Below are 106067 nucleotides of genomic sequence, written 5' to 3'. Positions count from 1 at the left end.
TAACTCAAAACTAAATGATTGGAATTTTTGCCCCTTTTTAGCCATGAAAAAAAGCACCCCCTAAAATAATCATCGGTTTTAACACCAGGGTGTTTTTCCAATGTCTACTTTAAGGGGTGCACTTCACATACGTTCGGGCGTTTATTTATGTTCCGCTAAGCGGGCATTTACGAATTAACGGGTAACAGCACGCATCAGCTTGCGGCTCGTCTTCAACATTCGCTGCACATCACGCATCGAAAACGGCAAGCGATTCAAATTCAGTGAAAACCGACTGCGACGGCGAGGAGCCATCAGATATCCGATGACAGCCACAATACCGCTTGTGGCAAGAACGCGCAACAGGCTTCGAATGAACAAGCGTGCCACCTCCAATTGTTTTTTTGCCGCTCACATGAATTACATGTTTAACTGAGCGGAAACGGTTTGATCTTCAATAAACAGATCATTGAGCGAATGCAATGAGCCATCTTCCTCTACTTGATAGACAGAAGCAATCTGCTCGTTTGTTACGCTCATTTCTATGAAGCAGTTCCAGCAGTAGTACTGATTGGTTCCAATCTTGCCTACATCTTTGGAACTGCAATTCGGGCAAATGACACGCATCACGTAATCCTCCCTTTCACGCCTGGCTACGAACAAAAATCCGGCACGATCAGGTTTTCTTCCCCGACAATGACAGCTGATGGTGCGGACAAGCGCTTGCGCCCCTCGGTGACATCCGCTAACCACCCATTGGATAGTTCGTACCCTACAAGTTTCTCCCAGTTTGCAGAAAAGTAAACATCTTCCAGTCTGCCCAGGAGTGTTCCGGAAGCGGTTATAACCGCTTTTCCTTTAAGTTTTGTCTTTCCCGTCACGATGCCGACAGGTTCTATAGCGGCGAGATGAGGTAAGGGCGTGATGGCGTCTTTTCCCGTTACGGTAAGGCAGGTCTCCCCTACCGCATGAATTTGTTCGGTAGGGATATAGGTACCTGGATGGAACCAACCCTGTTCGCTCAGCAAGACTCCTCGTACATGCCAAGTGGAGTCGCAAAGAATGTCACGAACGGTACCAATCGTCTCTCCTGTCTGCAGGCATACGACGGGCAAACCGACTGCATCCATTGCCTTGCGCATGTGGGACATCCCCCTTCCGCTTATTTAGTATCGGGCGAAAAGGATTTGTCCATTCGGCGCAAATGGTTCCAACCATTGTCCTTACTCCTGCTTAAGCCGTTCCTCCAAATAGCTGTATCTGATTCCTTCTTCATCTGTTTCGACAGCTGCACGGAAGGCATCAGGCTCTCCGCACATGATCAGGAAGGATTTGCTCCGGGTTATCCCCGTATAGACTAGCTTACGTCTGAGCATCCGATAATAGCTTTTGACAAACGGCATGACCACAATCGGAAATTCGCTACCTTGCGATTTATGTACCGAACAGCAATAGGCAAGCGTCAACTGATGATAATTCGAACGCTTGTACACCACTTCCCGGTTGTCAAAAGCAACGACCAGCATCTCTTCATTCTCGGCATTTTCGTTCGGGAAAAAAATGGCCGCTATCTCACCCATGTCACCGTTGAAAACCTGTTCCTCGGCATTATTTACTAATTGCAGGACCTTGTCGCCTGTCCGAAAAGCCATCTCACCGAATTTTACTTCACGCTTTCCGGCTGTTTTTGGATTAAACAGCTCCTGCAGTTCCTCATTCAACCGATTAACTCCGGCACTGCCTTTATAGATAGGTGCTAAAACCTGTACATCTTTTGCCGTATACCCTTTTTTTACGGCTCCGGAACAAATTTGTTTCACTGCTTCCGGAACATCTTGTGGCGAACTTGTGAAAAATCGACGATCCGGAGTTGTATGCAGCAAATCTGCTGGGACTGTACCTTTACGCACATCATGCGCCAGACGAATAATCGTGGACTCTTCTGCCTGCCGGTAAATCTCTGTCAGCTGTGCCAGAGGTAAAAGTCCAGAGCGAATCATATCGAGAAGAACGTTACCTGGCCCTACGGATGGGAGCTGGTCCGGGTCCCCCACCATGATAATTTGCATATCATCAGGAACAGCACGGAAAAGCTGGTTCGCCAGCCAAATATCGACCATCGACATTTCATCTACAATCAGCAGCCGACCGCGAATAGGATGCTCCGAGTCATGCTCAAAGCTCTCCCCTTTGTACCCCAGCAAGCGATGGATCGTCATCGCGGGCAAGCCCGTAGTCTCTGTCATTCGTTTGGCCGCACGTCCCGTTGGAGCCACTAGCACAATCGGAAACGGGTTTTCCTCATCGTACTTTTTCATATCAAGAGAGAGCCCGTGGAGCTGCGAAAACACACGGCAAATCCCGCGAATCACTGTTGTTTTCCCTGTACCAGGTCCACCTGTCAACAGCATTAGCCCGGATTTGATCGCCTGTTCAATAGCATCGCGCTGTGTCTGGGCATACGTGATGGCGAGTTCATCCTCAACAGCTCCCAGTGCACGATAAAACTCTGAGGCTGGAAAAGACGCAAAAGAATCCCTTTGCGAAAAATGGCGAAGCCTTTTGGCGAGCCCAAGCTCAGCAAAAAACAGGGAGGGCAAATAAACCCTTTCATCTTCCCAAGCGATTTTGCTGGCGACAAACATGGCTTCTACAGCGAGTGTAATATCATCGCCAGAAAACACATGCCCTCCGCACTCTTCCAAAAGTCGCAGCGTTTTTTCACAAAGGTCCTCCACCGGCAAGTAGACATGCCCCTCTGAGTAGGAGGCTTCCTGCAATATGAACAGGGCAGCTGCCTTAACTCGCTCCTCGGACGAAGCGGCAATCCCTGTCGCACGGGCGATGTCATCCGCTCGCTTGAAGCCGATTCCGACGATGTCTTCAATCAGACGATACGGTTCTTCCTTGAGTACTGTCATTGTCTCCAGCTTGTAGGTTTGATAAATACGCAGCGCCATGTTGACCCCAATGCCAAAGTCGTACAAAAATACCATCGCACTCTCCAGAGAACGATGTTCGATAACCGATTCATAGATGATTTTGGCACGCGACTCGGAAATTCCCTGTATCTCCGCCAAACGCTCAGGGTAATCTGCAATCACAGTTAACGCATCGACCCCTAGGTGCTCAACGATTCTTTTTGCCATCTTTTTTCCGATGCCCTGGAACAACCCACTCGCCAAATAACGCTCTACCCCGGCCAATGTCTTGGGAGTTTCTCTTTCGTAACGTCTGGCTACATATTGTTGTCCAAAGCGCGCGTGTGTCTTCCATTCCCCGTAGAACGTATAGAGCTCATCAGGATGCGGACGGGGAAAATTGCCGACAACGACCACTTCCGATTCTTTGATGGATTCGGTAGTCTCTTCTATTTTAAGACGGATAACTCCGTACCACGTTTCTTCATTGTAAAAAATTTCTTGTGCGATAAAGCCGCGTATAAACGTTTCGGCAAACAGGGAGATCGTCTGTTGCTGCTCCTCCATCCTACCGCCTCCTAACTAGAACCTTGTATGGAAAAGAAAAATCCACTTTTACGTCAAAGTGGATTTCACGATTGCGCACACGTCTTAAATTGTAAAGCGTTTTACTTGTTCTGACAACCGTTCCGCCATTTGGGCCAAGGTTTCAGCTGCTGCTGTCATTTCCTCTGTTGTTGCTGATTGTTCCTCCGAGGCAGCTGCCACCTCCTGCGTGTCATTTGCTGCGGTTTCTGCCAGCTCCGATATCAAGTCTGCATTCACGACCAACTGCTGTGTATCCTGATGAATGGTCCGTGCTGCCTGATTCATGCGATGTACCTGCTGACTTACATCCTGAACCGCGACTAAAATTTGCTGGAAGCTCGCACCTGCCATCTCTACTCCGTCTCGTCCTTCCTGGACTGAGCCTGTTGTGGTTCCAATCGCCTCTACAGCCTGTTGAATATCTCTGTGAATTGAATGAATCAGGTTGGCAATTTCTTCAGCTGCCTGCCCTGATTGTTCAGCCAGCTTGCGGACCTCTTGCGCGACGACAGCAAAGCCCCGGCCCTGCTCGCCTGCACGCGCAGCTTCAATTGCCGCATTTAAAGCAAGTAGATTGGTTTGATCAGAAATCTGCCGGATGATCGAGATAATTCCCATAATTTTTTCAGACTGCAAACCTAATTCACGTACAACCATTTCAGTCTCATGAGCATCCTTTGCGATTTGATCCATCTCAGAAACTAGCTCTTTCAATTTGCCCTCGCCATCCTGAGCCAATTCAAATGCTTGGGAAGCGTCTTCATTTACTCGATCTGTAGATGCTGCTACTTGTTGAATATCGTTGCCCATACGCTGCAAAAAGCGGGTCGTTTCCAGCACAGTCTGCTTTTGCTGTTCAGATCCATTCGCGATTTCAGAGGATGCCGTCGAGATCTGCTCAGAAGCACGAGCACTTTCTGCTGCACTTGCCGTCAATTCCTCCGATGAAGCTGCTACCTGCTGTGAGACGTGTTGTACTTCGCTGAGCATTTTGCAAAATACATCCATCATTTCGTTGTACATCGCGGATAGCTCACCCAGTTCGTCTCTTGAGCGAACGGTTACCCGTGGAGTCAGATCGCCTGTCTCTGCTGATTTCATGACAGCAACCAGCTCTTTTAGCGGTCGTACCAGCTTGTTCACAATGAAGATCCCGCAAGTCAAAGCTACGATTGCGCTAACCAGGCTAAGGAAAAACATCAGCGGTCTGCTGCTTTCGATTGATGTCAACAAGTCATCCTGATAGCTTCCTATAACGAGCGTCCAGCCGTTGGGGAGCTGTTTATAGGCAGCGACCTTGGTGGCATCCTGGAAAACGTACTCAATCCACCCGTTCTTTTTCGCCAGCATCTCCTGTGTAAAGCCTTCATGGGCAAGAGAAGTATTGTGAACACTCGGATCGGGGTGAAAAATCGCGATACCCTTGTCATCCAAAATATAGGCGTAGCCTGTCATTCCATTTGGCTGGTAGTAACGTTCAGCGACTTCACGTATGATTTCATCAATTTTTTGATTATTTTGTTCCGCTTGTGACACATCCTGGGTGTAAGTAGATAGCTCTCTTGCTTTCATCTCAGTTATGTATTGCAGATCTGATACCGTTAGCTGGTATACGGCGTTACGGGCATTTTCAAACTGGATAAACCCAACAATCATTAGCGGTAGCATCGTAAGAATTAAAATCGTTAAGACAAGCTTGTACCGAATTGAGAAGCGTCTGGAAAACATGTATTTCCTCCCCTTTATGCTGGACCGTACCAATCGGTTCTCTATATTTAGTTCTGAGGAACTATTTGACCCTATCACCAAAATTAACCATAAAAGAATAAGAAAAACAACTCTTAAATAAATGCAGATTGCTAGAAAACTAGCAATCTGACTATTCCTTCACTAAATTTTCAGATGTTCATTTAGCCCGTAACGGTAGTGGTAGAGGTCGGTGCATAATTGACAACTTCCAGAACAATGACGGTATTTAGCGCGATGCTTTGCGAAGCAGGGACCGTAATTTCCAATTTCCCAACCCCAGTAGCACCAGCTGTATAGGTAGACAGCCCTTGCATCTGTAGCACACCGTTGATAAATACTTGAAAGTAGCTGTTATTTGCTTCAAGTGCTGGCAGCTCCGTGGCGGCGGTGCCATCATCCTTTAAGAAATCAGCTGCATCAATCGTGAGTGTCGACGGGCCAGTTACAAGCGAGGGAGCTTTTCGAAAAAATCTTGTTACGGTTGGTCCTACAGTGGTCGTTGTTGTTGCATCCGCGACTATTTTCATGATTTCAAGTGCCATTTGTTGTTGTCCTCCTTTCCACGTCTTTCTGTATAGCTTATGTTCGGAACAGAAAGAGTGTTGGACAAGTGCCATTTAAAAATGACTCATTTTTCGCGGATTTTCTATCTGATCACAACTGTGCCGGGAGGAAAATACGGATAAACTGAAGTACGATGGTTACTTCTTTCCGCGGAGCGTCTTCCGTTTTTAATCGTAGCATCCCTTTTGAAACCTCATATAAAAACGGAGGCTGAATCATGCCATTGATATATAGATTGATCAGCGACACTTGGCTCGGATCAAAAATGGGGCTGGAATTGTATTCAGTCAAGCCGTCCTGATCTGCGAAAATCATTTTTTCCCCATCGGCAATTGCACAGTAGAAATAGTTCTCTGTCATCAGTAGCGAACCCGGAGTAGGGTTTATGTCATTTCCAGGAAAGATATCTGGACAGCCGGGCGGCACATAAAGAAGGGGGCGGAGGGATGAAGCCTTTTGTTTATACATGCTCTCACCTTAGCGGATGTCATATGAAATATGGTATGTATCATTGATGAAATCGGTCAAGGACATCTACCTACTTTCTTTTCAGTAGATAAGCCTCTACCGAGTACGCCCTGGCAACTCTTAGATCAATGACCGCGTTTTGATAGAAGGCTTTTCATGCAAAAACCGCTTGGCTCGTCATGGCGACAAACCAAGCGGTTTATTTTTTCTTTTGGATGAAACTAGCGATCACGAACCAGTCGCTGTACGATTTTGGCTACTGATTGCGCAGCCTTTTTGGCTTCCTCCACCGTATTGGTAATTCCAAAGCTGAAGCGAATTGCCGAGTGAGCGATTTCATCCTCCAAGTGCATCGCTTGCAGAACGTGAGAAAGCTCCAGTGATCCTGACGTGCACGCTGATCCACTGGCTGCCGCAACCTGAACCAAATCCAGGTTCATCAGCATCGTCTCGGTGTGAACACCAGGAAAGCTAACGTTCAAAATGTGAGGCATTACCTGCTCAGGATGCCCGTTCACATGATAACGAATGCCTTCCTCCTGCCAAACAGCAAGCATCGCTTCTCGCATCTCGTTGTACTTGGAATTACGCTCGTCCACTTCCTTGGCAACAACTTTGGTTGCTTCGGCAAACCCGACAATCCCAGCCAAATTCTCAGTGCCAGCACGGCGTTTTCTTTCTTGGGAGCCACCATGTACTAATGGCGATATCGGTACCTTTTTCGCCAAATAAAGTGCACCTACTCCTTTTGGGCCATTAATTTTATGGGCTGAAACGGAAAGCATGTCCACAGGAAGCGCTCTGGCATGAACAGGAAGCACACCAAAAGCCTGAACAGCATCCGTATGAAAAATAATGCCGCGTTCTTGCAAAAACGTACCGATTTCTTCAATCGGTTGAATGGTACCTACTTCGTTGTTGCCATACATAATCGACACCAGAACGGTATCTTCACGTACAGCTTGCTTCAGGTCAGCTAGACGCACCATTCCCGTCTCATCGACAGGCAAGTACGTCACTTCAAAACCGATTTGTTCCAGATATTCACACGCATGCAAGACAGCATGGTGCTCGATCTGCGAAGTAATGATATGGCGGCCACGCTCTTTTTGTGCCATCGCTCCGCCAATAATCGCCATATTGTCTGCTTCTGTCCCACCACTTGTGAAAATAAGCGATTGCGGATCAGCGTCCATAAACGCAGCAATCTGATCTCTCGCTCGCTCAAGTGCCTGGCGGGCTTGGCGCCCAGCACCGTGCACACTGGATGGATTCCCGAACACCTGTGTCAAATAAGGCGTCATCGCCTCGATGACACGGGGGTGGACAGGCGTCGTTGCAGCGTGGTCAAAATACATCATGTCAGACACTCGTCTCACCTTCTACTAGCATGGTACTTGCTGGATATCAAATATAAAACATGTAGTTATTGGCATGTCCATCATCTTCAAAGCTGATTAAATCCTGCAACGATGTAGAGTCCAAAACTGCCGAAATGCTATCGCGAATACGCAGCCACAGATGGCGTTTCGCTGGATCTTCTTCTTCAGCGAATTCGACCGGGCTAATCGGTCCTTCCAATACGCGAATCACATCTCCTGCGGATATTTCTTCTGGCTGCTTTGCCAAAACATACCCGCCATATGCGCCGCGAATACTTTTTACCAAGCCTGCATTACGGAGTGGGGCTACCAACTGCTCCAGGTAGTGCTCGGATAAATCATGCCGCTGGGCGATGCTCCGCAATGAAGTCGGTCCTTCTCCGCAACGATTGGCCAACTCCATCATGATCGTTAGCCCATAACGTCCTTTCGTCGAAATCTTCACGTTTCACAACTCTCCTCTTTATTTCGTTCTACCCACTTCCCTTCATGCCTACATGACTTGGCGCTGCAAGGACACACTAGCATCTTAGGGGGGTGAAAGCATAATGGCAACGAACAAACGCCGAGAACGGGGACGTAATCACCCGTCCGAAACCTTGTATGACCAGCCGGCTGGAACAATTGCCCACAAAGCCCGCTACGGAGCCAGTGAGCAAAGCAAGCAGCCAAATGAAAATGGCGACTTGCCGAACAAACCAGGCGGAAACGTACGTACTTAATTGGTCGACTCCCCCTTAATCGGGGGAGTTTTTCTTCGGCAAACCGCGCCCATCCAACTTCTGGCGCTCTTCCTGGAAGCGGCGGATATGCCTTTCATAGCCGTGATCCTTTGGCTGGTAGAACGAATAGTTTACACCGTCAGGCAGATACTGTTGCGGCACGTAGCCATACGGATAATTGTGTGGATACAGATAACCCTGACCGTGTCCCAGCTTTGCTGCCCCTTTATAAGCAGAGTCGCGCAAATGGATTGGCACCTGCTTGTGACCATCCGTCCGAATCCTATCCAGGGCAGAATTGATGCCGTTGTATGCCGCGTTACTTTTGGGAGCGGTTGCTAAATACGTTGTTGCTTGTGCCAAAGGAATTCTACCCTCTGGCATCCCTACCAGCTCAACTGCCTGAAAGCACGAAATAGCCACGGAGATGGCTTGTGGATCGGCATTTCCGATATCTTCGGAAGCAGAGATGACGAGCCTGCGTGAAATAAACCGTGGGTCCTCACCCGCATCAATCATTCTTGCCAGCCAATAGAGTGCGGCATCCGGATCAGATCCCCGTATCGATTTGATAAAAGCAGAAATCGTATCGTAATGGTTATCCCCGCTTTTGTCGTACCGGACGGCTCTGCGCTGAATGGACTCCACCGCTACATCCAGTGTTACTGTGATGCGGCCGTCGGAGCCTTGTCTTGTCGTAGTCACAGCCAGCTCCAATGCATTGAGCAATCTGCGCGCGTCACCCTCCGCATATTGGATCAGATGCTCGGCAGCTTCTGGTTCAACCGTAACGGACAGCTCGGCCAATCCGTTTTCTTCATCTGTGAGGGCACGATCCAGCACCTGCTTCAATTCCTCGTGTGAGAGGGACTGAAGTGAAAAAACTTGTGATCGGGACAGAAGCGCAGGATTCACCTCAAAAAACGGATTTTCGGTCGTCGCTCCTATGAGTGTAATCGTTCCTTCCTCCACATACGGAAGAAGTGCATCCTGCTGGGACTTGTTAAAACGATGAATCTCGTCTACAAACAGCGTCGTTCTCTGTTGATCCATGACCAGTCTTTCCTTGGCTGCGTCCACTACCTTGCGAATGTCCGCTACGCCTGCTGTTACCGCATTTAACTCTGAAAAATGCGTTCGAGTCGAGCGGGCAATCACTTTTGCAAGCGTCGTTTTCCCGGTACCCGGAGGCCCGTAAAAAATGACGGACGACACCTGATCGGCTTCAATCGCACGGCGCAGCAGCATTCCAGGCGCCAAAATATGTGACTGGCCAATGACTTCCTGAATGGACTTCGGCCGCATCCGAGCGGCTAATGGTTTTTGTTTGCCGCCTTCCTGCTGGTCGTAAGCAAACGAAAATAGATCATTCATGGTTCACACTATCCTTTTGCCGGCTGCCAATCCAACAAATCGCGTACAACGACACTGGCCAGAATCAATCCAGCAACAGATGGTACAAAAGCATTACTCGCTGGAGGCTGCCTCACTTTACTAATCGGTGAATTTGGGTTAGAAACGATTTGCTCTCGTACATCTGAACGTACGGTAACAGGAATTTCTCTTGAATATACGACCTTGACGCCTTTGTAAATACCGTTTTTTCGCAGCTCACGACGGATGACCTTGGCAATCGGATCGTAGCTTGTCTGCGAAATATCCGCTACCTCGAAGCGCGTCGGGTCCATTTTGTTCGCTGCACCCATGCTTGAGATAATAGGAATGCCCCGTCGTTTTGCTTCTTGGATCAAATGCAGCTTGGCAGACATCGTATCCATCGCATCTACGATGTAGTCCAGCTCATGTGCAAAAAACTGATCCGCTGTTTCGGCATTGTAAAACATGTTGAGCGTGACTACCTCGCACTCCGGGTTGATCGTCGCGATGCGTTCTTTCATCAGCTCTGCCTTTTTTTGTCCAACCGTATTCAGTGTTGCGTGAATTTGGCGGTTGATGTTCGTAATATCTACGACATCCTTGTCCACCAAAACCAGCTTGCCGACACCAGTCCGCGCTAGAGCTTCTACTGTGAAGGAACCAACTCCACCGACTCCTAGGACTGCCACGCGGCTATTTTTCATTTTTTCCAAACCTTCGGGACCGAAGGCCAATTCACAACGGGAAAATTGATGAAGCATCGCAAAAGTCACCTTTCATTCACACACGAGATTATTGTCAATCGGAAAAGTAGGATTCAAGAGAAAAAAGGAGCCCCATTATGCCGTGTTGCTCCTTAGTTTTGAACCTGCTCATCGCAGGTGGGTGTCTTGCCGAACTGTTACAGACGTCCACTCGCTGGAGGCATGCCTTTACAATAACGGACGAAAAACTCCCTAAAAAAACTTTGTGGCTCAAAACTATCGGATGTCACGAACATCGCAGGGCTTTGATTTCAGTATTACCAATGTATCAAAGAGCAATGCAGCTCTGCAAGTACGATTACGCTTCTACCTTCTCTTCTTCTGTTACTGTTGTGGCGATAGAGAGCTCCTCCAATTGCTTTGGAGCAACTACATCTGGTGCATTGACCATCAGGTCGCTGGCGCTTGCTGTTTTCGGGAATGCAATTACTTCGCGCAGGTTCGTGCGTCCAGCCAAAAGCATGATCAAGCGGTCCAGACCGAGCGCGATACCACCATGTGGAGGAGTTCCGTATTCGAATGCATCCAGCAGGTGACCAAACTGTGCACGCGCTTCTTCTGGAGTGAAGCCAAGTGCGGCAAACATTTTTTCTTGTACATCGCGCTTGTAAATCCGCATGGAGCCGCCACCGAGCTCGTAGCCATTCAGGACCATATCATACGCTTGAGCACGGATTTGACCTGGATCAGTGTCAAACAGGTGCAGGTCTTCGTCTTTTGGACGAGTGAACGGATGGTGCAGAGCTACATAGCGTTTTGCGTCTTCGTCCCATTCCAAGAGCGGGAAGTCCACAACCCAGAGGAACGCGAATTTGCTTTGGTCGATCAGACCCAGCTCAGCACCCAGCTTGGAGCGAAGCGCTCCCAGGGCGTCAGCTACTACTTTTGGTTTGTCAGCAACGAACAAGAGCAGGTCTCCGTCTTCTACAGCCAGTCGTTGTTTCAGTTGGTTGATTTCTTCTTCTTTAAAGAACTTGGCGATCGGCCCTTTTACTTCACCATCGTTGAAGCCGATGTAAGCGAGACCTTTGGCACCATAACGGGCAGCGAATTTTTGCAGATCGTCTGCCTCTTTACGAGAGTAATGACCGCAGCCTTTTGCGTTGATCGCTTTTACTTGGCCGCCGCCTGCTACCACACTTGCAAAAACCTTGAAATCGCTAGTTGCAACGATGTCTGCAACATCTGTCAGCTCCATGCCAAAGCGCACATCTGGCTTGTCAGAGCCGTAGCGTCCCATCGCATCTGCGTAAGTCAGGCGTGGGAATGGAGTTGGCACATCCACACCGAGTGTTTGCTTGAATACGTGAGCGACCATCTTTTCCATCATCGGCAAGATTTCTTCCATCGACAGGAAAGAGGTCTCGATGTCCACCTGTGTAAATTCAGGCTGACGGTCAGCGCGCAAGTCTTCGTCACGGAAGCAGCGTACGATCTGATAATAACGCTCTAAACCGGATACCATCAGAAGCTGCTTGAATTGCTGTGGCGATTGCGGCAGTGCGTAGAATTCGCCTGGATGCACGCGGGATGGAACGAGATAGTCACGCGCCCCTTCAGGTGTGCTCTTAGTCAGCATTGGTGTTTCTACTTCCACGAAGTCGTTTTCGTCCAGGAAATCGCGGAATGCTTTCGATGCCTTGCTGCGGAGCAGCAGAGAGCGCTGCATTTCCGGACGGCGAAGGTCGAGATAGCGGTATTTCAAGCGAACCTGCTCATCTACATCAATATCGTCTTCGATTTGGAAAGGAGGAGTTTTTGCTTCGTTCAAGATTTGGATGTCATCGATATGAACCTCAATTTCACCTGTTACCAGCTTCGGATTAATCGCTTCTGGCGCGCGATTTACCACTTTACCTTTTACAACCAGAACATATTCACTGCGAACCTTGTCAGCTTTCTCCCATGCTGCTTTGTCATGCTCTGGGTTGAACACGATTTGCACGATACCGGTACGATCGCGGAAGTCGATGAAAATAACGCCTCCGAGGTCTCGACGCTTTTGTACCCAACCATTCAGTACGATTTCTTGTCCTACGTGTTCTTTCGTTACTTTTCCGCATTCTACGGTACGATATTGCCAAGACATTTTGATATCCCCCACTCGTTTATTTTAGTTCGTATGGTTTCTTTTTTCATTCAGTGCGGCAACAAGCTCATCTTGCTTGATCTCCTGCTGCTCACCTGTACCCATTTCCTTTAAGACAACAGTGCCGTTCGCCAGCTCTGTCTCACCAATGATTGCCGTAAAACGGGCAGACAGTCGATCGGCTTGCTTCAGCTGTGCTTTCATTTTGCGATCCAAGTAGTCGAGCTCAGCAGAGATGCCCGCGCGACGCAATTGATCCACCAATACGAAAGCGGCTGTTTTGGCTTCTGGTGATTGTACGACTACGAAGCAATCGATGCCCCCTGTAATTGGCAGCTGGACACCTTGCTTTTCCAAGGCGAGCAGCAAGCGCTCGATACTTAGTGCAAAGCCGATGCCAGGCATATCGTCACCGCCCAGCTCTGCAACCAGACCGTTGTAACGTCCGCCACCACACAAGGTTTCAACTGCACCGATTTCGGCCATTTTGATTTCAAATGCAGTCAGCGTATAGTAATCCAATCCACGAACCAGACGCGGATTCACGTGGTACGGAATATCCAATGCTGTCAAATAGCCTTTTACCGCTTCAAAATGCGCCGCAGACTCTTCACTTAGATAATCGAGAATGGACGGAGCATCTTTGGTCAGCGACTTGCATTTTTCGTTCTTGCAGTCGAGGACACGAAGCGGATTGCGGTCAATACGAGATTGGCAATCCTCGCAAAGCTCTGAGCGAACCCCGTTCAAGTGAGCCAGCAGATGCTCACGATGACGGGCCCGGTCTTCCAGTGTTCCTACACTGTTCAGCTCCACGCTCAGTCCAGTCAATCCCAGCTCCTGATACAAGCGAATAGCCAGACCAATGACTTCCGCATCAATCGCTGGATCACTTGACCCAATCGCTTCTGCACCAAACTGAACAAATTGGCGATAGCGTCCCGCTTGTGGGCGCTCGTGACGGAACATTGGTCCCAGATAGTACAGCTTTGTCGGTTGGTTCGGCACGCCGTACAATTTGTTTTCAACATAGGAGCGGACGACGCCAGCTGTACCCTCAGGGCGGAGTGTCAGAGCATCTGTACTCCGCGGATTGGCTACGCTGTACATCTCCTTTTCCACGATATCCGTCGTTTCGCCTACCCCGCGCTGGAACAACTCTGTGCTCTCAAATAGCGGAGTACGAATCTCCGCATAATTGGAGCGGCGGCAAAGATCTCGTGCTTTGGCCTCAACGTAGTGCCAAAGCTCTACTGTACCAGGCATGATATCCTGTGTACCGCGGGGGATCTGAATTCTTGTCATTCCCATCGAACCTCCATGTCTTATAAGAAAACCTCTATCGAGGCCTCCTCAAGGATGAGCGTCCGCGTTTTCGCGGAAAGTTTCCATGCGCTCCGGAATTCATAAGCGTCCCGCTTATAAATTCCTATACGTTAAAAAAACTAGGGCTACGCCAAACCTCCAGGATCAGAGGACTCATTTATCCAAGCAAATAAAAAAGTCCCCCGTCTCCTGACATTTAGCTAATCGCCGCATGTCAGGGACGAGAGACTGGTTATATACTCCCGTGGTGCCACCCTGTTTGAATAGCCTGTTGTTTCCGGAAAGGCTATCCCACTTATTAGCCGTTAACGCCGGCGCACGCCTGCCAGTTACTCAGCGAAGATGCTCTTCTGCCGTTCACTGCGGTCCTCAGGGATGTCATTCACCAAGCCGTAATACGAAAGCACTCTCAGCCACGGCGCTCTCTCTCTGGTTATCCGGTTCCTGGATACTTGTTCCCGTCATCAGATCAATACTTATTCAAAAAGCTTATTGTGAATCATAGCAAACCAACAGGCACGCGTCAACAGGCGCTCCATAAAACTTTTTTTATACCGGAATTACTGATCCTGTGAAACCGTCTGTTTTCCGAAATAGATTTCATCCAAATCACGTAGCTTATTTTCCACGAGCACCTTGTACGTGTCGTTATATGTCTTTGGGTCCTTCGGATTCGGAAAACGCGACAGCTTGCCGCTTCCCGGTGCCATCAGCTTGGAGACTGCTCCACAGCCCAGCCCCAAAATCGTTTGAACCTCTTCCATGATCATGATGTTGTAGATGCTTTCCTGCCCGGGCTTCGAATAACCTACATTCTCCAGGTTACCCAAGATGTTTTTTTGGCGATACAGGTAGTACGGATCATAGCCGTTGGCAGCTGTCCAAGCCGACGCCATGTCCATCATCTTGCTGATCTCCTCGCGGCTGGCTACCTTGTAACGCTCTTTGTTCTGTGTCATTTCCGAAGCCCGCTTGAACGAAAGCGTATGAACGGTAAGTGATGCTGGCATCAGCTTTTCCACCTCTTGAAGGCTATGCGCAAGCTCTGCCACACCTTCATTGGGGAGACCGATGATCAAATCCATATTGATATTGGAAAGACCCATCTCCATGGCCAAATGATACTTCTCGATTGTCTCCTCGACAGTATGGTGGCGACCGATCGCTTGCAAAGTTTCCTGCGTAAACGATTGAGGGTTGATGCTAATGCGATCTACCTCCCACCGCTTCATCACGTCCAGCTTTTCCCTGGTGATGGTGTCGGGTCGTCCTGCTTCTACGGTCAATTCGCGCACATCAGCCATGTGAGGGAATGCTTCGTGCATCGTTTCGAACAATCGGTTCATATCATCGGCAGTGATACTCGTTGGTGTCCCACCACCAAAATAAATGGATGTTATTCGCTGGTTATTTTCCCGCAGCCACTTGCCCATATGCTCGATCTCGTAATGCAGTCCCTCCAAAAACGGATTTACGGACGCAGTATGGCTTCGAATGGCGTACGCAGGAAACGTACAGTACGCACACTTCGTCGGACAAAAAGGAATGCCAATATAGACAGATAGCTCGCGGTCAATCTGATACAAATCCGGTACGACTGCAAGCTGCTTGTCGACAATCTCTTGCAGCAGCTTTAGCTTGTAAGGACGCAAAATCACATCCTGCTGAAGGCGGCGATGGGCATCCTCTCTTTGGACACCCGCAGCGTTTAGTTGATGAAGCAGCTTGGTTGGGCGTATCCCAGTCAAAATGCCCCAGCCTTGCTCAATGCCTGTATATTCCTCTAGCATCAACAAGAGCGCATAGCAAAGTGCCTGCTTGGCTGTTTTGCGCATCGCTTTTTCATCTCGAGCCACATATGCCCGATTTACTTGATGAGTCAAACGCTTACTGCCGTCAAACAGCTCACCTGTCGCCACAACGCCATCGTCTTGCACCATCAGAGTCAGCTTTATTTTCAAATCAGCTTCGTTTGTCCATTCAGGAACAAAGACGAGCTGTGGATCTTCGTAAAACAAGGCGAGAATCAACGAAAGCTCCCGCTCAAATGCGTGTCCTACGCATGTTATCTGTATCATGAAGTTCACCTGCTTTATCAAAATGCCACTCTTCATCTTAGCTGACAGCGACAGTCGCGGTCAACCTTTCAAGTAGCACGACAGCAAGCAAGCTCTTCCATCACTTCCGTTTTTTGCGCAAATGCTGAACATCTCGGACACTTGGTGTAAATTCCTTTGACATCTCCACATCGTTTAGGGAAGCGTCCTTTTCTAAAAAATCATGAAAATCGACCGAGAAAAATTTTCGATTCACTTCTTGTGCAAAGGTTTCTTTGTTAGACTGCCTCACGCAAAATTCCTCCTGAATGCTCTATCTACTGTTTCTATTATTGCCTTCAACTGGGAAAAGCAATCTGGAAAATAGTGAGGAACTTTGTCGGATGATGCAGGAAAAAGCAGGATATAGGGAGAAGTGATTACTTTGCCAAAAACATGTAAGACATATTTTGGTTCGCATGAGGAAATTAAAGTGAAAGGATGTCTATCGTGTTTGTTCGTCAAAAGATCCTGAGGACCCTCCTGACTGTTCTTTGCGCCATCTCCATCCCCGTCTCTACAGCTTGGGCCGCCGGTTCTGTTCAGGTTACCGTGGACAAGCTCAATGTCCGTTCAGGTCCAAGCCTTCAGGACACTGTCGTCACCACTCTGCCGAACAAGACTGTATTGCCTGTGGTCTCCACCAAAAATGATTGGGTTCAAGTGAAGCTGCCAAATGGTCAAACAGGCTGGGTCGCAAACTGGCTTGTAACGACGCAGCAGCAAGCAACTGCTCCTACCGCTCAAGTGGAGAGCACGACCACCAATCTCAATGTACGCTCTGGTCCCGGACAAACGAATGCGGTTGTAGGAACCATCAACCCTGGCACTCGCTACAACATCGTACAGAAAAACGGAGAATGGATTCAAATCCAGCTCACTGCCCAAAGCAAAGGCTGGGTAGCGTCCTGGTTAGTTAAGGAAAGCTCGTCCGGACAAGTATCCAAGCCTCCGACTACTCCATCTGGCGGCGGTACAACAACCACTGCCCCATCCACTGGCGGAACTCAGGCAGCCAAGCCACCCGCGGTGCAAGGTGCCAGTTTGACGCTGCAGTACGCACCCTATGTTTACGCAACACCAGATTCCACTACTCCCGCTATCGGACAGCTCCATGCGGGGGAAACAGTAAAGGTCATCACACAGCAAAACGGTTGGATTCAGTTCCCATACGATGGCGTAAACGCATGGTTCACAACCGAACAAGCACCGAATCCAAACGCAGAGCTTGATCCTGGCACACCACCGACAGATATCAATTCGGGAGCACAACCGGGACAGCCTTCAACAACTACTCCGGCCAAACAAACAGCTACCGTGCAAACAGATGGACTGAATTTGCGCAGCGAAGCCAATACGTCAAGCTCGATTTTGGCCACACTCGCAGTCGGCAGTAGTCTAACTGTGTTGGAGAAGCAGGGCGACTGGTACCGCGTCCAGACACCAGCAGGACAAACAGGCTGGGTCGCAGGCTGGCTGATCAGCGTATCGCAGCCGACTATGCCGACACCAAGCGGTCCGTATGTCACAATCGTCAATCCAGATACGAATGTACGATCTGGCCCTAGTACCGAGCATGAAATCATCAAGCGGGTGCAACCAGGCGAGAAATATAGCATTGCGGGCAAAGAAGGAGAATGGTTCCAAGTCAAGTTCACAGACGGCTCTTCTGGATATATCGCTGGTTGGCTCGTTTCAGCAAGTGGTGTACCTGCTGTTATCCGTGGCAATGAGCTCGTCGGAAAAATCATCGTTGTCGATGCAGGCCACGGTGGTAACGACAATGGTGCAACTGGCTCCAGCTTCTCTACTTTGGAAAAAACAGTGAACCTGCAGGTCGCTCTCTTGCTCAGAAACAAGCTGCAGTCTTCGGGAGCAAACGTCATTATGACTCGCGCTGACGACCGCAAGTTGACGCTGCAGCAACGCGTAGATGTGGCAGTTAACAACAAGGCCGATATATTTGTCAGCGTTCACCACAATACGCATCCAAACACAGCGACAAATGGCTCTATCGTCTTTTTCTATAACCAGGGCAACTCCAGCAAGCTCGCTTCCCTGGTTCAAAATGAGCTTGTCAAAGCAACGAGCTACAAAGACTTGCAATCCCGCTTTGGCGACTATTTTGTCCTTCGGGAAAACTCCGTCCCATCGATTTTGGCGGAGATTGGATTCCTCTCCAACTACAATGATGAGATACGGGTTCGCTCAGAGAAACAGCAGGATTTAGCTGCCGAGGGCTTATACAAAGGGATTATTCAGTACTTCAATTCGTTAAACCCACAGGGCGGCTAATTTTGCTCCTATGAAATGAAATACAAAACCCCCAGTAGAAACATCACGACCATTACTATGGTATGTGCTTACTACTGGGGGTTATTTTTGCTAACAACAAACGGACAATCAATTATGTAGGGCGCTTTTCCCAAGGCTCCACACTACCCACGATGGTTTGCGGCTCTTTTGACTGGATGGCGGAGATGACTCCCTGTGCAATCTCCTCGTTGGTCAGCCAGCGTGAGCCTTTTTCCTCGCAAACGAACCCCAGAATAATGCGATGATAGCTGCAGCCCGCGAATTCTTGTACAAGCGGAGGTTTTATCCACGCTCGGCTTCCGCATACGTGATAGAGGTTCCACGTCTTTTTCGGACGGGATAGTACTTGTTGGATGGTTGATAGGGCCTCTGGAGCTGTACTATGTATCCAAGCTACTATCAGCTCTATATGCCCTTGCTCTACAATCAGTTGTTCCATCGCCTCACGCAGTTGATCAGTCTGTCCGTAATCGAGAGAAAGCAACGTAAATAAATGCGGGTAACGAGAACCATCTCGTACTCGCTCAAGCTTGGCTCGATCTCTCCCGACCACGATTACTTGATAGCCCTGCTCCGCTAGCCAACGTGCCACTTCTGTCAACATCCCACTCGCGCCGACCACCAATGCACGCATGACATTCTCCACCCCCTAATTGACGTGATTCATTACGACTCTACAATCAATGTGACGGGTCCAACATTTGTCAGGGCAACATCCATCATCGCTCCGAAACGTCCTGTTTCCACATGCAGCCCTTTTTCACGCAGCTTCTTGTTGAACAGCTCGTACAGTGGCTCAGCTTGTTCCGGACGTGCTGCCGCCATGAAGTTAGGTCGTCTCCCTTTCCGGCAATCACCGTAGAGCGTGAATTGAGATACAGACAAAATTTGACCACCCGTTTCCAAAACGGAATGATTCATTTTTCCTTCTTCATCTTCAAAAATACGCAGATTGGCGATCTTGTCCGCGACGAACTCAATGTCCTTTTCGCTGTCCTCATGTGTTATTCCTACCAGCAGCATCAAGCCGTGGGGAATTTGTCCAACTACCTCGCCTGCTACTGTTACACTTGCCTCTTTGGATCGCTGTACAACTACTCTCATGAATGATTATCCTCCTATCATGCCTGCGACTGAAACGACTGAAAACAAGAACACCCAATCCACATAAGGATCAGGTGCTCAGTATCCGGCGAACCGAATAAATATCTTTGATGCGCTTGATACGCTCCACTACCTTTAGCAAATGATCCACGTTGCTGATCGAAATCGTCATGTGAATGGTCGCAACCCGGTTTTTATCCGCTTTGCCGCTGACGGCAGCAATGTTTGTTTTGGTCTCAGCTACAACCTGCAGGACGTCGTTTAAAAGCCCGCTCCTATCGTTGCCCGTAATCTCGATTTCCACATTGAAATTGTGCTTGAAGTCCGTGTCCCACTCGACATCGATCAATCTCTCCGAGCATTCGTCCGCAAGCACATTCGGACAGTCAAGACGATGCACCGAAACTCCACGGCCTCGTGTAATAAAGCCGATGATCTGGTCACCTGGGACAGGCGTACAGCAACGGGAAATACGTACTAAGAGATTGTCTACGCCGCGAACCTTGACCCCTGATTCACTTTTGGCCTGATGCGCTGGATTCGGCTTTACCTCTGGGATCGTTGGATTCTGCTCTTCGCGCTCTCGCCGCAGCTTGTCAACCAAGCGTGTGGCAATCTGTGATGCTGTAATTCCGCCGTATCCCACAGCAGCAAACATGTCTTCTGCCCCTTGGAAATTAAAGCGAGCTGCGGCTTCCTTTAGGTTGGCATCGGTCATGGCTTCCTTCACTTCAAAGCTGCGTGCCTTGACCTCCGTTTCCACCATTTGCTGACCTTTTGCAACGTTTTCTTCCCGCTTTTCCTTTTTAAACCATTGTTTAATTTTGTTGCGGGCATGTGCTGACTTGGCCATTTTCAGCCAGTCTTGACTTGGTCCGTACGAATGCTTCGAGGTCAGAATTTCGATAATATCGCCCGTTTTCATCGCGTAATCGAGCGGAACAATCTTGCCATTTACTTTCGCACCAATTGTTCTATTCCCGACTGCGGAGTGAATGCGATAGGAGAAGTCGAGAGGTACTGAGCCTTTTGGCAGCTCGACCACGTCTCCTTTTGGCGTAAACACAAATACAGTATCCGAGAACAAATCCTGCTTGAGGCTCTCCATGAATTCCTGAGCATTGGGAGCTTCCTCAGAACCGCCCTCAATAATTTCGCGCAAGCTGCCCAGCTTTTCGGCAAAAGACCCTTGCACGACGCTTTGACCTTCTTTATATGCCCAGTGAGCCGCAATCCCGATCTCCGCTGTCTGGTGCATATCCCACGTGCGGATCTGCACTTCCAACGGTTCTCCCTTTGGTCCGATTACGGTCGTATGCAGGGACTGGTACATATTTGTCTTCGGCATGGCGATATAGTCTTTGAAACGGCCCGGCATCGGCTTCCACAACGTGTGCACGATCCCCAAAACGGCGTAGCAATCGCGAATGTCGTTCACGATAATCCGTAGCGCCAGCAGATCATAAATCTCGTTGAACTGTTTGTTTTGCTTGGTCATCTTTTTAAAGATGCTGTATATATGTTTCGGTCGACCCGAAATTTCCGCTTCAATGTTCAGCTCGCCCAGCTTTTCCCTGATCGTATCAGAGGCTTCATTCAAATAGGCTTCACGCTCAACCCGCTTCTTTTGCATCAGATTGACGATTCGATAGTATTGCTGTGGGTTCAAGTAACGAAGCGAGGTATCCTCCAGCTCCCATTTAACCGAAGCAATCCCCAGTCGATGAGCGAGAGGGGCAAAGATTTCGAGTGTCTCGTCAGATATCTCACGCTGTTTTTCTTCGGACATATGCCGCAGAGTCCGCATGTTGTGCAGACGGTCAGCCAGCTTGATCATAATGACCCGAATATCCTGAGCCATGGCAACCAGCATCTTGCGGTGGTTTTCGGCAAGCTGCTCTTCTTTTGACTTATACTTGATTTTTTCCAGCTTAGTCACTCCGTCAACCAGCAGAGCCACGTCAGGCCCAAACTGCTCGCGGAGATGATCCAGCGTAATCTCAGTGTCCTCTACAACATCGTGCAAAAAACCGGCTGCAATCGTTACCGCATCCATGTGCAAATTGGCAAGGATACCCGCTACTGCAATCGGGTGCATGATATAAGGCACACCAGACTTTCTCACTTGGCCCTCATGAGCTTTGTGGGCAAGCTGATAAGCACGTGTAATTAAGTCCAAATCCGATTGGGATAAATAAGTGCTTGCTTTTTTTACTACCTCATCAATGCCGGTAATCATAGTTCCCTTCCCTTATCCTCTCATTAGAAAACCTGGCTACGCTTTGCCCTTTGGCAAACAGCCGCGGTTGCACTTATACGAAATAGAAATACTTAGATTCCTATCTGTATAAAAAAGCCTCATTCGAGGCCTCTTCACGGAGGTGCTACCGCGTATTAGCGGAAGATTTGTTGTCGTTTCAGAAAGTGAAAACGTACACAAACTCTCCTGTACGATATAAAGCCCCTATCAAGGCTGGACATGGCTAGCAAGCGCATTTTTTCATAACGTCAAGCTTGCTGAACCATCAGGTAGAACATGGGCTCTGATGGAGCTAATCCGAATAAGAAAACTTGGCTATGGTATTTCATCTATTATCTTTTAAGTCGTTCATATTGTAAAGGTGCTTTCCTCTGTAAAGTATGTGCAGCCTAAGAAAAAAGAAAAAAACGGGCATATCACCCGCTTTTTCTCGTCGATTAGTATTGAATCAGGGATTTAATCGGTCTATCCCCAATTTTTTGACGGCCATCCAGGTAGGTCAGCTCGATCAGGAAAGCGGCACCTACTACTTTACCGCCTAATTGTTCGATCAAGTTGATTGTGGTTTCGATCGTCCCACCAGTTGCCAGCAAATCATCTGCAATCAGTACACGTTGACCTGGCTGAATCGCATCCACGTGCACTGCCAATGCGTCTTTACCATACTCCAAGTCATAGTCCGCCTTAATAGACTCATAAGGCAGTTTGCCCGACTTGCGGATCGGAACAAAACCAATGCCCATCTCATAAGAAAGTGGAGCACCTACTACGAAACCGCGTGCTTCAGGACCTGCAATCACATCAGCTTGCACTTCGCGAGCAAACACAGCCAGCTCTTGAATAGCAGCACGATAGGCTGGACCGTCTTTCAACAAGGTGGTAATATCCTTGAAACGGATACCAGGCTGTGGGTAATCAGGAATGACACGAATATATTGTTTAAAATCCATTGAATAATTCCTCCTAAACGGTGGCAGGCTCCACCAACTGATGAAACGATTGAAGCAATGCTTCTGAAGATGAAAGTAATAAATCTGTAGCCAGCTGTGATTCCTCTTGCCATTCAGCATAGAGGGCAGAGCTTTCCAGTGGCCGCTTTTCTGTCGAAGTCAGCAAACGATACTGCTCAGGCTCCTCTGCCAAAAACTCAAGCTCCAGAAAAATTCCAAGCATGCCGTCCAGCATGGGTCTTTTCCACTTTAGCTTGCGTGCCAAAGCATCCAGATGAATATGCTTGACGGTAGGAACCTGCACGAAAAATTGGTACAGCTCCTTGAAATGTTGACGTCCTGGACAGGAAAGCCGCTCCATTCCCAAATCTGGATCGCCGAACATGCAGTATATCCGCTCTGCCTCTTTTATCTGGGTAAGGATGGCAGCAAAATCAGCACGACGTTTTGGCAGGTCGTACAGAATGACATTTTGGATAGAAGTAAAAACGCTTTCGCTATTTTCATGCCCAAATAAATAAAGTGTCTGTCTTTGCTCTTCGGTAGCCGAAGATGCCAAGAGCTCGTAGCTCTCTTCTCGAAACAGCACAGTTATAGAGCCTGGTTCAGTAGCGAGCTGCAGCCACTTTTGCGCTTTGTCACGGCTTCCTCGCAAATCAAAAATTTGTTGATGCGGCACCGACAAATCTCGAATCGTTAGCTGCGGCTTGCGATTTCCGTTCCATTCGTTTACGGAAAGCTCACCCAAGACTTGGAAGCGTGCTTTTGGCGTCACCTTTTTCGTCACATGCGCCCAGTTAAAGCCAATTGCATCGACTATCGTACCAGATTTGCTCAAGGAGCACTTCAAGTGATTGTCGTCACGCCCAATCGTACGCATCCCTGCAGTCTCTACATCCTCTAGCATTACCAAAGGAGTTGGATTTCCCATCCCATACGGAGCAAGCTGCTCCAGCTGTTCGACTGATTCGAGACTGATTTGTGTAATATCCATCGATACATCCACCTTGGTCAAGGGGATAAAATCGTCTGCAGAAAGCCACTGACCAGCGAGCTCATTCAGTTTCTGGCGCAATAAATCAAGGTTCTCAACCGGCAAAGTCATCCCTGCTGCCATCGTATGTCCGCCGTAATGAGGCAGCCATTCCTTGCATTCCGTCAAAGCTTCATACATGTCAAAGCCGGCAATGCTGCGAGCAGAGCCTTTCGCCGTTCCTTTTTCCGGATCAATCCCGAGGACGATGGTAGGTCGGTAGAATGTCTCCACGAGCCTGGAGGCGACAATTCCGACGACCCCTACATTCCACCCTTCCTTTGCCACTACCAGCACATTGTGCTCATCTGGCGGGTACAGCTCCCTTACCATTTGCACGGCTTCTTCGGTCATGGCTGCAACTAGATCCTGACGATCGCGATTCAAATCGTCCAGAGCCTGAGCACATACTTCTGCCTCATCCATGTCCTCTGTCGTCAACAGCTTGACAGCTGATTCGGCTGTCTCTAATCGCCCACTCGCGTTTAATCGCGGTCCCAGAGCAAATCCTACATGCCCTGCCGACAGATCACTGTCCGAGAGCCCACAGACGCGGATCAACGCTTGCAGTCCAAGGTTCCTCGTGTGATTCAAGCGCTTCAATCCCTCTCGCGCGAGAATCCGATTCTCGTCAACTAGCGGAACCAGGTCAGCAATCGTACCCAAAGCCGCCAGATCAGCCAGATGCAGAGGAGGCTCGCCGAGCAAAGCATGACCTAGTTTAAAAGCAACCCCTACTCCCGCCAGCATGTCAAACGGATAGGAACAGCCAGGTTTTTTTGGATTAATCACAGCAAATGCCTCCGGGATGATTGCCGGAGGTTCGTGGTGGTCGGTTACAATTACGTCAAGACCCAGCTGTTTGGCATACTCCACCTGCTCGACTGCACTAATCCCGGTATCTACTGTAATGATCAGCTTGTAACCGCTTTGCTGCAGCTGCGCCAAGGCGTCTTTATGTAACCCATACCCTTCGGTAAAACGGTTTGGGATGTAATAGTCAAACACGGCGCCCAGTTGGCGCAATACATGTACCATGAGTGATGTAGAACTTACGCCATCCGCGTCATAATCACCGTAAATACAAATCGGCTCCCGATCTTGGATGGCCTTTTGAATACGGCGCACGCTTTGTTCCATTCCATCTAGCAAGAACGGATCATGAAATAAATCTGGTCCTGCCTGAAGAAAATCTCGGGCCTTTTGCGATGACTCAATACCTCGAATGACCAGCAGCTTGGATACGAGCGGAGTCAGCTGACATTCATCTGCAATCGTTGCAGCTAATTGTTCATCGTACGTGGCCAGTTTCCAGCGAGTTTTCGCTTTCAGCATGAGCGTTCCTCCAATCCTCATTCATTATAGAGGATGGAGCAGGAGACTGACAACTGCGTAAAACATACAGCTTTTATCAAATGACTCTCGCTTAGCCACATTCAGGGATTGATGTGGACAAAAACATCACGTACTTCAGGAAATTTTTCCATCAGCTCATGCTTTACTTGCTTCCCAATCGTATGACCTTCTTCTACTGTAATTTGCGGATCTACACCTATTTTCACATCGACAATCTGGTAGTGACCATGCTCACGTGCACGCAAAGAATCAATGCGCATGACCCCAGAAACTTCTAGAATAGCTTGGCGAAGCTCTTTCGTATCAGCTTCATGCAAAACGTGGTCAAGTGTACTGTGGATTGATTCCATCAAAATGCTGTACGCCATTTTCAAGACAAGCAAAGTGACAAAAATACCAGCGGCCGGGTCTAAATAAAGCATCCACGGAATACCGAACCATCCACCTGCTATCGCTCCGCCAATCCCTACCAATGCGGCGAAGGACGAGAAGACGTCTGAGCGATGCTCCAGTGCGTTTGCCATCAATGATTGACTCTTGAGCTTCTTACCTAAATTGTATTTGTATCGGTACATCCACTCTTTTACAATCATGGAGCCGATTGCTGCCCAAACCGCAAGAAAGCCTGGTGCTTCCAAAGGAACGAAAAGAGATTTGATCGAGGTGACACCCATCTCAAATCCAACGACAGCAAGTAGAACGGACACGATAATCGCAGAAACAGACTCCGCTTTGCCATGACCATATGGATGGTCTTGGTCTGGCGGACGCTCTGCAGCACGTAATCCGATCAAGACCGCGACGGATCCAATCACATCAGATGCCGAGTGAATAGAATCCGCAATCAACGCTTGGGATTTGGCTACCACACCAATGAGTAGTTTAACCCCTGCCAGCGCTATGTTTCCGATAATCCCTACCCACGCAGCAAACTGTGCTTTGGCCAGACGCTCATCCACCATGTGTCGTTCCTCCCTAATGGAATATCCTCGTGAAGTTAGAAAACCGCGGAGAGCTACCCCCGCGGCTTTTATCTTTCGTCCAATTACGCTTCTTTTTCTTTTTTCTTTTTCAACATATTCCGCTCTTTCAAGTTTACCCAAATTTGTGCGGCAATAAAGATGGAGGAATAGGTACCACTCACCAGACCAAACAATAGCGCCAGAGAGAAGTTGCGAATGCTCTCACTACCCAGCACGGCCAGAGCCAGAGCTGTAAAAAATACAGTAGCTACTGTGTAGATAGAACGACGCATCGTTTGCCAGAGAGAAACGTTTACCAAATGCTCAAGCTCTGGAATCGTTTTGGACTTCATCGTTCTTAGGTTTTCCCGAATCCGGTCAAAAATTACGATCTTATCGTTAATGGAGTAACCCAAAATCGTGAGGATCGCTGCAATAAAGGTAATATCTACTTCCAGTCCTAATACCGAGAAAAGCGCGATCGGGATAAATACGTCATGCAGAAGTCCTGCCACACATGCAATCCCGAAAAGCCATTGGAAACGAATGGCAATGTAAATCACGATACCAACCGAGGCAATCGCAACAGCAATTGCCGCTTTTTTCACCATTTCACGGGCAATCGTCGGGTCAACAGATGATACCTGCTTTGTCACCTGGTCTCCAAACTTTTGCTTCAGTGCAGTTTCCAGCTTCATCATTGTATCCGATGGAATCGTTTGATCAAAACGAGTATATGCTTGGTTTTGGCCATATGGTGTTAGTTTTGTAAACGCAACATCAGGAATTTGTTCTTTAATCACGGCTTCAACATCTGCGGTGTTAAATTCTTTTCCCACAAAGATGTCCAGACGCGTCCCTGCTTTGAAGTCTACACCCAAGTGAAGACCTTGGAACAGCATAAACAGTAAGCCGAGAATAATGATCGCAGAAGAGCCGATAAAATACTTCCGGCGATTCTTTACGATGTCAAATCTTACGACAGTGTTCTCTTGATTAAAGCTCACCGATCTCACTCTCCTTTACTCCGAACCAAAACGGCTTTTTAAACATGTTGGCACGGACCACCAGCCACAGGAGGAAGCGAGACCCAAACACGTTGGTAATGATACTGACAATAATCGTCATAGCGAGTACGACCGCAAAGCCTTGAACAGAGCTTGTCCCAAAGAAGAACAACACGCCTGTTGCAATCAGGGTCGTAACGTGGGCATCAATAATCGTAATCAGGGAACGACGCTCACCGGAACGGAATGCAGACAGAACCGTTTTACCTGAACGCAGCTCTTCTTGGATACGCTCGTACGTGATGATGTTGGCGTCAACCGCAATACCGACAGCCAAGATAAACCCAGCAATCCCTGGCAATGTAAGTGTCGCATCCATCCAGTCCAGTACGACCATACAGAAATAAGTAAAGCCAGCCAATGTGATGTTAGCAATCATACCAGGCATACGGTACACAACCAGCATGAACACGAAAATCAATGCTGCACCGATGTAACCTGCATAAATGGTTTTTTGCAATGCCAATGCACCAAGTGAAGCTCCAACAGATGTTACCTGTTTCTCAATCAGCTTCGCAGGCATCGCCCCTGAATTCAACAGGTCAACCAGCTCTTGTGCAGATTCTTGCGTGTAGTTACCAGTAATTTGTGCGTTGCCACCTGTGATTACACTTTGAATAGTAGGGTTGGTTTGCATATTTTCATCCAAAAAGATAGCCATATGCTTTCCTAGGTTGGCGCGTGTAACGTCTTCCAATTTTTTCGGATCTGAAATTTTCAAGGTAACCAATGGACGTTTCAGATCATCATATCCAACAGCTGCCCCGCCGGGAGCCAAATCGCTTCCCTGTAAAAGAATTTTGCCAGCTTCGTCACGGAACGTAAGCAAAGCAGGTTTACCGATCAATTCACGAAGCTTGTCCTGATCGGCCGATTGTGAGGCGATTTGTACACGAATCCGGTTTGGTAGCTCAGTAGCGATTACTGGCTCTACCACACCACCAATGTTAATCCGCTTCTCAATCATGTGTGCAGTTGACTTCAAAAGCTCAATATCGACGTTGTGCCCAGCCTCGAGAGGCTCTACCTCGTAAAGAATCTCAAACCCGCCCTGCAGGTCCAGACCGAGTGTGATGTTCTTTGCCACCTGTGTGATCGTAGTTGACACGAGTGTGCCCAAAAGTCCTACAACGACCAGGAACAGGAGGAATCTTCCCCATTTTATCATAGCAGTAATACCCCTCTTTCCTTACAGGGTCCCGTCCTAGACGAGAAACCAATATGCCCATTATAGCGAAGTATGAAAAAACGTGTCAATTATTGCTGGAAAGACGTACCATGGTAACCCACCCCTTGTCTACGCTGCGTAACAATCGTATACGAATGGGCAAATAGAAAGTTTCACTATGAAATCTCTTTATCCTTGTTTATGAGTTTTTGTACATCTTAATCATCAAATAGTTCATGTACTTATTCGGCTTTAGAGACAGGATGTCATTTACGAGACGGTGCAAGGGAGGAATCTCCTTATACCCGCTTGCCACACATTCCCACACCTCTTCGGCAGTCACATTTTCGTAGCCAAGTATCGCAAATTCCTCCGCTTTGCTCTGGCAAAGACTAGCTACTTGCCCATACCATTCCTGCTTTTGCGCTTGATCCATTCTGTTTCCCCCTCAAAGTAGTCATGCCGACAGCGGCACGTCCATATTCTTTACTGAGTGAATTTATTGTTGCAAAGGAGCCTTCCATGAGACAGTCATTCTTTTACGGAACGGTCATCCTCATCATTGCTGGTGGCATTACGAAGGTGTTTGGTTTTGCTCACAGGATCGTGCTTTCGCGCATCATCGGTGCGGAAGGAATGGGACTTTACCAGATGGTTGTGCCCCTTTTGTACTTTCTGATTACTGTGACAACGTTTGGCCTGCCAGTAGCCATCTCCAAACAAGTGGCAGAAACAGAAGCGGCAAACAATCCTCGTCTTACCCGTAAGTTCCTGGTACTCGCTTTATCCATAGCCAGTGGGATCAGCTTGCTTATCTGCACCGTGCTCTTTGTCTTTTCGCACTGGATTGCTGGAGCACTATTTGCAGACGAGCGTGCCCATGTCGTTATGCTCGCAGCTATCCCGATCATACCTATCGCGAGTATTTCCTTGGTGCTGCGCGGGTACTTCCAAGGAAAGCAGAACATGGTGCCCACTGCTGTGTCTCAGCTATTGGAACAAGTAGTCAGAATGGCTTTGGTCGTCATTATGACCATCACCTTTCTCTCTTCCGGGATCGAGTATGCCACAGCCGGAGCTGTCGCCAGCATTATTTTTGGGGAAGCAGCAGGACTTTTGTACATCCTGTGGCAATACCGAAAGGGCAGTAAAAAAACAGCCGCGCAAATTTTTGAAAGACCGTTATTTTTAGCAGTGTCCAAAAGCAAGGCGAGCATTGCCCAATTAATTCATGTCGCGCTCCCTGTGACGCTAAGCCGTGTCATCGGCTCCATCGCCTATGTTCTGGAGCCGATGCTGGTGCCGCTCGCCCTTGTCATCGCCGGATATACGACTGCTGCCGCTACCGGTCTCTACGGTCAGTTTGCCGGGATGGCTGTCCCTTTGCTGCTATTTCCGACTTTCCTTACCTATTCCTTGTCCGTTTCACTGGTTCCTGCCGTCGCAGAAGCCGCGTATCAAAACAATGCTCCCCTCGTGCATCGACGCATTTATCAAGCAATGCGGATCACACTCGTAATAGGAGCACCGTGCACAGTCTTGCTTACCATTTTTGCAGAGCCGCTATGTGCTCTTCTATACGGGGAACAGTACGCCGAGGTAGGTATACTGTTAAAAGAGCTTGCCCCGTTCTCCGTCTTTCTGTTTTTCCAGGCTCCCCTCGCCGCAGCCCTGCAAGGACTTGACTTTGCTCAGGTGGTATTTCGCAACACCCTCATCAGCGCGATCGTTAAAACAGCAGCCATGTTTTTGTTTACCGCTCATCCGTCCTTCGGAATTCACGGGGCAGTGATTGCGATGAACATCGGGATTACTTTGGGAACACTGCTGCATTTTGCCAGCCTGATTAAAAAAATCGGCTTTACGATCGATCTGTGGGAGTTCGGAAAAATCGGCGCAGCTATGCTGGCTATGGGCTACTCCGGCTCGTACATTGCCAATCACTGGTTCATCGAAGCTTCAATCGGCCGTCTGCTCTTCATCAGCACGATGGCGAGCCTACTTCTATACCTGGTTCTTTTAATCGCCATGCGTGTTCTCGGAAAGCAGGATGTACGCCGCATTCCGTGGATCGGGGAGCAATTGGCCATATTTTTCCCACGCCGCTGACATTATTGCAGCGGCTTGTCTTTTTTGTCCAAAAACATAATCCCCCGTTCATCAATCGAGCAAAACGAAACCTCACGTATATCCTTGATCCCGTATTTGCGAATCTCTCGTTTTAACCAAAGCTGATTTTGCCCAATTTTGCCCAGCGCCTCTTCTCGTACCTTGCCATCCAGAATGAGCGGAATCGGAAGTCCTTTGTAAAAAACAGGACTGACAGGCTTGCTATCTGCGATCCCCATATCTTCACGTGTTACGGTGTCTTTCTGCTCCTTTAAAAACACACTCATCTGTCCAGTAGGCTCCATAACCGCAAATTCTACGTCCGCAATGTTCTTTACATCCTTTTGCCGCAAATGCACCATGAGGTCATCCATATTCAACCGGTTCCGCCGCATGGCATCCTCTCTGATTTCGCCGTTTTCAATAATCAAGTCCGCTGACCCTGCCACGACGTCGCGGAATTTCTTGCTTTTCAAGGCAAAATATGCCAGACCGATTTCCAACAAACCGATCAGCAGCATGGGTATGTAATAAAGAATGGCCGGCTTGTCAACATCCTCAATTGCCATAGCGGCCATCTCTGCAAGCATAATCGAGATCACAACATCAAAAACAGATAGCTTCCCCAACTCGCGCTTCCCCATCAATCGCATAATGATCAGGAGAAAAAAATACGAGAAAAGGGTGCGTAGCAACACTGTTGAAAGTTCTTCCACTTCACGACGCCCCCCTAAAGAACATTTACTACTAGTCTTTAGCAAAGGGGCGTCCAACTATTAGCGCCAATTACAGCCACTTTCGCTTGCGAAAAATCTTGAGCATCGCAAAAGTCATCCCGAGCATGATGACGAGTGCCACTACTAGCATATAGGGCTCTGCTTCCTCGCCTAACCAGGCAAAGGTATTCATTCCAAACAAGCCTGTGATAAATGTCAAAGGCAGGATAATTGTCGAAATGATGGTCAGTACGCGCATCGTCTCAGTAGTTTTCGCACTAATAATCGTGTAGTACGTATCCAGTGTACCGTTTACCAGATCACGGAAGGTTTCTGTTGAATCTGAAATCCTCTCCAAATGGTCTGTCAGGTCACTGTAGAACGGAACGTTTTCCTCGGAAATGTCGAACGAATAGCGACCGTTAACGTTGGCGAAAATTCGTTTTTGCGGCATAATGACGCGACGAATCAAAATAATAGTTCGCTTCAACGCGAGGAATTCTTCTGTAATTTCCTCCATCTGGTGCTCATAAATCTCGTCCTCAAGCTCGTCAATCCGCACACTAATCCGATCAATGATCGGGAAGTATTCATCTGTAATCCCGTCGACAATGGCATACAGCAGGTAATCAGGACCGCGATTTAAATAAGAAATATTACGATGGCACATAGCTGCGATCCGTCCGATTGTATTCATTGGGGATTTATGAATCGTGACGATATAATTCGGGCCGAGAAACACGTTCAGTTCTACTGTGGTAATCTCATCGTCGCTCTCCTCGTTGTAACGCAGGGCGTGAAAGACGAAGAAATAATAGTCGTCGTACTTATCAACTTTGGCTCGCGGGCTGACGTGCAGACAGTCCTCAATTGCCAGTTGGTGAAAGTCGAAGATCTTGGCTATATAAGGAAGCTCATTGTTGCCCACATCATACAGATCAATCCAGAGAAGGTCCTCCGGCGATTTCAACCATTGATCCTTTGTTGCCAGATCAACATCATGAAACATCTTCTGTTCTGAGTGGTTGTAAAAGTAGGTTTTGATCATCTTTCCTCACCCCCGTCTTGTTCCTCATCCATCATACGAAAATTCCCCTCAATGTTCAACGCGAAGATGAATACGTCTGCCAAGCCTCTCATATAGATGGTACAAACACTTGAGCAGTGAGGGGGGTAACAAACGTGCGGAGTGCATCCACCTCTGTACTGACAGGACTATTGTATACGCTTGGCCTCATCTTGATTGGAGCATTGCTGGCTACCATACTGCTGAGCTTTACCAGCATGAGAGAAGGCTCTCTGCCTTACTTTACGTACGCCATCAACGCCATAGGTCTTTTGACAGGAGGCTTTGTAACAGGACGGCGATGCGGCGGCAAAGGCTGGTATTATGGAGGACTCACCGGACTCTCCTATTTTATTCTTGTCATATTAATCGGTTTCCTCGGTTTTGATGCCCCGATGCAATGGAATACCTTTCTTTATTTGCTTGCAGCCTTTGCAATCGCGGGTATTGGGGGAATTCTGGGCGTGAACTCTGCCAACTCCAGTCACAAGCCAAAAGGCATTAAACCACGGCGGTAATGAGCTGTGGCAGAAAAAAAAGCAGGCGGGAGATTCCCACCTGCTTTCCTGTATTATTTGGATTCTTCTTTTGCTTCTTCGATTTTTGCAGGCTCGCTTTTTGCTGCTGGTTCGCTGCTTGCAGAAACCACACTGTTGATAGCGCCGCGATCAAAGGTCACATTTACGTTGTGAGCAATACGCAATGTTACCGAGTCATCTGTCAGTTCTTGAATGGTACCGTGCATACCACCGATTGTAATGATTTTGTCGCCCTTTTTGATAGCTGCGAGCATGGCGTTACGTTGCTTGGCTTTTTTCTGTTGCGGACGAATCAGCAAGAAGTAGAAAATCGCAAACATGATGATAATCGGTAAAAAATTTGTTAAGCCTTCCATGAAAATCCCCCTCGATTAAAAAGATCTATCTTCACCCAATCCATATTGAGCGAAAAACTGGTCTCGGAAATCTTGCAAGCGGTCTTCGGCAATTGCCTGACGCACCTGTTCCATCAGCTTCACCAGAAAGTACAAATTGTGGTAGGTAGTTAGACGGATGCCAAAGGTTTCCTCCGACTTGACCAGATGTCGGATGTAAGCACGTGTGTAGTTCTTGCAGGTGTAGCAATCGCAATTCGGGTCGAGCGGAGTAAAATCACGAGCATATTTGGCATTGCGAATGACCAATCTGCCCTGGCTTGTCATGCATGTCCCGTTTCGCGCAATACGAGTTGGCAATACGCAGTCAAACATATCGATTCCCCGTATGGCCCCATCAAGCAGTGCATCTGGTGAGCCAACCCCCATCAAATAGCGAGGCTTATTGGTCGGAAGCAGCGGTACGGTATGCTCCAGCACCTCGTACATCAAGGAAAACGGTTCCCCTACGCTGAGTCCACCAATGGCATACCCAGGGAAATCCATAGACACGAGATCACGGGCACTTTGAGCACGCAAATCGTTAAACATACCACCTTGGACGATACCGAACAACGCTTGCTCATTAGGGCGTGAATGCGCCTTCAAGCAACGCTCAGCCCAGCGTGTCGTCCGCTCCATGGATTGCTTCACATAATCGTACTCAGCCGGATAAGGAGCACATTCATCAAAAGCCATAAAGATATCCGCACCCAGGGCATTTTGAATCTGTGTAGCCTCTTCCGGTCCAATGAACAGCTTTTCACCGTTAAGGTGAGAACGGAAAGAAACGCCTTCCTCCGTGATCTTGCGCAGGTTACTCAAGCTAAATACTTGAAATCCGCCAGAGTCAGTCAGAATGGCACGGTCCCAATTCATAAATCCGTGCAGGCCGCCCGCTTCTCTGACAATTTCATGCCCAGGACGAAGAAACAGATGATACGTGTTGCTGAGAATAATGCCCGCTCCGATTGCTTTCAGTTCCTCTGGACTCATCGTTTTCACCGTTGCCTGTGTGCCTACTGGCATAAAGACAGGGGTGTCAATGGTCCCGTGAGGAGTATGTAGTTTACCGAGACGTGCACCTGTTTGCTTGCATGTTTTGATTAATTCGTAGCGTACAGCCAAATCATTGCACTCCTCAAGCTATGTATGTAAGTCTTTCCTATTATAGAAAAACTTCCGGGTGAAGTAAACCCACCTGACTCATAAGGATGCACTTATACAGGTGGGTGTTCACATTTGTTACGATTTAAAGAATGAGCATCGCGTCTCCGAAGCTAAAGAAGCGATATTCCTCCTGCACTGCCGTTTTGTAGGCATTCATGACATGATCTTGGCCAGCCAGTGCACTTACCAGCATCACAAGAGTGGACTTCGGCAAGTGAAAATTCGTCAAAAGCCCGTCCAGAATGGAAAAGGTATACCCCGGATAAATGAAAATGTCGGTCCAGCCAGATGTCGCGACGAGCTTTCCTTCGTGGTCACGCCCCACAGTCTCCAATGTCCGGCACGAAGTAGTTCCAACCGCGATGACCCGTCTTCCCTCTGCTTTTGCCCTGTTCACCATTTCGGCTGTTTCTTCGGGAATCTCGTAGTACTCCGCATGCATCACATGCTCCTCAACAGAGTCTGCTGCTACTGGGCGAAACGTCCCAAGTCCGACATGCAGTGTCACGTACGCGAGCTGAATTCCTTTGGCAGCAATTTTCTCCAAATACGGCTTCGTGAAATGAAGACCTGCTGTCGGTGCGGCTGCCGAGCCTCGCTCCCGTGCATACACCGTTTGGTACCGCTCACTGTCCTCTAGCTGTGCGTGAATATACGGGGGCAATGGCATCGAGCCTAACTGATCGAGAATCTCGTAAAAAATTCCCTCGTACAGAAAACGGACAATCCGTCCCCCCGTTTCTGTTACCTCTTCACACACGCAGCGCAATAGCCCATTTCCAAAAACCACTTCCGTACCTGGCTTCATGCGCTTTCCTGGCTTTACCAGAGTCTCCCAGCGATCGTCCCCGAGAGATTTAAGCAGGAGTATTTCAATTTTCGCCCCTGTCTCAGCCTTTTCCCCAATCAATCTGGCCGGTAATACGCGACTGTCATTCATGACAAGTACATCGCCAGGCTTCAGATGATCGATCAGATCGGTAAAGCGCTGATGCATGATTTCTCCAGACTGCTTTTGCAAAACAAGCAATCTGGATGAAGTCCGATCTTCTAGCGGATGCTGGGCAATCAAATGCTCCGGCAGTTCAAAATCAAATTGTTGCACGTCCACGAATCGTTACTCCCTTTATGTCAGATCATGTGGCAATGAACTTACCTCTCGATTGTCACATCCTGGTAATAGTGTTGCAAGATCTGTCTATAGTCATACCCATTCTCCGCCATTGCACGAGCTCCGTATTGCGATACTCCTAGCCCATGTCCATATCCTGTACCTCGGAACAAAAACAGAGGGCCTGCTTGATTACTATTTTGAACGACTTCTACATCGAACTTCGTGCTGCGAAGCAAAGTGCTCCCCTGTTGGAATATCGAACGGAATGTATCCGGCGATGGTGCAGCAATCGGTTTTCCATTTGCCTCCATCGCGATCACTCGTCCGGATGGTCCTCGCGCCGTAACCTTCAGGCTTGTGACGTTCCCAGGAATACGTGGCGCTTTGTATTTATCCTGACTCGCATTAATCATCGCCGTAATTTCAGCGACTGTATAAGGACCCCGCGTCCATGAATAGGCATTCTCCTCTGCTTCTTCCGAGAGGATCGTAACCTCAGCGCCATTTGGCAATGTGGACAACACCCGGTGAAGCGTGGTGCTTGGTCCTGAGCGCAAATTCGTATTCGCCGTTGTAATGACAGCTGTGCGTTGGCCTTTGCCATTTGCAGCGCCTGTCACTGATACTAGATCATTTCGTACATAACCAATTGAACCATCCGACAGCTCCACTCGATACCACACGTTTGCTCTTTCCATTGGATATGTATCATCGCTCGTCACAGGACGCAAATAAGGAACCGGATTCCCCCAGACCTCCGTGCCATCAGCCGTCATACCGCCTGCGTTTGAGTAAAACAGGGACTCGGCTGGCTTGCCCTGGTAGTAAATCACTTCATCTTTGGTTTCGTCAACAGCCTCACGAACAGCCTCCGACTCCTTGGCGAAGCCGTAATAGGCCTGTTCGATGACTGTATCCGATACATTCGCGATCCCGTATTTATTGCCTTGCCATACTGCACGCGTTCTGGACAGGACCGCTTGTGTTTTCAATGCTTCGAGTGGCCAGTCTGGAGCCATCTCGGAGCCTACAACACCATACAAATACTCCTCCATCGGCAATTCATTGACTAGCGTCAGGTGACCGTTGTATTCTGACAGCTCCATCTCACCTCGATAAGTGCGTTGATCCCGCTCCACTACACCGATCATGGATTCTGAGCCTGCTTTGTTCTCAACCGTCAGCTTGGCTTGTGGGGAAAATACGTACTTCCAGATCGTTTCATCTGGAGAGCCGTATACATCCTGCTTCAGCACGACATATGACTGACTGGTAGGTACATGATAGGTGAGGCCAGGCACAGCGCCATTTGCTCTGGCTGCCAATGCTGATGCTGCATCATAGCTGATCTCATCGCCAATCCATACGGCGTAGTTAACTTTTCCGTCATCTGCGAGCAGCACAGGATAGGCTGGAATTCCTTTTTGTTCAAAAGCTTCCTGCCATTTCTGCGCTTCATTCAAGCTTTTGAACTTGCCTGCTTCCATACGGAACGGACCTTTTACAAGCGGATTTTGACCGATCGCTTGCGCTACGGTCTTTGCCTGAGTAGCCGCCGCCTGATACGTGTCATACGAGCCGCTGACTACCTGATAGACGGTCTGTCCGTTGCGGCTCGCAACCTGAATCGAGCCCTCGTATTTGCGCTGACTCATTTGCTGCGCTACCTGTTGCGCACGATTCCAGTCATTCGTTTCCGCGACAACCAAATGATATTCGTCAACCCGATAGCGGGCTGCGTCTCCTTTTAAATCAGGTAACGCTGTCTTGCCTCCCGGGCCAGCCAGTGTCACTTCCATTCCTTTTTCAGTGGTTAACGTAATCGAAGGGACTACGCCTCTGTATCCTTGTCCTGTATCCACAAAGAGCGCAACCCGGATGTTGTCACCAGCTGCATTTGCCGGTACTTGTCCCCCCACAAGAGCAGCAGTGATCAGGCCCACCGAAAGGACAGTTCCCATCCATTTCTTTTTCATGTCGTCCATCGTCCTTCCTTTCACCTGAATTCATTCGTCGAAAATTGGCATGTACTCCCATGTTTTTCGACAATCACAATTCAATCTCCTTCCCTTTTTCTCAATTTGGGACCAAACACCCTCACACAAGAGAGCCTAGTTGCGCTATGTCTATTTGCAGAGCGCGGCTGCACCACGCATTCATGCCTACACAAAAAAGCCATCGGAACGAGCAGCTCCGATGGCTTTGATGGCTTATTCTATTTAAACAAACGGAACAAGTACATCCCGAGAGACAGGACAATACTAATTACAATACATGTCACAACAGGAAAGTAAAATTTGACGTTTTCCTTCTCGACCACAATATCTCCTGGCAAGCGACCAAGCGGCAAGAATCGCCCTCCTAGCTGCCACAGAATACCGATCACGATCAAAGCAGCTCCACCAAAAATAAGCAGCTTAGCTACTGGATTCAAGATTTCATCTCCCGCCCAAAGTGCTGGTACGCGCTAGGGGTAAGGACACGCCCCCGCGGCGTCCGCTGCATAAAGCCGATTTGCATGAGATAGGGTTCGCAAACATCTTCGACTGTTTGTGATTCTTCCCCGATGGTAGCAGCAATCGTGTCAAGCCCAACAGGCCCACCGTCAAATCGGTCGATAATTGCGAGCAGCAGCTTGTGATCAATATGATCAAGCCCGCATGTATCGACCTGCAATCGCTCCAGAGCTTCCTTTGCGATCTCGGTTGTGATGACACCCTCGCCTTTTACTTGGGCAAAATCCCGCACCCGCTTCAGCAGGCGATTCGCCACACGCGGGGTTCCACGTGAGCGTCGGGCAATCTCTTCTGCTCCGCCCTCACGAATGATAACCTGGAGTATGTCAGCCGCGCGGGACACGATAAAGGTCAGCTCTGGCACCGTATAAAACTCCAATCGATTCACTACGCCAAAACGGTCACGTAGCGGCGCGGAGAGCATACCTGCTCGCGTCGTTGCCCCAACGAGAGTAAACGGTGGCAAATCCAAGCGGACACTGCGTGCGCTCGGCCCTTTCCCGATGATAATATCCAGCGCAAAGTCCTCCATCGCCGGATACAATACCTCCTCGACACTTCTGTTGAGCCTGTGTATCTCATCGATAAAAAGGACGTCGCCTTCCTGCAGATTGGTCAGGATGGCTGCCAAATCACCAGGACGCTCAATCGCAGGCCCTGATGTCGTACGGATGTTTACACCGAGCTCATTTGCAATAATTTGCGACAGCGTTGTTTTTCCTAACCCAGGTGGACCATACAGCAGTACATGGTCCAGCGATTCTTTTCTCATTTTGGCTGCTTCGATAAAGATCTTCAGGTTTTCCTTTACGTGCTGCTGTCCAATATATTCATTTAAATAGCGAGGACGGAGGCTCAGCTCCGCCGCATCTTCTTCCCAATTCATATGCGTCGTGATGATCCGCTGATCCAAAACCCTACCCCCTCATGAGCAAAGCAAGCCCTTGTTTGATGAGCTTTTCCACTCCATCGCCCTCTTTTGATTTTTCCGCTAGGGCGTTTCTGATTTTTTGCAGCTCTCCATCTGAGTAGCCGAGTGCTGTCAGTGCATCAAGCGCTTCGTTCAAAGCAGAAACTGCCTGTTCACCGGCTGTCAAATTCCCAGCAGCTACCGTCAAAATAGCAGATGGTGTGTACCCTACCAATTTATCCTTCAAATCGAGAATGATGCGCTGTGCTGTCTTTTTCCCAATACCCGGAAACTTCGTTAAATACGTAACATTCTCCTGTTGAACAGCCATAACGAGCTGCTCTGGTGTCGCTGCTGCCAAAATAGCCAAGCCGCCTTTTGGACCGATTCCGCTTACATCGAGCAGCTTGCGGAACAAATCACGCTCGTCCCGGGAAGCAAAGCCGTATAGCAAAATCGCATCTTCGCGAACATGATGGTGCGTATAAAGCTTGGTCTTGCTGCCTTCGTAGCGGACGAACTGGTAAGGGTTCGGGCAAAAAAGTCGATAGCCGATGCCTCCCGTCTCCAGCACTATGTATTCTGAATCCAGATAGCACAACGTGCCTTCCACAAAATCAATCATTTTTGGACTCCTTCCGAAATGGAAATGTACGCCCGGAACTGTGCGTGCGTAATTGCAATTCCCAGCGCATCCGCCACATCGTCAGGCTTTGGTACTTCTTTTAACTTCAAGAGCATCCTGGTCATTTCCTGAATCTGCTTTTTCTCAGCGCCACCATAGCCCGTCACTGCTTGCTTGACCTGCATCGGCGTATACTCATGGATAGGCACACCAGCGAGTTCAGCCGCCAAAAGGATGACGCCTCTCGCTTGGCTTACTGTAAACGCCGTCGTCACGTTTTTATTGAAAAATAATTTTTCCACCGACATTTCATCGGGACGATATGTCTCCAAAAGACTCTGCATCGCTTCAAAAATCTGTTTGAGCCGCAGCGGCACCGGCAAGCCCGCTTCGGTCTGGATACTCCCATACTGGACAGGACGTAATTGGCTGCCCTGCTTATCCAAAATTCCGAATCCGACAATTGCAATGCCAGGATCGATTCCTAAAATACGCATAATTCACTCTCCGCTTGGCTACGATTCTACTCTCTACTGTAACACAAAGCGCCCAAAAAGCGAACGTGCATTTCCATGCAAAAAACATCAGTCCAAGAAAAAATAAATCAAACCCGCTCCCAAAAGAGGGAACGGGTTACACGGCGTCATCTCATTTAGTGTTTGTTCATCCCGAGTGATTCTGACACATCATGCTGCATATGGGCGTATTCATCAACGCCGCTCTGCATCTGCTCATTAATCATATTGATCTGGCGATAATTGAGCTTGTTGTGTCCCTGGTTCAATTGAACGTACAAACGCTGGTGGAACTGGTCTTTATAGCTACCCCTTGGCATCGAAGACATGCTAAAAGACTCCTCCTTATGATCGCCGTATGAAAACAGTATGGCAAAACAGCGAGATGCTTATGATACCAAGATTTGCTCCTCATTCCTCCTCTTTATTAGGCAAAAATAGAACGGTGGAGGTGTTTTTCTTGCGGCGTGCCTTACTTCTTTTATGCTGCTCCTGTATGATCCTAACCTTGTTGTCGTTTGCTCAGATCACCTATGCCAATTCAAAAGACGAAGTGAGGATATCCGTTTCCGTGTCGCCTGCCTCCCTATTTATTTCTACACTCACCTTTCACGACAAGCACTTTGCAACGCAGCTTCTGACGCGAAATCAGTTCCGGCAACACCTCAGCCACATTGGCAGCGAGCAATTCTGACGGTGAACAAGCGCATCTTTTTATACGATCACGATGGACACCTGTTTGATAAAGAAAAACCTAAACAGTATTTGGTAGACACAAAAGTGAAAAAGCGGCTCGATGAGTTAGTCATGTCTGTGGAAAAGGTCCATTATGGACAAGCAGTGCCTTGGGAGCAAGTAAAAAAGTCTTTCGCACGGATGGATTACGGCACCGTCATTGATATGGAGACAGGCGAAAAATTTGAAGTCCAGCGCAGGGCAGGCAGTCGTCATGCTGATGTACAACCGTTGACCCGTGAAGATACCATGATTATGAAAAGTATTTACCAGGGAAAATGGAGCTGGAAAAGGCGGGCGATCCTCGTCGAAGTAGATGGACTTTACTATGCTGCATCCATGCATGGCATGCCACATGGGGCGGGTGCCATTCGAGGAAATGATTTTCCGGGACATTTTTGTATTCACTTTTTTGGCAGCTCAACCCATCGGCGCACAGAACCTGACCCAAGTCACAGCCTCATGATCCTCAAAGCGTCTGGTGACTTGCCCAGCACAATTAGCGGGGCACTGCCGGAAGAGCTAATCGAGTATTTTCTCACGGCCTGGCATGAGCACGATGAGCATACGATGCGGATGACTACTGATGGGTTTAATCTGCCTTCCAAGCTGCAGGAAATTGTATCCATTAAAAAATCGGAGGTCATGATCCCATCTGACGAACGAGGTCCTTTTTTGGTGGAGGTACCTGTTCAACTCGATACTTTCACTAAAAATAGTGGCGATCAAAAAGAACGCTGGAAATTCACCCTTCGGCGCTCCTCTCCCGGCGAACGTTGGCGTATTACGGCGATTGAAATGAAAGAATAAAGGCTGCCCTTCATCGGGGCAGCCTAGTAATCGTCATTTAATTGAAATTCGCCATATGTGGATAAGATACTGTTATATTCAGCCAGGTCTCGAACGCGAATACCGCGCTTCAGGTTCTCCACTTCCTCTTTGGAAAGACTCGCTTCCATTTTGGCTGTATTAATTCGATAAAAGGTTTGGACGACCTCCTGCTCTGCCGGCACGCCGTGAAATAGGGTCAGCATGCCGTCAGCTGATATACCGAAATGACCGTTTTCCTTGCAGCGTGGAGAGATATCCTGCTCGCGTTTCATTAATATCATTTTTGCTGAGTCGGCTGATACGATTTCCCAGCCCTTGTAATCGACCATAGTTTCTGCCAAGTGACTAAGACTTGTCGGCCTATGCTCCTCATCCCTTACACCGCACAGATATGTCCAGGTGAGAACAAGCTTATAAGGCTTTCCGACGGCGTCTACAGACCTATTCGATACCGTGGTAAACAACTGCCGCAGCCCTCCTGGATCCTTTCCGCTATCTGCTAGAAAGAAACCCGCCACAAGGCCTGTCAGGAGGGCTATTGTCCACGAAGCATACACCATCCACTTTCTATTTCTTTCCATATTACAATGAACCCCTTCTCTGTCTTTTTTCCTATTCTCGCCAGTAAAGAAGGGGGCCATACCCTGCTCTCTCAAGATTCGTAATTTACGACATATTTCAAGGGACTATCTACCAATTATACAATTCTAGTGATAAACTTATTTTGCATGGCATTATTGTTAAACTTATGGAGGTTATGCAAAACATGACAAAGAAAAACAAGCAAATGCTGACTGCGTTTTTACTCAGCAGCTCTTTGGTTGTTAGCGCCATCTCTTTTCCACTTACTCCTGTAAGCGCTGCAGCCAGCTCCACTCTTAAGCTCCGCCTCTTGGAAACTACCGACATCCACACTAACATCGTCAACTATGACTACTATCAAGACAAGTCTACTGACGAATTCGGTCTTGCTAAAACGGCTACTCTCATCAAAAAAGCACGTGAGGAAGCAAAAAACAGCATCCTGATCGACAACGGTGACCTGCTCCAGGGTAACCCACTTGGTGATTATGTTGCCAAAATCGATCCTTTGAAGGACGGGGAAACTCACCCAGTATACAAAGCGATGAACCTCTTGAATTATGACGTCGGCAATATCGGAAATCATGAATTCAACTTTGGTTTGGAGCATCTGGACCGCAGCCTCAAAGGAGCTAAATTCCCGTATATTAACTCCAACGTCTATGTTGATGACAAAGACAACAACCCGAACAACGACAAAAACCTGTTCACCCCTTACCAAATTCTCGAGCGTAAATTCAAGGACGAGAGCGGCAAGGAAGTAACCCTAAAGGTTGGCGTGATCGGTTTTGTTCCTCCACAAATCATGCAGTGGGACAAAGCGAATCTGGAAGGCAAAGTCATTACAAAAGATATCGTGGAAACCGCTAAAAAGTTCATCCCTGAGATGAAGCAAAAAGGCGCGGACCTCATCATCGCTGTACCTCACTCTGGTCTCGGCCCTGTTGAAAACGCTGCCAATCTGGAAAATGCTAGCTATCAGTTGAGCAAAATTGACGGGATTGACGCTATTCTGTTCGGTCACTCCCACCTCGTATTCCCAGGTCCTGGCTTTGAAAACATCCCTGGTGTTGATAGCGAAAAAGGAACCATCAATGGCAAGCCAGCTGTCATGCCTGGCTACTGGGGTAACAACCTCGGTGTGATTGACCTCACGCTGACACAAGAAAACGGAAAATGGAAAGTAGCTGAATCTACTACCAAAGCTGTTCCAATCTACGATAAAGCAAATAAAGCTTCCCTCGCTGACGCAGACAAATCCATTCTTGATGCTGTGAAGGAAGATCATGATCACACCGTCGAGTGGGTACGCTCTGCAGTAGGAAAAACAGCTTCGCCAATCTTCAGCTACTTTGCACTGGTTCAGGATGATCCATCCATCCAAATCGTGACCAATGCACAAAAATGGTTCGTAGAAAAAAATATCAAAGGTACCGAATATGATGGAATCCCTGTTCTCTCTGCAGGTGCACCATTCAAAGCAGGCGGACGTAACGGCGCAAGCTACTACACCAACATTCCTGCAGGTACAATCGCAATCAAAAACGTTTCTGACCTGTACATCTATCCAAACACACTGAAAGCAGTATTGATCAACGGTACTACTTTGCAGGAGTGGCTGGAGCGCTCCGCTGGTCAATTCAATCAAATCGATGTGAAAAAATCAGAAGAGCAGCTGCTTGTGAACGAGGCGTTCCCTACGTACAACTTTGACGTGATTGACGGTGTTACCTATCAAATCGACGTTACCCAGCCGTCCAAATACGCGATTGACGGCACAGTAGCTAACAAAGATGCAAACCGCATCAAAAACCTGTCCTTCAACGGTAAGCCTGTAAAAGCAGAAGATAAATTCATCGTAGTAACGAACAACTACCGTGCAAGCGGTGGCGGCTCCTTCCCAGGACTGGATGGCACAAATATCGTCATCGACTCCCCAGACGAAAACCGCCAAGTTGTTATCGACTACATCCTCAGCCAAAAAGATATCAATCCAGCTGCGGACAACAACTGGTCATTTACTCCAGTGAAGGAAAAAGTAAATGTAACGTTTACTTCTTCACCAGATGCAAAACCATTCGCTGAAAAAATGTCCAACATGAAATTCATCAATGTACTGGAAAATGGCTTTGCGAAGTTCCAAATCGACCTGTCCAAGCCAGCTTCCAAGTAAGCCCTACGAAAAAACATCCCTCGAAAAAAAATGAGGGATGTTTCTCTTTTTGCGCTGTATGAAAGATCCTTGCTTCATCCCACAAAGTGGTAATGACCCCATGGCGAACGTTGAAAAATTCGTTCACCTGCATTTAAAAAGCTTTGTCGGTTTTGATGCAGTTTGCCCTCCATTTGTAGCAGCTGCATCACTCCTCTTGCGTGATAGCCGGGGCGATTGCTGTATAGACCGGTGACTTCACGCAAGAAATTGTCGGGATAACGGAGCAGCTGATGCACAGCCCATATTTGCGTATCGCTCAAGTAGTTGATTTTGCTGTAAGCCTCCATCGCCTCCACGAATGAATCCATGCGATAGTCTTGCATCAACAGCATTCGCGACATCAACTGAACGAGATCTACCAGCTGCAGGTCATGACCCACTGTGTCCAGATCGATTAAGTAGCAGCTCCCTTTTTGTGTGATCAGGAAATTATGACTTGCTACATCCCGATGAGCCAAGGTTCCCCGCTCCATAGCCGCAAACAATTCCGGTGTAAGCGGCAGCTTGTAGGCAGACTGGAGAATTTCTTGCCCATCGCGGATCACCGGTTCTGACATTTGCTGAATAATCTGTTCCAGCTTGTTTTGCGGACCATTTTGCTCGATAGACCACGTAAGCCTCTCGAAATACTCTAACCGACTCTCCCATTTGTCCAATAAAGCCAGTTTGCCTTCATAAGCATATGATTGTACGACAGGAAAGCCCTGTGCAGCCACATGAAAGCGTGCCAGAGTCTCGGCAGTTTTTTTCACATCAAACAACGAGCCGTTATCGGCTTCCTGACCGTCAATCATTTTCATGATCGTGTAATAGCGATCCTCATACGGAAAAATTTTCGCTCCTGCAACATCCGAAACATAATGAACCGTGTGCATAAATCCTTTTTGTCGAAGCGCATCCGCAAGCTCGGTTACCCAAACTGCCTTTTCCAGCTGTTTATATCCTTTGATGATCCAATGGCCCCGGTCCGTCTTCAGCAGATTCACATTTCGCTTTGGTTTTACCCCGTGAATCTGACAGCGAAACGCTTTTTCAAGTGAAGATATGAGTCCCTTGTTCATACCCGTCCCTTTCAATAAGCAGAGGATTCATCATGTCCATCTCCCCAATTCGGCCATACCCCTTTTTCAGGCATGGAGGACACACACGGGGAAGGTGGAAACATCATGTTGTTGCGAAATGGCTGCGGACCTCTGCTAGTCTTGTATTTTCTAACGGATTCTTCCGGAGAACAATCGCATGACGATGAAGATGACGACTCTACGCGCTCTGGGCAAATCGGTCTTTTTATACGATGTCGTTTCAGTGGCATTGGCATTGGCGGGCATGGCATCGGCATTGGTGGGCATGGCATTGGCATCGGCATCGGCGGAAACGGCATTGATGGTGGGAATGGTGGCGGAAATGGTGGTGGAAATGGCAATGGTGGTGGAAATGGCATTGGCGGTGGAAATGGTGGTGGAAATGGCAACATGGGCGCTATTCCAGGTGGCGGCATGAATTCCGGTGATACCATTGGTGCGCTTGGAAACGAAGGCCTCCTCAACGGCGCAGTACCTGGCGGGCACGGAGTTGGTCGAGTTGGTCGAGTCTTTTGAGATGGACTCACCTGTGGCGGTGAGTAAGTTGGGCGTACCTGTGGCGGTGAATAGGTTGGGCGTACCTGTGGCTGATTGCATGGCGGGCATGGACGTGGCTGCGATGGTGGCTTCAAAGGTGGCATTGGGAACGGGCGTATCTGTTGTGGTGGTGTAGTTTGCTGCCACGGAAGTACTTGCTGCGGTGGCTGCATTGGTGGCATAGGACGCACTTGTGGCGGTGGCTGGACCTGCTGCCATGGTAGCACCTGACTAGGTGGTCTTGTCGGCTGGATTTGCGGCTGGCATGGCGGACAATACACAGCTGGTGGCCGCATTGGTTGCAAGGGACTTATTTGTGTCGGTGGCATCGGTGGTACATTCGGTATGTTGGGTGGCATTGGCTGTTGATAAATATAAGGACTCACCCGAGTAGGTGGAATTGGTGGCAACGCCGGTGGCATCGGTTGCAACGCTGGTGGCATTGGTGGTAAAATCGGTTGTTGACGAAGGTTGACATTCGGTGGAACATACGGCGCTGTTGGTAGTGGTGCAATCGGTCTTGTTGGTTGAGGCAATGGAACAAGCGGTGGTAGAGATTCTGGTGAGACGGTTGGCGCAGGTTTAACAGGTTCCGGCTCTTTTGGTGGCGCAGTCGGTGGTGCAGTTGGTGGTGCAGTTGGCGGTGGTGGTGGAGTGGTTGGTGGTAGTGCCGGACGCATCTCATGCTCGGATTCAATCTGCACTTCTTCTTCCTCTGGTTCAATCGGCCTACGTTCAATTTGCTCTGGCACTTCTGGACCTTCCTCTTCCGTAATCGGCCGCTCTTTTACATAAGGGGCCTCACTCATGGGGTGAGGTGTTTGTCTGTCTTGAGGTCGTACAGGTACACGTTTCGCCGGAATTTTGATTCTCGCTCCTGGATAGATTGTATCGGGAGTTTTGATTTGGCTATTCAGGCGTAACAGTTCCTTGTAATCGACGCCGTATTTTTTGGCGATCTTCCACATGGTGTCGCCTTTTTGGACTACGTGAATCCTCACTATTTCTCCTCCCTTGCGTAAAACTCCCTACCATGTTATGCACCCATGGGCGTTTTGCTCCTTGGAGGCTATTCCTTGTTAGAAGGCGGAGGAAAAAGAAAAAAGCCAATCCTTAGGAATTGGCTTGTAGCAGGTAAAATGGATAAGTGCCGAGCTGGCGCACCTGACAGCCGATCGCTTCAATCTCTGCAAAAGCGCCCGGAAGCAGCACGTCATCCATTTTTTGCTCGATATCAATTACGAAATAATAACTTCCCAATGCTTTCTTGGTTGGACGAGATTCAATCCTCGACAGGTTAATTTTTCGCCATGCAAAAGCAGCCAATACTTGATAGAGCGCTCCAGGAAAATCTTCTGGCAATGTCACCAAGATCGTTGTTTTTTCTTTTTGGGATGCAGGCATATCCAAAGGCTCCCGCCCTACCAGAACAAATCGCGTATAGTTATTCGAATAATCTTGAATTTGTTCCTTCGCGAATTCCAGTGGATAAATCTCTACATTCAGTCTCGTCCCAACCGCTGCCCATGGTTCCTGCGGGTTCTCACTCACCATCTGCGCTGCCAAGGCAGTACTGTTTACATACTCAATCGCAGCGTTCGGCACGTTTTCTCGAAGAAAATTGTGACTTTGGGCAATAGCTTGCGGGTGAGACAGCACTCTCGTGATTTCTGAAAAAGGGAGTGGCTCTTCTCTTTTTGCAACCAGCAGATTTTGTGTGATCGGTAAAGCCAGCTCAGCCAAAATCGGCAGTTCAACTTCATGAATAAGCCAGTCTAGTGTTGAATTGACCGTTCCCTCGATTGAGTTCTCCATTGGAACGACTCCAAAAGTCACTTCATCCTTGGCAACAGCATTTAGCACTTCGATAATACTCGGATACGGCACGTGTGTAAGCTTTTGTCCTACGGTTAAAGCGCGAGCCGCTTCTTCGGTAAAGGTTCCTCGGGGACCGAGAAAAGCGAGTTTCTTTTCCATGGCGTTACTCCTATCCACTTACTCTATCTCTGATGGATTTCTACCTGTACGCCATGTTCGTCCGGCAGTAGTATCATGACGCGGTACGATATGTCGTGCCCTTTCATCACCCTGTCCACAAACTCACGAAGTCTCGCCTGTTCTTCCTCCGTTTGGAAAAAACAGAGAATCGTCGGTCCTGCTCCGCTCAGAGCGGCACCGGCTGCCCCGTGCTGCGTAGCTTGGTCCAGGATGTCTTTTAAGCCAGGTACAAGCTCGGCGCGATATGGTTGATGCAGTCGATCCGCCATCGCTTGTCCCATCAGGTCGAGTCTGCCCTGCGCTAACGCGGCAACGAGCAAACTGCTATGACCAACATTATATACAACATCCTGCTTACTGTACACCTGCGGCAGTACTTTCCGCGCTTTTTCTGTCGATAGGGGGAACTCGGGGATCACAACAAGTGTCTGCAAGCCTTGTGGAACCGGAAGCTTGACATACGGGACGGCGGCACCTTCCTGATCGGGCATGGTTGCAACTATGATTCCTCCGAACATGGATGCGCCGACATTATCCGGATGACCTTCCATTTGGGATGCTTTGGCAAACAATTGATCACGCGTAAAAGGTTCCCCAGCCAATTGGTTCGCAGCGACCAAAGCCCCCACAATTGCAGCAGCACTGCTTCCGAGGCCACGTGTCAGTGGTGCGTCACTTGCGGCGCGGATAAAGAGCTCAGGTACGCTCAGCCCCGCTTCCTCAAATAACCCTACTGCAACCTGATAGAGAAGATTGCTTTTATCAGCTGGTGTCCCTTGAAGCTCCTTACCTACTAGCTCAATCGTCGTCTCATCACTGATGGCCATCTCCACGACCGAATATAGCTGAAACGCCATTCCCAAGGCATCGAACCCAGGACCAAGGTTGGCTGTACTGGCTGGGATGGTTACCTTAACGACGCTATTATTCATGACGATACTTCGCTCCCTTTTTGGCGAACCAGATCCATTACTGCTTCATGCGTCGCTGGAACAGAACGTGGCTCCTCGCCAACCAGACTCAAGGCGATATTCGGATCCTTCAATCCATTTCCGGTCAATACGCATGCGATCTTCGCGCCTTGTGGAAGCTTACCTGCCTGATGGAGCTTGATGATTCCCGCCAAAGACGCAGCCGAAGCCGGTTCGCAGAATACACCCTCGCTCTTAGCCAGCAGCTGATACGCATGCAAAATTTCTTCATCCGTCACGCTATCCACGAGACCAGCTGATTCACTGATAGCTCCGAGCGCTCCCTCTTTGCTCGCAGGATTGCCGATGCGAATGGCTGTAGCAATGGTTTCTGGATTCGCTACTGGTTCGCCAAGTACGAGCGGAGCTGCACCCGCTGCCTGGAATCCATACATTTTTGGCAGCTTGCTCGATTTTCCAGCAGCCTTGTACTCCTTGAAGCCTTTCCAATACGCTGTGATGTTGCCAGCATTTCCGACAGGTATAGCTAAAATGTCTGGTGCATCGGACAAGGCATCGCATACTTCGAACGCTCCTGTCTTTTGTCCTTCAATCCGGTATGGATTTACAGAGTTTACGAGCGTGATTGGTTCTTTGGCCGTTATTTCCCGAACAATATGAAGTGCTTCATCAAAATTGCCCTCGATGGCGATGACCTCTGCCCCGTACGCAATCGCTTGTGCCAGTTTTCCCAATGCGATGTTTCCGCTTGGTATCAAAACGATGCATCGCAAGCCGCAACGAGCTGCATAGGCAGCTGCAGCCGCTGATGTATTCCCAGTCGACGCGCACATGATGGTTGTGCTGCCTTCCTCTACTGCTTTGGCTACAGCCATGACCATTCCACGGTCTTTAAACGAGCCTGTCGGATTCAAGCCTTCGTATTTTACGTACAACTCAACGTCCAATTGCTTGGACAGGTTCGGTGCATGAATCAGTGGGGTGTTACCTTCATGCAAGCTAACGAGTGGTGTTTTGTCTGTGACCGGGAGGAATTCCCGGTAACGTGCGATGATGCCGGAATTACGATCTGCACTCATTATTTGTCTCCACCTTCCACGCGATAGCAGCTTTTGATTTTCGATACGATATCCATTTGTTCCATGTACGCTAATACGCCGTCCATATCGCTCTTCGAGGACATGTGTGTCACCATGATAATCTCGGCTTCTCCGCCGTTATTGTACGGCTGCTGAATGACTTGCTCCAGCGAGATGTTTTTGTCAGCCAAAAGCTGTGTAATCTGGGCGAGCACGCCTCGTTTGTCTGCAACGACGATGCGCAGGAAGTACTTGGATAGCTTCTCGCTGTCTTCCTTAAGAATTTTCTCTTTGTAAGGTGCCACCATGCCGCGCCCGTTTACTCCGAGCTTTCTGTTTTTCACAACGGTAACCAAGTCAGAAACAACAGCCGTTGCTGTCGGCAATTCACCTGCACCCGGACCGTAGAACATGGTTTCTCCTACCGCCTCGCCATGTACATAGACAGCGTTGAAAACGCCATTTACAGAAGCGAGCGGATGCGCTTTAGGAACTAGGGTTGGCTGTACACTTACTTCAATTGCTTCTCCATCACGACGAGCAAGACCAAGCAGCTTTACTTCATAGCCCAATTGCTTGCCGTAAGCGATATCTTCCTTGCTTACTTGACTGATTCCTTTGACATCGACATCTTCCAGCTTCATTGGTACTCTGAAGCCCAAGGTAGCCAAAATGGCCATTTTGCGAGCAGCGTCAAAACCCTCAACATCAGATGTCGGGTTCGCTTCGGCGTAACCCAATGCTTGCGCCTCTTTTAATACCTCTGCGTATTCTGCACCTTCCTGACTCATTTTGGTCAGAATATAGTTAGTTGTCCCGTTTACGATTCCCATCATTTTCGTAATCCGATCAGAAGAAAAGCCTTCGACCAGCGCCCGAAGGATCGGAATGCCGCCCGCCACGCTTGCTTCATAGAACACGTCACAGCCTTTTTCTTGCGCCTTGTTCAAAATTTCGGCACCATGCAAGGCCATCAAATCTTTATTTGCCGTTACAACGTGCTTGCCACGCTCCAACGCTTCAAGGATGTACTCCTTGGCTGGGTTGATTCCGCCAATGACTTCTACGATGACTTCGATTTCAGGGTCATGCAATAGCTCTGTTGGATCGGTTGTCACCAAGCTGTCTACGGACAAAATATTGCGGGACTTTTCAGCATCCTGCACGAGGATTTTTGTAACTTCAATTCCGAGTCCGGTCTGTTTTTGCAAATCCTCTTGGTGCGCCGAAATGATTCGCACAACACCTGTACCTACTGTCCCAAACCCCATCAAGCCTAGCTTAATTTTTTGCTTTTCCATTGTCTCTCTCCTCCTACCCTTCTAGCCTCTGCCGACGATCATCGCTTTGCGAACGCCAGGTATTTGTTGTAAGCTTTCCAAAAATTCCGTGCTGGACACACGCAGTTGTGCCATATCAACAGACATGGAAATCGTCGCAATCCCCTGCAACGGAATGGTCTGGTTAATCGTAAGTACGTTTCCACCCTGATCTGCTACAAAGGTTAGTACCTTGGACAGATACCCTGATGTATGCTCCAGTAAAAAAGTAATCGTCATGATTTTTTCACTCATCATGGCGTTAAAAGGGTAAATTCCATCCTTGTACTTGTAAAAAGCACTCCGGCTCAACCCTACACGATCAACAGCTTCGTTGACTGTATCTACTTCACCAGACTCCAGCATTTTTTTCGCTTCAATCGTCTTAGCAATCGATTCAGGCAGAATGTCAGCTCGAATCAAGTAAAATTTTTCTTCCCGTTTCACCCGTAGTGTCCTCCTGAGAAAAACAGTTGTTTCTTCATAGAGGACATTATAACGGATTACCCCCCCTATGACAATCCTTACTGCTAACTTTTTTCACAGAATCGTATTCAGTTCACCTCTGCTTACATGAGGGGGCTGCCCTTCGTACAGACTAGAGATGATCGCGAGCAAGAGGAGGTGACAGACAATGGCAGGACGTGGAAAATCAGATAAGTCGGAGCGCCGCAACAATCATCCGGCAGGAAAACCAAGCAGTCTTGATCAATTTGGAGACAATACAAAGGGTAAAAAAATGGCCCAATCTCCTAACATCATCGAGGACCCTAGCGGCAACGGATAAATTCCGCACATACAGCAAAAAACCCGGGAGCGTGTAAGCCCCGGGTTTTCATGTGGGTATGGATTAGTATGCCAACGAAGACAATCCGTTGATGTGAGCCAAGTAACGTACATTACTTGCTTCTTTCATCAAGGAAGCTGGCAAGCCTTTCAGCTTGATCTGGCTAGCACCGATTGTACCGATCGCATCTTTGCGACCCAGGCTGCCCAGAGTTCCAGAGAATACTGGCGTAAAGCTGTTCATTTTTGTGCCTTTGAAGTGTGCGAACAGGTTGTAACCAACCAATTCGCCCATTTGCCATGCCAATTGAGCAGTTGGTGGGAATGGACGACCTTCTGGACCCATTACTACCGCACTGTCACCCGCCAGGAATACATCAGGGTGGGAAGTGGATTGCAGGAATTCAGTTACGGTAGCACGGCCGCGGTTTACTTCGATACCGGACTCAGCTACTACATGATTTCCTTGAACGCCACCTGTCCAAACCATTGTTTTGGTTTCGATAGTACCGCCGTCTTTCAGGCATACTGTGGTTTCTTTCATTTCGGTTACAGGTACACCTGTCAGGAACTGCACACCGCGTTTTTCAAGGCTCGTTTTTGCACGCTCAACTAGCTCAGGAGCAAAGCCCGCCAGGATGGAAGGACCTGCTTCTACGCAATAAATGGAAACGTCTGCAAAATCAACACCATGCTTGTGGCACAGTCCTGGCAGCATGTCAGCGAATTCACCAACGAGCTCGATACCAGTCAAACCGCCGCCACCAACCACGAAGGTTGCGTCTGCTTTGTTTTTGCTTTTTCCGTATTCGATAACGCGCTCTTCGAGGTGAGCACGCAGCTTGTTCGCTTCTTCTACGGATTTCAGTGTGAAGCTGTATTCCTGCAAGCCAGGGATTCCAAAGAATGCCGTTTCGCTACCCAAAGCTACAACTAGTGCATCGTACTTGATGGATTCGCCGCTGGCCAGTGTAACACGCTGGGAATCTAGTCCGATTTTTTCTACGCTATCAACTACGAGGTCGATATCTTTGCCACGCAGCAGTCTGTCCAAAGGCAGTGCCACGTTTTGCTCCGAAAGGTTTCCTACTGCCAAACGGTGCAGCTCAGTGATGATTTGGTGAGAAGGAAAACGGTTTACTACTGTGATGGATGCTTCTTCAGCTGTCATATATTTGCGTGCAGTCAATGCGGAGAGCAATCCGCCATAACCGCCGCCTAGAATCAGAATATGCTTCGCCATGCCCAATCCTCCGTCCTTGTCTTTCAATGGTAATTGATTTAGCGCTTTTCTTGTTGACGTTCAGCCAAAACTTCCAGGAATGCTTGAGCGAAACGCAATGTTTTTTGTACTTGCGGATCCTTCAGCATTTTGAGCATACCAAACAAGCCAACGGTGGATGCTTCTACATGGGCACGGTCATTCGCCTCGATAGCGGCTTGCGCGATGCCCTTAGCTTTGTCGGAAATCGGTTTCACGAACTCTTCCATTCCGCCTTTGAGGTCGTCGATCAGCACTTTGTCTGTCGCTACCGTTTGCACCAAATCATACGTTTTGGTCAGGATTGTTGTCATCTCAGCGAGTTTTGGCAAATTTGCCACCAATACTGTAAGCGACTCTTGAATTTCCGGTTTCATCAACTGATCGAGCACATCCAATTGTTGCTCGGGTGCCAATGTAGCAGTGCTTGCTACTTCAGCAGCAGCTTGTTGCGTAGTTGTTTGAGACATAGGAAAACGTCCTCCTTTGCTTTGAAATAGAGGCCTTTTATTCTCGATGCCTGTTCATACGAGTAAGGCCGCCATTCTCCCAATTCAGCTTGTTTGTTATATTTTTCACAAAGTGAAGTATGCATTATATCGAAATATTCAAGTAGTGCATGATTTCACAAACAAATATAGGAAAACGATACTTCAAGTGTGGTGCTGAACAGGCTCGATTTAGAACTCTATGTACTCTACTATATACCTTCTTACGAGGAACAGCAAAGGAAAAAAACCGCTTCATTAGGAAGAAGCGGCAGTAACGAGCTTTTTATAGTAATCTTTGATGATTTGATGATGCTTTTCGTTAATATCCGTGAATATCAATTCAATGACTGTCTGTGTATCCTGAAAGTTCTTTTCCACCACTTTCGCCATGCCGACAATTTCCTGATTGAAGGAAGGAACGGTAAACGACAAGTGGAGAAATTCCCCTTTGGATACATAACCATCCGTCGCGAGTACAAGACGCGTAGGAGAAAGCTTGAGCAGGAGGGCTTGGCCCTTTTCTTCGATCGGTCTTGCTCCCATCACTTTGTAAGGAACAGAAATGACGTTATCAGGTGGAAGCACATCTTGCTTGCCTTTGAGCGATATTTCTACCCCGACACTGATCGGGACCATCGCGAGGAGCCTAATTGGCCATACGGTCTGTTCTGAAACCACTTCCAAATCAATGGTATTGACCGCCGCATCCGTTTCCCATCGAACACGAACTGTCGATCCTAGCAGATCCGGTATCGCTTCAGACTTCATCTCATGAGAAACAACGAGATAGCCGCCCTTAACATGTTCGATCATTACTTGAATCGGGGTTTTTACCTGTTTAGAGATGAGCATCTGCAAAACAGCGCCACGTTGGAGCCGTTTATCCGCCATAAATGGGGTGAGGGATGGGATATCAATCATTGTCTTTGTCATCACTCCACGAAATCAAACTCTAGTTTACCAATCCGAACGGTATCTCCGTCTTTCGCTCCATGCTTGCGCAATGCCTCGTCCACACCCATGCCACGCATTTGACGAGCAAAGCGCTGAGCAGAGTCATAGCTGTTCAGGTTAGTCATGCGCACCAGTTTTTCGATCTTCTCACCACTGACAACAAACACTTCATTGTCCTTTGTGATTTCAAATCCATCTGGTTCTTTTTCTGCGCGGAAGACCACGCGTTCTTCCACTTCCACAACTTCCTCAACGGTTGTTTTTTCCGGGATGGTCGCCAGCAAATCACCTATTGCATACATCAATTCCTGCACACCCTGTCTGGTCGCAGAGGAAATCTCGTATACTTGTACATCCGGCAATTTTTCTTTGAAGCGCTGCAGGTTTTCCGCAGCTTCGGGCAGATCCATCTTGTTTGCTACCACGATCTGTGGGCGATCCTCCAGCTTGAGGTTGTACAGGACCAGCTCACGATTGATTTGCAAATAATCCTCATACGGATCACGACCGTCAACTCCTGCCATATCGATGACATGCACGATCAGACGGGTACGCTCTACATGGCGCAGGAATTGATGCCCCAGACCTACCCCTTCATGGGCACCCTCGATCAGTCCAGGCAAGTCCGCCATAACAAAGCTGTTCTCCCCCAAATCAACCACACCCAGATTAGGGGTCAGCGTTGTAAAATGGTACGCCGCAATCTTCGGTTTGGCGGCGGTCACACTGGACAACAGCGTCGATTTCCCTACACTCGGGTAACCAACAAGACCTACATCGGCAATCAGCTTGAGCTCCATCATGATGTACCGCTCTTGTCCAGGTTCACCGTTTTCCGAAATGTGAGGAGCGGGATTGGATGCATTAGCAAAACGAATATTTCCTCGTCCACCACGGCCGCCTTTGGAAATCACCGCACTTTGACCATGCTCTATCAGATCCGCAATCACTTCTTTAGTATCATCGTCAATAACGGTTGTTCCCGGAGGCACACGAACATACATGTCTTCTGCTCCGGCACCGTGCTGGGATTTGTTGCGCCCATGCTCCCCGCGAGGTGCTTTGAAGTGCTTTTGATAGCGGAAATCTACCAACGTCCGCAAGCCTTCATCTACGACAAAAATAACATCTCCACCGCGTCCACCGTCACCACCCGCTGGACCTCCAAGCGGCACGTACTTTTCCCGGCGAAAAGAGACGGCTCCGTTTCCTCCGTCCCCACCTTTTACATAAATTTTTACCTGATCGACAAACATGGTGTCACCTTCTTTCCTTTACGCGAATGGAACCACCAAATCTAGGACCCATTCTTTCTCCGTATGTATCCACTCGGTGACCTCCACCGTACTTTGTTCGCTTTTACGTATCAGTTTTTCCAATTCTTCCAATCCGGATGCACAAAGCCCTCCGGCCAGGTCAAAACGAAAATGAACGCCACTCTCGCCAGTAGATAAAGTTACTTGCATGTTCGCAGGCTCGTACCCGCTTTGGTCTACGTGATCGTTCGCTGTGCATAATATCTCTGACACTAACTGAAACAAATGCTTTTCGTCCAAAGCTATTCGCGTGAGATCCACATGGTTGCACACGTCTACTTCTAAAAGCATGTCCTTGTTCAGTGCATTAAATGTCAAGAAGAAGACGGACAATAGGGAGCTATTCAGACGAGCCACCATGGACTCCTGCATGGCCATCTGTGCGATGCGTTTTAAATGTGCTTCTCCCTGTTCAGTACGGTTCAAATGCAAATAGCCGAGCAGAACCTGAACGTGGTTCAACCAGTCATGCCGCTGCCTGTTCAAAACATCCAGCAGCTGGTCAGTCTGCTGTGTAAACAGTCTCCGCTCGTACCCCATCTCATTCACCCAAGTCGATAAGAATTTCTTTCCTACCTATTGTATCACAAAAAAAAGCAGGCAAAAAGAAAACCCAGCTAAGTAGCTGGGTTTTTTCTTTCCAGATATTTATGCTTCGGAAGCTACTGGCTCGATCACAACTTGCTTGCGATCACGGCCCAGACGTTTGAAACGAACAACGCCGTCTGCAGTTGCAAACAGAGTATCGTCTCCGCCTTTCATTACGTTAGCTCCTGGATAAATCTTTGTTCCGCGTTGGCGAACGAGGATGTTACCAGCAGTAACGAATTGACCATCACCACGCTTCACACCCAGACGTTTGGAAATGGAGTCGCGACCGTTCTTTGTGGAACCTACCCCTTTTTTCGAAGCGAAAAACTGAAGGTCCAAATTAAACAGCATATTCATATCAGACACCTCCTTGCCATTTATCATCTTTCACTTTTACGTATTTACCGTACTGCGCCTCAACCGACAAAAGAGCAATAATCATGCTCTCCGCCAAAAGCTGCTGTTTCTCTAGTATGGCCTCATCCTCCGAAGAAGAAAGATTCCATTTCAAGAATCCACCGCCTTCTTGTGCGACAGAGACATCAGGAGTGATGCCCGTCAAAGGTCCAATGGCGTTTAATATACCAAAGCTGATGCCAGATACGGCAGAACAAACGATGTCCGCCCCATAGGCACCCGCATTGGCATGTCCGGAAATACTAATTTCATGGATCCCGTGCGAGGCACGGTTCACGATCACTTCAATCATAACAAGTCACCAATTAAGCGTTGATCTTTTCGATCACTACTTTAGTGAATGGTTGACGGTGACCTTGCTTGCGACGGTAGTTTTTCTTGGATTTGTATTTGTACACGATAATTTTTGCAGCTTTACCGTGTTTTTCTACTTTCCCAGTTACCGTTGCACCAGCTACAGTAGGAGTACCTGCTGTAACTGAACCGTCTTTGCTCACGAGAAGAACCTTGTCAAAAGTAACTACTTCACCTTCAACGTCAGCCAATTTCTCGATGAAGAGAACTGCTCCCTCTTCAACTTTGTATTGCTTTCCACCGGTTTCGATAATTGCGTACACTGTGTGCACCTCCTATACTCAGACTCGCCTACACAGGTGCGTCAAAGGATGACGGCTTATGACCTGGTTCGTGCGGTTACAGTATGCACGAGGCATAGCTGCATGACAACCATTAGATTATCATAGTATCAATCGCCCAGTCAAGACATTTGCTTATGCTTTTCATAAAGGCGCTCCGCTTCTTTTTCACTGCCGACGTACATAATCCGATATTCATCTGGTTTTAGCAATGGCTCGTGCAGCTTGTATATGCCAGTGCTCCAATCGCTTCCGTCTTGCTCCCGCTGCCCTGCTGTGATCCGCTGATACAAACGGGTCGGCAATTGCACCAGCAGCGCCTCTGCTTCCTGTCCGCGTTTCAGAGCTGTCACTTCATTTTGCAGCCTCAGATACATTTCCTCAATCGACTGTACACGACCGTGACCCCCGCAGGCAGCACACGGCTCCGTCATTCGTTCTACGAGACTAGGCCGAACCCTTTTGCGCGTCATCTCTACCAAACCTAGAGCCGTCATGCCAAGCACTGTCGACGGAACATCGTCACGTGCGAGCTCACGCTTTAACACAGCTAAGAGTCGCTCCTTGTTTGCATGCTCCTTCATATCAATGAAATCGATCAAAATGATTCCTCCGATATCTCGAAGTCGCAGTTGATAGGCTATTTCTTCCGCAGCCTCCAGATTCGTCGCGGTGACTGCTTGCTCTCGCTGCTGCCCGCCTCCGCCAGTGAATGAGCCCGTATTTACATCAATGACAGTCATGGCTTCTGTTCTGTCGATAACCAGATGTCCGCCGCTTTTCAAAAAGACTTGGCGTTGCAGCGCGCGCTCTACACCTGCCTCGACGCCAAGCTGCTCAAATAACGGCTGCTTCCCCTGATGCCAGTGCACTGCTTGCAGCCGATCGGAAGCAAAAACAGTCATAACCGCTTTGACCTGCTGATACGTCGGCGCGTGCTCAACAATCACCTCATCGAAGCCACGCGAAGAAAAATCCTGCACGATTTTTTCCAGCCATTCTCCCGAGCGACTCACACGCCCCGGTCCTTTCATTCCAGCGGCTTGCTGCAAAATCTCTTGCCAGTTTTTTCGCAAGTAAGTAAGCTCATCAATCAGCTGTTGCTGGCTTGCTTCTGCCGCCTCTGTCCGAGCAATAATGCCCTCGCCTTTTTCGAGCAACGGTGCTAGAGTCTGCTCAAGGCTTTGGCGCTTTTCTTTGTCGCCGATTTTACGAGAAACAGAAATTCCCTCTTCTTTTGGCAGAAAGACCAGAAATCGGCCCTGCAGGCTAACTCGCATCGAGAGCTTGGGTGCTTTCAGCTCAGATCCTTCTTTACTCACCTGCACTAAAATTGTTTCTCCGACGTGAATTCGCTCATTGATCGCTTGCTTTTGCGCTTGCATCCCGTCTCTTGGCAGCGCGTCATCGACATACAGGTACGCGTTTTTTTCAGCTCCAATATCCACAAAGGCGGACTGAATTCCTGGCTTAACATCCGCAACGCGTCCGACAAAAAGCTCGCCTGCAACGACTTCTGAGCCCTCATGCGCTGTACGCCACTCCCTCAGCCGACCTCCCTCCAGAAAGGCAGCGCGCACCTTTCCTCCCGTACCACTGATTGCAATCTGTCTCACTACTGTCACTCCCTATACTCCCGTACAAAAATTTGCCCGACAAAAAGGACTATCGGACTCATAGGATGTAATCTAACATAGGCACCTGGAAAAGAAAAGACGAAGCATAACATGAGGAGTGATTGCGATGATACAAGCAGGGGAATTACTGATTCGCGAGCTGCGGCAAGAGGATGCTACCTATCTGGTCAAGTGGTTGTCCGATGAGCGAGTGTTGCAGTACTATGAAGGACGTGATCGCCCCCACGATGACGCTCTCGTACAGAAGCATTTTTATCATGACGATGCTATTACACCTTGTCTGATCCTGTTTGGTGCAAAACCAATTGGCTACGTGCAGTACTATGCGCTAGATTCTGACTACAAAACCAAGTACGGCTACGACGAAGCGGCTAACATCTATGGCATGGATCAGTTCATCGGTGAGCCCGATTACTGGAACCGCGGAATTGGGACTTCGCTCGTGCAAGCAATGCTTGAATTTCTCGCAAACGTGATTGGCGTGCAAAAGGTCGTCATGGATCCACAGGCATGGAACGAGCGTGCACTACGCTGCTACGAAAAATGCGGCTTTGTCAAAATAAAACAGCTTCCTCAGCACGAATGGCATGAAGGAAGCATGCGGGATTGCTGGTTGATGGAATGGAACCCCTCCACTGGCACACGTCTTTAGAGTAGAGTTTCGACCTTTGCATCATGCTTCTGTTCAAAAAGCAGCGCGTGTAAAAGCTTTTCCTCGGGCAACAAGCCCGCACCCTGAACGTAAAATAAGTGCGAGGACCCTCTGTGCAGCTTATGAGCGACTGTCAATACAGTTTCATGAGGGGCAACAGTCAGTGCTTGTACAGCATGCTCATTAGGCTCTCGCACATACTTTTCCATCAAAAACCGGAAAAACTGATATGGAAAGCGCAAAAACGTTTGAATATTTACCGCGAGCAAATATACACCGATGACGAGCAGGTTCACCCTCATATCCAGCCCCGAAAAGCCAACCATAATCCCGGCAAGCAGGGTACTACTCGTCAATGAGAGAAGCGCAGCTTTTCGGTAAGGCAATAACCAGCAAAAAATCGCTTGCAGAATGCGCCCTCCATCCAGGGGCCAAATTGGCAGCAAATTAAACAAGGCGATCGTGGCATTGCTGACCAGAAAAAAGCGCGCCCACTCCTCAGTCCACAGCTCCCCGTACCAAAATAAATAGGAAACACCCATCATCACGACATTTAAAAACGGCCCTGCCAGCGCCACGACAATCTCATCAAGCGGATCCGTTGCATAAGCGTCTTCCATAGTAGCGACACCGCCAAACGGCAGGAGCTGTACTTCCGTCACGGTCCAGCCCAATTCCCTCGCCATTGCCACATGACCGATTTCATGAATCAGCACGATTGCAAATAAAGTAATGACCTCTAAAAAATGGCCTGTCACTACGGACAGGCCGATCACCGCCCAAAAGAGCAAGTGTACCCGAACTTTTATCCCAAGCCATCCTCCCCTATTCAAAGGGGATCACTTCCAGAGGATTCACAAACTGTTCGTCCGCTTTGACTCCCAGGTACAAGTGCCTGGAGGTATTGTTCACAGAACGTGCCGTACCCAGTTCTTGGCCTGGCTGCAGAACCTCGTCTTTGGTTACCTTGACTTCATCCAAATTGCCGAACCAGACCTCGCGCCCCTCCGTCAAGCGGACAACAACAGTGGTACCAAAGCCTGGCTGCTCCCCGACAAAAGCTACCCATCCCATTTCGCCGATGGTCACTTTATCTGTCATTCCCGTATCCAGAACGACTTTGGCACTCTTCGCTTCAAACGCTTTGACTACCTTCCAGCTGGTCGGCAGCTTCCAGACGGCTTCTTTTTTGCCTGTACCCGCAGCCGGTACTGCATTTGGTCCTGTTATCGAAGGCAATAGTGTAGGCATCGTACCAAATTTGGCTTCATACCAGTCTGCCACACCTGCAAAATTAAAATCACGCGTCATCACTTCGCGCGCCTGTTTTTTCCATGTAGCCGGAATCAATGTCGTTTGAAACAATAGATACGCCATTCCGATCAAAATCACAGATGCCAGTATTTGCAAGCCCCATTTTTCATGAGAAGGCCGCTGGTTCATCGAATCGTCATCTCGAAGCGGAAAGCCAAAGGGGTCTGGTGTTGGCTCGATAGGATCTTTCCAATCATCTACAAAGGGTGAAAAACTGTCACGTGACTGCGTACGGATTCGTTCCAATCTCTCCCGCCGTCTTTCTTTTACCCGATCTACTTCACCGAACATGTAACATCCCTCCGCAGGCCAAGCTTTGTACTATCCTATGACTTGTCTACCTGCTTTATGACGTCCCTTACGTACTTGCGCATGATTCCCTGCGGACAACGTATAATGCGCAAATACGCAAAAAAGACAGTCTCTCCATTGAGAGACTGCCTTCGAATCAGTCGAATTTTACAGTTTAGTTACGCTAGCAGCTTGTGGTCCACGGCTTCCTTGAACGATTTCGAACTCAACCTTTTGGCCTTCGTCCAGAGATTTGAAACCTTCTGTCTGGATCGCGCTGTAATGTACGAATACGTCGTCTCCACCCTCAACTTGGATGAAACCGTATCCTTTTTCTGCATTAAACCATTTTACGATACCTTGTTGCATGAAACAAAACCTCCCTGAACATTACGCCCCACAAGGCGAAAGAGTGTAGCGTTAACCTCTTTTTTACAGATAAGCCTTTTGCGTCAAGGAAAAAAAGCCATACGAATTGCGATTGACAAATGGTGACGTCTCTCACATCCGTACGACTCCATAACCAATCCATCAAATCACTATAACTTGTAAAAATGGTTAACTTAGGATGATTTTATCATACGATTTTCCTTTTGTCACGCATTTAGTCGAAGCGCAGCTTGTCTTTGCGCATGCCGATATTGAGGACAACACCCATAATCATAAAGTTGGTAACAAGTGAGCTACCCCCATAACTGATGAACGGAAGTGGAATACCCGTGATCGGCATCAGCTGGATTGTCATTCCGATGTTTTCAAAAACTTGGAAGGTAAGCATCCCCACAACTCCGGCAACAACATAGGAGCCGAATGGATCTTTGGCTTCCATGGCGATTCGAATCATCCGGTATATCAAAAAGAAAAACAAAATCATCAGGAGTCCCGCACCAACAAAACCGAGCTTCTCTGCAATGACTGTGAAAATGAAGTCACTTTCACCGACTGGCACCCAGCCGAAGCTGGCTTGTGTTGGGGTATCTATTCCTTTTCCGAACAGCTGACCCGAGCCAATCGCAATCAGCGCCTGCTTGAGCTGAAAGCCTTTCCCCATCGCATCCATATCCGGGTCCATCCAAAAAACGATACGATCCCACTGGTACGGCTTAATAATTTTAAAGAACAAGTCTTGCTTGTACTCGTATATCAACGTCATCGCACCAAAAAAGCTGCCGACCATCGCAAACAAGTACAGGGCATGCCGTAGTCGAATTCCCCCGATGATCAGCATCGTAGCGAGCATCCCGGTAAACACCATCGCTGTACCTAGGTCAGGCTGGATCAAAATCAGGAGCAATGGCACACCTACAAGCGCCGCCACCGGAATCAATTTATAGAAATAGTAAAATCGATCCGGATCTTCCGCTCGCTTCGCCATATAGCGAGCCACCGTCAAAATCGTAAATAGCTTCATGGGCTCAGAGGGTTGGAACAGCACGGGACCGAGATCATACCAGCTCGTCGTATTGTTGATCGGTTTTGTTTCAAATACACCAATCAGCAAAATGAGTCCAAAGGCGTACAAAATATACGCGGTGTTGTGGTACAACCGATAATCAAAAATCAGCATACCACCAAGTACGATAAACCCGACGATATACCACACTACCTGCTGATGAGCCTTATCAACTCCGGCAGCCGATCCGGAAATCCCCAAATAACTGAACACGCCAAGCCCTGCCAAAATCAAAATAATGGTCCAGTCCAGCGTCTTTAAATAACGTTTTTCCAGGTCCATACTTTTCCTCCTAGAAAACGTGACTCCCCTCTTTTTCAGAAGGGAGCCCTGCCTTACCTATTTTAATCCAAAGAATTTGCGCATCTTGTGAAATACACCCGCTTTTTCCTGAAGAGGCTGCAGCGGAACTGCTTCCCCTAGCAATCTGCGAGCAACATTGCGATAAGCGATTGCAGCACGAGATTCGTGATTCATCACAGCAGGCTCACCATTATTGGCTGATTTAATCACGTGATCATCATCCGGCACTACTCCGATTAAGTCAATGGCTAATAAATCCAAAATATCCTCGACATCGAGCATATCTCCGTTTTTCACCATATGAGAGCGAACCCGGTTGATGACAAGCTTCGGCATGCCTACTTTTTCTCGCTCTAAAAGGCCTATAATTCGATCAGCGTCGCGCACGGCAGCCTTTTCCGGCGTCGTTACGACGATGGCCTGATCTGCTCCTGCCACAGCATTACGGAAGCCTTGTTCGATTCCAGCTGGGCAGTCAATAATCACATAATCAAATTCGCGCTTTAGCTGCGTCACGATTTCATTCATTTGCTCGGGACTTACCGCAGACTTGTCTTTTGTCTGGGCCGCAGGCAGAAGCGACAGATTTTCAAATCGCTTGTCCTTGATGAGTGCTTGCGGAAGGCGACACGCTCCTTCTGCCACATCAACCAGATCGTAAATGATCCGGTTTTCCAATCCCATCACAACGTCCAGATTTCGTAGTCCAATATCAGTATCTACCATGCATACCTTTTGGCCTAATAACGCAAGCGCAGTTCCTAAATTTGCGGATGTGGTCGTCTTTCCCACGCCGCCTTTGCCTGAAGTTACGACAATTCCAATCCCCACGTCCGTTCCTCCTCTTCCCTCAACCCTCATGCTTTTTTTCACCCAGCTCGGGGCGAATTCGCGGCAAGTAATTCATTTTTGCCACCAGCATCGTGTCACCTTCCAGATAGGCAAACTCCGTCCCTCCGGAATTGTTCGTCCACTCTTCACCTGGCTTGCTGATCACATCGGCAATCCGCAATTGGGTAGGACTCATGACTGCTGCGGCAATAATGACTTGATTGTCTCCAGAAATACCAGCGTGGGCATATCCTCGCAGATGGCCCAGCACGTATATATTTCCTGTGCTGCGAATCGTTCCGCCTGGATTGACGTCTCCTAGCAAGAGCAAATCACCATCGAACTCCAGTACTTGACCAGAGCGAACAGTATTCACCTGCACAGAGAAATGGGTTTTAAGACGTTCAGCAAAAGCTTCTTCCCGTGTAATCACATCAGCTTCAATCGTGTGAATAACGAGGTTCCCCTTTTGCCGGATAATTTGAGTCAACTGCTCTTGATGCTCAGGTGAGCAGTAACGTTTTCCCAATTTAATCGATACCCGAATCAGCGGCCCCGACAAAATCTGTTGGTGGCTATGCTCTATTTTTTCACGCAAGTCGGCCAGCAGTTCGTCGAAGGAACAAGTATCGTCCATAAAGAAGACGAGACCGTCTTTCGTTCCTTTGATTGTGACCTTGCTTTTCACAGTCGTCACCGGTTTCACCTCGACCGATATCTTTCGCCACATAGAAAGATTTTTCCTGCTCTACATGAAAAATTTGCCGAATCGGGTCAATTCCTATCGGGCCCATTATGGTTGGGTTGTTTCAGACGACGGGGGAACTACTCCGTGGGTGAGTACTCCCGGGTTCAACTCGTTGTACGCTTCCAGCAATCGGCGTGCGATCGGTCCAGTTGCATCAGAGCTGGACGTTCCATCGCGCAAGCTGTTTGGAGCAATAACGACGAAAACGACTTGCGGGTTTTCATATGGAGCAAAGCCTACGACCAAGGCGTTTTCTGCTTTTTGTCCAGTTTGTGCCGTACCTGACTTGGCAGCGACTGCAAAAGGCAACCCGGTGAACGCTCTGGAAACGGTACCTCCTGGCTGCGTAACCATCCGCATACCCTCTCTGACCACTTGGATGTGCTTTGGATCGATCTCGACGCGGTTGAGCACCTCAGGTTCGATCAGCGTAAGGGTCTGACCTGGCTTTTTCGGATCGGTTGTACCACGACGAATCTCTTTTACGAGATGTGGACGAATTCGGTAGCCTCCGTTGGCAATCGTCGACACATACTGTCCGATCTGCATCGGTGTAAACAGGTCGTATTGACCGATCATGGCATCTGCAAGGTTTCCGTAATAATTGTAAGGGTTAGGTCTGCCAGTACTTTCACCTGGCAAGTCAACTCCTGTTTTTACTCCTAAACCAAACTGAGCGTTGTAGTAATCTAGAACGGAAAACTGTTTGATCCAATTGTCGCCACCTCTTCTCAAAAGACGAACCGCCATTTCATACATATACGTATTGTTTGACACCTGTAGGGCACGGCGAGCATTAACAATCCCATGCCCTCCTGGCTTCCAGTTCCGTTTATACGTCGAAAGTCCGATCTTCAACCCACCGCGGTCATTGATCGTTTCATTAGGTGTAGTCAAGCCTTCCTGCAGAGCAATCATAACGGACAATGGCTTATAGGTGGAAGCAGGTGGATACGGTGTATAAATGAACCGGTTTGCCTCGTTTGGAAGGATCAACGACGAGTAATTCTCGTTGAATTTCTTGCGATCATAATACAAATTCAAATCGTAATCAGGGTAGCTGGCCATCGCCAAAATTTCTCCCGTATTAGGATTCATCACGAGAACATGGGTATCTTTAAATTCTTTTGGCGTGGTCGGCTTTTTCTTAAACGCTTCGAATTCCTCTTTTAAGATCGCTTCGACCCTGCTTTGAAAACGCCAGTCTAATGCAAGCACGAGATCATTACCTGGCTCAGGCGCCCGGCGCAGAGTCTTTTCAACCGTTTCGGAATTTTTGTTGACATGGACATCCATGATTCCATCCTTGCCACGCAAGTATCGTTCGTACGAGCTTTCCAATCCCGTTACCCCGATTCGGTCAATCGCGTTGTAGCCCTGTGCTACATATTCCTTTAAAATTTCGGGCTTGATTGCGTTGATATAGCCAAGGAAATGGGTTCCAAATGCTGAACCATCGGGGTCGTTGAAAATTTGCCGGACCGGTTCCAGCTCTACACTGATTCCCGGCAGCTCCGTCCGTCTTTCCTCGATTTGGAACATCTCAGCTTGTGTTATATTCACCTTAACCCGACGCGGGATATAGCTAGCCAACTGAGGAGAGCGCATTTCCTGTAGAAGTGAAAGCTTGTGCCACTGGAACTGGCGTTGCTTTTCGTTCAATGGCAAATTAATATCCATCCCGAATAAGTTAACTAAACGCAACAGATCCATATCCGATTTATCAGAGAGTCCTGCCTGCGACGGCAGCAACCGGATTTGTGCTTTTACCTCTTTTGCCAAATCGGTTCTATCTTCTTTATCCAAGGTAAGGCTCACTTCAAGATTGGCACTGATTGCATTTTTCAACAGCTCTAAATCGGACATGTTATTAAAATCCGGGAGCTGCTGTCCTGTTCCTTTTAAATGGGTAGTCATTTTTTTAATGACATCATTGCGCTCACGATCATCAAACGGAGACCGTACACGCAGTCCTACATACATAGCCGTTTTCACGAGTTGGAAGTCAGACATCTTGTCAACATCTTCCTGCTTTGGAACGGCTTTTAATTTGGCCGCGATCTGTTCTTTGAGTTTACTCGTTCCGTCCCTGTCAAATGCAACTGGCAGTGTAGAGCGCAGCTCGATTGTCTTTTTCAAAAGCTCTTTATCCGTCCCGAATTTCGTGATATCCGGAATTAATATTTTTGCTAATCGATCCGCTACCTTTTCCTCATCAATATCTTTACCCTGTTCTTCGACGTACTGAACGGTGTACACAGGCTTGTTGGAGACGAGAACGACGCCATTTTTATCAAGAATTCGGCCGCGCGGAGCAGAAATGGGCAGCTCACGAATGCTGAACTTTTCCAGCTCGTGCCGATATTGCTCTCCTTCTACCAACTGCACAAAGGCAAGTCGTAAAATAATCGCGGCGAAGAACAAAAATACGATCAAGAACAATATATTAAGTCTCACAGGTATATGAGATTTCGGTTCTTTGGCCTCTTCCACGAGCTACTCCCTCCTTTCCGGGTCCCTTATTCCATGAGCAAATCTCGTTTTGCCATAATTTTATTGCACATCCTCATAATAGGAACGTACATAATCAAGGCAAACGCGAAATTGAAAACCACACTCGGCAAGATTTGTCTAGTGAGAATCCATTGAACGTCATAAGGGGCAGCCGAAAACAAGCGAAACAGGCTGTACAGCAGCCACTCGTGGCCAAACAGGATGAGGATGGTTGTCACGAGCATCATCCCGAACCCGCGCTGGAACAAAAGCATGATCATCCCGGCAAAGTAGCTGGCTACCATCATGGACATCATGTAAATGCCAATGACTTGACCAAACAGGACGTCTTGGAGAAAGCCAAAGGCAAGCCCGTAGTAAAGACCTTCTCTTCGTCCCAAAAACGCCGAAATAAAAATGCAGCATACAAGCGCAAAGCGGGGTACTGTCGTCCATGACAGACCCCATGTCTCTGGCGAGAAGACTGGCATAACAGTTCCTTCGAGGACAAACAGCACCACTACAGTCACTGTCAGCAAAAAGCGAGCCATTACTGTCCACCCCCAGCTGCCGGCGTTGTTGTCCCAGTTGAAGCGGGCGGTACTGCTTTACCATTTGCCCCAGGTGCTGATGTTTGGTTTACTGGCTGCTGTGGAATGACTTCACCATTCGCTGAAATGGAAAAATTGCGTTCCACAACCATAACCTCGTTCAATTGTGAAAAATCGGCGCTCGGCTGGATGTACGCCGTCTGTGTCAAGCCGTAATCATCAGGCTCGACGCGAACGATGAAACCGATCGGCAGATTGCGCGGAACGACTCCACCAAGACCCGAGGTGATCACTTGCTGCTTTGCTTCAATTTTCTGGCCCCACGGAATTTTTCGCATGACGAGCATGCGCTCCTTAGAGTCATATTCCTCTACGACACCGCTAATGTTTTGGTATACTTCCACACCGTTAACCATTTGCTTTGCCTGGATATCTGCTGAGATGTGATCACGTCTCTCGTAGCTGGTCAACAATTCTACTGTTGCGGAGAAATTGGCGACACTCTGCACGCGACCAATCATTCCCTTTGCCGTAATCACGGCCATATCCTTTTTAATACCGTGCTTCAGGCCTTGGTCAATGGTGATTACGTTGTTCCACGTATCTGGATTGCGTGCTACTACTTCGGCAAAACGAAGGTTATACGATTTGAGAGATTGCTTTGCACCCAGTTCTTTCCTGAGACGTTCATTCTCTGCTTTCAAATCATGCAACTCTGCGCTCATTTGCGCATATTGATCAAGCCCGGCCTTGAGAGCTTTATTTTCCTCGTAAACGCTGTACGCATCGTCAATTTCCTGAAAAAAGCCAGAAACAGCCTGAGCAGGGCGATAAAACAAGCCCTGCACCACGCTGAAGGTATCTTTGAAAAACATTTCTGGCCATGTCAGATTGACTCGTTCTCGAGATGTGTAGCCTACGACTGAAATGAGCAAAACCAGGCCAACTAGTACGATAATAAGCCGCTTGTTCCCGAAAAACGACATGCCCTGACCTCCGTTTATTTACCCCGTTTTTGTCGGGAAGAGGTGATCCCATGCTTCGACTTGAACAGATGAATGTTATCCAGTGCACGCCCTGTACCGATGGCTACACAGTCCAGTGCATTCTCCGCTACATGCACAGGCATCCCCGTTTCTTTGGCCAACAAGCGATCCATATTACGCAGAAGGGCTCCCCCGCCAGTCAATACGATACCCCGATCCATAATATCTGCAGCAAGCTCCGGCGGACTTTTCTCCAAAGTTACCTTCACCGCTTCCACAATGGCTGCCACTGTTTCAGCCAATGCCTCAGCAATTTCCGTACTGCTTACCGACAAGGTTTTTGGCAGCCCTGACACCAGATCGCGTCCGCGAATATCTACATTCTCTGCTTCTTCTGGCGCAATCGCAGAACCGATCTCCAGCTTCAGTGTTTCAGCCGTGCGCTCCCCGATCATCAGATTGTAGCGGCGCTTGATGTATTGCATGATAGCCCCGTCCATTTCATCTCCGCCCACACGAATGGAGCGGGATGTAACAATCCCGCCTAAGGAAATGATCGCAACCTCAGTCGTACCGCCACCAATATCGACAACCATACTTCCTGTCGGCTCCCAAACTGGCAAATCCGCTCCGATCGCTGCGGCAAACGGCTCCTCGATCGTATGTGCTTCTTTGGCGCCTGCCTGCTTGGTCGCGTCTTCAACGGCGCGTTTTTCTACAGCAGTAATCCCAGATGGCACGCATACCATTACATTAGGACGACGGCTGAACAAGCCTTGGTTTTTTTGCGCCTGATTAATGAAATAGCGCATCATTGTTGCTGTCGTATCGAAGTCGGCGATAACACCGTCTTTCATCGGTCGAACAGCAACGATGTTTCCAGGCGTACGGCCAATCATGCTTTTCGCCGCGTTTCCTACCGCTTCAATTGAATTGTTATTCGTACGAATCGCCACAACAGACGGCTCTCGCACAACAATTCCCTTCCCTTTCACAAAAACCAATGTATTGGCAGTGCCTAGGTCAATCCCCAAGTCACGTGTAAATCCTCCGAACATAAAAAAACTCCTTCCGCTATTTTACAATTGCAAGCTTTTATAAGTACCCCTGCTCTTTTAAGCTGACGTACTTGCCATCCCCTATGATCACATGATCCAACAAGGAGATTCCCACCAACTCACCCGCTTCACGCAGCGTATGCGTGATCGCGATGTCTTCCCTGCTTGGCGTGGGATCACCACTCGGATGGTTATGTAGGCAAATCACTGATGCGCTGCTGCGACGGATCGCTTCTTTGAAGACTTCTCTAGGGTGCACGATGGAAGCGTCCAGACTGCCTACAAAAATCGTCTGCTTGCCAATCACGTGGTTCTTGGTATTGAGAAAGAGACACACAAAATGCTCCTGTGTCAAATGAGCCAGCTCTGTTGACATCAGTTCGGCCACATCGCGCGGTAGTCGGATTGAAGCCCGAGTTTGACGAGGAACGGCAACTAATCTGCGTCCTAATTCAAACGCAGCATGCAGCTCTATCGCCTTGACCGGACCAATTCCCTTTAGCTCTGTCAGCTCTGCATGGGAGGCATCAGCCAACCCTCGCAAATCGCCAAATCTGACTAACAACCTCTGAGCAAGCTCATAGGCAGTCTCTTGTTCCCTGCCTGTCCGCAGTAAAATGGCAAGAAGCTCTGTATCAGACAAATGGTCTGCTCCTTCTCGAAGCAACCGCTCCCGAGGACGTTCATAGTAAGGGACGTTTTTCACGGTTATTTTGTTACAGGTATTTGTTGCCATTTTTCTACCGCCTCCAGCCATTTTCACTTTTATCGGAACGGCTGGCATGGAGAGCTATCATTAGAAGTATGGCCGTTGCCACTTGAAGCCAAGCTAGACAACTATAAAATCACAATACCAAAACGAGAGAGCATATTGGCAGTCAAACATAGCGGAAGACCGACAACTGTAAAATAATCGCCTTTGATCCCTTCCACGATCGTAGCACCAATACCCTGAATAGCGTAGGAACCTGCTTTGTCCATTGGTTCCCTCGTTGCAATGTAAGACTCAATCTCTACTTTTGAAAGCGGACGAATCTTTACCTGGGTATGGCTAAACGATACTTCCGAACGCTTGGTTGCAGCATCTATCAGCGCGACGCCACTGTAAACAGTGTGTTCCTGACCTTGCAGCATGGACAGCATTCGGAATGCGTCACTCTCGTCCACTGGCTTCCCTAAAATTTGTCCGTTTAAGACAACAATGGTATCAGAGCCCAAGACAATCCCTTCCGTCAACCGATCAGAGATAGCCGCGGCCTTACGTAGAGACAGCTCTTTCACCACATCTTCTGGTGAAAGCTCTGGTGCCGTAGTCTCATCCACATCGCTGGTCAAAATCTCAAAAGCAATACCGAGATTTTGCAGTAGCTCTCTGCGACGAGGCGAGGATGAAGCTAGAATGAGAGATGCTTTTGTTTCCGTCATTTTTCACCCTACTTTATGCGTCGATGTATCCAAAATGCGAGGGCAAGCCCTCCGATACTGGCTAGATTTAGTTTTACCTGAAAGTTCAGGTCGTACTTCAAAATTTCTAAATCTGCCGCAGGTGACCATGTTATCATTTTGCTCTTGGCCAGAAAAGGGACCCAGGGACCCAAAATCTCCCCTACAATGCTGCCGAACAAGAGTCCACTGACCAACAATAACAACAGTATAAGCGTATCTTTTCCCATAGCTTCCCCAACTCCCTTTCTAGAAGGGATTCTCTTTTTGCCATCAATAAGTTTAGCAAATGGGGGAGTGTGAAACAATCCCTGATTGCTCTTGGTAGTTACTGTATATAAAGAAAAGACCTCCTGCAAGAAAACATTGCGGAAGTCTCGTGCTCAAATGCGTGACCTATTCTTTTTTCTGTGCCTGCTGGAACAGACCTGTGTACCCCTCCAAATATTCAAGTACACCCGCCTGCACTTGCCACGCATAGGATTCGGCGCTTTCTACTTTTTTACCTGCACTCGCTTCGGCCATTTTTTCTCTGGCTGCCATCGCCTGATCGATGCCATTTACCATTGCTGTATACTGCGGCTTCATGGCCTCAGGAACCTGCACCAATCGGCTTGATTCCAGGAATTGGCGATGCTGTTCCTTGAGCGATGCTGTCTCTTGGGGTGAAGAGGAGAGCTGACCTGTGGTAATGATCAGTCCAGAGTGGGATGACAGGGTTTGGATCAGCTTTACTCCTTTGCTGAAAAAGCCACTCACATCTGGTGCGGCTCCTGATGTCTGGGCAACTGGAAGCGTGCCTTGAAAAGCCGGGAAGGCAAATTCTTTGACGTAAACATCCATTCCTTTGTTCTTCAGACTGGTCGCAAATCCGAGAACAGCATCTCTTGTAGGCGCGGCCGCAGCAAACATGTATTGCTTGGCACTGTCCTTGTACACTAGATGAGGTATGCCCATTTTGTCGAGCGGCTGGGCGACTGTATCTGGAGCAGCATCCTTTTGAAAGACGCCTGCTTGCGCTACAAACATATTGATCTGGGGCAATTGAAGCTGAATTTCACTTGCGTTACCGGCTGACGGAGAAGGGGCAGGAGTCGCCCCTCCTACTACGCTACCTGCTTCGCCGGGCAAAACAGGACCTGCGAGCTTCTGATTATCTGTAGCTGGACTTGCAGCCGACAGCGTCTGAACTGTATCCTCTAACACTGTGCGATAAGACTCTGAGAACTCTTCCTTTGTAAAAACAGTCAGTACCAAAAAGCCGAACAACAGCCCGACAGCGATTGCTCCCCCAGTAGTCAAAACCGTCTGTAAGACTGGTCCCTTCGGAAAATAGGAGAAGAGCTGACTGACCTTCGTTTTTCCAAACTTCTTCTCTTCAAAATCATGGTGACTCGCTTGGTGGCTGTCTTCGTGCTGCTCGATGAAATCCGGCATCTCTGCCTCTCTTGGAGCCTCACGCTCTCCCATCTCTCGCAGCTGCTTCATCCGATCCATAGCATCACTTCCATTTTTCACATGAGTCGGACCTGGAATGGAAATCGGAGGTGCTTGAATTCGCACGCGCGGCGGCAATTCTTTCTTTGGCATTTGCTTATCTGCGCTGTCCTCGCGTTTTTCTTCCCAAAACTTCCCGTTCATTTTAACGGTAACATTATTTCGTTTTTCTCCGCTCATACTCATGCCCTCCCAGCAACAGGCTCTTTGTACTAGCTTACGTTGCCTCTGGACGGGTTATGACACATCCTAGTCATTCTATTACACAAAATCTAGCACAAGAGAAAGCAGCTGCCAGAGCATTCCTACAGCAACAAAAGGTGCAAAAGGAAGAGTATCTCTCACACTGACTTTTTTCGCAAGAGATAAAAAGAGAGCGGTCAGGAAAGCTGTCACGCATGTAATCGTAAGCATAGACAGGAACTCCTGAAAGCCGAGCGCAAAGGCCAATAAACCGAGCAGCTTGGCATCTCCCATCCCTATAGCAAAAGGCAAGCAGAAACTGAGCAGGGCAAACCCCAGGAAAAAAACGATTCCGGATAAAGCGTGCATGGACCAGAAATAATCCTCGATAAAGAAGAAAGCCACTATGACCGTTAAGATCAGCCCGAATAAAAGCGCACGGTTCGGAATTCTCCTCTCGTAAATATCCGTCCGAGCTACATACAAGCATACCGCCAGTAAACACAAGTACAACACGACGTGACCGGTATCAGACTGTCCAAAAGCTATGGGTACGATCACACTACTACACCTCCTCCATAAGAGAGAGCGTACAGCTTTTTTCTGGCACAAAAAAACACCGACCCGTAATCATCATAGGTCGGTGCTTCTTCTTATTTTTCTCCATCCAAATCCCAGGTGAGCATCAGGCCTGCGTGGACGAGACCGCCACCAAAACCGTATAAAAGGAGTGTGTCTCCTGATTTTACCTTCCCCTGCTGAATCCCCAGATCAAGCGCCAAAGGGATGCTGGCAGCCGATGTATTGCCGTAGTGCGTCATGCTGACAAGAGTCTTTTCAATCGGGTAATCGCTCTTCTCGCAAATGGACTCAATCATTCGCAGGTTGGCGCTGTGAGGAATGAACCAGTCAACATCCTCCAAGCTTTTACCTGCTCGGGTAACCACCTGCTCCATCCCTTTAGGAATCGTGGTAGCCGCCCATTTGTACACTTCTCTGCCGTTTTGGACGATGCAGCCAGTTGGCGTCAGATCGCGCCCAAACATCGTTTCAGACATTCCAGAGCGGTACACATGAATTCCGCCGTCTCCTTTTGAGCCTAAGTAGAAGGAATGAAAGCCTGGGGCCTTCTCATCTCTTTCTACCAAAACAGCCCCGGCACCGTCTCCAAATAAGATGCATGTCGTACGATCAGTGTAATCGGTCACTTTGGACAGGGTTTCTGCAGCCACTACCAATACTTTTTGATGCAAGCCTGAGGAGATCATCGTGTTTGCAACGTGCAAGGCATACGTAAACCCTGCGCAGGTCGCTGATAAGTCCATCGCCCCTGCCTGCTCGATTCCAAAGCGGGCCTGGATTTGGGTAGCAACGCTCGGGAAAGGATAATCAGGCGTGCTTGTGGCGACGAGAATCATATCTACATCGGTTACGCTTTTATGATACGTTTCGATCAGCTTTTCAACAGCGGCGATTGCAAGATCGCTAGTAAATTCGTTATCTGCGGCCATTCTTCGCTCGCGAATCCCTGTTCTCTGAAAAATCCATTCATCGGAGGTATCTACCATTTTCTCAAGATCACTGTTGGTCAATATACGTGTCGGAACGTAGGTGCCAATTGCGGTAATACGTGCTGTATTTTGAGTAGAATTCATCACCATACGATTATCACCTCATGTATTTAATGACCTTATTATATCATCAAGTATTAGTATCTGGTACTAATTTTATTTAAAAAAGACCTGAACCAAACGGTCCAAGTCTTCATATGCTACGTATGCTTACTTTTCCAGCTTTTCTGCAAGCCAATAAGCCGATTTCCAAATATCTCCTGCCCCCATCGTCAATACGAGGTCACCAGGCTGCAAATCTTTGAAAACCTGCTCCTGCATCTGCTCTTTTGTCGGGATGTACTGGGCCCGCGGATGGCTATTGATCCGGATTTTTTCCACCAATGCCTCAGAGGTGACTCCCTCAATCTTTGGTTCCCCAGCAGGTGAATAAATGTCTGTGACAATCACCTCATCCGCTTCCCCGAAAGCACGGCTGAACTCATCCATGAGGAAGAATGTGCGAGTATAACGCTGAGGCTGGAAGACAGCAATGACTCTTCTTCCAGAAGCTCTTGCCCCGCTCAGCGTCGCAATGATTTCTGTCGGATGGTGAGCGTAGTCATCCACGACCAGAATATCACGTGCTTCACCAATAATCTGGAAGCGTCTTTTCGCTCCGCGGAAGGTAGTCAAAGCAGCCGCAATCTGCTCAAATGACAAGCCAGTATCCAGGCAAACGATAATCGCGGCAAGTGCATTCGCGATATTGTGATTGCCAGGTACAGTGAGTGTCAACTCTCCCAACAGCTGATCCTTGTGATAGATCTTGCAGGTGCTGCAACGGTCGCCGCACTGAATTTCTTCTGCACGGAAGTCCGCCCCCTCACTGATCGCCGGATCAATCGAATACGTAATGACTGTCTCTATAACCGAAGGAAGCACTTCCCGCACATGCGAATCATCGATGCACAAGACCGCTTTTCCTCCTGGCTTTAAATGACTGAGAAACTTTACGTACGCCTGCTTCAAATTGTTAAAATCACCGTCGAAATGCTCCAGATGATCCGGTTCAATACTGGTTACAATTTCATACATCGGTCTGTATTCCAGGAATGAACCGTCGCTTTCATCTGCCTCTGCAATGACATAATCACTTGTTCCTGCCTTTGCATTGGTTCCAGCATTCATCAGCTCTCCGCCGATAATAAAGGTCGGGTCAACTCCGCACTCTTCCATTACATGCGAAATCATAGAAGTGGTCGTGGTTTTGCCGTGCGCTCCTGCTACCGCCACACCTGTCCGTTCGTTTAAAATGCGGGCGAGCATCTGCGAGCGATGCATGACCACAATCCCTTTTGCCTCAGCAGCAACTACTTCGGGATTGTCTTTGGGAATGCTGGTGGAGTATACGATGATGTCTGCTCCCTCCACGTGGGCAGCATGATGGCCGATATGAACGACCGCCCCTCTTGCTTCCAGCTTCTTCGCCAAATCGTTCATGGCTACATCGGAGCCGGTTACCTTGTATCCAAGGTCGATCAAGACGCGGGCAATGGCACTCATGCCATATCCGCCTATGCCCACAAAGTGGACGTGCCTAGCCTGATCCACCCTATTCACCTGCCTCTTCTACTGTAGTGGGAAAGAATGCGCGCACTTGGGCGATGAAGTAGAGCGAGCCGCAGATAACTAAGCTGTCGTCTGATTTCGCTGCTTGCTTCTCCTTCGTCCAAGCAAGTAGAAATGCTCGCCAGTCAGAAACGGTACTGAGAAGATTCTCTTCCCATCCGCCTGATTGAAACGCATCGTGCAATTCTGCTGCTTTTGCTGCACGTGGAAAGTCGAACGTCGTCACATGAATAGTCTCAATGCGAGATCTGAGCGGTGCGAGCGTTTCTGCCATTTTCGCAAGCGGCTTATCCGAAAGCCCGGAAAAGAGCAGATGCAAGTGCTTGCCCTGTGGCAACAAACGATCCAAACTGCTTACGAGCGCTTCCATCCCCTCTTGGTTGTGTGCCCCGTCCAAGAGTACCAAAGGTCTTGGGGAGACTACTTCTAGACGACCAGGCCAGCGCGTTTGTTGCAAACCTCGAAACAATTCCTCCTCTTCCAGCAAAAAAGAGAAATAGTTGCGCAAGACATCGATAGTCATCAGAGCCACCGAAGCGTTATTTGTCTGATGACTTCCATTCATAGTCAAACGGTAGGAGGACTCATGGCGTCGGTGGATGCTGTGATAACGAAACTGTTGTTCACCCAGCTGTTCCGAAATCTGTTCTCCATGAAAATCCTTACCGATTTGATAGAGTGTACTACGTGTCTGATTGGCACGCTCCTGGATCACAGCGAGTACCTCAGGTCTGGTTTCTCCAGTTACGACAGGCACGCCAGGCTTGATAATCCCTGCCTTTTCCCGAGCGATGTCTACCAGATTGTCACCCAAAACATTTGTATGATCGAGTCCAATGTTGGTAATGACGGAAACGAGCGGGATGACGACGTTTGTAGAATCCAAACGTCCGCCAAGTCCCGTTTCCCATACGACTACCGCTGGTCTTGCCACTCTGGCATAATACAGAATGGCAATCAGCGTAATCACCTCAAACTCTGTAGGCGATCCAAACTCTGTTTCCTGCTCGCAGCGATTCACCAGGACCTTTACCTCGTTCACCAGCTTCAGCAGGTCTTCCTCTGGAATCATATTCCCATTAAAACGAATACGCTCCCGAAAATCGATCAAATAGGGAGAAGTAAACGTACCAACACTGTAGCCTGCTTCCATCAGCATCTGCGTAAGATATGCGCAGGTAGAGCCTTTACCATTCGTGCCTGCTACATGGATGAACGGCACTCTACGCTCGGGGTGTCCCAGCTCTTCCAACACCCATTGCATTCTTTCCAGCCCTGGTCGTTGACCAAAAGCTAGTAGGCCATGCAACCAGTCAAGCGCTTGTGTATATTCGACAAATTCTTCTGCATGCATACCACAATGCTCCATTCTCAAAAATATGCGGTTAGCTAAAGGATCATTCGCCCTTCAATTCAGCAAGCCTTGCAATCACTTTATCCCGCTTTTCCATGTAGTCAGCCATTTTGGCTTTTTCTTCTGCAACCACTTTTTCTGGTGCCTTGGCCATAAAGCCTGCGTTGTTTAGCTTCTTCTCAATCCGCTCTACTTCGCCGTGCAAGCCGGACAGTTCTTTTTCCAAACGCTTCAGCTCTTGATCCAGATCAAGCAAGCCAGCCAGTGGCAAGAACAGCTCTGCTCCGGTCACAACAGCAGACATCGCCTTATCTGGCGTCGCCAGCTGCTGATTGATTTCCAGTCTCTCCGGATTGCAGAAACGAGCAATATACTCCTCACCACGCGCCAGACGCTCTGCTGAAGTCGCGTCGCTTGGCTTGATCAACAGCTCGATCTTTTTGGACATCGGCACGTTTACTTCTGCACGGATGTTACGTACGCTGCGGATAACTTCCATGAGTAGAGACATTTCGCTCTCTGCCTCAGCAAATACCCAATTTTCGTTTACAACTGGCCAAGGAGCTACCGTAATACTCTCGCCTTGGTGCGGCAATGCCTGCCAAATTTCCTCTGTCATAAACGGCATGAACGGATGCAGGAGCTTGAGCGTCTGATCAAGCACTGTTACGAGTACGGATTGCGTTGTCTTTTTCGCTGCTGCATCTGTACCGTACAATGGGAGCTTCGCCATCTCGATATACCAATCGCACAGATCATCCCAGATGAAGTTGTAAAGGACACGGCCTACTTCTCCGAATTCAAAGGCATCAGAGAGACGTGTTACATCCGCAATCGTTGCTTGCAGGCGGGACAGAATCCACTTGTCTGGTGTAGACAGCTCGCCACTCAGATCAATATCGTCGTAGCTGAAGTCAGTCAGGTTCATCAAGGCAAAACGGGACGCATTCCAGATCTTGTTGGCAAAGTTGCGGTTTGCCTCAACCTTTTCCCAATAGAAGCGTTGGTCGTTCCCTGGGGAGTTGCCCGTTGCCAATGTGAAGCGCAGCGCGTCAGCACCGTATTTTTCAATTACTTCCATCGGATCGACACCGTTGCCGAGCGACTTGGACATTTTGCGTCCTTCGGAGTCGCGGATGATGCCATGGATCAAAACGGTCTCAAATGGATTTTTTCCAGTGAATTCCAGACCACTAAACATCATACGTGCAACCCAGAAGAAGATGATATCGTAACCTGTTACCAGTACGTTTGTTGGATAGAAGTACTTCATGTCTTCGGATTCTTCCGGCCAGCCTAGCGTAGAGAACGGCCACAATCCCGAAGAGAACCATGTATCGAGAACATCATTGTCTTGCGTGAGCTGGTGGCTGTGGCAGCATGGGCACTCTGTCACGTCATCACGTGAAACGATGGTTTCGCCACAATCGGAGCAATACCATGCAGGAATGCGGTGTCCCCACCAAAGCTGACGAGAAATGCACCAGTCGCGAATATTTTCGATCCAGCGCAAATAATTTGTTTTGAAGCGCTCTGGTACAAATTTGACACTGTCTTCACTCGCAGCGTTTTCCAGTGCCTTATCAGCAAGTGGCTGCATTTTTACGAACCATTGAGTAGACAAATACGGCTCAACTACTGCATCGCTGCGTTCGCTGTGTCCAACCTGGTGAATGTGCTCCTCCACCTTGAACATGATGCCTTGCTCGGTGAGGTCCTTGATGATTTGTTTACGGCAGGCAAAACGATCAAGACCTTTGTAAATGCCTGCTTGGTCGTTCATCGTACCTGTTTCATCCATGACAACGATTTGCGGCAGTTGATGGCGCAGACCGAGCTCAAAGTCGTTAGGATCATGTGCTGGCGTAATTTTTACTGCACCTGAACCAAATTCAGGATCAACATAGTCATCTGCCACGATTGGAATTTCGCGTCCCACTACTGGCAAAATAACAGTTTTTCCGATCAAATGCTTATAGCGCTCGTCTTCTGGATGGACAGCGACGGCTGTATCCCCCAGCATCGTCTCCGGACGTGTCGTAGCCACTTCAATATGTCCGCTTCCATCAGCCAGCGGGTAGCGCATGTGGTGCATAGCACCTTTGACTTCTTTGTAAATAACCTCGATATCAGACAAGGCTGTGCGTGCTGCCGGATCCCAGTTGATGATGCGGTTGCCGCGGTAGATCAGACCTTTTTCATAAAGGCGAACGAAAACCTCACGTACGGCACGGGACAAGCCCTCATCCATCGTAAAGCGCTCACGGGAGTAATCCAGCGCCAGACCAAGCTTCTCCCACTGCTCACGGATGTGCGAAGCGTAAATATGCTTCCATTCCCATACCTTTTCCACGAATTTTTCACGTCCAAGATCATGACGGGAGATGCCTTCCTCACGCAGAGTTGCTTCTACGCGAGCCTGTGTAGCGATACCCGCGTGGTCCATCCCTGGTAAAAACAGTGTGCTATATCCTTGCATCCGCTTCGTACGAGTGATGATGTCTTGGAGTGTCGTATCAAGTGCGTGCCCCAGATGGAGCTTCCCTGTGACATTCGGAGGCGGGATCACAATCGTGTACGGCTTTTTATTAGGGTCGCGGTGCGCTTTAAAAAACTCTTTTTGAATCCAGTACGGATACCATTTGTTTTCAGCTGCCTTTGGATCATAATTTTTCGGCAGCAGCTGGTCAATGTCTTGTGTTGGCTGTGTTGACATATGTGACTCCTCCTTGAAAAAAATAAAAAAAACCCCTCATCCAAAGGACGAAAGGATTATTTCGCGGTACCACCTTTGTTAACATGCATCGCGTAAAACGACCATGCATGTTCCCTCTGACAAGATAACGGTTGCGATCCGTTTCCAGCTACGCTATTTGCTTTCACTGGAATAACTCCCGGGCGACCTTCAGTCATTTTTCCTTAGAGAATCTCGCAGCAACTGATTCTCCTCTCTGCCAAGGCATCCTGACCTACTCTTCCCGATCATTGTTGATTAGATATGTAATTGACAATTAGCTCTACGTTATTATATACAATCAGTCCGTTATGCGTCAAACCCGGTTTCACCCGGTTTTTTCCGCCTTGCCAACACTGATGCCCAGTGCATCGGTGAAGCCAAGTACACTTAGTATGTCCAGTATTTCTTCGCGAACATTAACAATTTCCACTTGTTTGCCCAAAGCAAGCAATTCTTTCGTTGTAAAAAAAAGACTGCCAATACCGGAAGAATCTACAAAGGATACACCTTGAAAATCGACAGTAACGGTTTGATTTCGCCCTCCATACTGTTGGATCAACTCACCTACTTGATCACCTACAGCCATGTCCAGCTCTCCGGCGAAAAACAACGTAGCCTGCCCGTTTGTCTCTGTTGCTCGGTAGTCCATGCTCTAACTCCTCTCAAAAGGTATCGGTACTACGGACGTACTTCCTTCTCTATTTACTATAGTACCCGCTCTCACTCATTTACAAACATTTGACACATTCTTGAAATTCCCTTTATGTGGCAATGACGCATTCCAAAATCAACTTGGTGCCTGCCAGAGAGCTACCAAGATACACCCGATCACAATATTGCAGCATCACCTGAAACCCTGCCCCGAGGGAATGTCGCGTAGAAAAGCCGTGCTGTAGCGTCACGCGCGGCAAATCCTCCAAAACGATTCCTTGACCTGTGTCGTGAATAACAGCTCTGCACAAGGTTTTGTCTGTTGAAATATGCAAGGTGATTGTTCCCCCACTGCCATGCTTAAGCGTATTGGAGGCTGCCTCATTGACTGCTACCATAAACTGCAGCAATCGTTTATCAGAAATACCGACCGGTTCTAATGCACGTTTGAAAGAACGTCGCAGCTCTGCCAGCTGCTCAGGTGCTCGTAAATCCATTGCCAGAGACTTATGACCTTCCCGTAGCAAGAAAAACAATTCCTCGTCACTTAACAGTAGAAGCTTTTCTTTGGTAACGACCGCCAAAATGTCCCTGTAAATTTCCCATTCCCGCCGCTTGCGTTTACGCTCTTCCAGAATCGCCGCTGTAACATCGATGAGCGCAATTCCACAGCTTTGATCAGGCAGTGGAGATGCATACACTTCGAACACCTTTTGCCCATCAGAGGACATGATTTGTTCTCTCACAGATGCACCATCGCCCGCAGCGGACTCCACCAAGCGCCTCATCTCACGCTCAATGTCATGATCTGCACGGCTAGAACCGATAGAGCGCAAGCTTCCATTATCGTAAAGATACAGAAAGATTGTCTCGATCCGCCGCAAGATCGATAGCTTTTGCAGCTCTTGCTTAATCAAAAGCCCACGTTTATCATCCCGCTCTTTCCAATCTGGTAAGACGTCGATCGGGTTCAACTCGTCACTCATGTGCCAATTATGAAATTCATCGAGCAGAAGTCGTTCCAAAACTTCCTCTCGCCGCAATACTTTTTCTATATCAATGACATAGTAGGGTACGCCGGCAATTCCTCGCAGTCCACCGCCAATAATCCGGAAATCTGCTGCCAGCTCTACCTCCATACGTCCATGCAAAGAATGCTCCCTGCTATACAACCCGATTGCCGTCCGACTCACTGCATGCAGCTGCGCTACCGTTGTCTCCATCGTCGCAAGATTGGTTACCTGTACCGACCTAGGTGGAAGTACTTTTTGCGCAGAACCCCCTGAGCGCAGAGCATCCAGGCAATTACGACAATCAGGATTGTCCGGACACTGCTCACACAGAATCACGGTTCATCCTCCTGTTCATTGGCGTTTTTTGCTGGATTACTATTTTGTATCATAACATTCCGGTAGCTGTTGGACTATATCGGAGGTGCAGACTGAAATTGAAGGATCAGCACAGACATATCATCCAATTGCTTTTCTCTTCGCGTCATTCCCCATACATGCGATTCTACCCGATCGATAACCCCATCATTTGTGCTTTCAGCCTCGTCCAATAATGCAGATAATTCCACCAGCCATTGCTGCAAGCAACGAAATGCATCTTTTCTACCAGTATTGACCAATCCATCTGTATAAATGAGGAGAATGGCCTCTTCTTTTAAGAGTACTTCCTCGAGCGGATAAGTGCTATCAGGCAAAAGCCCCAGTCCGACCCCTCCACTGCAATCCAAGACGGATTGTTTGCTTTTGGAAAGATACAGTGGCTGAGGATGACCTGCGCGGCTTAGAAGCAATTTATGCTCATAGCTGTCATAGACGGTAACCATCATCGTGATGAAGGAGCGGGTCTTCGATAAATTTTCGTACAGCAGCTGATTCAGTCTTTCAAGGATCTCATCTGGGGACCAGCTCGTCTGCAAAACAGCTCTTGCTGCACTTGATATGCCCGTTGCCAATAAGCTAGCCGGCAATCCATGACCTGACACATCGGCCACGATAAAACAAACATATCGATCATCGATCCGAATATAATCAACATAATCGCCGCCTACATAAGTAATCGGTGCATAGACAGTACGAGCTCTGAGGCCTTTGATGATCCATTCTTCTTTGGGAATGAGCATCGATTGAATACGTCTGGCAAGCCCCATCTCTGTTTCCATCACCCCGAGCTCCAGCGCTTGATGCTCATGCAGGCAGCGCAGGATGAGCCCTCTCACATTTACCAGCAGCACTTGAAAAAAGGATTGCTCCAGCTCTGCATGCCCTTGATCAGCTACCGATATTTGCGCAACCAGGGAAACATACCGCGGGATCAACGCTGTATCCCGCTGTTCAGAAACAACCACCCGCTGGTCGACCATATGCAGGTTGCCTGTACAAACTTTCGTTCCACGCTCCAGGCGATAGTAGACTTCTCCGCACTTCGACTCCAGAGATAGCTGCAAAAAAGTGAGCGTATCCATTTTGGCAAACCACGTATCTACCAGCTCTTCTATCACCTGCTGAAGCGTCTCATAATTGACTTCCCGAAGGCTCTGCTCATTGCTTGCCAGAAGCAGGTATTCATAATTTTGCTTCAGACCTAGGACCCGGGACAATTGCATGTTCTGTAACTGAATTTGCTCCAGCTGATTCTCATATTTTTGCTCGAGAAGACTTGCTGCGACTAATGTCTCATTCATCAAATGATGATTTTCGCGACTTGTCAGATAGACACGAACCAGCCCAAACAAAATTCCCGCTCCAAGACCTACCTTTCCATAAAAAGGGATATCTGGTATGGCCGCTAGCATTGCTACAATCGAAAGCAATATGAGCTGCACCATAATCGCATCCTGCTTCCCGAGCTTCTGTCTTTCAAACAAATAACGATACTCGGTGTGGGCTATTTGAACCGTTTGCTGCTCGCCAAGCCTATGATGAGCGTAAAACAAGCATCCAAACGCGATCAGTACACACCAGATCATGACATAGGAAGGAACCATCGGTGTCATCATCATAACGGCAATAAACATGATCGTTGACAACAGCAGTCTTCCTCGTTTTAACCGAGCCGCTCCCTGCAATTGCCGGATGATGAGAAGCAGACTGATTGCGGGCAACAGCAAGTAAAATCCACCTTGCCAATATATCATCTTCGGTGTATGCCTATTTTCGTGGTTGGTAAGATCATGAAAAATAACCAGCAGCAAAAAAGTGACAATCAACGCAAGCGTGTCTAGAACCATTTTCCACCGTTCATAGGTAGCGTGAGAAGCGAGTGGAAATACGTGCAGTGACCTGAGGAAAAAAACATATGTAAGCAAAGAAATAGGCAGGCTCAATTTCTGGATCCACCATACAGATGATAGTGCCAGCAAACTACCGATACACCAAGCAATGAGTCCGATTCCCTGTAAAAAGGAAACATCTTCCCACCGCTTCGCTCCATTCCATTTTTTCGATAAGAGAGCGATATAAACGCCGCCACCACTCCCTAATCCGTATAACAGCACTTCCCAGATCATTTGTATCACCTTTATATATAAGTCCTGGCCTATCTGACCATTTACCTTCCCTTTTGCACCGGCCTTCAAACCTGTCGAAAAGAAATGTCACGACACCCGCTGACGTTATAGGCACTGTCCTAGGTTGCTACGCATATGCTGAAATGAGGTGATCTGGATGAATTTCCGCTGGAAGTACAATCCCACTTATTTGCGCATCAAATATGGCTGCAAGCAGGTACTGCTACCATTAATCGGTTTTCAGTTCGTACGAACCATCCTTTTTCCCACATCCTTTGATGTCGTATTGCTCGGACTGCTCGCCGTGGTGTACGTTGCTATCGTCTTGGAATGGTTGTGAACAAAAAAACAACGCCCCACGCGGTGAGACGTTGCCATCTAAAAAGCTTGCTGGACCCAGCGATGCAGGCGCATCAAGCGGTCCATATTTTTTTCAAACCGTTTCACTGCGTATAGCTCACTCCACTCTCGACGATTGTTGTAATAGATGTCCGTATCCCGCATGATTCGCTCCGGATATGAGAGGAATGCCGCGAGTAGCTCGATCTCTTCGGGACGCAAAGGAAAGATTGCCGCATAACGGTGAAACAATTGAGATGCACCGACCTCATCCCCTGCCATCTGAAAGTAAGTCCGATAAAACAAGGTCAGATCGCGAATCGGTGTATCGAAGCCAGCACGCTCAAAGTTAAGCAGCTTTCCTTTGCCCGATCGATCCGGCACGATGTGGGCGGGGTGCGGATAACCGTGTACCAGAGCCAACCGAAAATGGGCGTGTGTCTCATGCCTCTCTCGCCAATCGATTAAGAGGGCGGTAGCCGACTCAGCCATTTCCGCAATGAATGCCTTATTTGCTAGAAAAACAAGGTCAAACGGCGATTGATATGGACGCTCTTGTGCGACTTCTCCTGCTTTTTCCATTTGGTTTTGCCAGTACTGCCACCGATTCAATAAAGAGTCGATCAACGGCTCGACTTGTCTAGGGTCATCAAATTTGTAGTTTTGGGTTAGATGATGCAATTCGGCCAATCGCTCCAGCATGGGAGTCGCCCATGCCAACGGCTCATTCGCCCACTGCTCGCTGCCTGGCTGCCAAGCTGTCAAATAGTAGGCTTGATTTCCGATTTCAACGTATGGATCATCAAACTTCGTATAAAGAAAGGGAACAGCCCCATCCCATCCACGATGCTGCAATTCACGAAGCACATCACTTACAAACAGCAGACGTTGGCCGGAAGCCTTTGATCGCTTGCAAACGTACGAGCCATATGGAGTTGCTGCTTTAAATACATTCGGTTCTTTTATGACATCGATCGATTGTGCAAACATGTCATACTCCTGAAACAATGGAAAAATGTCATCAAAGCGGCTCATCTACTCCCTCACCCCTTGATCGCTCGGCCCGATCGGCAATATGACGCAGCAGTTGATCGACTGCTTGCTGGCTTTGCAAGGCCTGTTCAATACTCGCTGCTGACACCTCCTTATTGCGCGAGACTCGTTTTACATACGTCTCCACACTCTTCCAGACTTCTCGTGGCCTGGCCATGAAAGCAAGCATTAGCGTATAATCCGAGTATTGAAGCGGCTTTACTTCCTCATATCCGTCCAAAAAGGCATCAATCTGCCTTATGTCCATATGCGTCAAATACATGTCTCGAAGGTAATTGGCTACATCCCGTTGCTGAATGGAAAGTGAGGGTCGAAAAAATCCCCGCAAGTACAGCTTGCCATTCACGATCCCCCAGTTGTCGCGCAGCAAGTCCCGATGAGCGACAGTGACGCTGTCTGGCGCAATACTATCAAGGGAAAGCATCATTGCCGAACGCTCCATCCGTTGCAGAAGCGGGGACATTAATTCGGCTACCCAGCGCTTTTCCCCCTTCTGCTTACCGTAGGTCGCTCGGTACGATTCGACTACAGCCTTGGCTTGTGCCCACTTTGATTCGGCATTCATCTGCTCTTGCTTTAAATAATCAGCACCGGCAAGTATAGGACTCTCCTGCTGTGACAGATGCATCATTCCCACAACACGGCCACTTTGTTTGGCAAATTCCTCTCCAGGCACGCATGCCTCAATGTGTCTGAGATGATCTGTCATGGTCACTCCACGTTTACCTACAATCAGAAACGGCTTGGCTTCCCGCGTTCGAATAAATCGTTCCAGCTCGCGGAACCCATGACGTGCTAAGCGTTCTCGCCATGCAAATGACCAGCGCATGACATCGACACGCGGCCAAACATGCAATTCTTTCGGACCGCGGTTTGTCTCAAGTAAATAGCAGTCATCGAGCGGCGTGACACGAATCACGCGCGCTCGATAATTCTGACACACATCAGAAATGTCAATCTTGTCCACGGTCCCACACTCCTTACTGTGGAATGTACAGGATTTGCCCGGCGACAAGTTGCTCGGTAGTCAACCTGTTTACTTCCACGATCTTGGAAACCGGCATCGAATAGCGTTGAGCGATATGCTCCAGAGTTTCATCACGTTGAATAATGCACATTTTTAGCTGGCTGGAGCGTTCTTCCTTGCTTTTGACAAACGATGTGAGATTTTGCATGGCTTCAGCTGTCGTTGGCGCTGCGGAAGAAGCCATTCCTTTGCGGGATGAGCTAGATGACGATTCTGCTTCTTGTGCCAAAGCCTCCTGCTTCGCACGGCTTGCTTGGGAAAAGATTGAAGTTATGTTCACATTCCCCGGCTCTTCCCGCGAAGCTTTTCCTGATATGGCTACACGCAGTTCGATTTCCTCGTCCTCTTCCTGCTCGGCAATAACTGGCTCTGCCGCAATTTGCGCATCCTCATGGACCTCAGCTGCCTCCGCCGAATCTACCACCTCAGCGACTTCGGCTATCACTGGAGACTCATGCTGTTCACTGGCAACAGGCGTGTAATCGGGAGGTTCCTGCTCATGAATCGCGAGCACAGGCTCATCTTGCTCTTCTCCCTGGGACCTCACATCTGTCCATTGCTCATCATACTCTGCTTCGATTGCCTGCGTATTATAGGAAGCCGAATTATACGCTGCCGATTCATATCCCGTAGATTCTGCTCCCCATACCTCCTGTGACTCTCTATGGACTTCTTCCGTGACTTCACCATAGCTTTGCATGACATATTCGCCCTGATAGGACGTGGAGAGGGCGGGAGCGTCATACAGAGAAGGAGATTCAGATTCAGCGGAGTCATATGAGGCTGGCATTGCCTGGCGCTCCATCTCGTTTTCCAGCTCACTCAGCTTTTGCTCAATCTCGTCTAATGAAACGGGTTGAACCTCGTTTTCCTGCTCTTCAGATGCTACATGAGTAAATTCCCACGCTTCTTCCTGGCTTGCCTGGACTGTCTCTTCATTTTGATCAAAGAACTGCGGATATACCTGCTGCTCTGGCTCCTGTACTTGCGCTTGGGCTTGTTCTGCAAAAGCAATGCCCATAATCTTCAGCTCGGCATCAATCAGCATTTGATGTGGCGATTCCAGCTTGTAATCAAAGCTGTCTACAATGGCATAAATGTCGCCGATTTCCGCGATTCTCTCCAACGGAATCGTGATGTTTAACGGAATACGATGTCCAATCTGCTCCTCCCAGCCGTAAAACCCTTCCTCTGTAGCCTCTTGGCGAAACGGCGAAAAAGTCATCGCTTCAACCAGAGTTTCCGTTCCGCCGCTATTTGCCTCCGCGGCCTCTCTGATTGGCTCGTACTTCCCGAATAATTGCAAACAACCGGTAATGGAGATGTAGGTTTCATTTTCCAACACTTCTACATCCGGAACCAGTTCCAGCTCTTGCAATTCGCCTATTCCAGCTTTATCGGATGAGAGGAAAATGGTCTCCTTGATGGCAAACGAGAGCAGTCCATCCTGTAACGCCATTCGTGCTCCTCCTTTCAGGTGCAGGACATTTCCCTATACTATATGGACAGGACAAGTCGTTTAGCACCCGAAAAAGGAAAAACCGGGGTTTATCTCCCCGGTTCGACTGAAGTGATTAGTTCTGATACGGCTTTTTTTCCTTGGTCAATACAATCCGGAACGCCGACACCGCTGTACGAGGCGCCTGCAAGCATCACTCCTGGCAAGCTCGACTGAATTTTACCCTGTACCTCGTGGACCCAATCCAGATGACCGACCACATACGGAATGGCATTTTGAAGGCGCGTCACTTTATAAAAATCCGGTTGCTTCGGAATGCTCATGATTTTGCGTAAATCGTGTAGTACTACGTCCAGTACCTCTTCATCCGTCTGCTGCATAAATGACTGCTCGCCTGCCTTGCCAACAAAGCTGCGCAAAAGCACTTTATTCCCAGGTGTCGTATGCGGCCATTTTCGGTGCGCCCACGTGCATGCCGTAATTTTGGCCCCAGAATTACGAGGCACAATAAACCCGGTCCCTTCCATACCTACATCGACCGCATTCTCACCAAATGCCATGGCGATGGTTGCGACCATATGCGGTTTGGCCTGTGGCAAGGATGGTACAGATGCATAAGGACGCAGAAGTGGTTCGGCTACGGCATGCGGCACCGTAAACAGAACAGCATCTGTCTCGAGCTGCTGGCCATTTTTGAGAACAAGGGTGTAGCCGCCATTCTCTTTCTTCTTCAGCTCCTGGACACCTGTTCCTTTTAGAATACTCGAAGCCGGCAAGCTTTTTTCGATTCCCTCCACTAGTGACTCCAAGCCATTTTTTAGCGTCAGAAAAATGCCCTTTGGCTTCCCTTGACTGCTCGTTTGCGGACGGGAATGCTTCATGGCCAGAATCAGGCTGCGATGTTGTTTTTCGAGCTGGGCGAATTGTGGAAAACTCGCGAGCAGACTGAGCTTGTCGATGTCACCTGAATAGACGCCAGAGAGAAGCGGCTGAATCAGGTTCTCAATAACCTCATCCCCTAAACGGCGACGGAAAAAATCACCGACGGAGATGTCTCCATTCCCTTCAGTTGCAGGAAGAATCAGGTCGGCTGCAGCGCGAATTTTTCCCGACAAGGAAATCAAATCCGTGCTAACAAACGGCATAAGTTTCGTCGGAACCCCCATCACCGCTCCCTCAGGAATGGCTACGAGCTTGTCCTTGTGCCAAATGTATGCTTGACCTGTGCTGTTGCGGACCAAATCATCCTTGAGACCCAGATCGGTTGCCAGCTGCGCTGCACTTGTTTTGCGTTCCAAAAAAGAGTCTGGCCCTTGCTCGATGACAAAGCCTTCGTGCCGCCACGTCTTGATCTTTCCTCCTAGACGATCCTGCTCCTCAATCAACTGAAAACGAATCGGAAGACCTTTTGCCGCGATCTCCCGTTGTAAGTAAAAAGCGGCGGTCAATCCGGTGATACCGCCGCCAACAATCGTAATATGGTAGGTTTTCTCATTCATCTGATTCGATCCCCTAGTTCGCCAGCTTCTTCTCGACAGCATCAGCCAGACAGGAGATAAAGGCAGGTCTGGCATTTGGCATCGGAGGGCGATAGTAATGGACGCCCAGCTCATCCGTCACTGCTTTGCATTCCATATCATTATCGTACAAGACCTCTAAATGCTCAGCAATAAAACCGACCGGGCAATAGACATAGGCTCTGTAGCCATGCCTTGCATGAAGCTCTCTCGTCAAATCCTGCACATCGGGCCCGATCCACGGCTCTGGCGTATTTCCGGCACTTTGCCAGCCAATTGCGAAATGAGCAATACCCGCCTCTTCCGCAATCAGCTTTGCCGTTTCCTCCAGCTGCGTCGGGTATGGATCACCTGACTTCAGGATTTTTTCAGGCAAGCTATGCGCAGAGAAAATAACAACCGCGCGCTCACGATCCTCTGCGGGCATTGAAGCAAACGTATCCTGGATTGCTTTGACCCAATACGAGATGAAGCCTGGCTCTTTGTACCAGCTTTCAATGCTGTGGATGAGCGGGCCATTCACGGATTCCGAATGCTCCTTGGCGCGGCCATTGTATTCCTTGACACTATAGCTGGAATAGTGTGGCGCAAGCACCAAACTGATTGCTTCTGTGATCCCGTCTTTTTTCATCTGATCGACTGCATCCTCAACAAACGGAGCGATGTGCTTGAGTCCCAAATAGCCGGCAAACTCGCGGTCAGGGTAGCGCTTGTTCATTTCCCGCTCCAAGGCGCTTACCTGCTCGTCCGTAATTTCGGCAAAGCGATTCACTCCACCTACTGCTTCGTAGCGCTCAGTCAAATCATCCAACAGTTCCTGTGGAGGCTTGCGTCCTCTACGAATGTGAGTATAGTAAGGCTCGATCTCTTCACGACTTCGCGGCGTGCCGTACGCCATCAACAAGAGCCCTGTCTTTTGCTTGGACATTTTTCTTGCACCTCCGAAATTACGCGTTGGACTTGTAGCTGTGGATGAACGAGGTGAGCTTTTGCAGCGTTTCTACCTTTGCATCCGGGAATACACCATGACCGAGGTTGAAAATGAAGCCTGGCTGCTTCGTTCCTTCGTCCAAAATCTCTTTTGCTTTGGATTCGAGCTTCTCCCATGGAGCGAGCAGCAAAGTCGGGTCGAGGTTTCCTTGCAGCGTCTTGGTTACACCCATTTCTCTTGCTGTCGTAATGGATGTACGCCAATCCAGTCCGAGTACATCTACAGGTAAACGGTTCCAATCCATGAGCAAATGACCTGCGCCGATTCCAAAATAGATCGTTGGTACATCAGTATCCTTCAAAGCATTGAAAATGCGAGTCATAACTGGCGTGATAAACTCGCGATAATCTTCATCATTGAGCGCACCTACCCAGGAATCAAACACCTGTACAGCCTGTGCTCCTGCTTTAATTTGAGCTTTCAGATACGTAATCGTCATGTCGCCCAGTTTGTCCATCAGCGCTTGCCATGCAGCAGGCTCGGTATACATAAACGCTTTTGTCTTGTGATAATGCTTGGAAGGTCCGCCCTCGATCATATAGCTCGCGAGGGTAAACGGTGCACCAGCAAAACCGATCAGTGGAACAGAAAGCGTCTCGCGCAAGATTTTGATCGATTCCAAAATGTACGGAACATGCGTATCCGGGTCCAGATCATCCAGCTTTTGTACATCCGCCAAGGATTCAATCGGATTCGCGATGACAGGGCCAATGCCAGACTCAATATTAACGTCTACGCCAATTGGCTTTAATGGTGTCATGATATCTGCGAACAGAATCGCTGCATCCACGCCAAGCTGTTCTACAGGCAGGCGAGTTACTTCCGCGCAAACTTCTGGTATGTAATTCATTTCAAAAAAGCTATGCTTCGCGCGGATAGCACGGTATTCCGGTTGATAGCGACCGGCTTGGCGCATGTACCACACCGGCACATGTTCCGTTGCTTCCCCTCTACACGCTTTCAAAAAAGTATCGTTAAATGGTTTTGCGGTCATGAAATAAACCTCTCCTTGCGCAATAATCTATCCCAATAATTATGATACCATTGGCCCCTCCCCTAAAACGGGCCCTATTGTGTCAAAATCTTTTCGTTTCTTTGTTTCCAATCCTAACCATAAGTCTTTCCAAACTTCCCCTATTGAATGCGGATATCGCCTGTAGTTGTCCGGACATTCACAGCTGGGCCGCCAGAGCCGATGGCGCCAACTACCTTGTTTTCGCTTTTCTGCTCATAAGAAAGTGACTTCCATGAATTCTTGATAGAGCCGGTTTCTGTCGACAAATCGAGACTCGCTGCTGCTGGCTCTTTATCAACCTTAATACGAATATCACCGGTCTCACTTTCAATCGTAACATCGTGTACAAGCTCAGGGAGCAGAAGTGAATCAATCTCACCGGTAGTCGTTTGAATCTGTACGGTAGAGCGAATTCCAGAAAGCTTCATATCACCCGTATCCGTATGAATATCCAGCAAATCTCCCGTAAGACCATCTAGCTCTATATCTCCCGTGCTGGATACAATATTCGTCTTCTTTACGCTCAGCTTTGAGGCTTTAATATCGCCTGTCGCCGTGTTCAGGTCTAATTTTTCATAGTCTTTCTCAGGCAATGAAAGCTCAACTTGAAGTCTTCCATTCACTGGAAAAAACAAATTGACATGGAACTTTTCTTGGACGTCTACCTTAAGCGTACCATCTGACAGCACTGAACTTGTAAACTGTATTCTCTCTCTCTGCTGGTCGCTTGCTTCACCAATTAGTCGCACACTGGCGGTGGACGATTGACTTGGGGTGATGACCACATCCGCCATGCCTGTAGCGATTTCGAGTGACGTAAACGGCTCCTGAATGGTTCGCACTTCATCCACTTGAGCTAATGAAAAAGAAAAATAGTCCTGTTTTGTAAACATCCAAACGAGTCCTGAAGCACCTAGCAAAAACAGCAGCAAACTGATTCCAAAAATCTTTTTTCCCCAATGTTTCATCTTATTTCCCCCTGATTAGCTGCACGTTAAATTGGAGGTACCGTAAAAATTGACGGTATAGCCACTTTGTCAGACGCAGCAATCCCACTCCAAGCATGCCACCAAGCCCCAAAGAAGTCAGACTGCCAAACAGGAGTAACAGACGTTCATGAGAGGGAGCTGGAACCCCGTATTGCAGGTAGATCCCGAACGGAGCAACCAGCAAAGAAACCGAAATGGCATAGCATGCCATGAGTATACCAATTAGCCCCATAAACGGTCCGAGCACGAAAACAACATTGAAAAACCCTAGACTGATGGTTGCAATAACTGCCCTCGTCATGTTACCGACGCTGGCATTGGATTCGGCCTGGTCAATGCGGTAACCAGCCAACAGCTCTTTCGCCAGCAATCTGGGATTGCCCAAGCTCTCCGCAATCTCGTGCTCGCTTTTTCCCTGCTTGACTCCCATGAGAAAATGCTCAGTATAATCAGCTAAAATGTCTAGCCGTTCCTTGTCAGGCAAGCCACCGAGCAGAGCACCCAATTCATCCATAAACTCACGCCTCGTCATACCCGAGCCCCTCCTTAATGATCTGATTAACACCGCGATTGAAAATTCGCCATTCCAAAATCAGATCGTTCATATATCGACGTCCCTGCTCAGTTAACTGGTAATACTTGCGTGGTGGTCCTTCTTGCGATTCTTTCAGGTAAGTGGTAAAAAAGCCTTCCTGAGTCAAGCGTCGGAGTAAGGGGTAAACGGTACCTTCGGCGATATGAAACTTCTCCGAAATACTATCAACTAATTCATAGCCATACCGATCATGGTTCGCTGCCAGAACGAGCACACACAGCTCCAGCACACCTTTTTTAAACTGAACATTCAAATTGCATCACCCATGTAAAAGCTTACCAAACAGCTACTGTATATTGCAAGGTACTTTAAGAAATGAAAGGACAGGAGCCGGATCTGACTCGCCCCTGTCCTTTAAAAGCAATTCTTATTTTACTTCTACGATGCGGCCCTCTACTTTTGGATTTACTACCTTGCGCTTGATCAGGCCTTCCTCGACAATGCTGTACATGGACAAGCCAGTGTTGAAGAATGGTTTTTTGAAGGAATCATAACCGTCTCCACCTGCTGCCAGGAAGTCGATCGTTGCCACTTTGTATTTTTTGGTCACATCAAGTGGCTGTCCACCTACTTTTACTTCCAATACGCGCTCGCCTACTGGTTTCGACGCGTTGTACGTAAAGCTCATGCCGCTGATTTGCGGGAAGCGACCAGCACCTGTTCCCACTTGGCTCACACCGTTTTCAAGTGCTTGCTTCAGCTCTTCACCGGTTACTTCCACTACGGAAAGTGTATTGTTTTCAAATGGCAGCAAGGTATACAGGTTTTTCTTCGTGATATCGCCTGCTTCCAGCTGGGTGCGGATTCCGCCACCATTTGCCAGTGCGACATCAGCTTCATAGCCTTTGATGGACTGAGTACGCTCAAGCATAATGTCCGTAATCAGGTTCCCCACGTTTGTTTCTTTCGCACGAACCAGCGTACGATCGCCATCAAGTGGAACCTCAGACTTGGCGATAACAACGTTCATAACAGAGTCGATTTGCTTCACGATCTCTTGAACCATTTTGTCTACCTCTGGGTCAGCCACAACGTTTTCGTCGTACTCTTTCAGACCGCCGCTAAATGCAACCAGCTCTTTGCCGAGGTAGTACAGGTCAGCACGTCCCAGGGACTTACCATACTCCCAGTCTTGCACGATGTACGTTCCGTTTACAAGCTCAGGTGTTGTCAGTGGAGTATGGGAGTGTCCGCCTACGATCAGGTCGATTCCTGGTACGTTTTTCGCAATTTCACGGTCTACGTCCACACCGATGTGGGAAACAACAATCACGTGATCCACTTCTTTTTTCAGCTCAGGAACAACCGTTTTCGCTACTTCAACCGGACTTTTGAAAGTAAGGCCTTTTACGTTGTCAGGGTGAGTCAAAACGGGTGTATCCTCTGCTACGAAACCAACAAATGCGAACTTTTTGCCGCCAATTTCAGCTTTGAAGGTAGGCACCAGTAGTTCTTTGCCGTCCGCTTTGAATACGTTAGCAGAAATCACTGGATGCTTCAGCATGTCACGCAGCTTAAGCAGCTGCTCAAAACCGAAATCGAATTCATGGTTTCCAGCTGCCATTACGTTGTAATTCAGGCTGTTGAGGATTGGTACAACAGATTCACCCTTGAATTGGTTTACGAACACAGTTCCTTGGAAAGTGTCACCCGCATCCAGCAAGAGGAAGTTGTCGTTCTCAGCACGCCATTCCTTGAGCAAGGTAGCAATTTTCGCAAAGCCGAATTCTTTTTGTCCTTTATCTTCCTGGATATGTCCATGTGTATCGTTTGTATGAGCAATCGTAACATGTGTAGTCGCAGCATTGCCCAATGCCTGGAAGAACTCACCGCGGGTTACGGTTGCTTTGTTTTCCAAAGCAAGCTTGTAGCCCAGCTTCGCAGCCATTTGCGTCAGTTTTGCAGAGGATACTGCTTGTGTAGGATTTTTATAATCGTCTTGAGTCAGAACCCCTTGGGATTTTGCCCAATCAAAATAAGGAGTCGACCAGTGAGCACCAGCTGCAGCAGCGCCGACTTTTGCATCTTTCAATTTAGAGAATACAACTGCAACCTCAGCCAGGTTTACTGCACGATCCAATGCCAGATCACCGTTTTGACCAGCAGAGATAATGGATTTTTTTACCATCCAGTCAGCGTGGTTTACTGGGTGAAGCGGTGCAGCAAATGCAGAGCCTGCCATCAGGGAGGCAAAGACAACCGATGCAAACGCCGTCATCGTAATGCGACGAGCCTTTTTCATGTAGAATTTCCCCTCTCTATTATGTAAAAATTGATAGAATACCTCGTCTATTATAGCAAATATTTCTAGGACTATGGTGTGGTTTTCATTAACTCTTCGTCAAAAAAGCTCGGATCGCTGCTGCCAATTCCTGCGGTGCCTCCAGCATCCCCATATGTCCTACGTCAGGCAGCAGCACCTGTCGGGTGTTTTCGCTTTCTACGGTAAATGTCTTTTCCGCTGGAATGACCTGATCCTCTGCACCTGCGACCAATAGCACAGGAAGGCTGGTCTCTTTGAGTACATGTGTACGCTCTGCACGATCGCGCATCCCTCGCAGTGTGTTGATGGCACCAATCGGGATCGTGGAAAGACCGATTTCCTTTGCCAGCTGTACTTCATCTGGCATGGTTGCTACATGGCCTTTGGCAAATAACTTGGGTACCAACGCTTTAATGAACGGCTCGATACCGTTTTCGCGAATGCTGGTCGCACCTTTGTCACGATTTGCCTTGGCTGCTTCGTCATCTGGATACGCTGTCGAGTGAATCAAGCCGAAGCTCGCCAGCTTGTCCGCATAGTTTTCTGCAAAAGCTAGCGTCACGTAACCTCCGAGAGAATGACCGAACAAATGGATCCGTGACAGGCCAAGCGCATCGATGAATTGCGCCAGGTCTTCGGCAAAGCGCTCCATCGTATATGGCTCATCAGGGGCAAAGCTCGCTCCATGTCCACGCAAATCCACCGCAATCACGTGATTCGTCTCGGAAAGCATCGGGATTACTTTTTTCCAATACCCGGAGCTGCCACAAAAGCCATGCAGCAAAATAATAGCCTCGCCTTTTGCGCCTTCCTCCACATAGGCAATTTTCTGTCCATTCTTGAGTTCCGCGTATTTCATCATCTGTCCATCTTCCTTTCATGGTCTTTGTTCAAAATGGTGCCCTCTGATGCCAGCCATTAAACCTGTCTGTTTGCCTAGCCCAGGCTTGTCTATAAAAACAGGATACTGACATGATTGGAAAATCTACAAGCATCAGAAGGCTTACATTTTCTTCGTAAAAATGGTGCTTTACATGGCTGTTGTAAAGGAAGAAGTAAGACAGGCAGTCGGGAGAGGAGGACGTAAAATCCCAGGCAGGCTTATACTAGCCTTTAGTAGAACTGCTTGCAGCGCGACTGCTTTCTGCGAACATCATGTATTGCATTGCATTGATCTTTTAGTAAGCGAGTCTCTCGAAGCTCCCACAGGCATTACGACAGCGATCGAAGCGTTTCTTTGTAAAGAGCTGCATCTCAATCAAAAAGACGCGGCCTCCTCCTTTATCACACTTCTTACCTGAATTTCTTGGAGATTCGCTTCACAATTTTCTTAATCTGCTTCTTGCGGTGAATCAATACCTTTGTAATAAATCTCCTTTCCGACTTCCTCAGACAGCCCTTTGGTACTTTCCTTACCGCTTTTCGAATGGCTGAATTCGACAGCCGCTTTATTTTTCTGACCATCTTGTTAAAAGATTTTCGATTGTCGAGAGTGAAGCGCTTGAGTCCCTTGGGAATCCGTTGCTTCTTCTTACTGCCTGAGTGCATCGTAAACTTGTAAGCTCTCTTTTTCCGAAATTTTCTTTTGGCCTTTCTCAGGCTCCACCTGCTAGGCTTTCCAAACACTGCGATCCCGTGGTCAATGAGATACCATTTGTAACGCTTGGCTTTTCTTTTGCGGTATAAGATCAAATTGCGATTGTTTCGGTCGGGGTTCATGATCCATGCGTCAAATGCGACGATTCTTGCCAGCAAATCCGCTTTTTTCACTTTTTTATGTGGCTTGCGGTATACTCTCTTTTTCGCCTTTTTCCACGGGATTACCTTGTTCGCACTGGCTTTTTGCGAGAGCAGTCCTTTACGTCGAATTCCCCTAGGTCCTCTAACCGTTACTTGCTTTACCTTTGCCACGGGAAGTCCGACGCTTTTCGCAAGGGCTGCCGCTATAAACTCATTCGCAACGAGGATTCGGTGCTCCCTACGCTTCTTTTTTTGAGCGGGGAACTTAAAAAATCCTTTTTTTCCGTTGCGCTTGATGACGAGCCATATAATGCGACCATATCGTCTGCGAAAAAGCTTGCGATATCTCCATCGCCTTCTGCCCACCCTTGTCCATCTCCTCCCTTGTTTTTATACAGTATATGGAGAGGGGGGAAAAGGGTGAGAACGAGCGTAAAGAACACCTCCTTTTCTAATAAAAGAGGTGCTTATCACGTAGACACTATCTGAGTGGAATAAAAATCTCATACGCATTTTCAGTGAGAGTCGCTGCATGAACAGTCGGTACGTAGCGTTCGTCGTAGCGTTCCATGCGCACGTAATGCTCATTTGGCTGATGACCGTTTTCACTCAGCCATGAAAATAGATTGTGATAAGTCGCTTGCACCTGGTCCATCGGTCCTGTGTGGGTAAAACGAGCGTACGTTCTTTCTGGGACAGTAAAACCGACCATGCCTACAGGAATGTGCTCAAACCTCTCCACCTCGACTACGAGGTACTCGGTATACATATGGTGGGCATGATTTTCGTCACTAATGTCATAGCGTATGTTTGGCTGAATCACGTGAGGAATTTCCTCCTGACGCTGCAAAAACGTTTCCCATAGCTTCGGCATGAATTCTACAAGCATCGGAAACGTGCCTGAAAAACTGAGACCGATAAAATGCTTTTGCGGAACTGTTACGATCGTCCCTTTCATTTTCGCTCACCCCAATATAGAAATAGTGCTTGTCCGACATATAATCTTACGAAGCAACTTGGTATTTATATCCAATTGTCAAGGAAATCTATAAATTGGTCAACTACAAAATGATCGGGGTGGCTGCTGGTATCCAACCTTCAAGAAGCGCTCCCCCATCGGGATGATTGCTTACACAAAGTTCACCTCTATGTTGTCTAACAATTCTGTGTGAAATGGTTAACCCGAGGCCAATGCCCCCGGTTGAACGATTTCTTGATACTTCACCACGATATAGGGGTTCAAAAGCCCGGTACAGTTCTTCCGGAGAGAAGCCTGGCCCTGTATCACGTATCGAAAACTTTACTTTATTCCCATCCGTAAAGCAGTGAACAACAATTTCACCGTCTGAGGGGGTGTGTCTGACGGCATTCTCCAAAAGATTGTTCATGGCACGTTCCAATAAGTGCGTGTCTCCGTTGATCATGCAGGCAACTGTGGATTTAGTTGAGATAGAGATCTGTTTTTGTTGAGCCAGCGGACTTAGACTATCCATAGATTTACACACTATGAAGTTAAGATCAACAGGCTTGTTATTAAGTTTTGTCTGTACATATTCCATCTTTGTAAAGGTGAGAAGATCCTCAACCAATCGATCCAATTGTTCCGATTTATCCTTACAAACCGCCAAATATTTCGTTATTTTTTCCGGTGAATGAGCAATTCCTTGTTCCAATCCATCCAAATAGCCTCGTAGTGCAAACAATGGCGTCCGTAAATCGTGAGCGACAGCAGCAATTACGAATCGGCGTTCTTCTTCCAGCTCCACTTGCTTCTGATGAGATTGTTGAAGCCCTTTTACCATTACATCAAATCCATCGCGTACTTCGGCGATTTCCGTAATCCCGGACATAGGTAACTTCACATCCCACTCCCCTGTTGCTATCTGTCTAGCTGCAAAGCTCATCTTCTCGAGAGGAAGCATAAGAAGCCTGCGCATTGCGACACCTATTATAATGAATGCGAGAATCAGTCCAGAAACCAACGAAATGATTTGGACAGTATTTGACTTCGGCAAAGAAATGATAACCCTTCCTACTAAACGACCGTCTTCAATGACTGAAAATTGTTCAGTCGAAGTAAATACGCTGCGACGCATCGGGTCAGAGCGATAAATTTCCCGATCTGAGGCTGATAAAATAACCACATCCAGCTTGGTTTTCTGCAAGTGGCTATTCAATACATTATGCCAATTTGGGTCCATCCATTTGTCTGTGCTGTTTTCGATTAAATGAATCGTCTCAGTCAAATTTCTTTGCAGCGACTCATTTTGCTTCTGACTTTTTGGTAAGCTAAATGTTTGGTTTTCCATAAGGTGAGCAGTAACGTAGAAGATCCATGGCAATGAAAGTAGAAAGAAGAGGCACATCAAAGTAAATGTCCGAATGCGAATTGTCTTCATCTTATCCTCCCTCGAAGCGATACCCTACTCCCCATACGTTGAGCAGAAGCTGCGGCTTGTTCGGATCGGACTCGATTTTCTCGCGAAGCCTGCTGAGGTGGACGCGAATCGTATGCTTATCGCCCACACCATCCCAAAATTTCTCAAGTAATTGCTCATAGGAAAAAACATGTCTCGGGTGCTCAACAAATAATCGCAGCAACTCATACTCCTTTGGTGTGAGTACTACCTTTCTCCCTTCCACGATCACTTCTCTTGTGGATAAGTTGATTTTGATGCATCCATAATCCAGAATGGCTTCATTGATTTGCTGCTGAGAATTAAAACGCCGCAATACAGCTTTTACCCGAGCAACAATCTCTCCCGGCGAAGCCGTCTTGACAATATAGTCATCTCCTCCGAGCGACAGCCCTCTGATCTTGTCCACATCGTCACTGCGAGCACTCAGAAAAAGAATCGGAACATTGCTTTCCTTCCGTATTTGACGACATAGCTCGAATCCATTTTGTCCTGGCATCATGACATCAAGAACGATGCAATGAATAGCACTTTGTTGGAACAAGGCCAAGGCACAAGCGGCGTCACAAGCAGTTAACACCTGAAAATTTTCGTTTTCCAAAAAGTCCCGCAATAGTTCAACAATACTGTGGTCATCGTCCACAACGAGTATCGTATGAATTGCACTCATGAATATCCCACCTTCACAGCCTAGTTTATCATTTTTCCACTACTCTCAAATAAAACTCTCTATATTGTGATGGTTTGTTTATTGTTTTGTGACTTTTTGACACCCTCTTTTGAGATATTCTCTTGTTATGATGCTGTCGTGAACGCGAATAACAAGGCTCGCGATAAACAGTACGTTCAACTAAGCTACTAGTGAAGGAGGAAATTGTCATGTTATCAGTTCAAGTCGTACTTTTTGACGGCTTCGACCTGCTCGATGCCGTCGCGCCTTATGAGGTTTTTTGCGCAGCTACGATGAAGGCCCCGGGGTCCATACGTGTAGAATTCGTCACAGCCGAAGGACCACGGTCTGTGACGAGCGGTATCAATGGGGTAAAAATGGAGGCAACCGGCAGACTGAATCCAGAGAGTGAGGGCATCATTCTTGTACCTGGAGCGTCCGGTGACGTCGTAGGAGATGGCCCCAATTCCATTCCCGCCATTTTGAGTCGCGCCCTGAAAACAGAATTAACGGGTTTGATTGGACGAGCACTCGAAAGAAATGACACGATCGTCGCCACGGTATGCGGTGGTTCTCTGTTGCTAGCCATGGGTGGACTTTTGGAAGGCAGACCAGCGGTAACGAACCATCTGGGCATGGGTTTACTTGGAGCAACCGGGGCAAATCCCATCTCAGCTCGTGTCGTTGATGACGGTAATTTGGTTACAGGTGGCGGGGTAACTTCGGGACTCGATGTAGCATTGTACCTGGTGGAACGTGAACTAGGACCACGGCTCGCTGTCGCAGTGGAACAGCTGTTCGAATTTGAACGAAGGGGAACGGTTTGGAGAGAGACAAGAATGGCACCTGTCACCGATCAAGCATTGAAAAGCGTTGAACCGAACGTCCTAGTAAACTCAGAAAAAATAACTTACGACACTCTAGATAACAAAATGATGCAGACATCCGTCTACGCAGGCGATTGGGATACTTCGATCTCTACACCAGTTGGCAATCTGGATGTCAAGCTCTCGATATCGACAAGTAACGGTCTGATCCAAGGTACAGCAACTCAGGGAGATGAAACCGTTTCGTTTTTGAATCCTTTACTTCAAGACAACAAGCTAACCTGGTCTCTTCAAATTTCGAAACCATTTCGCTTGCATCTACATTTCGAAGTGACAGCCAGAGGCGACCACATGACTGGAATCGCCAAGGCAGGCATTCTTCCGGCATCCAAACTGGCGGGAAAAAGGGTATTCTCACCCGGAATTTGACTATTGGGGATTACAGAGGTGTCCGATCATGATAAAGCGGAAATCGTTTTACATCATTTTGACCTGTGTCACTGTGCTTTTTATCCTGTACGCATTGGTGAAAAATTTTATACTCGATCCCGGAGCGACGGAATTTTTAAGTCATAAAACAGGACTCAGGCGAGAGTTGAATCTCCCCGTCTGGTTAAATGTGATGTACGTTCATGTTGCATTTGCATGCATCGCAATGGCATCGGGTCTGCTCAACTTTTCCACTCGTATTTTTGAAAAAAACCGTACATTTCATCGCATAAACGGCTACCTATATATCGTGTCTGTACTTGTTGTCGTGACCACTTCCGGATATATGGCTCCTTACTCCACGGGAGGAAAAATTAGCAGTATGGGGTTCAATGCGCTCAATATTGTTTGGCTACTAATCACCATTACCGCGCTAGTTCAAATCAAAAGGAAACGAGTGAGCTCCCACCAAAACTGGATGATCCGAAGCTACGCCTTTTGTTTTACAAACATGTTTATTCATCTCATCACTGCTCTTTTTCATCTGGGATTCGGTCTCGTTTACGCTACCAGCTATACCATTGGCATTTACGGCTCTTTTTTACTTCTGCTTGTCATTCCTGACGTCATCATCAGAGCAATCTGTCATTCTAAATAGGCAGCATTTACAGCCGAATAAGCAAAAACACCTCCTGATCAAGTTCCAGGAGGTGTTCGTCTTCTATTACAGCTTTTTCATCGCGTTGTAGCTTGCTTCAATCGTCCGTTCGATGTCTTCCTCTGTGTGCGCCAAGGAAACAAACATGCCTTCAAACTGAGATGGCGGAATCATGATGCCCTCGTCCAGCAGGTGGCTGAAGTATGCGGAAAAGCGTTCTAAATCAGCCGTTTTTGCTGTTTCGTAGTTGATGACCGGTGTATCTGTGAAGAACAGGCAAACCATGGAGCCAATACGGTTCAAGGTGTGCGGGATTCCGAGCCTCTTAGCATTATCAGCTAAGCCTTCTCCGAGTCTTGCCGACAGCTTTTCCAGCTGCTCGTATGCGCCTGGCTTGCTGAGTTCTTGCAGCGTAGATAGGCCAGCAGCCATTGCCAGCGGATTTCCTGACAGTGTTCCTGCCTGATAGATCGGACCAGCCGGAGCGACTTGCTGCATGATTTCCCGTTTGCCGCCATATGCACCTACAGGCAAGCCACCGCCAATGACTTTACCCATCGTTGTCAAATCAGGTGTGATGCCAAACAACTGCTGCGCCCCGCCCAAAGCCACACGGAAGCCTGTCATGACCTCGTCAAAAATGAGCAATGTTCCGTACTGCTCAGTGATTGCACGCAAGCCTTCCAGGAAGCCTGGCTGTGGAGGCACAACCCCCATATTGCCGCCGATTGGCTCTACAATCACTGCGGCCAGATCGTCACCGTAGTTTTCAAAAGCGAGCTTTACGCTCTCCAAATCGTTGTATGGAACTGTAATTGTATTCAGTGCTGTTCCCTCTGGTACGCCAGGGCTATCTGGCAGACCCAGTGTCGCCACACCAGATCCAGCCTTGATCAGCAGGCTGTCCGCATGTCCGTGGTAGCAGCCTTCGAATTTCATAATCTTATTGCGCTTCGTGTAGCCACGTGCCAAGCGCAGTGCGCTCATCGTCGCTTCAGTTCCTGAGTTGACCATGCGTACCACTTCAACAGACGGCACGATCTCACAGACGAGCTTTGCCATTTCTGTTTCCCGGTAAGTAGGAGCACCAAAGCTGGTACCGAGTGCAGCTACTTCTGTGATGGCAGCCAGTACCTTTGGATGGGCATGACCGAGGATCAATGGACCCCAGGAGCCGATGTAATCGATGTAGCTGTTTCCGTCCACATCGAAAATGCGAGAGCCTTCCCCTTTGGAGATGTAAACCGGGTTGCCGCCTACACTTTTGAATGCACGAACCGGGCTGTTAACACCACCTGGTATGTACGTTTGTGCTTCTGCAAAATATTGAGTGGATTTTTCTCGATTCATCTTCTACTCACCTCGCAGCCATTTTGCAACATCTTTGGCATGATACGTAATGATTAAATCAGCACCAGCGCGCTTGAATCCAACCAATGTTTCCATCACAATGCGCTGTTCATCGATCCAGCCATTTTGTGCCGCTGCCTTGACCATGGAGTACTCTGCGCTAACATTGTACGCCACGATCGGCAGATGAAAGCTTTCACGCAGGCGTAGAACCATGTCCATGAAGGCAAGGCCTGGCTTCACGATCAAGAAGTCTGCGCCCTCTTTTACATCCGAAGCGGCTTCGCGCAGTCCTTCACGAGCATTAGCGGCATCCATTTGGTAGCTTTTGCGATCGCCAAACTGTGGAGTCGAGCACGCAGCTTCACGGAATGGACCGTAGAAGGAAGACGCGTATTTCACTGCATAGGACATAATCGGAATATGCTGATACCCTGCTTCATCCAGCGCTTCGCGAATCGCGATGACAAACCCGTCCATCATGTTGGAAGGAGCGATGATGTCCGCCCCTGCTTTCGCCTGGGAAACCGCGGTCATGCCGAGCAGCTTTAATGTTTCGTCATTGTTCACATCATGTCCATGCAGTACACCACAATGTCCATGATCCGTGTATTCACACAGACAAGTGTCAGCGATTACGACCATATCAGGGTAAGCTTCCTTAATCTGGCGAATCGCCTGCTGTGTAATCGCGTCGTCGTTGTAAGCTTCTGATCCGCAAGCATCCTTGTGATCCGGAATTCCAAACATCAGCACAGACTGGATGCCTGCCTCTGCGATTTCTTTCATCTCTTCAGCTAAACGGTCCAGAGAAAACTGATATACACCTGGCATCGAAGAAATTTCATTTTTGATGTCAGTTCCTTCTACAACGAACAATGGATAAATCAGATCTTCCATGCGAATATGATTTTCCCGAACGAGGTTGCGCATTGCCGCACTGGAACGTAGGCGGCGATGACGATCAAATGTTTGTGCCATGTGGATTCCCTCCCAGATTCTCTATCAAAGCGTCTAGTAAACCTTCTACGGTGTACTGGCTTGCAACCACCTGAACGATTAGTCCATGCTGTCGCGCAGTTTCTGCAGTTATCGGCCCGATGCAAGCAATCCGTACATGGTCCAGCCAGCCTGGAGTCTCGAACGGAGCCATGGCAGAAACAAAGTGATTCACCGTTGAAGAGCTGGTAAACAAAATAACATCGATCTTGCCCTGCTGAATTTGCGAAGCAGCTTCTGGAGCCAGCTCAGCGTCAATGACGGTATGATACACATCTACCTCCGTGACGTCCATCCCAAGCTCTGCAAGCTCTCTTGGCAGCATCTTGCGAGCAATATCTGCTCGCGGCAGAAGTACACGCTGCCCTGGAAGAAGCTGATCATGCAGACTGGTGAAGAGCCCTTCGGCTACGTAATCAGATGGAATGACAGCTACGCTCAGTCCATGTGCCATCAATACCTCCGCTGTCTTTGGCCCCACTGCAGCAAGCTGACTTGTGATTGCTTCGACACCAACACCCAATGCCTTCATTCGCTCGAAAAAGAAGCGCACTCCATTCACACTGGTGAAAATCAGCCAGTCGTAAGTGCCAAGCTGCGCGATTGCTTCATCCAGCTTGCTGTGATCGGCAGGCGGCACCATTTTTAAAAGGGGAAAGGCATACGCCTCTCCGCCCAAATTCTCGATTTCCTCTACCAGCTCCCGCACCTGGCTTTTCGCTCGCGTCACCATAATGCGCTTGCCGGATAATGCCCCGCGGGACCCAGTGATTGTCATTGCTGATTCTCCCGCAGCACCTGCTCCAGAACTTCCCCTGCACCTTGTGCGAGCAGTGCTTCGGCTACCTGTATACCAAGTGCAAGCGGATCGTAGCCAGTAGCTGTATTTTTAAACATCTGCTTGCCATCAGGCGAACCAACCATGCCTGTCAATGTAATCAGATTGTCTTCTGCTACTGTGGCATAGGCGCCAATCGGTACCTGACAGCCCCCTTGGAGCTTGTGCAGGAAGCTGCGTTCTGCTGTTACCGCTCTGCGGGTTGGCTCATGATCAAGGCGCTTCAAAAGAGCAAGTGTCTCTTCATCATCTGAGCGACATTCGATCGCGAGCGCACCTTGACCTACAGCAGGCAAGCTGATCTCTACCGGCAAAAATTGTGAGATCTTTCCTTCGAAATTCACACGCTCAAGT

Annotated in this window: 107 protein-coding genes, 1 other RNA gene, 1 pseudogene and 2 other annotated features (1 of these 111 only partly in view); of the genes and pseudogenes, 15 read left to right on the top strand and 94 right to left on the bottom strand. The window is 48.4% G+C overall.

Annotated elements, in window-relative coordinates:
- Positions 1-174: 174 nt before the first annotated feature.
- The 9 genes from C3B52_RS20835 to cymR form a co-directional block, all read right to left on the bottom strand.
- Positions 175-369: a hypothetical protein gene (locus C3B52_RS20835; protein WP_235615799.1), complete on the bottom strand. Its 195-nt coding sequence runs from the start codon at positions 367-369 to the stop codon at positions 175-177.
- Positions 370-399: 30 nt separating this feature from the next.
- Positions 400-606 (bottom strand): hypothetical protein, encoded by a 207-nt coding sequence (locus C3B52_RS20830; protein WP_049737968.1) that lies wholly within the window; start codon positions 604-606, stop codon positions 400-402.
- Positions 607-632: 26 nt separating this feature from the next.
- The gene (locus tag C3B52_RS20825; RefSeq protein ID WP_103108320.1) at positions 633-1121 is read right to left on the bottom strand and encodes a PRC-barrel domain-containing protein; all 489 of its coding nucleotides are present in this window, start codon (positions 1119-1121) and stop codon (positions 633-635) included.
- 81 nt (positions 1122-1202) lie between these two features.
- Complete coding sequence (gene recD2, locus C3B52_RS20820; protein ID WP_103108319.1) at positions 1203-3467, bottom strand: SF1B family DNA helicase RecD2; 2265 nt, start codon at positions 3465-3467, stop codon at positions 1203-1205.
- Positions 3468-3551: 84 nt separating this feature from the next.
- Positions 3552-5216: a methyl-accepting chemotaxis protein gene (locus C3B52_RS20815; protein WP_103108318.1), complete on the bottom strand. Its 1665-nt coding sequence runs from the start codon at positions 5214-5216 to the stop codon at positions 3552-3554.
- 182 nt (positions 5217-5398) lie between these two features.
- Positions 5399-5779 carry a DUF4183 domain-containing protein gene (locus C3B52_RS20810; protein ID WP_103108317.1) on the bottom strand — a complete coding sequence of 127 codons (381 nt, stop codon included), beginning with the start codon at positions 5777-5779 and terminating at the stop codon, positions 5399-5401.
- 112 nt (positions 5780-5891) lie between these two features.
- The gene (locus C3B52_RS20805; protein WP_164684844.1) at positions 5892-6161 is read right to left on the bottom strand and encodes a DUF4183 domain-containing protein; all 270 of its coding nucleotides are present in this window, start codon (positions 6159-6161) and stop codon (positions 5892-5894) included.
- A gap of 329 nt (positions 6162-6490) precedes the next feature.
- On the bottom strand, positions 6491-7639 hold the full coding sequence (locus C3B52_RS20800) for a cysteine desulfurase family protein (protein ID WP_103108315.1): 1149 nt from the start codon (positions 7637-7639) through the stop codon (positions 6491-6493).
- 37 nt (positions 7640-7676) lie between these two features.
- Complete coding sequence (gene cymR / locus C3B52_RS20795) at positions 7677-8096, bottom strand: cysteine metabolism transcriptional regulator CymR (RefSeq protein WP_103108314.1); 420 nt, start codon at positions 8094-8096, stop codon at positions 7677-7679.
- Between the two features lie 103 nt (positions 8097-8199).
- Here cymR and C3B52_RS36555 point away from each other — a divergent pair, with 103 nt between their 5' ends.
- Positions 8200-8373 carry a hypothetical protein gene (locus C3B52_RS36555; RefSeq protein WP_164684843.1) on the top strand — a complete coding sequence of 58 codons (174 nt, stop codon included), beginning with the start codon at positions 8200-8202 and terminating at the stop codon, positions 8371-8373.
- A 15-nt stretch (positions 8374-8388) separates the two neighbouring features.
- Here the strand turns inward: C3B52_RS36555 and C3B52_RS20790 are convergent, their stop codons facing one another.
- From C3B52_RS20790 to C3B52_RS36550, 7 genes are all read right to left on the bottom strand, one after another.
- Positions 8389-9747, bottom strand: coding sequence for a replication-associated recombination protein A (locus C3B52_RS20790; RefSeq protein WP_103108313.1), 1359 nt, complete (start codon positions 9745-9747; stop codon positions 8389-8391).
- Positions 9748-9755: 8 nt separating this feature from the next.
- Entirely contained in the window at positions 9756-10511 is a 756-nt protein-coding gene (locus tag C3B52_RS20785; protein ID WP_103108312.1) for a tRNA threonylcarbamoyladenosine dehydratase, read from the bottom strand.
- 68 nt (positions 10512-10579) lie between these two features.
- Positions 10580-10761, bottom strand: a non-coding RNA gene (gene ssrS, locus C3B52_RS20780) — 6S RNA.
- 51 nt (positions 10762-10812) lie between these two features.
- Complete coding sequence (gene aspS / locus C3B52_RS20775) at positions 10813-12603, bottom strand: aspartate--tRNA ligase (protein ID WP_103108311.1); 1791 nt, start codon at positions 12601-12603, stop codon at positions 10813-10815.
- Between the two features lie 24 nt (positions 12604-12627).
- On the bottom strand, positions 12628-13908 hold the full coding sequence (gene hisS, locus C3B52_RS20770) for a histidine--tRNA ligase (protein ID WP_103108310.1): 1281 nt from the start codon (positions 13906-13908) through the stop codon (positions 12628-12630).
- Between the two features lie 581 nt (positions 13909-14489).
- Positions 14490-16007 (bottom strand): coproporphyrinogen III oxidase, encoded by a 1518-nt coding sequence (locus C3B52_RS20765; protein ID WP_103108309.1) that lies wholly within the window; start codon positions 16005-16007, stop codon positions 14490-14492.
- A gap of 100 nt (positions 16008-16107) precedes the next feature.
- Positions 16108-16278: a hypothetical protein gene (locus C3B52_RS36550; protein ID WP_164684842.1), complete on the bottom strand. Its 171-nt coding sequence runs from the start codon at positions 16276-16278 to the stop codon at positions 16108-16110.
- A 188-nt stretch (positions 16279-16466) separates the two neighbouring features.
- On the opposite strand from C3B52_RS36550, the gene C3B52_RS20760 reads away from it, so the two are divergent.
- On the top strand, positions 16467-18320 hold the full coding sequence (locus tag C3B52_RS20760; protein WP_103108308.1) for an SH3 domain-containing protein: 1854 nt from the start codon (positions 16467-16469) through the stop codon (positions 18318-18320).
- Positions 18321-18432: 112 nt separating this feature from the next.
- On the opposite strand, the gene C3B52_RS20755 is transcribed toward C3B52_RS20760, so the two are convergent.
- From C3B52_RS20755 to C3B52_RS20715, 9 genes are all read right to left on the bottom strand, one after another.
- Positions 18433-18975 carry a short-chain dehydrogenase gene (locus C3B52_RS20755; protein ID WP_103108307.1) on the bottom strand — a complete coding sequence of 181 codons (543 nt, stop codon included), beginning with the start codon at positions 18973-18975 and terminating at the stop codon, positions 18433-18435.
- Positions 18976-19007: 32 nt separating this feature from the next.
- Positions 19008-19445 (bottom strand): D-aminoacyl-tRNA deacylase, encoded by a 438-nt coding sequence (gene dtd / locus C3B52_RS20750; RefSeq protein ID WP_103108306.1) that lies wholly within the window; start codon positions 19443-19445, stop codon positions 19008-19010.
- Positions 19446-19515: 70 nt separating this feature from the next.
- Positions 19516-21684: a RelA/SpoT family protein gene (locus C3B52_RS20745; RefSeq protein WP_103108305.1), complete on the bottom strand. Its 2169-nt coding sequence runs from the start codon at positions 21682-21684 to the stop codon at positions 19516-19518.
- Between the two features lie 458 nt (positions 21685-22142).
- On the bottom strand, positions 22143-22655 hold the full coding sequence (locus C3B52_RS20740) for an adenine phosphoribosyltransferase (protein WP_103108304.1): 513 nt from the start codon (positions 22653-22655) through the stop codon (positions 22143-22145).
- Positions 22656-22668: 13 nt separating this feature from the next.
- Positions 22669-25023, bottom strand: a complete 2355-nt coding sequence (gene recJ, locus C3B52_RS20735) for a single-stranded-DNA-specific exonuclease RecJ (RefSeq protein WP_103108303.1) — start codon at positions 25021-25023, stop codon at positions 22669-22671.
- A 101-nt stretch (positions 25024-25124) separates the two neighbouring features.
- Positions 25125-26006, bottom strand: a complete 882-nt coding sequence (locus tag C3B52_RS20730; protein WP_103108302.1) for a cation diffusion facilitator family transporter — start codon at positions 26004-26006, stop codon at positions 25125-25127.
- Between the two features lie 83 nt (positions 26007-26089).
- Positions 26090-27013 (bottom strand): protein translocase subunit SecF, encoded by a 924-nt coding sequence (secF, locus tag C3B52_RS20725; protein WP_103108301.1) that lies wholly within the window; start codon positions 27011-27013, stop codon positions 26090-26092.
- Positions 27003-28241, bottom strand: coding sequence for a protein translocase subunit SecD (gene secD, locus C3B52_RS20720; protein ID WP_103108300.1), 1239 nt, complete (start codon positions 28239-28241; stop codon positions 27003-27005). Before secD ends, secF begins: the two co-directional genes overlap by 11 nt.
- Before the next feature lie 199 nt (positions 28242-28440).
- Complete coding sequence (locus C3B52_RS20715) at positions 28441-28677, bottom strand: post-transcriptional regulator (protein ID WP_103108299.1); 237 nt, start codon at positions 28675-28677, stop codon at positions 28441-28443.
- An 86-nt stretch (positions 28678-28763) separates the two neighbouring features.
- Here C3B52_RS20715 and spoVB point away from each other — a divergent pair, with 86 nt between their 5' ends.
- Positions 28764-30350, top strand: coding sequence for a stage V sporulation protein B (gene spoVB, locus C3B52_RS20710; RefSeq protein WP_103108298.1), 1587 nt, complete (start codon positions 28764-28766; stop codon positions 30348-30350).
- 2 nt (positions 30351-30352) lie between these two features.
- On the opposite strand, the gene C3B52_RS20705 is transcribed toward spoVB, so the two are convergent.
- Together C3B52_RS20705 and corA are read right to left on the bottom strand one after the other, a co-directional pair.
- Positions 30353-31066 carry a DUF421 domain-containing protein gene (locus tag C3B52_RS20705; protein WP_103108297.1) on the bottom strand — a complete coding sequence of 238 codons (714 nt, stop codon included), beginning with the start codon at positions 31064-31066 and terminating at the stop codon, positions 30353-30355.
- Positions 31067-31136: 70 nt separating this feature from the next.
- Positions 31137-32114: a magnesium/cobalt transporter CorA gene (corA, locus tag C3B52_RS20700; RefSeq protein WP_103108296.1), complete on the bottom strand. Its 978-nt coding sequence runs from the start codon at positions 32112-32114 to the stop codon at positions 31137-31139.
- 134 nt (positions 32115-32248) lie between these two features.
- Between corA and C3B52_RS20695 the strand changes: the two genes are divergently transcribed.
- The gene (locus tag C3B52_RS20695) at positions 32249-32650 is read left to right on the top strand and encodes a TIGR04086 family membrane protein (protein ID WP_103108295.1); all 402 of its coding nucleotides are present in this window, start codon (positions 32249-32251) and stop codon (positions 32648-32650) included.
- A gap of 53 nt (positions 32651-32703) precedes the next feature.
- On the opposite strand, the gene yajC is transcribed toward C3B52_RS20695, so the two are convergent.
- From yajC to C3B52_RS20650, 9 genes are all read right to left on the bottom strand, one after another.
- A complete protein-coding gene (yajC, locus tag C3B52_RS20690) occupies positions 32704-33027 on the bottom strand; it encodes a preprotein translocase subunit YajC (RefSeq protein ID WP_103108294.1) in 324 nt (107 codons plus the stop codon).
- Positions 33028-33042: 15 nt separating this feature from the next.
- Positions 33043-34173, bottom strand: coding sequence for a tRNA guanosine(34) transglycosylase Tgt (tgt, locus tag C3B52_RS20685; protein ID WP_103108293.1), 1131 nt, complete (start codon positions 34171-34173; stop codon positions 33043-33045).
- A 124-nt stretch (positions 34174-34297) separates the two neighbouring features.
- The gene (gene queA / locus C3B52_RS20680) at positions 34298-35326 is read right to left on the bottom strand and encodes a tRNA preQ1(34) S-adenosylmethionine ribosyltransferase-isomerase QueA (RefSeq protein ID WP_103108292.1); all 1029 of its coding nucleotides are present in this window, start codon (positions 35324-35326) and stop codon (positions 34298-34300) included.
- Positions 35327-35367: 41 nt separating this feature from the next.
- Entirely contained in the window at positions 35368-37314 is a 1947-nt protein-coding gene (locus tag C3B52_RS20675; RefSeq protein WP_103108291.1) for a SpoIID/LytB domain-containing protein, read from the bottom strand.
- A gap of 230 nt (positions 37315-37544) precedes the next feature.
- Positions 37545-37763: a DUF2905 domain-containing protein gene (locus C3B52_RS20670; protein WP_103108290.1), complete on the bottom strand. Its 219-nt coding sequence runs from the start codon at positions 37761-37763 to the stop codon at positions 37545-37547.
- Positions 37760-38758, bottom strand: a complete 999-nt coding sequence (ruvB, locus tag C3B52_RS20665; RefSeq protein WP_103108289.1) for a Holliday junction branch migration DNA helicase RuvB — start codon at positions 38756-38758, stop codon at positions 37760-37762. The genes C3B52_RS20670 and ruvB overlap by 4 nt, the downstream gene beginning before the upstream one ends.
- A 4-nt stretch (positions 38759-38762) precedes the next feature.
- Positions 38763-39380, bottom strand: coding sequence for a Holliday junction branch migration protein RuvA (gene ruvA / locus C3B52_RS20660; RefSeq protein WP_103108288.1), 618 nt, complete (start codon positions 39378-39380; stop codon positions 38763-38765).
- Entirely contained in the window at positions 39377-39877 is a 501-nt protein-coding gene (gene ruvC / locus C3B52_RS20655; RefSeq protein ID WP_103108287.1) for a crossover junction endodeoxyribonuclease RuvC, read from the bottom strand. Before ruvC ends, ruvA begins: the two co-directional genes overlap by 4 nt.
- A gap of 155 nt (positions 39878-40032) precedes the next feature.
- On the bottom strand, positions 40033-40224 hold the full coding sequence (locus C3B52_RS20650; protein ID WP_103108286.1) for a hypothetical protein: 192 nt from the start codon (positions 40222-40224) through the stop codon (positions 40033-40035).
- 29 nt (positions 40225-40253) lie between these two features.
- Between C3B52_RS20650 and C3B52_RS37395 the strand changes: the two genes are divergently transcribed.
- Positions 40254-40589, top strand: a complete 336-nt coding sequence (locus C3B52_RS37395; RefSeq protein WP_235615797.1) for a hypothetical protein — start codon at positions 40254-40256, stop codon at positions 40587-40589.
- A 2-nt stretch (positions 40590-40591) separates the two neighbouring features.
- The gene (locus C3B52_RS20645; protein WP_235615796.1) at positions 40592-41440 is read left to right on the top strand and encodes a hypothetical protein; all 849 of its coding nucleotides are present in this window, start codon (positions 40592-40594) and stop codon (positions 41438-41440) included.
- Positions 41441-41463: 23 nt separating this feature from the next.
- Here the strand turns inward: C3B52_RS20645 and C3B52_RS37390 are convergent, their stop codons facing one another.
- Entirely contained in the window at positions 41464-41802 is a 339-nt protein-coding gene (locus C3B52_RS37390) for a BofC C-terminal domain-containing protein (RefSeq protein ID WP_235615795.1), read from the bottom strand.
- Positions 41803-42227: 425 nt separating this feature from the next.
- On the opposite strand from C3B52_RS37390, the gene C3B52_RS20635 reads away from it, so the two are divergent.
- On the top strand, positions 42228-44216 hold the full coding sequence (locus C3B52_RS20635; RefSeq protein WP_103108285.1) for a bifunctional 2',3'-cyclic-nucleotide 2'-phosphodiesterase/3'-nucleotidase: 1989 nt from the start codon (positions 42228-42230) through the stop codon (positions 44214-44216).
- Positions 44217-44290: 74 nt separating this feature from the next.
- On the opposite strand, the gene C3B52_RS20630 is transcribed toward C3B52_RS20635, so the two are convergent.
- Positions 44291-45319 (bottom strand): phosphotransferase, encoded by a 1029-nt coding sequence (locus C3B52_RS20630; protein ID WP_103108330.1) that lies wholly within the window; start codon positions 45317-45319, stop codon positions 44291-44293.
- 105 nt (positions 45320-45424) lie between these two features.
- Here C3B52_RS20630 and C3B52_RS37385 point away from each other — a divergent pair, with 105 nt between their 5' ends.
- Both C3B52_RS37385 and C3B52_RS37380 read left to right on the top strand, forming a co-directional pair.
- Complete coding sequence (locus C3B52_RS37385; protein WP_235615804.1) at positions 45425-45856, top strand: hypothetical protein; 432 nt, start codon at positions 45425-45427, stop codon at positions 45854-45856.
- Between the two features lie 13 nt (positions 45857-45869).
- Positions 45870-46013 (top strand): hypothetical protein, encoded by a 144-nt coding sequence (locus C3B52_RS37380; protein ID WP_235615803.1) that lies wholly within the window; start codon positions 45870-45872, stop codon positions 46011-46013.
- Positions 46014-46791: 778 nt separating this feature from the next.
- Here C3B52_RS37380 and C3B52_RS38220 read toward each other — a convergent pair.
- From C3B52_RS38220 to C3B52_RS20600, 6 genes and pseudogenes are all read right to left on the bottom strand, one after another.
- Positions 46792-46845, bottom strand: a pseudogene (locus tag C3B52_RS38220) (LysM peptidoglycan-binding domain-containing protein); the annotation flags it as partial.
- Positions 46846-46990: 145 nt separating this feature from the next.
- Positions 46991-47854 (bottom strand): prephenate dehydratase, encoded by an 864-nt coding sequence (gene pheA, locus C3B52_RS20620; protein ID WP_103108283.1) that lies wholly within the window; start codon positions 47852-47854, stop codon positions 46991-46993.
- A gap of 23 nt (positions 47855-47877) precedes the next feature.
- Entirely contained in the window at positions 47878-48807 is a 930-nt protein-coding gene (gene thrB / locus C3B52_RS20615) for a homoserine kinase (RefSeq protein WP_103108282.1), read from the bottom strand.
- Complete coding sequence (gene thrC / locus C3B52_RS20610; RefSeq protein ID WP_103108281.1) at positions 48804-49886, bottom strand: threonine synthase; 1083 nt, start codon at positions 49884-49886, stop codon at positions 48804-48806. The genes thrB and thrC overlap by 4 nt, the downstream gene beginning before the upstream one ends.
- Entirely contained in the window at positions 49886-51187 is a 1302-nt protein-coding gene (locus tag C3B52_RS20605) for a homoserine dehydrogenase (protein WP_103108280.1), read from the bottom strand. Before C3B52_RS20605 ends, thrC begins: the two co-directional genes overlap by 1 nt.
- A 21-nt stretch (positions 51188-51208) precedes the next feature.
- Positions 51209-51652 carry an ACT domain-containing protein gene (locus C3B52_RS20600; RefSeq protein ID WP_103108279.1) on the bottom strand — a complete coding sequence of 148 codons (444 nt, stop codon included), beginning with the start codon at positions 51650-51652 and terminating at the stop codon, positions 51209-51211.
- 187 nt (positions 51653-51839) lie between these two features.
- Here C3B52_RS20600 and C3B52_RS36545 point away from each other — a divergent pair, with 187 nt between their 5' ends.
- The gene (locus C3B52_RS36545; protein ID WP_164684841.1) at positions 51840-51992 is read left to right on the top strand and encodes a hypothetical protein; all 153 of its coding nucleotides are present in this window, start codon (positions 51840-51842) and stop codon (positions 51990-51992) included.
- A 63-nt stretch (positions 51993-52055) separates the two neighbouring features.
- On the opposite strand, the gene C3B52_RS20595 is transcribed toward C3B52_RS36545, so the two are convergent.
- From C3B52_RS20595 to C3B52_RS20555, 9 genes are all read right to left on the bottom strand, one after another.
- On the bottom strand, positions 52056-53234 hold the full coding sequence (locus C3B52_RS20595; RefSeq protein ID WP_103108278.1) for an NAD(P)/FAD-dependent oxidoreductase: 1179 nt from the start codon (positions 53232-53234) through the stop codon (positions 52056-52058).
- 38 nt (positions 53235-53272) lie between these two features.
- Entirely contained in the window at positions 53273-53722 is a 450-nt protein-coding gene (locus tag C3B52_RS20590; protein ID WP_049737924.1) for a DUF1641 domain-containing protein, read from the bottom strand.
- Between the two features lie 276 nt (positions 53723-53998).
- Complete coding sequence (locus C3B52_RS20585) at positions 53999-54676, bottom strand: PilZ domain-containing protein (protein ID WP_235615794.1); 678 nt, start codon at positions 54674-54676, stop codon at positions 53999-54001.
- Positions 54676-55953, bottom strand: coding sequence for a GTPase ObgE (obgE, locus tag C3B52_RS20580; RefSeq protein WP_103108277.1), 1278 nt, complete (start codon positions 55951-55953; stop codon positions 54676-54678). The genes C3B52_RS20585 and obgE overlap by 1 nt, the downstream gene beginning before the upstream one ends.
- An 18-nt stretch (positions 55954-55971) precedes the next feature.
- Complete coding sequence (locus C3B52_RS20575; protein ID WP_049737922.1) at positions 55972-56553, bottom strand: Spo0B C-terminal domain-containing protein; 582 nt, start codon at positions 56551-56553, stop codon at positions 55972-55974.
- A gap of 108 nt (positions 56554-56661) precedes the next feature.
- Positions 56662-56955, bottom strand: a complete 294-nt coding sequence (gene rpmA, locus C3B52_RS20570; protein ID WP_005832382.1) for a 50S ribosomal protein L27 — start codon at positions 56953-56955, stop codon at positions 56662-56664.
- Between the two features lie 7 nt (positions 56956-56962).
- Positions 56963-57313 (bottom strand): ribosomal-processing cysteine protease Prp, encoded by a 351-nt coding sequence (locus tag C3B52_RS20565; RefSeq protein ID WP_103108276.1) that lies wholly within the window; start codon positions 57311-57313, stop codon positions 56963-56965.
- Positions 57314-57326: 13 nt separating this feature from the next.
- Positions 57327-57638: a 50S ribosomal protein L21 gene (rplU, locus tag C3B52_RS20560; RefSeq protein WP_103108275.1), complete on the bottom strand. Its 312-nt coding sequence runs from the start codon at positions 57636-57638 to the stop codon at positions 57327-57329.
- A 10-nt stretch (positions 57639-57648) separates the two neighbouring features.
- Positions 57649-57726: a sequence feature (ribosomal protein L21 leader region), on the bottom strand.
- A 52-nt stretch (positions 57727-57778) separates the two neighbouring features.
- Positions 57779-59281 (bottom strand): Rne/Rng family ribonuclease, encoded by a 1503-nt coding sequence (locus C3B52_RS20555; RefSeq protein ID WP_235615793.1) that lies wholly within the window; start codon positions 59279-59281, stop codon positions 57779-57781.
- A gap of 118 nt (positions 59282-59399) precedes the next feature.
- Here C3B52_RS20555 and C3B52_RS20550 point away from each other — a divergent pair, with 118 nt between their 5' ends.
- Positions 59400-59945, top strand: coding sequence for a GNAT family N-acetyltransferase (locus tag C3B52_RS20550; protein ID WP_201264921.1), 546 nt, complete (start codon positions 59400-59402; stop codon positions 59943-59945).
- On the opposite strand, the gene C3B52_RS20545 is transcribed toward C3B52_RS20550, so the two are convergent.
- The 22 genes from C3B52_RS20545 to C3B52_RS37370 form a co-directional block, all read right to left on the bottom strand.
- Positions 59942-60778: a M50 family metallopeptidase gene (locus C3B52_RS20545; protein ID WP_103108274.1), complete on the bottom strand. Its 837-nt coding sequence runs from the start codon at positions 60776-60778 to the stop codon at positions 59942-59944. The genes C3B52_RS20550 and C3B52_RS20545 overlap by 4 nt on opposite strands.
- The gene (locus C3B52_RS20540) at positions 60771-61550 is read right to left on the bottom strand and encodes a M23 family metallopeptidase (protein ID WP_103108273.1); all 780 of its coding nucleotides are present in this window, start codon (positions 61548-61550) and stop codon (positions 60771-60773) included. The genes C3B52_RS20545 and C3B52_RS20540 overlap by 8 nt, the downstream gene beginning before the upstream one ends.
- Before the next feature lie 168 nt (positions 61551-61718).
- On the bottom strand, positions 61719-61919 hold the full coding sequence (locus C3B52_RS20535) for a cold-shock protein (protein WP_103108272.1): 201 nt from the start codon (positions 61917-61919) through the stop codon (positions 61719-61721).
- A 235-nt stretch (positions 61920-62154) separates the two neighbouring features.
- Positions 62155-63285: a rod shape-determining protein RodA gene (gene rodA / locus C3B52_RS20530; RefSeq protein WP_103108271.1), complete on the bottom strand. Its 1131-nt coding sequence runs from the start codon at positions 63283-63285 to the stop codon at positions 62155-62157.
- 57 nt (positions 63286-63342) lie between these two features.
- Positions 63343-64137 carry a septum site-determining protein MinD gene (minD, locus tag C3B52_RS20525; protein WP_103108270.1) on the bottom strand — a complete coding sequence of 265 codons (795 nt, stop codon included), beginning with the start codon at positions 64135-64137 and terminating at the stop codon, positions 63343-63345.
- Between the two features lie 19 nt (positions 64138-64156).
- Positions 64157-64834 (bottom strand): septum site-determining protein MinC, encoded by a 678-nt coding sequence (gene minC, locus C3B52_RS20520; RefSeq protein WP_103108326.1) that lies wholly within the window; start codon positions 64832-64834, stop codon positions 64157-64159.
- 96 nt (positions 64835-64930) lie between these two features.
- Entirely contained in the window at positions 64931-67378 is a 2448-nt protein-coding gene (locus C3B52_RS20515) for a peptidoglycan D,D-transpeptidase FtsI family protein (protein ID WP_103108269.1), read from the bottom strand.
- A gap of 26 nt (positions 67379-67404) precedes the next feature.
- Positions 67405-67929: a rod shape-determining protein MreD gene (mreD, locus tag C3B52_RS20510; RefSeq protein WP_103108268.1), complete on the bottom strand. Its 525-nt coding sequence runs from the start codon at positions 67927-67929 to the stop codon at positions 67405-67407.
- The gene (gene mreC, locus C3B52_RS20505) at positions 67929-68915 is read right to left on the bottom strand and encodes a rod shape-determining protein MreC (RefSeq protein ID WP_103108267.1); all 987 of its coding nucleotides are present in this window, start codon (positions 68913-68915) and stop codon (positions 67929-67931) included. Before mreC ends, mreD begins: the two co-directional genes overlap by 1 nt.
- 14 nt (positions 68916-68929) lie before the next feature.
- On the bottom strand, positions 68930-69973 hold the full coding sequence (locus C3B52_RS20500) for a rod shape-determining protein (protein WP_103108266.1): 1044 nt from the start codon (positions 69971-69973) through the stop codon (positions 68930-68932).
- Between the two features lie 37 nt (positions 69974-70010).
- The gene (radC, locus tag C3B52_RS20495; RefSeq protein ID WP_103108265.1) at positions 70011-70709 is read right to left on the bottom strand and encodes a RadC family protein; all 699 of its coding nucleotides are present in this window, start codon (positions 70707-70709) and stop codon (positions 70011-70013) included.
- 101 nt (positions 70710-70810) lie between these two features.
- Positions 70811-71398 (bottom strand): Maf family protein, encoded by a 588-nt coding sequence (locus C3B52_RS20490; RefSeq protein ID WP_103108264.1) that lies wholly within the window; start codon positions 71396-71398, stop codon positions 70811-70813.
- An 8-nt stretch (positions 71399-71406) separates the two neighbouring features.
- Positions 71407-71646, bottom strand: coding sequence for a DUF4321 domain-containing protein (locus C3B52_RS20485; RefSeq protein ID WP_103108325.1), 240 nt, complete (start codon positions 71644-71646; stop codon positions 71407-71409).
- A gap of 166 nt (positions 71647-71812) precedes the next feature.
- Positions 71813-73093 carry a hypothetical protein gene (locus tag C3B52_RS20480; RefSeq protein WP_103108263.1) on the bottom strand — a complete coding sequence of 427 codons (1281 nt, stop codon included), beginning with the start codon at positions 73091-73093 and terminating at the stop codon, positions 71813-71815.
- An 81-nt stretch (positions 73094-73174) separates the two neighbouring features.
- A complete protein-coding gene (locus C3B52_RS20475) occupies positions 73175-73657 on the bottom strand; it encodes a prepilin peptidase (RefSeq protein WP_164684840.1) in 483 nt (160 codons plus the stop codon).
- A gap of 92 nt (positions 73658-73749) precedes the next feature.
- The gene (locus tag C3B52_RS20470; protein WP_373419739.1) at positions 73750-74751 is read right to left on the bottom strand and encodes a ketoacyl-ACP synthase III; all 1002 of its coding nucleotides are present in this window, start codon (positions 74749-74751) and stop codon (positions 73750-73752) included.
- A gap of 126 nt (positions 74752-74877) precedes the next feature.
- The gene (gene murC, locus C3B52_RS20465) at positions 74878-76260 is read right to left on the bottom strand and encodes a UDP-N-acetylmuramate--L-alanine ligase (RefSeq protein ID WP_103108260.1); all 1383 of its coding nucleotides are present in this window, start codon (positions 76258-76260) and stop codon (positions 74878-74880) included.
- 1 nt (position 76261) lies between these two features.
- Positions 76262-77632 (bottom strand): bifunctional folylpolyglutamate synthase/dihydrofolate synthase, encoded by a 1371-nt coding sequence (locus tag C3B52_RS20460; RefSeq protein WP_103108259.1) that lies wholly within the window; start codon positions 77630-77632, stop codon positions 76262-76264.
- Between the two features lie 43 nt (positions 77633-77675).
- Entirely contained in the window at positions 77676-80348 is a 2673-nt protein-coding gene (locus tag C3B52_RS20455) for a valine--tRNA ligase (RefSeq protein WP_103108258.1), read from the bottom strand.
- A gap of 40 nt (positions 80349-80388) precedes the next feature.
- Positions 80389-80627, bottom strand: a binding site (T-box leader).
- A 67-nt stretch (positions 80628-80694) separates the two neighbouring features.
- Positions 80695-81018 (bottom strand): STAS domain-containing protein, encoded by a 324-nt coding sequence (locus C3B52_RS20450; protein WP_103108257.1) that lies wholly within the window; start codon positions 81016-81018, stop codon positions 80695-80697.
- 112 nt (positions 81019-81130) lie between these two features.
- A complete protein-coding gene (locus C3B52_RS20445) occupies positions 81131-82369 on the bottom strand; it encodes an ATP-binding protein (RefSeq protein ID WP_103108256.1) in 1239 nt (412 codons plus the stop codon).
- A gap of 74 nt (positions 82370-82443) precedes the next feature.
- The gene (locus C3B52_RS37370) at positions 82444-84537 is read right to left on the bottom strand and encodes a PP2C family protein-serine/threonine phosphatase (protein WP_235615802.1); all 2094 of its coding nucleotides are present in this window, start codon (positions 84535-84537) and stop codon (positions 82444-82446) included.
- 157 nt (positions 84538-84694) lie between these two features.
- Between C3B52_RS37370 and C3B52_RS20435 the strand changes: the two genes are divergently transcribed.
- A complete protein-coding gene (locus tag C3B52_RS20435; RefSeq protein ID WP_103108255.1) occupies positions 84695-84877 on the top strand; it encodes a hypothetical protein in 183 nt (60 codons plus the stop codon).
- Positions 84878-84915: 38 nt separating this feature from the next.
- Here C3B52_RS20435 and C3B52_RS20430 read toward each other — a convergent pair whose 3' ends face one another.
- The 11 genes from C3B52_RS20430 to C3B52_RS20380 all read right to left on the bottom strand — a co-directional run bounded on the left by C3B52_RS20430 (position 84916) and on the right by C3B52_RS20380 (position 96647).
- On the bottom strand, positions 84916-85911 hold the full coding sequence (locus C3B52_RS20430; RefSeq protein WP_103108254.1) for a hypothetical protein: 996 nt from the start codon (positions 85909-85911) through the stop codon (positions 84916-84918).
- A complete protein-coding gene (locus C3B52_RS20425; protein WP_103108253.1) occupies positions 85898-86896 on the bottom strand; it encodes a phosphotransferase in 999 nt (332 codons plus the stop codon). Before C3B52_RS20425 ends, C3B52_RS20430 begins: the two co-directional genes overlap by 14 nt.
- A gap of 13 nt (positions 86897-86909) precedes the next feature.
- Positions 86910-88415 carry a LysM peptidoglycan-binding domain-containing protein gene (locus C3B52_RS20420; protein WP_103108252.1) on the bottom strand — a complete coding sequence of 502 codons (1506 nt, stop codon included), beginning with the start codon at positions 88413-88415 and terminating at the stop codon, positions 86910-86912.
- Between the two features lie 89 nt (positions 88416-88504).
- Positions 88505-89914: a protoporphyrinogen oxidase gene (hemY, locus tag C3B52_RS20415; protein ID WP_103108251.1), complete on the bottom strand. Its 1410-nt coding sequence runs from the start codon at positions 89912-89914 to the stop codon at positions 88505-88507.
- Positions 89915-89927: 13 nt separating this feature from the next.
- Positions 89928-90860, bottom strand: a complete 933-nt coding sequence (hemH, locus tag C3B52_RS20410) for a ferrochelatase (protein WP_103108250.1) — start codon at positions 90858-90860, stop codon at positions 89928-89930.
- A 19-nt stretch (positions 90861-90879) separates the two neighbouring features.
- On the bottom strand, positions 90880-91917 hold the full coding sequence (hemE, locus tag C3B52_RS20405; RefSeq protein ID WP_103108249.1) for a uroporphyrinogen decarboxylase: 1038 nt from the start codon (positions 91915-91917) through the stop codon (positions 90880-90882).
- Positions 91918-92057: 140 nt separating this feature from the next.
- The gene (locus C3B52_RS20400) at positions 92058-92906 is read right to left on the bottom strand and encodes a DUF4097 family beta strand repeat-containing protein (RefSeq protein WP_103108248.1); all 849 of its coding nucleotides are present in this window, start codon (positions 92904-92906) and stop codon (positions 92058-92060) included.
- A gap of 1 nt (position 92907) precedes the next feature.
- On the bottom strand, positions 92908-93459 hold the full coding sequence (locus tag C3B52_RS20395) for an HAAS signaling domain-containing protein (protein ID WP_103108247.1): 552 nt from the start codon (positions 93457-93459) through the stop codon (positions 92908-92910).
- Positions 93446-93775 (bottom strand): PadR family transcriptional regulator, encoded by a 330-nt coding sequence (locus C3B52_RS20390; RefSeq protein WP_049737886.1) that lies wholly within the window; start codon positions 93773-93775, stop codon positions 93446-93448. Before C3B52_RS20390 ends, C3B52_RS20395 begins: the two co-directional genes overlap by 14 nt.
- Positions 93776-93889: 114 nt before the next feature.
- Complete coding sequence (locus tag C3B52_RS20385) at positions 93890-95764, bottom strand: bifunctional metallophosphatase/5'-nucleotidase (protein WP_103108246.1); 1875 nt, start codon at positions 95762-95764, stop codon at positions 93890-93892.
- 88 nt (positions 95765-95852) lie between these two features.
- Positions 95853-96647: an alpha/beta fold hydrolase gene (locus C3B52_RS20380; protein ID WP_103108245.1), complete on the bottom strand. Its 795-nt coding sequence runs from the start codon at positions 96645-96647 to the stop codon at positions 95853-95855.
- Positions 96648-96819: 172 nt separating this feature from the next.
- Between C3B52_RS20380 and C3B52_RS37365 the strand changes: the two genes are divergently transcribed.
- Complete coding sequence (locus C3B52_RS37365) at positions 96820-97086, top strand: hypothetical protein (protein ID WP_235615792.1); 267 nt, start codon at positions 96820-96822, stop codon at positions 97084-97086.
- Here C3B52_RS37365 and C3B52_RS20370 read toward each other — a convergent pair.
- The 4 genes from C3B52_RS20370 to C3B52_RS20355 form a co-directional block, all read right to left on the bottom strand.
- Positions 97079-97891, bottom strand: coding sequence for a HipA family kinase (locus C3B52_RS20370; protein ID WP_103108243.1), 813 nt, complete (start codon positions 97889-97891; stop codon positions 97079-97081). The genes C3B52_RS37365 and C3B52_RS20370 overlap by 8 nt on opposite strands.
- Positions 97892-98006: 115 nt before the next feature.
- Complete coding sequence (locus C3B52_RS20365) at positions 98007-98483, bottom strand: GyrI-like domain-containing protein (RefSeq protein ID WP_103108242.1); 477 nt, start codon at positions 98481-98483, stop codon at positions 98007-98009.
- Between the two features lie 103 nt (positions 98484-98586).
- Positions 98587-99924 carry a sensor histidine kinase gene (locus C3B52_RS20360; RefSeq protein WP_103108241.1) on the bottom strand — a complete coding sequence of 446 codons (1338 nt, stop codon included), beginning with the start codon at positions 99922-99924 and terminating at the stop codon, positions 98587-98589.
- 1 nt (position 99925) lies between these two features.
- A complete protein-coding gene (locus C3B52_RS20355; protein ID WP_103108240.1) occupies positions 99926-100612 on the bottom strand; it encodes a response regulator transcription factor in 687 nt (228 codons plus the stop codon).
- 209 nt (positions 100613-100821) lie between these two features.
- On the opposite strand from C3B52_RS20355, the gene C3B52_RS20350 reads away from it, so the two are divergent.
- Positions 100822-101868, top strand: a complete 1047-nt coding sequence (locus C3B52_RS20350) for a DJ-1/PfpI family protein (RefSeq protein WP_103108239.1) — start codon at positions 100822-100824, stop codon at positions 101866-101868.
- Between the two features lie 28 nt (positions 101869-101896).
- On the top strand, positions 101897-102526 hold the full coding sequence (locus tag C3B52_RS20345) for a DUF2306 domain-containing protein (protein WP_103108238.1): 630 nt from the start codon (positions 101897-101899) through the stop codon (positions 102524-102526).
- A gap of 66 nt (positions 102527-102592) precedes the next feature.
- Here C3B52_RS20345 and hemL read toward each other — a convergent pair whose 3' ends face one another.
- The 4 genes in view from hemL to hemC are tightly spaced (at most 3 nt apart) and all read right to left on the bottom strand, a layout consistent with a single transcriptional unit that may run on beyond the window.
- On the bottom strand, positions 102593-103876 hold the full coding sequence (gene hemL / locus C3B52_RS20340) for a glutamate-1-semialdehyde 2,1-aminomutase (RefSeq protein ID WP_103108237.1): 1284 nt from the start codon (positions 103874-103876) through the stop codon (positions 102593-102595).
- Positions 103877-103879: 3 nt separating this feature from the next.
- On the bottom strand, positions 103880-104857 hold the full coding sequence (gene hemB, locus C3B52_RS20335) for a porphobilinogen synthase (protein WP_103108236.1): 978 nt from the start codon (positions 104855-104857) through the stop codon (positions 103880-103882).
- Positions 104841-105653 carry a uroporphyrinogen-III synthase gene (locus C3B52_RS20330; RefSeq protein ID WP_103108235.1) on the bottom strand — a complete coding sequence of 271 codons (813 nt, stop codon included), beginning with the start codon at positions 105651-105653 and terminating at the stop codon, positions 104841-104843. The genes hemB and C3B52_RS20330 overlap by 17 nt, the downstream gene beginning before the upstream one ends.
- Positions 105650-106067: the 3' portion of a hydroxymethylbilane synthase gene (gene hemC / locus C3B52_RS20325; protein ID WP_103108234.1), read on the bottom strand. Its footprint extends 512 nt past the window's final position; 418 of the gene's 930 nt are visible here — the last part of the coding sequence; the start codon falls outside the window, past its right edge; the stop codon is at positions 105650-105652. Before hemC ends, C3B52_RS20330 begins: the two co-directional genes overlap by 4 nt.

Origin of the sequence: Brevibacillus reuszeri, assembly GCF_002897295.1 — a bacterium.
Lineage (GTDB): Bacteria > Bacillota > Bacilli > Brevibacillales > Brevibacillaceae > Brevibacillus > Brevibacillus reuszeri_A.
Note: the sequence above shows the minus strand (reverse complement) of the source record. Positions and strands in the feature narration are given on the sequence as shown.

What these genes read in the sequence shown, in the direction of transcription:
- C3B52_RS20595 (WP_103108278.1), bottom strand. Translation starts at nt 53,234, where the DNA reads ATGGCGAAGCATATTCTGATTCTAGGCGGCGGTTATGGCGGATTGCTC.
- hemB (WP_103108236.1), bottom strand. Translation starts at nt 104,857, where the DNA reads ATGGCACAAACATTTGATCGTCATCGCCGCCTACGTTCCAGTGCGGCA.
- C3B52_RS20575 (WP_049737922.1), bottom strand. Translation starts at nt 56,553, where the DNA reads ATGGGGTACGAGCGGAGACTGTTTACACAGCAGACTGACCAGCTGCTG.
- C3B52_RS20460 (WP_103108259.1), bottom strand. Translation starts at nt 77,632, where the DNA reads ATGCATGCAGAAGAATTTGTCGAATATACACAAGCGCTTGACTGGTTG.
- C3B52_RS20590 (WP_049737924.1), bottom strand. Translation starts at nt 53,722, where the DNA reads ATGTCTCAAACAACTACGCAACAAGCTGCTGCTGAAGTAGCAAGCACT.
- C3B52_RS20400 (WP_103108248.1), bottom strand. Translation starts at nt 92,906, where the DNA reads ATGAAACATTGGGGAAAAAAGATTTTTGGAATCAGTTTGCTGCTGTTT.
- C3B52_RS20435 (WP_103108255.1), top strand. Translation starts at nt 84,695, where the DNA reads ATGAATTTCCGCTGGAAGTACAATCCCACTTATTTGCGCATCAAATAT.
- C3B52_RS20550 (WP_201264921.1), top strand. Translation starts at nt 59,400, where the DNA reads ATGATACAAGCAGGGGAATTACTGATTCGCGAGCTGCGGCAAGAGGAT.
- C3B52_RS20715 (WP_103108299.1), bottom strand. Translation starts at nt 28,677, where the DNA reads ATGGATCAAGCGCAAAAGCAGGAATGGTATGGGCAAGTAGCTAGTCTT.
- C3B52_RS20450 (WP_103108257.1), bottom strand. Translation starts at nt 81,018, where the DNA reads ATGGACTACCGAGCAACAGAGACAAACGGGCAGGCTACGTTGTTTTTC.
- C3B52_RS20480 (WP_103108263.1), bottom strand. Translation starts at nt 73,093, where the DNA reads ATGAGCGGAGAAAAACGAAATAATGTTACCGTTAAAATGAACGGGAAG.
- yajC (WP_103108294.1), bottom strand. Translation starts at nt 33,027, where the DNA reads ATGGAAGGCTTAACAAATTTTTTACCGATTATCATCATGTTTGCGATT.
- C3B52_RS20815 (WP_103108318.1), bottom strand. Translation starts at nt 5,216, where the DNA reads ATGTTTTCCAGACGCTTCTCAATTCGGTACAAGCTTGTCTTAACGATT.
- pheA (WP_103108283.1), bottom strand. Translation starts at nt 47,854, where the DNA reads ATGGAAAAGAAACTCGCTTTTCTCGGTCCCCGAGGAACCTTTACCGAA.
- C3B52_RS20430 (WP_103108254.1), bottom strand. Translation starts at nt 85,911, where the DNA reads ATGAGCCGCTTTGATGACATTTTTCCATTGTTTCAGGAGTATGACATG.
- thrC (WP_103108281.1), bottom strand. Translation starts at nt 49,886, where the DNA reads ATGAGTGCAGATCGTAATTCCGGCATCATCGCACGTTACCGGGAATTC.
- mreC (WP_103108267.1), bottom strand. Translation starts at nt 68,915, where the DNA reads ATGTCGTTTTTCGGGAACAAGCGGCTTATTATCGTACTAGTTGGCCTG.
- C3B52_RS20355 (WP_103108240.1), bottom strand. Translation starts at nt 100,612, where the DNA reads ATGAGTGCAATTCATACGATACTCGTTGTGGACGATGACCACAGTATT.
- C3B52_RS20675 (WP_103108291.1), bottom strand. Translation starts at nt 37,314, where the DNA reads ATGGACGACATGAAAAAGAAATGGATGGGAACTGTCCTTTCGGTGGGC.
- corA (WP_103108296.1), bottom strand. Translation starts at nt 32,114, where the DNA reads ATGATCAAAACCTACTTTTACAACCACTCAGAACAGAAGATGTTTCAT.
- C3B52_RS20345 (WP_103108238.1), top strand. Translation starts at nt 101,897, where the DNA reads ATGATAAAGCGGAAATCGTTTTACATCATTTTGACCTGTGTCACTGTG.
- C3B52_RS20635 (WP_103108285.1), top strand. Translation starts at nt 42,228, where the DNA reads ATGACAAAGAAAAACAAGCAAATGCTGACTGCGTTTTTACTCAGCAGC.
- C3B52_RS20805 (WP_164684844.1), bottom strand. Translation starts at nt 6,161, where the DNA reads ATGACAGAGAACTATTTCTACTGTGCAATTGCCGATGGGGAAAAAATG.
- mreD (WP_103108268.1), bottom strand. Translation starts at nt 67,929, where the DNA reads ATGGCTCGCTTTTTGCTGACAGTGACTGTAGTGGTGCTGTTTGTCCTC.
- C3B52_RS20365 (WP_103108242.1), bottom strand. Translation starts at nt 98,483, where the DNA reads ATGAAAGGGACGATCGTAACAGTTCCGCAAAAGCATTTTATCGGTCTC.
- C3B52_RS20360 (WP_103108241.1), bottom strand. Translation starts at nt 99,924, where the DNA reads ATGAAGACAATTCGCATTCGGACATTTACTTTGATGTGCCTCTTCTTT.
- hemL (WP_103108237.1), bottom strand. Translation starts at nt 103,876, where the DNA reads ATGAATCGAGAAAAATCCACTCAATATTTTGCAGAAGCACAAACGTAC.
- hemY (WP_103108251.1), bottom strand. Translation starts at nt 89,914, where the DNA reads ATGAATGAGAAAACCTACCATATTACGATTGTTGGCGGCGGTATCACC.
- C3B52_RS20395 (WP_103108247.1), bottom strand. Translation starts at nt 93,459, where the DNA reads ATGACGAGGCGTGAGTTTATGGATGAATTGGGTGCTCTGCTCGGTGGC.
- C3B52_RS37385 (WP_235615804.1), top strand. Translation starts at nt 45,425, where the DNA reads ATGTTGTTGCGAAATGGCTGCGGACCTCTGCTAGTCTTGTATTTTCTA.
- C3B52_RS20810 (WP_103108317.1), bottom strand. Translation starts at nt 5,779, where the DNA reads ATGGCACTTGAAATCATGAAAATAGTCGCGGATGCAACAACAACGACC.
- C3B52_RS20830 (WP_049737968.1), bottom strand. Translation starts at nt 606, where the DNA reads ATGCGTGTCATTTGCCCGAATTGCAGTTCCAAAGATGTAGGCAAGATT.
- ruvC (WP_103108287.1), bottom strand. Translation starts at nt 39,877, where the DNA reads ATGCGTATTTTAGGAATCGATCCTGGCATTGCAATTGTCGGATTCGGA.
- C3B52_RS20485 (WP_103108325.1), bottom strand. Translation starts at nt 71,646, where the DNA reads ATGGGAAAAGATACGCTTATACTGTTGTTATTGTTGGTCAGTGGACTC.
- recJ (WP_103108303.1), bottom strand. Translation starts at nt 25,023, where the DNA reads ATGCTGAAAGCGAAAACTCGCTGGAAACTGGCCACGTACGATGAACAA.
- C3B52_RS36555 (WP_164684843.1), top strand. Translation starts at nt 8,200, where the DNA reads ATGGCAACGAACAAACGCCGAGAACGGGGACGTAATCACCCGTCCGAA.
- C3B52_RS37370 (WP_235615802.1), bottom strand. Translation starts at nt 84,537, where the DNA reads ATGATCTGGGAAGTGCTGTTATACGGATTAGGGAGTGGTGGCGGCGTT.
- thrB (WP_103108282.1), bottom strand. Translation starts at nt 48,807, where the DNA reads ATGAATAATAGCGTCGTTAAGGTAACCATCCCAGCCAGTACAGCCAAC.
- C3B52_RS20470 (WP_373419739.1), bottom strand. Translation starts at nt 74,751, where the DNA reads ATGAATTCTACTCAAAATACAGCACGTATTACCGCAATTGGCACCTAC.
- C3B52_RS20825 (WP_103108320.1), bottom strand. Translation starts at nt 1,121, where the DNA reads ATGCGCAAGGCAATGGATGCAGTCGGTTTGCCCGTCGTATGCCTGCAG.
- secD (WP_103108300.1), bottom strand. Translation starts at nt 28,241, where the DNA reads ATGATAAAATGGGGAAGATTCCTCCTGTTCCTGGTCGTTGTAGGACTT.
- C3B52_RS20650 (WP_103108286.1), bottom strand. Translation starts at nt 40,224, where the DNA reads ATGTCTTCGATGCCAAGGGGTAGCTATAAAGACCAGTTCCACCAGCGT.
- C3B52_RS20490 (WP_103108264.1), bottom strand. Translation starts at nt 71,398, where the DNA reads ATGACGGAAACAAAAGCATCTCTCATTCTAGCTTCATCCTCGCCTCGT.
- C3B52_RS20500 (WP_103108266.1), bottom strand. Translation starts at nt 69,973, where the DNA reads ATGTTCGGAGGATTTACACGTGACTTGGGGATTGACCTAGGCACTGCC.
- C3B52_RS20380 (WP_103108245.1), bottom strand. Translation starts at nt 96,647, where the DNA reads ATGATGAAATACGCGGAACTCAAGAATGGACAGAAAATTGCCTATGTG.
- C3B52_RS20785 (WP_103108312.1), bottom strand. Translation starts at nt 10,511, where the DNA reads ATGCTTCATCAATTTTCCCGTTGTGAATTGGCCTTCGGTCCCGAAGGT.
- C3B52_RS20605 (WP_103108280.1), bottom strand. Translation starts at nt 51,187, where the DNA reads ATGGAAAAGCAAAAAATTAAGCTAGGCTTGATGGGGTTTGGGACAGTA.
- hisS (WP_103108310.1), bottom strand. Translation starts at nt 13,908, where the DNA reads ATGACAAGAATTCAGATCCCCCGCGGTACACAGGATATCATGCCTGGT.
- C3B52_RS20565 (WP_103108276.1), bottom strand. Translation starts at nt 57,313, where the DNA reads ATGATTGAAGTGATCGTGAACCGTGCCTCGCACGGGATCCATGAAATT.
- C3B52_RS20330 (WP_103108235.1), bottom strand. Translation starts at nt 105,653, where the DNA reads ATGACAATCACTGGGTCCCGCGGGGCATTATCCGGCAAGCGCATTATG.
- rodA (WP_103108271.1), bottom strand. Translation starts at nt 63,285, where the DNA reads ATGGACCTGGAAAAACGTTATTTAAAGACGCTGGACTGGACCATTATT.
- C3B52_RS20630 (WP_103108330.1), bottom strand. Translation starts at nt 45,319, where the DNA reads ATGAACAAGGGACTCATATCTTCACTTGAAAAAGCGTTTCGCTGTCAG.
- radC (WP_103108265.1), bottom strand. Translation starts at nt 70,709, where the DNA reads ATGGCAACAAATACCTGTAACAAAATAACCGTGAAAAACGTCCCTTAC.
- C3B52_RS20535 (WP_103108272.1), bottom strand. Translation starts at nt 61,919, where the DNA reads ATGCAACAAGGTATCGTAAAATGGTTTAATGCAGAAAAAGGATACGGT.
- recD2 (WP_103108319.1), bottom strand. Translation starts at nt 3,467, where the DNA reads ATGGAGGAGCAGCAACAGACGATCTCCCTGTTTGCCGAAACGTTTATA.
- C3B52_RS20790 (WP_103108313.1), bottom strand. Translation starts at nt 9,747, where the DNA reads ATGAATGATCTATTTTCGTTTGCTTACGACCAGCAGGAAGGCGGCAAA.
- C3B52_RS20745 (WP_103108305.1), bottom strand. Translation starts at nt 21,684, where the DNA reads ATGATTACCGGCATTGATGAGGTAGTAAAAAAAGCAAGCACTTATTTA.
- C3B52_RS20765 (WP_103108309.1), bottom strand. Translation starts at nt 16,007, where the DNA reads ATGATACAGATAACATGCGTAGGACACGCATTTGAGCGGGAGCTTTCG.
- C3B52_RS20760 (WP_103108308.1), top strand. Translation starts at nt 16,467, where the DNA reads ATGTCTATCGTGTTTGTTCGTCAAAAGATCCTGAGGACCCTCCTGACT.
- C3B52_RS20420 (WP_103108252.1), bottom strand. Translation starts at nt 88,415, where the DNA reads ATGGCGTTACAGGATGGACTGCTCTCGTTTGCCATCAAGGAGACCATT.
- C3B52_RS20385 (WP_103108246.1), bottom strand. Translation starts at nt 95,764, where the DNA reads ATGAAAAAGGCTCGTCGCATTACGATGACGGCGTTTGCATCGGTTGTC.
- C3B52_RS37395 (WP_235615797.1), top strand. Translation starts at nt 40,254, where the DNA reads ATGAAAACAGTATGGCAAAACAGCGAGATGCTTATGATACCAAGATTT.
- C3B52_RS20730 (WP_103108302.1), bottom strand. Translation starts at nt 26,006, where the DNA reads ATGGTGGATGAGCGTCTGGCCAAAGCACAGTTTGCTGCGTGGGTAGGG.
- obgE (WP_103108277.1), bottom strand. Translation starts at nt 55,953, where the DNA reads ATGTTTGTCGATCAGGTAAAAATTTATGTAAAAGGTGGGGACGGAGGA.
- C3B52_RS20540 (WP_103108273.1), bottom strand. Translation starts at nt 61,550, where the DNA reads ATGTTCGGTGAAGTAGATCGGGTAAAAGAAAGACGGCGGGAGAGATTG.
- C3B52_RS37365 (WP_235615792.1), top strand. Translation starts at nt 96,820, where the DNA reads ATGGCTGTTGTAAAGGAAGAAGTAAGACAGGCAGTCGGGAGAGGAGGA.
- hemE (WP_103108249.1), bottom strand. Translation starts at nt 91,917, where the DNA reads ATGACCGCAAAACCATTTAACGATACTTTTTTGAAAGCGTGTAGAGGG.
- C3B52_RS20740 (WP_103108304.1), bottom strand. Translation starts at nt 22,655, where the DNA reads ATGGATTTTAAACAATATATTCGTGTCATTCCTGATTACCCACAGCCT.
- rpmA (WP_005832382.1), bottom strand. Translation starts at nt 56,955, where the DNA reads ATGCTGTTTAATTTGGACCTTCAGTTTTTCGCTTCGAAAAAAGGGGTA.
- ruvA (WP_103108288.1), bottom strand. Translation starts at nt 39,380, where the DNA reads ATGATTGATTTTGTGGAAGGCACGTTGTGCTATCTGGATTCAGAATAC.
- C3B52_RS20755 (WP_103108307.1), bottom strand. Translation starts at nt 18,975, where the DNA reads ATGCGTGCATTGGTGGTCGGCGCGAGTGGGATGTTGACAGAAGTGGCA.
- hemH (WP_103108250.1), bottom strand. Translation starts at nt 90,860, where the DNA reads ATGTCCAAGCAAAAGACAGGGCTCTTGTTGATGGCGTACGGCACGCCG.
- C3B52_RS20585 (WP_235615794.1), bottom strand. Translation starts at nt 54,676, where the DNA reads ATGACAAAGACAATGATTGATATCCCATCCCTCACCCCATTTATGGCG.
- aspS (WP_103108311.1), bottom strand. Translation starts at nt 12,603, where the DNA reads ATGTCTTGGCAATATCGTACCGTAGAATGCGGAAAAGTAACGAAAGAA.
- C3B52_RS20350 (WP_103108239.1), top strand. Translation starts at nt 100,822, where the DNA reads ATGTTATCAGTTCAAGTCGTACTTTTTGACGGCTTCGACCTGCTCGAT.
- spoVB (WP_103108298.1), top strand. Translation starts at nt 28,764, where the DNA reads ATGAGACAGTCATTCTTTTACGGAACGGTCATCCTCATCATTGCTGGT.
- C3B52_RS20455 (WP_103108258.1), bottom strand. Translation starts at nt 80,348, where the DNA reads ATGTCAACACAGCCAACACAAGACATTGACCAGCTGCTGCCGAAAAAT.
- dtd (WP_103108306.1), bottom strand. Translation starts at nt 19,445, where the DNA reads ATGAGAGTAGTTGTACAGCGATCCAAAGAGGCAAGTGTAACAGTAGCA.
- C3B52_RS36545 (WP_164684841.1), top strand. Translation starts at nt 51,840, where the DNA reads ATGGCAGGACGTGGAAAATCAGATAAGTCGGAGCGCCGCAACAATCAT.